The 115,058-nt window shown below is 72.8% G+C and carries 97 protein-coding genes and 3 pseudogenes (1 of these 100 running past the window's edge); 54 read left to right on the top strand and 46 right to left on the bottom strand.

From position 1 onward, the window contains the following. Positions 1-193, bottom strand: the 5' portion of a protein-coding gene (locus ACFYMP_RS21605) for a hypothetical protein (protein WP_388859935.1). Its footprint begins 53 nt before the window's first position; 193 of the gene's 246 nt are visible here — the first part of the coding sequence; the start codon lies at positions 191-193; the stop codon falls past the left edge of the window. Next, complete coding sequence (locus tag ACFYMP_RS21600; RefSeq protein WP_388860163.1) at positions 181-423, bottom strand: hypothetical protein; 243 nt, start codon at positions 421-423, stop codon at positions 181-183. The genes ACFYMP_RS21605 and ACFYMP_RS21600 overlap by 13 nt, the downstream gene beginning before the upstream one ends. Before the next feature lie 281 nt (positions 424-704). Here ACFYMP_RS21600 and ACFYMP_RS21595 point away from each other — a divergent pair, with 281 nt between their 5' ends. The 4 genes from ACFYMP_RS21595 to ACFYMP_RS21580 all read left to right on the top strand — a co-directional run bounded on the left by ACFYMP_RS21595 (position 705) and on the right by ACFYMP_RS21580 (position 2,662). Further along, the gene (locus tag ACFYMP_RS21595) at positions 705-1,424 is read left to right on the top strand and encodes an XRE family transcriptional regulator (protein WP_388860160.1); all 720 of its coding nucleotides are present in this window, start codon (positions 705-707) and stop codon (positions 1,422-1,424) included. A gap of 2 nt (positions 1,425-1,426) precedes the next feature. After that, positions 1,427-1,897: an NUDIX domain-containing protein gene (locus tag ACFYMP_RS21590; protein WP_388859932.1), complete on the top strand. Its 471-nt coding sequence runs from the start codon at positions 1,427-1,429 to the stop codon at positions 1,895-1,897. 130 nt (positions 1,898-2,027) lie between these two features. Further along, positions 2,028-2,387: a colicin D domain-containing protein gene (locus ACFYMP_RS21585; protein WP_388859929.1), complete on the top strand. Its 360-nt coding sequence runs from the start codon at positions 2,028-2,030 to the stop codon at positions 2,385-2,387. Further along, complete coding sequence (locus ACFYMP_RS21580; protein WP_388859926.1) at positions 2,387-2,662, top strand: hypothetical protein; 276 nt, start codon at positions 2,387-2,389, stop codon at positions 2,660-2,662. The genes ACFYMP_RS21585 and ACFYMP_RS21580 overlap by 1 nt, the downstream gene beginning before the upstream one ends. A gap of 111 nt (positions 2,663-2,773) precedes the next feature. Here ACFYMP_RS21580 and ACFYMP_RS21575 read toward each other — a convergent pair whose 3' ends face one another. The 6 genes and pseudogenes from ACFYMP_RS21575 to ACFYMP_RS21550 all read right to left on the bottom strand — a co-directional run. Beyond that, positions 2,774-4,042 carry a tyrosine-type recombinase/integrase gene (locus ACFYMP_RS21575; RefSeq protein ID WP_388859923.1) on the bottom strand — a complete coding sequence of 423 codons (1,269 nt, stop codon included), beginning with the start codon at positions 4,040-4,042 and terminating at the stop codon, positions 2,774-2,776. Next, the gene (locus ACFYMP_RS21570; RefSeq protein WP_101280494.1) at positions 4,039-4,224 is read right to left on the bottom strand and encodes a helix-turn-helix domain-containing protein; all 186 of its coding nucleotides are present in this window, start codon (positions 4,222-4,224) and stop codon (positions 4,039-4,041) included. The genes ACFYMP_RS21575 and ACFYMP_RS21570 overlap by 4 nt, the downstream gene beginning before the upstream one ends. Continuing rightward, positions 4,217-5,257: a replication initiator gene (locus tag ACFYMP_RS21565; protein ID WP_388860157.1), complete on the bottom strand. Its 1,041-nt coding sequence runs from the start codon at positions 5,255-5,257 to the stop codon at positions 4,217-4,219. Before ACFYMP_RS21565 ends, ACFYMP_RS21570 begins: the two co-directional genes overlap by 8 nt. Positions 5,258-6,021: 764 nt before the next feature. Further along, positions 6,022-7,302: pseudogene (locus ACFYMP_RS21560) on the bottom strand (tyrosine-type recombinase/integrase). Continuing rightward, entirely contained in the window at positions 7,302-7,526 is a 225-nt protein-coding gene (locus ACFYMP_RS21555; protein WP_388859920.1) for a helix-turn-helix domain-containing protein, read from the bottom strand. The pseudogene ACFYMP_RS21560 and the gene ACFYMP_RS21555 overlap by 1 nt, the downstream one beginning before the upstream one ends. Next, positions 7,526-7,787 (bottom strand): annotated as a pseudogene (locus tag ACFYMP_RS21550) (replication initiator); the annotation flags it as partial. The pseudogene ACFYMP_RS21550 and the gene ACFYMP_RS21555, both read right to left, overlap by 1 nt. 264 nt (positions 7,788-8,051) lie before the next feature. Between ACFYMP_RS21550 and ACFYMP_RS21545 the strand changes: the two are divergent. The 14 genes from ACFYMP_RS21545 (at position 8,052) to ACFYMP_RS21480 (ending at position 26,078) form a co-directional block, all read left to right on the top strand. After that, positions 8,052-9,353, top strand: a complete 1,302-nt coding sequence (locus tag ACFYMP_RS21545; RefSeq protein WP_388859917.1) for a DUF6716 putative glycosyltransferase — start codon at positions 8,052-8,054, stop codon at positions 9,351-9,353. A 62-nt stretch (positions 9,354-9,415) separates the two neighbouring features. Next, on the top strand, positions 9,416-10,648 hold the full coding sequence (locus ACFYMP_RS21540) for a cytidylyltransferase domain-containing protein (protein ID WP_388859914.1): 1,233 nt from the start codon (positions 9,416-9,418) through the stop codon (positions 10,646-10,648). A 57-nt stretch (positions 10,649-10,705) separates the two neighbouring features. Then, a complete protein-coding gene (locus ACFYMP_RS21535) occupies positions 10,706-11,665 on the top strand; it encodes an N-acetylneuraminate synthase family protein (RefSeq protein ID WP_388859911.1) in 960 nt (319 codons plus the stop codon). A 20-nt stretch (positions 11,666-11,685) separates the two neighbouring features. Then, positions 11,686-12,771, top strand: coding sequence for a hypothetical protein (locus ACFYMP_RS21530; RefSeq protein ID WP_388859908.1), 1,086 nt, complete (start codon positions 11,686-11,688; stop codon positions 12,769-12,771). Between the two features lie 232 nt (positions 12,772-13,003). Further along, on the top strand, positions 13,004-13,948 hold the full coding sequence (locus tag ACFYMP_RS21525) for an aminoglycoside phosphotransferase family protein (protein WP_388859905.1): 945 nt from the start codon (positions 13,004-13,006) through the stop codon (positions 13,946-13,948). A 334-nt stretch (positions 13,949-14,282) separates the two neighbouring features. Continuing rightward, the gene (locus tag ACFYMP_RS21520; protein ID WP_388859902.1) at positions 14,283-15,767 is read left to right on the top strand and encodes a family 43 glycosylhydrolase; all 1,485 of its coding nucleotides are present in this window, start codon (positions 14,283-14,285) and stop codon (positions 15,765-15,767) included. Positions 15,768-16,057: 290 nt separating this feature from the next. Continuing rightward, positions 16,058-17,296: an amidohydrolase gene (locus tag ACFYMP_RS21515; protein ID WP_388859899.1), complete on the top strand. Its 1,239-nt coding sequence runs from the start codon at positions 16,058-16,060 to the stop codon at positions 17,294-17,296. A gap of 205 nt (positions 17,297-17,501) precedes the next feature. Beyond that, complete coding sequence (locus ACFYMP_RS21510) at positions 17,502-18,584, top strand: BMP family protein (RefSeq protein ID WP_388859896.1); 1,083 nt, start codon at positions 17,502-17,504, stop codon at positions 18,582-18,584. 286 nt (positions 18,585-18,870) lie between these two features. Next, a complete protein-coding gene (locus ACFYMP_RS21505; protein WP_388859893.1) occupies positions 18,871-19,938 on the top strand; it encodes a BMP family protein in 1,068 nt (355 codons plus the stop codon). 315 nt (positions 19,939-20,253) lie between these two features. Beyond that, positions 20,254-21,828, top strand: coding sequence for an ABC transporter ATP-binding protein (locus tag ACFYMP_RS21500; RefSeq protein WP_388860154.1), 1,575 nt, complete (start codon positions 20,254-20,256; stop codon positions 21,826-21,828). Continuing rightward, on the top strand, positions 21,825-23,030 hold the full coding sequence (locus ACFYMP_RS21495; protein WP_388859890.1) for an ABC transporter permease: 1,206 nt from the start codon (positions 21,825-21,827) through the stop codon (positions 23,028-23,030). Before ACFYMP_RS21500 ends, ACFYMP_RS21495 begins: the two co-directional genes overlap by 4 nt. Then, a complete protein-coding gene (locus tag ACFYMP_RS21490) occupies positions 23,027-24,307 on the top strand; it encodes an ABC transporter permease (protein ID WP_388859887.1) in 1,281 nt (426 codons plus the stop codon). The genes ACFYMP_RS21495 and ACFYMP_RS21490 overlap by 4 nt, the downstream gene beginning before the upstream one ends. Beyond that, a complete protein-coding gene (locus ACFYMP_RS21485; protein WP_388859885.1) occupies positions 24,304-24,729 on the top strand; it encodes a cytidine deaminase in 426 nt (141 codons plus the stop codon). The genes ACFYMP_RS21490 and ACFYMP_RS21485 overlap by 4 nt, the downstream gene beginning before the upstream one ends. A 77-nt stretch (positions 24,730-24,806) precedes the next feature. Continuing rightward, positions 24,807-26,078, top strand: coding sequence for a thymidine phosphorylase (locus ACFYMP_RS21480; protein ID WP_388859883.1), 1,272 nt, complete (start codon positions 24,807-24,809; stop codon positions 26,076-26,078). Positions 26,079-26,409: 331 nt separating this feature from the next. Here ACFYMP_RS21480 and ACFYMP_RS21475 read toward each other — a convergent pair whose 3' ends face one another. The 3 genes from ACFYMP_RS21475 to ACFYMP_RS21465 all read right to left on the bottom strand — a co-directional run bounded on the left by ACFYMP_RS21475 (position 26,410) and on the right by ACFYMP_RS21465 (position 28,513). Further along, positions 26,410-27,174: a hypothetical protein gene (locus ACFYMP_RS21475; RefSeq protein ID WP_388859880.1), complete on the bottom strand. Its 765-nt coding sequence runs from the start codon at positions 27,172-27,174 to the stop codon at positions 26,410-26,412. A gap of 34 nt (positions 27,175-27,208) precedes the next feature. Further along, the gene (locus ACFYMP_RS21470; RefSeq protein ID WP_388859877.1) at positions 27,209-27,751 is read right to left on the bottom strand and encodes a hypothetical protein; all 543 of its coding nucleotides are present in this window, start codon (positions 27,749-27,751) and stop codon (positions 27,209-27,211) included. A 264-nt stretch (positions 27,752-28,015) separates the two neighbouring features. Then, the gene (locus ACFYMP_RS21465; protein WP_388859874.1) at positions 28,016-28,513 is read right to left on the bottom strand and encodes a winged helix-turn-helix transcriptional regulator; all 498 of its coding nucleotides are present in this window, start codon (positions 28,511-28,513) and stop codon (positions 28,016-28,018) included. A 94-nt stretch (positions 28,514-28,607) separates the two neighbouring features. Here ACFYMP_RS21465 and ACFYMP_RS21460 point away from each other — a divergent pair, with 94 nt between their 5' ends. Both ACFYMP_RS21460 and ACFYMP_RS21455 read left to right on the top strand, forming a co-directional pair. Then, positions 28,608-29,258 (top strand): dihydrofolate reductase family protein, encoded by a 651-nt coding sequence (locus ACFYMP_RS21460; RefSeq protein ID WP_388859871.1) that lies wholly within the window; start codon positions 28,608-28,610, stop codon positions 29,256-29,258. A 284-nt stretch (positions 29,259-29,542) separates the two neighbouring features. Then, positions 29,543-30,043: a GNAT family N-acetyltransferase gene (locus tag ACFYMP_RS21455; protein ID WP_388859868.1), complete on the top strand. Its 501-nt coding sequence runs from the start codon at positions 29,543-29,545 to the stop codon at positions 30,041-30,043. Between the two features lie 51 nt (positions 30,044-30,094). Here the strand turns inward: ACFYMP_RS21455 and ACFYMP_RS21450 are convergent. Beyond that, a pseudogene (locus ACFYMP_RS21450) lies at positions 30,095-30,325 on the bottom strand (Scr1 family TA system antitoxin-like transcriptional regulator); the annotation flags it as partial. On the opposite strand from ACFYMP_RS21450, the gene ACFYMP_RS21445 reads away from it, so the two are divergent. Beyond that, on the top strand, positions 30,269-30,496 hold the full coding sequence (locus tag ACFYMP_RS21445) for a hypothetical protein (RefSeq protein ID WP_388859865.1): 228 nt from the start codon (positions 30,269-30,271) through the stop codon (positions 30,494-30,496). The pseudogene ACFYMP_RS21450 and the gene ACFYMP_RS21445 sit on opposite strands and share 57 nt — an antisense overlap. Here ACFYMP_RS21445 and ACFYMP_RS21440 read toward each other — a convergent pair. Beyond that, a complete protein-coding gene (locus ACFYMP_RS21440) occupies positions 30,450-31,508 on the bottom strand; it encodes a GlxA family transcriptional regulator (RefSeq protein WP_388859862.1) in 1,059 nt (352 codons plus the stop codon). The two genes, ACFYMP_RS21445 and ACFYMP_RS21440, sit on opposite strands and share 47 nt — an antisense overlap. 52 nt (positions 31,509-31,560) lie before the next feature. Between ACFYMP_RS21440 and ACFYMP_RS21435 the strand changes: the two genes are divergently transcribed. Both ACFYMP_RS21435 and ACFYMP_RS21430 read left to right on the top strand, forming a co-directional pair. Further along, on the top strand, positions 31,561-31,962 hold the full coding sequence (locus tag ACFYMP_RS21435; protein WP_388859859.1) for a cupin domain-containing protein: 402 nt from the start codon (positions 31,561-31,563) through the stop codon (positions 31,960-31,962). Positions 31,963-32,002: 40 nt separating this feature from the next. Next, positions 32,003-32,185, top strand: a complete 183-nt coding sequence (locus tag ACFYMP_RS21430) for a hypothetical protein (protein ID WP_388859856.1) — start codon at positions 32,003-32,005, stop codon at positions 32,183-32,185. Between the two features lie 93 nt (positions 32,186-32,278). Here the strand turns inward: ACFYMP_RS21430 and ACFYMP_RS21425 are convergent, their stop codons facing one another. From ACFYMP_RS21425 to ACFYMP_RS21415, 3 genes are all read right to left on the bottom strand, one after another. Next, positions 32,279-32,734 (bottom strand): SRPBCC family protein, encoded by a 456-nt coding sequence (locus ACFYMP_RS21425; RefSeq protein ID WP_388859854.1) that lies wholly within the window; start codon positions 32,732-32,734, stop codon positions 32,279-32,281. A gap of 251 nt (positions 32,735-32,985) precedes the next feature. Further along, positions 32,986-33,909, bottom strand: a complete 924-nt coding sequence (locus ACFYMP_RS21420) for an AEC family transporter (protein ID WP_388859852.1) — start codon at positions 33,907-33,909, stop codon at positions 32,986-32,988. A gap of 210 nt (positions 33,910-34,119) precedes the next feature. Further along, positions 34,120-35,175: a sigma-70 family RNA polymerase sigma factor gene (locus tag ACFYMP_RS21415; RefSeq protein ID WP_388859849.1), complete on the bottom strand. Its 1,056-nt coding sequence runs from the start codon at positions 35,173-35,175 to the stop codon at positions 34,120-34,122. A 382-nt stretch (positions 35,176-35,557) separates the two neighbouring features. On the opposite strand from ACFYMP_RS21415, the gene ACFYMP_RS21410 reads away from it, so the two are divergent. Beyond that, positions 35,558-36,676 (top strand): LysR family transcriptional regulator, encoded by a 1,119-nt coding sequence (locus ACFYMP_RS21410; RefSeq protein WP_388859847.1) that lies wholly within the window; start codon positions 35,558-35,560, stop codon positions 36,674-36,676. 36 nt (positions 36,677-36,712) lie between these two features. On the opposite strand, the gene ACFYMP_RS21405 is transcribed toward ACFYMP_RS21410, so the two are convergent. After that, a complete protein-coding gene (locus ACFYMP_RS21405) occupies positions 36,713-37,471 on the bottom strand; it encodes an alpha/beta hydrolase (RefSeq protein ID WP_388859844.1) in 759 nt (252 codons plus the stop codon). A 114-nt stretch (positions 37,472-37,585) separates the two neighbouring features. Between ACFYMP_RS21405 and ACFYMP_RS21400 the strand changes: the two genes are divergently transcribed. Further along, on the top strand, positions 37,586-38,716 hold the full coding sequence (locus tag ACFYMP_RS21400; protein ID WP_388859842.1) for an adenosine deaminase: 1,131 nt from the start codon (positions 37,586-37,588) through the stop codon (positions 38,714-38,716). A gap of 62 nt (positions 38,717-38,778) precedes the next feature. Here the strand turns inward: ACFYMP_RS21400 and ACFYMP_RS21395 are convergent, their stop codons facing one another. The 5 genes from ACFYMP_RS21395 to afsQ1 all read right to left on the bottom strand — a co-directional run bounded on the left by ACFYMP_RS21395 (position 38,779) and on the right by afsQ1 (position 43,044). After that, the gene (locus ACFYMP_RS21395) at positions 38,779-38,985 is read right to left on the bottom strand and encodes a PspC domain-containing protein (RefSeq protein WP_388859839.1); all 207 of its coding nucleotides are present in this window, start codon (positions 38,983-38,985) and stop codon (positions 38,779-38,781) included. A 91-nt stretch (positions 38,986-39,076) separates the two neighbouring features. Further along, complete coding sequence (locus ACFYMP_RS21390; protein ID WP_388859837.1) at positions 39,077-39,628, bottom strand: VanZ family protein; 552 nt, start codon at positions 39,626-39,628, stop codon at positions 39,077-39,079. 174 nt (positions 39,629-39,802) lie between these two features. Beyond that, a complete protein-coding gene (locus tag ACFYMP_RS21385) occupies positions 39,803-40,363 on the bottom strand; it encodes a hypothetical protein (RefSeq protein WP_388859834.1) in 561 nt (186 codons plus the stop codon). 124 nt (positions 40,364-40,487) lie between these two features. Next, entirely contained in the window at positions 40,488-42,098 is a 1,611-nt protein-coding gene (locus ACFYMP_RS21380; RefSeq protein WP_388860151.1) for an ATP-binding protein, read from the bottom strand. Positions 42,099-42,366: 268 nt separating this feature from the next. Then, the gene (afsQ1, locus tag ACFYMP_RS21375; protein WP_388859831.1) at positions 42,367-43,044 is read right to left on the bottom strand and encodes a two-component system response regulator AfsQ1; all 678 of its coding nucleotides are present in this window, start codon (positions 43,042-43,044) and stop codon (positions 42,367-42,369) included. A gap of 211 nt (positions 43,045-43,255) precedes the next feature. Here afsQ1 and ACFYMP_RS21370 point away from each other — a divergent pair, with 211 nt between their 5' ends. After that, positions 43,256-44,038 carry a SigE family RNA polymerase sigma factor gene (locus ACFYMP_RS21370; protein ID WP_388859828.1) on the top strand — a complete coding sequence of 261 codons (783 nt, stop codon included), beginning with the start codon at positions 43,256-43,258 and terminating at the stop codon, positions 44,036-44,038. A 352-nt stretch (positions 44,039-44,390) separates the two neighbouring features. On the opposite strand, the gene ACFYMP_RS21365 is transcribed toward ACFYMP_RS21370, so the two are convergent. Then, positions 44,391-45,080, bottom strand: a complete 690-nt coding sequence (locus ACFYMP_RS21365; protein ID WP_388859825.1) for a uridine kinase — start codon at positions 45,078-45,080, stop codon at positions 44,391-44,393. Positions 45,081-45,204: 124 nt separating this feature from the next. On the opposite strand from ACFYMP_RS21365, the gene ACFYMP_RS21360 reads away from it, so the two are divergent. Beyond that, the gene (locus ACFYMP_RS21360) at positions 45,205-45,603 is read left to right on the top strand and encodes a hypothetical protein (protein WP_388859822.1); all 399 of its coding nucleotides are present in this window, start codon (positions 45,205-45,207) and stop codon (positions 45,601-45,603) included. Between the two features lie 77 nt (positions 45,604-45,680). On the opposite strand, the gene ACFYMP_RS21355 is transcribed toward ACFYMP_RS21360, so the two are convergent. The 3 genes from ACFYMP_RS21355 to deoC are packed head-to-tail and all read right to left on the bottom strand — an operon-like array spanning position 45,681 to position 49,062. Beyond that, a complete protein-coding gene (locus ACFYMP_RS21355) occupies positions 45,681-46,652 on the bottom strand; it encodes an aldehyde dehydrogenase family protein (protein WP_388859819.1) in 972 nt (323 codons plus the stop codon). Then, complete coding sequence (locus tag ACFYMP_RS21350) at positions 46,645-48,084, bottom strand: aldehyde dehydrogenase family protein (protein WP_388859816.1); 1,440 nt, start codon at positions 48,082-48,084, stop codon at positions 46,645-46,647. Before ACFYMP_RS21350 ends, ACFYMP_RS21355 begins: the two co-directional genes overlap by 8 nt. Before the next feature lie 3 nt (positions 48,085-48,087). Then, positions 48,088-49,062 (bottom strand): deoxyribose-phosphate aldolase, encoded by a 975-nt coding sequence (gene deoC, locus ACFYMP_RS21345; RefSeq protein ID WP_388859813.1) that lies wholly within the window; start codon positions 49,060-49,062, stop codon positions 48,088-48,090. Between the two features lie 202 nt (positions 49,063-49,264). Here deoC and ACFYMP_RS21340 point away from each other — a divergent pair, with 202 nt between their 5' ends. Together ACFYMP_RS21340 and gdhA are read left to right on the top strand one after the other, a co-directional pair. After that, positions 49,265-49,963 carry a PH domain-containing protein gene (locus ACFYMP_RS21340; protein WP_388860148.1) on the top strand — a complete coding sequence of 233 codons (699 nt, stop codon included), beginning with the start codon at positions 49,265-49,267 and terminating at the stop codon, positions 49,961-49,963. A 440-nt stretch (positions 49,964-50,403) separates the two neighbouring features. Continuing rightward, entirely contained in the window at positions 50,404-51,762 is a 1,359-nt protein-coding gene (gdhA, locus tag ACFYMP_RS21335) for an NADP-specific glutamate dehydrogenase (protein ID WP_388859810.1), read from the top strand. A gap of 155 nt (positions 51,763-51,917) precedes the next feature. Here the strand turns inward: gdhA and ACFYMP_RS21330 are convergent, their stop codons facing one another. The 3 genes from ACFYMP_RS21330 to ACFYMP_RS21320 form a co-directional block, all read right to left on the bottom strand. After that, positions 51,918-53,579 carry a phospho-sugar mutase gene (locus tag ACFYMP_RS21330; RefSeq protein WP_388860145.1) on the bottom strand — a complete coding sequence of 554 codons (1,662 nt, stop codon included), beginning with the start codon at positions 53,577-53,579 and terminating at the stop codon, positions 51,918-51,920. 75 nt (positions 53,580-53,654) lie between these two features. Beyond that, a complete protein-coding gene (locus ACFYMP_RS21325; protein ID WP_388859807.1) occupies positions 53,655-54,482 on the bottom strand; it encodes a purine-nucleoside phosphorylase in 828 nt (275 codons plus the stop codon). A gap of 336 nt (positions 54,483-54,818) precedes the next feature. Beyond that, entirely contained in the window at positions 54,819-55,259 is a 441-nt protein-coding gene (locus ACFYMP_RS21320; protein WP_388859804.1) for a thiopeptide-type bacteriocin biosynthesis protein, read from the bottom strand. A gap of 22 nt (positions 55,260-55,281) precedes the next feature. Between ACFYMP_RS21320 and ACFYMP_RS21315 the strand changes: the two genes are divergently transcribed. Further along, positions 55,282-56,268, top strand: coding sequence for an XRE family transcriptional regulator (locus ACFYMP_RS21315; RefSeq protein ID WP_388859801.1), 987 nt, complete (start codon positions 55,282-55,284; stop codon positions 56,266-56,268). Beyond that, positions 56,265-56,792, top strand: coding sequence for a GNAT family N-acetyltransferase (locus ACFYMP_RS21310; protein WP_388859798.1), 528 nt, complete (start codon positions 56,265-56,267; stop codon positions 56,790-56,792). Before ACFYMP_RS21315 ends, ACFYMP_RS21310 begins: the two co-directional genes overlap by 4 nt. A 344-nt stretch (positions 56,793-57,136) precedes the next feature. Here the strand turns inward: ACFYMP_RS21310 and ACFYMP_RS21305 are convergent, their stop codons facing one another. Then, entirely contained in the window at positions 57,137-57,574 is a 438-nt protein-coding gene (locus ACFYMP_RS21305; RefSeq protein WP_363148926.1) for a gamma-glutamylcyclotransferase, read from the bottom strand. Positions 57,575-57,749: 175 nt separating this feature from the next. On the opposite strand from ACFYMP_RS21305, the gene ACFYMP_RS21300 reads away from it, so the two are divergent. The 3 genes from ACFYMP_RS21300 (at position 57,750) to ACFYMP_RS21290 (ending at position 61,534) form a co-directional block, all read left to right on the top strand. Continuing rightward, on the top strand, positions 57,750-59,198 hold the full coding sequence (locus ACFYMP_RS21300; protein ID WP_388859794.1) for an NAD(P)H-quinone dehydrogenase: 1,449 nt from the start codon (positions 57,750-57,752) through the stop codon (positions 59,196-59,198). Positions 59,199-59,680: 482 nt separating this feature from the next. Then, on the top strand, positions 59,681-60,649 hold the full coding sequence (locus ACFYMP_RS21295) for a DeoR/GlpR family DNA-binding transcription regulator (RefSeq protein ID WP_388859791.1): 969 nt from the start codon (positions 59,681-59,683) through the stop codon (positions 60,647-60,649). Positions 60,650-60,820: 171 nt separating this feature from the next. After that, a complete protein-coding gene (locus ACFYMP_RS21290; protein ID WP_388859788.1) occupies positions 60,821-61,534 on the top strand; it encodes a DUF4328 domain-containing protein in 714 nt (237 codons plus the stop codon). A gap of 25 nt (positions 61,535-61,559) precedes the next feature. On the opposite strand, the gene ACFYMP_RS21285 is transcribed toward ACFYMP_RS21290, so the two are convergent. Further along, positions 61,560-62,219 (bottom strand): TetR/AcrR family transcriptional regulator, encoded by a 660-nt coding sequence (locus ACFYMP_RS21285; RefSeq protein WP_388859785.1) that lies wholly within the window; start codon positions 62,217-62,219, stop codon positions 61,560-61,562. A 128-nt stretch (positions 62,220-62,347) separates the two neighbouring features. Next, entirely contained in the window at positions 62,348-64,120 is a 1,773-nt protein-coding gene (locus ACFYMP_RS21280) for an acetyl/propionyl/methylcrotonyl-CoA carboxylase subunit alpha (RefSeq protein ID WP_388859782.1), read from the bottom strand. Between the two features lie 441 nt (positions 64,121-64,561). On the opposite strand from ACFYMP_RS21280, the gene ACFYMP_RS21275 reads away from it, so the two are divergent. After that, positions 64,562-65,044, top strand: coding sequence for a hypothetical protein (locus ACFYMP_RS21275; RefSeq protein ID WP_388859779.1), 483 nt, complete (start codon positions 64,562-64,564; stop codon positions 65,042-65,044). Here ACFYMP_RS21275 and ACFYMP_RS21270 read toward each other — a convergent pair. The 4 genes from ACFYMP_RS21270 to ACFYMP_RS21255 form a co-directional block, all read right to left on the bottom strand. Next, positions 65,022-65,672, bottom strand: coding sequence for a Maf family protein (locus ACFYMP_RS21270; protein WP_388859776.1), 651 nt, complete (start codon positions 65,670-65,672; stop codon positions 65,022-65,024). The two genes, ACFYMP_RS21275 and ACFYMP_RS21270, sit on opposite strands and share 23 nt — an antisense overlap. Before the next feature lie 64 nt (positions 65,673-65,736). Continuing rightward, positions 65,737-65,871: a morphogenic membrane protein MmpB gene (mmpB, locus tag ACFYMP_RS21265; protein ID WP_388859773.1), complete on the bottom strand. Its 135-nt coding sequence runs from the start codon at positions 65,869-65,871 to the stop codon at positions 65,737-65,739. An 84-nt stretch (positions 65,872-65,955) separates the two neighbouring features. Continuing rightward, positions 65,956-66,165, bottom strand: coding sequence for an acyl-CoA carboxylase epsilon subunit (locus tag ACFYMP_RS21260; protein WP_388859770.1), 210 nt, complete (start codon positions 66,163-66,165; stop codon positions 65,956-65,958). Between the two features lie 174 nt (positions 66,166-66,339). Continuing rightward, positions 66,340-67,956 (bottom strand): acyl-CoA carboxylase subunit beta, encoded by a 1,617-nt coding sequence (locus ACFYMP_RS21255; protein WP_388859768.1) that lies wholly within the window; start codon positions 67,954-67,956, stop codon positions 66,340-66,342. Positions 67,957-68,211: 255 nt separating this feature from the next. On the opposite strand from ACFYMP_RS21255, the gene ACFYMP_RS21250 reads away from it, so the two are divergent. The 5 genes from ACFYMP_RS21250 (at position 68,212) to hutH (ending at position 74,285) form a co-directional block, all read left to right on the top strand. Continuing rightward, complete coding sequence (locus ACFYMP_RS21250) at positions 68,212-69,078, top strand: biotin--[acetyl-CoA-carboxylase] ligase (RefSeq protein ID WP_388859765.1); 867 nt, start codon at positions 68,212-68,214, stop codon at positions 69,076-69,078. A gap of 70 nt (positions 69,079-69,148) precedes the next feature. Continuing rightward, positions 69,149-70,507: an adenylate/guanylate cyclase domain-containing protein gene (locus ACFYMP_RS21245; RefSeq protein WP_388860142.1), complete on the top strand. Its 1,359-nt coding sequence runs from the start codon at positions 69,149-69,151 to the stop codon at positions 70,505-70,507. A gap of 94 nt (positions 70,508-70,601) precedes the next feature. Next, positions 70,602-71,402: an enoyl-CoA hydratase/isomerase family protein gene (locus tag ACFYMP_RS21240; RefSeq protein ID WP_388859763.1), complete on the top strand. Its 801-nt coding sequence runs from the start codon at positions 70,602-70,604 to the stop codon at positions 71,400-71,402. A 61-nt stretch (positions 71,403-71,463) separates the two neighbouring features. Then, the gene (locus ACFYMP_RS21235; RefSeq protein WP_388859760.1) at positions 71,464-72,618 is read left to right on the top strand and encodes a diguanylate cyclase domain-containing protein; all 1,155 of its coding nucleotides are present in this window, start codon (positions 71,464-71,466) and stop codon (positions 72,616-72,618) included. A 107-nt stretch (positions 72,619-72,725) separates the two neighbouring features. After that, positions 72,726-74,285, top strand: coding sequence for a histidine ammonia-lyase (gene hutH / locus ACFYMP_RS21230; protein WP_388860139.1), 1,560 nt, complete (start codon positions 72,726-72,728; stop codon positions 74,283-74,285). Positions 74,286-74,339: 54 nt separating this feature from the next. Here hutH and ACFYMP_RS21225 read toward each other — a convergent pair whose 3' ends face one another. Beyond that, positions 74,340-74,690: a hypothetical protein gene (locus tag ACFYMP_RS21225; RefSeq protein WP_388859757.1), complete on the bottom strand. Its 351-nt coding sequence runs from the start codon at positions 74,688-74,690 to the stop codon at positions 74,340-74,342. Between the two features lie 413 nt (positions 74,691-75,103). Here ACFYMP_RS21225 and ACFYMP_RS21220 point away from each other — a divergent pair, with 413 nt between their 5' ends. The 3 genes from ACFYMP_RS21220 to ACFYMP_RS21210 all read left to right on the top strand — a co-directional run bounded on the left by ACFYMP_RS21220 (position 75,104) and on the right by ACFYMP_RS21210 (position 78,711). Next, positions 75,104-76,357: an Ig-like domain-containing protein gene (locus ACFYMP_RS21220; RefSeq protein WP_388860136.1), complete on the top strand. Its 1,254-nt coding sequence runs from the start codon at positions 75,104-75,106 to the stop codon at positions 76,355-76,357. Between the two features lie 147 nt (positions 76,358-76,504). Next, positions 76,505-77,974 (top strand): ABC transporter permease, encoded by a 1,470-nt coding sequence (locus tag ACFYMP_RS21215; RefSeq protein WP_388859755.1) that lies wholly within the window; start codon positions 76,505-76,507, stop codon positions 77,972-77,974. 53 nt (positions 77,975-78,027) lie between these two features. Next, entirely contained in the window at positions 78,028-78,711 is a 684-nt protein-coding gene (locus ACFYMP_RS21210) for an ABC transporter ATP-binding protein (RefSeq protein ID WP_388859752.1), read from the top strand. Positions 78,712-78,816: 105 nt separating this feature from the next. On the opposite strand, the gene ACFYMP_RS21205 is transcribed toward ACFYMP_RS21210, so the two are convergent. Continuing rightward, complete coding sequence (locus ACFYMP_RS21205; RefSeq protein ID WP_388859749.1) at positions 78,817-79,824, bottom strand: helix-turn-helix domain-containing protein; 1,008 nt, start codon at positions 79,822-79,824, stop codon at positions 78,817-78,819. Between the two features lie 227 nt (positions 79,825-80,051). On the opposite strand from ACFYMP_RS21205, the gene ACFYMP_RS21200 reads away from it, so the two are divergent. Together ACFYMP_RS21200 and ACFYMP_RS21195 are read left to right on the top strand one after the other, a co-directional pair. Further along, positions 80,052-81,101 (top strand): NAD(P)-dependent alcohol dehydrogenase, encoded by a 1,050-nt coding sequence (locus tag ACFYMP_RS21200; protein ID WP_388859746.1) that lies wholly within the window; start codon positions 80,052-80,054, stop codon positions 81,099-81,101. Positions 81,102-81,268: 167 nt separating this feature from the next. Further along, entirely contained in the window at positions 81,269-81,625 is a 357-nt protein-coding gene (locus ACFYMP_RS21195) for a DUF1330 domain-containing protein (RefSeq protein ID WP_388859743.1), read from the top strand. A gap of 56 nt (positions 81,626-81,681) precedes the next feature. On the opposite strand, the gene ACFYMP_RS21190 is transcribed toward ACFYMP_RS21195, so the two are convergent. Together ACFYMP_RS21190 and ACFYMP_RS21185 are read right to left on the bottom strand one after the other, a co-directional pair. Then, on the bottom strand, positions 81,682-82,641 hold the full coding sequence (locus tag ACFYMP_RS21190) for an SDR family NAD(P)-dependent oxidoreductase (protein ID WP_388859740.1): 960 nt from the start codon (positions 82,639-82,641) through the stop codon (positions 81,682-81,684). 353 nt (positions 82,642-82,994) lie between these two features. Continuing rightward, positions 82,995-84,101: a hypothetical protein gene (locus ACFYMP_RS21185; RefSeq protein ID WP_388859737.1), complete on the bottom strand. Its 1,107-nt coding sequence runs from the start codon at positions 84,099-84,101 to the stop codon at positions 82,995-82,997. A gap of 76 nt (positions 84,102-84,177) precedes the next feature. On the opposite strand from ACFYMP_RS21185, the gene ACFYMP_RS21180 reads away from it, so the two are divergent. Next, positions 84,178-85,341 carry a cystathionine gamma-synthase gene (locus ACFYMP_RS21180; RefSeq protein ID WP_388859734.1) on the top strand — a complete coding sequence of 388 codons (1,164 nt, stop codon included), beginning with the start codon at positions 84,178-84,180 and terminating at the stop codon, positions 85,339-85,341. Between the two features lie 46 nt (positions 85,342-85,387). Here ACFYMP_RS21180 and ACFYMP_RS21175 read toward each other — a convergent pair whose 3' ends face one another. From ACFYMP_RS21175 to ACFYMP_RS21165, 3 genes are all read right to left on the bottom strand, one after another. After that, positions 85,388-85,642: a hypothetical protein gene (locus ACFYMP_RS21175; protein WP_388859731.1), complete on the bottom strand. Its 255-nt coding sequence runs from the start codon at positions 85,640-85,642 to the stop codon at positions 85,388-85,390. Positions 85,643-85,658: 16 nt separating this feature from the next. Beyond that, the gene (locus ACFYMP_RS21170) at positions 85,659-86,138 is read right to left on the bottom strand and encodes an RNA polymerase subunit sigma-70 (protein ID WP_388859728.1); all 480 of its coding nucleotides are present in this window, start codon (positions 86,136-86,138) and stop codon (positions 85,659-85,661) included. 117 nt (positions 86,139-86,255) lie between these two features. Further along, complete coding sequence (locus ACFYMP_RS21165) at positions 86,256-86,804, bottom strand: MarR family winged helix-turn-helix transcriptional regulator (protein ID WP_388859725.1); 549 nt, start codon at positions 86,802-86,804, stop codon at positions 86,256-86,258. 217 nt (positions 86,805-87,021) lie between these two features. Here ACFYMP_RS21165 and ilvA point away from each other — a divergent pair, with 217 nt between their 5' ends. The 3 genes from ilvA (at position 87,022) to ACFYMP_RS21150 (ending at position 90,620) form a co-directional block, all read left to right on the top strand. Beyond that, positions 87,022-88,287, top strand: coding sequence for a threonine ammonia-lyase (gene ilvA / locus ACFYMP_RS21160; protein ID WP_388859722.1), 1,266 nt, complete (start codon positions 87,022-87,024; stop codon positions 88,285-88,287). A 288-nt stretch (positions 88,288-88,575) separates the two neighbouring features. Then, positions 88,576-89,754 (top strand): ATP-binding cassette domain-containing protein, encoded by a 1,179-nt coding sequence (locus ACFYMP_RS21155; RefSeq protein WP_388859719.1) that lies wholly within the window; start codon positions 88,576-88,578, stop codon positions 89,752-89,754. Further along, positions 89,751-90,620, top strand: coding sequence for an ABC transporter permease (locus ACFYMP_RS21150; protein WP_388859716.1), 870 nt, complete (start codon positions 89,751-89,753; stop codon positions 90,618-90,620). Before ACFYMP_RS21155 ends, ACFYMP_RS21150 begins: the two co-directional genes overlap by 4 nt. A 97-nt stretch (positions 90,621-90,717) precedes the next feature. On the opposite strand, the gene greA is transcribed toward ACFYMP_RS21150, so the two are convergent. Both greA and ACFYMP_RS21140 read right to left on the bottom strand, forming a co-directional pair. Beyond that, on the bottom strand, positions 90,718-91,215 hold the full coding sequence (gene greA, locus ACFYMP_RS21145; RefSeq protein ID WP_388859713.1) for a transcription elongation factor GreA: 498 nt from the start codon (positions 91,213-91,215) through the stop codon (positions 90,718-90,720). Between the two features lie 310 nt (positions 91,216-91,525). Continuing rightward, positions 91,526-91,918, bottom strand: coding sequence for a DUF4307 domain-containing protein (locus ACFYMP_RS21140; RefSeq protein ID WP_388859710.1), 393 nt, complete (start codon positions 91,916-91,918; stop codon positions 91,526-91,528). 271 nt (positions 91,919-92,189) lie between these two features. Between ACFYMP_RS21140 and mca the strand changes: the two genes are divergently transcribed. The 4 genes from mca (at position 92,190) to ACFYMP_RS21120 (ending at position 99,052) form a co-directional block, all read left to right on the top strand. Then, a complete protein-coding gene (gene mca / locus ACFYMP_RS21135; protein ID WP_388859706.1) occupies positions 92,190-93,071 on the top strand; it encodes a mycothiol conjugate amidase Mca in 882 nt (293 codons plus the stop codon). After that, positions 93,072-93,332, top strand: a complete 261-nt coding sequence (locus tag ACFYMP_RS21130; protein ID WP_388859703.1) for a hypothetical protein — start codon at positions 93,072-93,074, stop codon at positions 93,330-93,332. A gap of 867 nt (positions 93,333-94,199) precedes the next feature. Next, positions 94,200-94,652, top strand: coding sequence for a hypothetical protein (locus ACFYMP_RS21125; RefSeq protein ID WP_388859700.1), 453 nt, complete (start codon positions 94,200-94,202; stop codon positions 94,650-94,652). After that, positions 94,649-99,052, top strand: a complete 4,404-nt coding sequence (locus tag ACFYMP_RS21120) for a hypothetical protein (RefSeq protein ID WP_388859697.1) — start codon at positions 94,649-94,651, stop codon at positions 99,050-99,052. The genes ACFYMP_RS21125 and ACFYMP_RS21120 overlap by 4 nt, the downstream gene beginning before the upstream one ends. 171 nt (positions 99,053-99,223) lie before the next feature. On the opposite strand, the gene ACFYMP_RS21115 is transcribed toward ACFYMP_RS21120, so the two are convergent. Beyond that, complete coding sequence (locus ACFYMP_RS21115) at positions 99,224-100,150, bottom strand: ornithine carbamoyltransferase (protein WP_388859694.1); 927 nt, start codon at positions 100,148-100,150, stop codon at positions 99,224-99,226. Positions 100,151-100,344: 194 nt separating this feature from the next. Between ACFYMP_RS21115 and ACFYMP_RS21110 the strand changes: the two genes are divergently transcribed. Further along, positions 100,345-115,058, top strand: a 14,714-nt coding sequence (locus ACFYMP_RS21110) for an amino acid adenylation domain-containing protein (RefSeq protein WP_388859691.1), incomplete at its 3' end; no start/stop codon positions are given.

Here is a 115,058-nt window from a genome sequence, read left to right as displayed (position 1 = left end):
GGTGGGACGGGTTCTGGCCGCAGTGCCGCAGCACCCAGTCCTGCGGTTCGGTAAAGTCCTCGCTTGTCGGCGAGGTCTCTCCGTCCACGACGCACTGCATCGCGTAATGGACCGGCTCCGCGTCCGGCTCGCGGTCGGGCTGGAGCGTCCAGGTCTCGTAGCGCAGGACCGAGCGCGGGGTCACCGTCCCCACCTCCGGTTGGCCACGGCCACCTTCGCGCTCAACTCCTCCGTCGGAGTCGGCGTACGTACGTCCTCGGGCGGCACGTCCCACTCCCGGCCACCGCGCGGTGGCCGAAGCTGCACGTACGTCCCCACATGCCCCATCACCACGCCCACCTTGCCGCTCCGCCGGTCGACCACCAGGGCGCCGGCATCGGGCGAGACGGTGTGCCCGTCGGCATCAGGGGTGGGGCCCGTCATCGTGACCGCCCCGGCGAGGCGGCCCGCGACCGGGCGTCCAGTCGCAGGGCGGGAACACATGGGGTGGCGCTCATTCGCACGGTGACGCTCCTCGGCGGCGTTGATGCGTGCCCTGGGCCTGTTGGTGCCGCAGGGTCGGCACCGATCCTCACGCCGGTCACCAGGACGAAGGAACCTCCACCAAACCCCATTACGGGACGTCCCGCACCGTGTAGAACGTCCCTAGTGCCGTCCTGGGACGAAGGGGGAGACTCGTGCCGAACGAGAGACTACGAGCCGTCATGGCGGCGGGAGGCTGGACGTACGCCGCACTCGCTCAGCAGGTCGAGGTCGACCCCAAGTCGGTCGAGCGCTGGGTGAACCTCGGGCGTATCCCACGTCGTGCCACTGCCCTCCAGGCGGCCAAGGACCTGGGAGAAGACGTGCACGCACTCTGGCCGGCGCTCCGCCAGGCCCGCCCCGCCCGCGCCATCAGCCCTGAGTTGGTGGCGCTCTACGGGCAGCGAGCCGACATCCCCGTCTCGGCGTTCACCGACCTGATGGCCCAGGCCCGGGAACGGATCGACATCCTCGTCTACGCGGCAGTCTTCCTCCACGAGGCCTACCCGCGGCTGAACGAACTCCTCACCGAACGCGCCGCCGAAGGCTGCACCGTCCGCATCGCGATCGGGGACCCCGACAGCGACAACGTCCAAGCCCGCGGCCAGGAAGAGCGGTTCGGACACGGCATCGAATCCCGCTGCCGCCTCGCGCTCATGCACTACAAGCCGCTCGCCGACACCCCCGGCATCGAAGTCCGCACCCACGAAACCACGCTCTACAACTCCCTCTACCGCGCCGACGACCAGCAACTCGTCAACGCACACGTCTGGGGCGTCAACGCGTACGCCGCCCCCGTGTGGCACCTTCGCCGACACCAGGAGAGCGGCATGTTCGACACCTACGCCGACAGCTTCGACGCCGTCTGGGCGACCGCAACCCCCGTAAGAGAGGAAGACTGACCGTGGCCCGCACCGAGTACTACGACGACCCCAACGCGCCCAAGCCGAACAGCATGGTCGTCGCTGCCTCCGCCGTCGTCACCGACGACCACGGGCGCATCCTCCTCCAGCGCCGCCGCGACAACGACCTATGGGCCCTGCCCGGAGGCGGAATGGACCTCATCGACTCCCTGCCAGGCACAGCCGTCCGCGAGGTCAAAGAGGAGACCGGCCTCGACGTCGAGATCACTGGCCTGGTCGGCACCTACACCGACCCGAAACACATCATCTCCTACACCGACGGCGAGGTCCGGCGACAGTTCAACGTCTGCTTCACCGCCCGCATCACCGGCGGCCAACTGGCAATCTCCGGCGAGTCCACCGAACTCCGGTTCGTACTGCCTGAAGAGATCGAGCAGTTGCCGATGCACCACACCCAACGACTCAGGCTCCAACACTTCCGGGAACAGCGCGAGAAGCCGTACCTGGGCTGAACCATCTGACGGCAGTAGCGACGGCAACAACCCCGCACAACCACGGACACCCACGCACCTCACCGGATCAGCAGACCGCACTTGACCTGCGAAAAGGCAGGTCAGAGGCTTCGCGTAGCACACGTACTATGTGCTCGCGGGTGAGACGCCGGTCCTCGTTCACAACAGTGGCCCTGGCTGTGGATCGATTTGGATCGATTCGAACAAGGTTCCTCACCATTTCAAGCATGCTGAAGACTTCGGGATCACCGGAAAGGAGAGCAAGGCGACCAAGCAGGCTTTCGTGAATGCCTTGGAGAGCTTTGTCAGGAATCCGGGGAACGTTCAAGTCACAGGTACTTATCGGGGGGCTGCGGCGCGGCACTACGTTGACCCCAATACGGGGCGTCACGTATCGGTCGATCTTGAATCCGGGCAAATGCTGGGTGCCTGGAGATCGGATCCGACATCGGACCAGTTCCGGTACCTCATGGAACAAGGGAAGCTGTGATGGCCAAGCTAGAACCGTTCTTGGTGCTCGCCTCAGCAGTGGCAGAGGGAAGGATCTCGGCGGCCGAATTCTCGGTGGTCTGCCTTCCGCTGTACAAGAACTACCCGGGCTCATTTTCGTCGCACGAGCAGTATGAGGCCGCCACCGAATTGTTCTACGTAGCCAACGATCACTATGCGGGCGATTCGGATGCGCCTGCGGGTACGTATAGTGACGAGCAAGTTAGAGCGGCAGCTACAGAAATCGCTGAGAGGATGCGATCGCTGCTTCGGTGAAGGTGGTCCGGTAGGGCTTCTGTCGAGAATTACGATCCGCGCATGCCCACGACAACAGAGATTCTTGTTGTCGTGGGCATGCGTGCTTTGACGGCAACGCTGACGGCAACGTCAGCGAACGACAACTCCGGCAGGCGGAGCGTCGGGGTCATCGTCGGTGGGGCCGAGGGCGTTGCCCAAGGCGTCGATGGCCTGGCGTTGGAGGCGGAGGCGTACGTGGGCGTAGACGCCGGCGGTTACGCCGATGTGGGCGTGACCAAGGAGTTCCTTGATCACGACGAGGTCGACGCCCTGTTCCAGCAGGAGGGTGGCTGTCGAGTGGCGGAGGTCGTGGAAGCGGATGCGGCGGAGCCCGGCCCCATCGAGGAAGGTGCGGAAGCGGCGGGTGAGGTTGGCTGGGTCGAGAGGCCGGCCAGTCGGCGTGGTGAAGACGAGGCCAATGTCATTCCAGGCTGACCCTGCCGTCTTGCGCTCCGTGTCCTGCTGCTCCTGATGCTTCTTGAGGGAGTGAAGGCATTCGGTCGGGAGCGCGATACGGCGCTCGGACGCCCGGGTCTTTGTGGGCAGGTAGGTGAGGCCGCCGATGCGGGTGCGTTGGAGCGAGCGGTGGATGCTGGTCGTTCCGGTGGCGAGGTCGAGGTCTTCCCAGTGGAGGCCGAGGAGTTCGCCTTTGCGGAGTCCGGTTCGCAGTGCGAGTTTGTACAGCGCCTGGAGCCGGTCGGCGCGGGCGGCGTCGAGGAACTGGCGCGCCTCGGCTGCGGTGAGGGGCTGGAAGCGCCTGGGCTGGTGCGTGGTGGTCTTGACGTTTCGGGCGACGTTGCGGGGCAGCTCGTCTTCGCGGACGGCGTGTTTCAGTGCCGACTTGAGCACTGAATGCACGTAGGTCACGGTCAAGGGGGACAGCTGCTTCTGGCAGCACTCGCCGATTGCGCAGCACTGCTTCCGTTCGGTGTCCAGGCCCTGGGTGCAGCACTGGCAGGTGGTGCGGAGCCGGTCGAGGAAGGTGCGCACGTCCTTGGCCGTGAGGCGGGCGACCTTCTTGGTGCCGAGTCCAGGGATGAGGTGGAGGCGGACGCAGGCGGCGTAGCGGGTGTGGGTGTTCTCGCGGAGTCGGTGCACGGCGACGCTGCCGAGCCAGTACGTGAGGTAGTCGCCGACGGTGCTGTCTGCAGTGGCGACGGGCAGCCCGCGGTTACTGTTCGCGATCTTCTCGGTGAGCTTGTCCGCGACTTCCCTCCGAGTGCTGCCGTAGACGCGGACACGCTTGCGGGTGCCGTTGGCGGCGAGGACGTAGCCGGCGGCTTCCCAGCGGCCGTCCTTGCGCTGGTAGATGGTGCCTTCGCCGTTGGCGCGGGCCTTCTTGCGCTTGGGGGCGGTCATCGGGCGGCCTCTTCCAAGTGGCGCTGGACGTAGTCGTCCAGGGCGTGGGCAGGGATGCGGCGGGCGCGGCCGATGGTCAGGGAGGCCAGGCGCCGGGTGCGCAGGAGGTCGTAGAGCGCGGAGCGGCCGATCTTGAGGCGGGCCATCGCCTCGGGGACGGTGAGGAGTTCGTCATCACGCACTGGTTGTCACCTCTTGCTCGCGCGCCGGGCCGCCGTGGATGAGTGCGGCGAGGCGTTCGAGGTCGGGGGTGAGGCCGGTGCTGTCGTAGGCCCAGCGGGCGAGGACGAGGGTGGTCGGTGAGGGCGGAGGGGTGTGGCGGCGGTGCCAGGCGGCGCGGGCGGACCGGAGGGCGCCGAGGGTGATGGAGTAGGCGCGGGTCTTGGTGGAGAAGTGGCCGCGGAAGCCGAGCATGTGGGCCCACTTGCGCAGGTTCAGGTGCTTGAGGTCGTCTCGGCTGCCGAGGGCCCAGGCGGTGCGGATCATCCGGGCGGTGTGCTCGGGTACGGACTTGAACCAGAGGTCGGTGATCCTCTTCAGCCGGTGGTCGAGGGTGCCGGTCGCGGCTTCGGTGCCCTTGGTGGCGTACTTGGCGACGTATCCGGCGACCTTGCCCTCGGTGATCGTGGTCCCGCCCTGGAACGCCGTGGACCGGATGATCCTGATGTCGATCTGCTCGCCGAAGACGAATGAGCGGGCGCGGCCGTTGATCTCCGGTCCGTCGATGTGGGCGCGCGTGGCCGAGATCCGGATGGCATCGGCGAGGAGTCTGGGTGTGGCCCATGCGGGTGGCGGGGTGTAGGGGCCTGCGGGGCCGTCGAGGCGGATGACGGCGTGGAAGTGGATCAGTCCGCGCTGCTGGTACTCGGCGACCTTCGCGTACGAGACCTGGACGACCTTGGAGAGCAGGCGCTGGGGGATACCGGCTGCGGCGGCGATGGTGCGGCGCAGGTGGAGCATGAAGAGGGCCCACAGGGCGGGGGCGTGGGCGTTCCACAGGACGGCGCCGGTGTAGTCGTACCGATCGGGGTCGAGCGGTGTACCGAGGCGCGGGTCGCCCTGGGTGTGGGTGCGTCCGCAGCGGCAGCGGGCGGAGCCGTTGACGCGTCGCCCGTGGACGGGGCCGTACGAGGGTGCGGTGAAGGTGGCGAAGACGCGGGGGTGGGTGGCGACCTTGTCGGGGATGTTCTTGCCGCCGCGCAGGCCGGCGGCGATGACGGTGAACGGACGTATTTAAGACGGCTCTGACGCCGTGATCACACCAGCCACACCAAGAGCATCTCATCTGCGACCAGCAGTTACGGGACACCTCTTAGTCGCTCGTTCTGGCGGCCGCGAGCAGGCAATGCGACGTATCGTGGACAGTCTGGGAGATGCAAGCGACCTTCCGGCAGCGGGGCGATTTGAAGTGGGTCGAGTCATTGATAGTGAGAACGTGACTATTCGAGGAGCTGTTGTAAACGGAGTTCCGAGAATCGGCACGGCGTTCAACCCCGATAAGTTCCCTGGAGGCAAGTAGATGCGGGTTCCCGTTGAACCGCGCCCGCTGACCAGTAAGGAGCGGGCAGTAGCGGAGCAGATTCTGCAACTGGACTTCCCTGGAGCGGCAGAGCTCCGCCATCAGCTTGATTGGGTTCGAGTGGTGGCCCTGTGGGGATCCAATTCTGCAAGTGTTGACTTGCGAGTCACGAATGACGCGCCTCCTGCTCCTATCTCGGATGGGGTTGTGCCGGTAACTTGCACGGTTATTGACGAAGGGGGTGAGCTTATTGGCGAAATCATTCTCTGGACTGAAACGGGCATGTTGTCCGGCCTTGAATACGCCTGGTATGGCGATGAACCCCCGACTTCGCTCCCAGAGGTGGATCGAATAGTCATGTCATAGAGTCTGATCGGATCTACTTCCGGGCGCGAATGGGAAGCCCCGCCGGGATGCGGCGGGGCTTCTGGGGTGTTTGACGGCAACGCTGACGGCAACGTCAGCGGACGACGGCTGCGGCGGGCGGATCGTCGGGGTCGTTGTCGGTAAGGCCGAGTGCGTCGCCCAGGGTGTCGATGGCTTGGCGTTGGAGGCGGAGTCGGACGTGGGCGTAGACGCCGGCGGTGACGCCGATGTGGGCGTGGCCGAGGAGTTCCTTGATGACGACGAGGTCCGCGCCCTGTTCCGGGAGCAGGGTGGCGGTCGAGTGCCGGAGGTCGTGGAAGCGGATCGTCCGGAGCCCGGCCTTGTGGAGGAGGCGGCGGAAGCGGCGGCTGAGGTTGGTGGGGTCGAGCGGCCTGCCCTTCGCGGTGGTGAAGACGAACCTGTTGTCCGTCCAACCCGTTCCGGCCACCTGACGCTCCTCCTGCTGCCGTTCCCGGTGGATCTTGAGGGAGTTGCTGCACTCGGTGGGGAGGGCGATGCGCCGCTCGGCGGCGAGCGTCTTGGTGTTCAGGACGGTCAGGCCCTGGCTGCGGGTGCGCTGGATCGAGCGGAGGATGGTGGCGGTGCCGCCGTCGAGATCGAGGTCTTCCCAGTGGAGGCCGAGGAGTTCGCCCTTGCGGAGTCCGGTGCGCTAGGCGAGTTCGTACAGCGCGTGCAGACGATCATCAGCGGCCGACTGAAGGAACTGCCGGGCTTCGGCGGCGGTGAGGGGCTGGAAGCGACGGGGGCGCGGTGTGGTGGTCTTGACGTTGCGGGCGACGTTGCGCGGCAGTTCGTCCTCGCGGACGGCCTGTTCCAGGGCGGACTTGAGGACCGCGTGGACGTACGTCACGGTCAGCGGGGACAGCCGCTTGTCGCAGCACTGGCCGATGGCACAGCAGGACCGCCGTGTCGCGTCCCGGTTCTGGGCGCAGCACTGGCAGGTGGTGCGGAGTCCGTCGAGGAAGGTGCGGACGTCGCGGGTGGTGAGTCGGGCGAGCTTCTTCGCACCGAGGCCGGGGCTGAGGTGGAGGCGGATGGAGGCGGCGTAGCGGGTGTGGGTGTTCTCCCGCAGGTGGTGTACGGCAACACCGTTCAGCCAGTACGTGAGGTAGGCGCCCACGGTGCTGTCCGCCGCTGCGACGGGGAGGCCGCGCTTGCTGGCGGCGATCCTCTCGGTGAGCTTGGTCATCGCATCTTTGCGGGTGGTGCCGTAGACGCGGACGCGGCGGCGGGTGTTGCCAGGAGCCAGGACGTACCCGGCTGCTTCCCAGCGTCCGTCCTTGCGTCGATAGACGGTTCCGTCGCCGTTGGCGCGGCTGCGGCGGGAGGCGGGGGTGTCGCGGGGTGCAGCCATCAGGCGGCTTTCTGTTCCAGGCGGGTGCGGATGAAGTCAGTGAGGGCGTGGGCGGGGATGCGGCGGGCGCCGCCGAGGGTGATCGAGGCGAGCTGGCCGGTGCGGAGGAGGTCGTAGACGGCGGAGCGGCCGAGCTGGAGGCGGGCCATCACCTGGGGCACCGTGAGGAGATCCAGAACCGGGACCGCTTCCGTGTGGAGGGCGGCAAGCGGGGGCGAGGTCATTAGCAGCCCCCTTCGGCCGTGAACTGCCGTTTCCAGTTCCCTGCGGTGCCATACGTGGGCGGCGAGGAGTGCGGCGCCAGGGCTGTAGCCCGAGCCGAGGTAGTCCCAGTGGCCGACGACGAGCGTGGTGTCCGCATCAGGTTCGGGCAGGCCGGCGTGGGCGCGGGCCTGTTCGCTGTGCCAGGCGCGGCGGGCGTCGCGCAGCGCGCCCAGGGTGGTGAGGTAGCTGCGGGACTTGATGGAGGGGCGGCCCCGGAATCCACCCTGTGCTCCCCCTACCGGCTTGCGCCGTTCCGCGCCCGGCGCCTTGGCACGGTTCCCGCCTCACACGCCCCACCGGGCCGGGAACCGTGCCGCCGACGGCGAAATCGCCCCCGAAAAAGGCGCCCCGCCCGGCCGCCGCGCGTGCCCCCAGTGTCGCCGGCAAGGGGGTGGATGGCGGGCCCCCCAGCGTCGGTGCGCTGTTAACCCGCTGTTGCCGTCACGTTGGGTGTCTGCTCGGAATACGTTCCTAACGTCTGGGACGTGCCAGAAAGCAAGCTGAAGTCCCTGCGTGTGGCCGTCCTCGCGGACTCGGACACGCGCTGGAAGTGGGGCGCCCTCACCGCCGCGCGGATCGCCGACGCGGCCGGGCCCGAGGGGTTCCTGTTGCGGGGGCGGGCGACTCCCACCGCGCGGCAGCTGGAGGAGGTCGGGGTCCGCGCCGCCGCCCTGCGCGAGGTGACCGCCGGCGGGTTCCTGCGGGCGATGGGGGAGGAGGAGTACGACGTCCTCGTGCTCGCCCTCGTCGGGGGCGGGGTGCAGGCCGTGCTGCACGGGCTGCGCCACGCCTGGCAGGGGCGGGCACGGCGGCCCGTGGTCGTCACCGGGTACGTCGGGGTGGTCTACGAGAAGCTCGCCGACGGGCTGCTGCTGCGGCACGGCGCCGACGTGGTCCTCGCCAACTCGCGGCAGGACGCCGAGCGGTTCCGCGCCGTGTACGAGGGGGTGGGCGCCGACGCGCGTGGTGTCGTCGAGTGCGCGCTGCCCTTCCTCGGCGGCGCCGCCCGCGAGCCCGCCGACGAGGTCCGTACCGTCGTCTTCGCCGTCCAGCCCTCCGTGCCCGAGCGCCGCGCCGACCGGCTGTACCTGCTGCGCCGCGCCGCCGAGCACGCCCGGCTGCATCCTGGGCGCGAGGTGCTGATCAAGCTGCGGTCCAGGCCCGGCGAGCACACCACGCACATCGAGGAGCACCCCTACCAGAAGCTCGCCCGCACCCTCGACCTGCCGGCCAACTGCCGCCTCGCGTACGGGCACATGGGGGAGATCCTGGACAGCGCCGACCTCCTCGTCACGGTCAGCTCCACCGCCGCCCTCGAAGCGCTGCACCGGGGCGTGCCCACCGCCGTCCTCACCGACCTCGGCATCCGCGAGGCCCTCGGCAACCACGCCTTCCTCGGCTCCGGCTGCCTCACCTCCTGGGACGCCCTGGACGAGGGACGGCTCCCGGTCGCCGACACCGAGTGGACCGCGCGGCAGGGCGTCACCTCCGACCAGCCCTACGAGCGCGCCTTCGACGCCGCCCGCGCACGCGTCGCGGAGCTGGCGGCGCGGACCGGACTGCCGCCGCTCGCGCCGTACTACACGCTCGCCACCGCCCCCGGCTACCTGCCCGGCATCCTCGCGCGCCACCGCCTCGCCCCCGACGGGAGCCCGCTGCCGGGCGCCGCCGACGGGGACCGCGCCCCCGGGCCGCTGCGCCAGGTCGTACGCCAGGCCGCGCGCGGCGCCTACCGGCACGGGGTGCAGCGCGTCGCGCCCGTCATCCGGCGCATGGGGGAGCTGTGACGAGCAGCCGCCCCGGCCGGACCGTCCCCGACCCACGAACCGCCGCCCAAGGAGCCCCACCCATGACCCAGCGCCGCGTCCTGGCCGTGATCCCCGCCCGGGGAGGATCGAAGGGGGTGCCCGCGAAGAACCTCGCGCCGGTCGGCGGGGTCCCCCTCGTGGTCCGCGCCGTACGGGAGTGCCTGGCCGCCCGCCTCGTCACCGAGGTCGTGGTGTCCACCGACGACGAGGCCATCGCCCGCGCCGCCCGCGAGGCCGGCGCCGAGGCCGTACGCCGCCCCGCCGAACTCTCCGGCGACCACGCCACCAGCGAGGCCGCCGTCCTGCACGCCCTCGACCGGCACGAGACGCTGCACGGCGCCCGGATGGACGCCGTCCTCCTCGTCCAGTGCACGAGCCCCTTCCTGCTCGCCTCCGACGTGGACGGCGTCGCCTCCGCCGTCGTCGAGGACGGCGCGGACTCGGCGCTCACCGTCGCCCCCTTCCACGGCTTCGTGTGGCGCGACGGAGGAAGCGCCGAGGCCGGGGAGGACACCGCGTACGGCGTCAACCACGACCGCGGCTTCCGGCCGCGCCGCCAGGACCGCCCCGAGGACTTCCTGGAGACCGGCGCCGCCTACGCCATGGACACGGCCGGCTTCCGCGCCCACCACCACCGCTTCTTCGGCCGCACCGAACTCGTCCGCACCGACCCGGCGCGGGTCCTGGAGATCGACGACCCGCACGAGCTGGCCCGCGCCCGCGCCCTCGCCGCGCACTTCGACGCGGGGCGCCCCGGGGCGCTGCCCACTCGGGAGGACGTCGACGCGGTCGTCCTCGACTTCGACGGCACCCAGACCGACGACCGGGTGCACATCGACTCCGAGGGCCGTGAACTGGTCTCCGTGCACCGCGGGGACGGGCTCGGCGTCGCCGCGCTGCGCCGCAGCGGCCTCGCCCTGCTGATCCTGTCCACCGAACAGAACCCGGTCGTCGCCGCCCGCGCGCGCAAGCTCAAGATCCCCGTACTGCACGGCATCGACCGCAAGGACCTCGCCCTCAAACAGTGGTGCGAGGAACAGGGCGTCGCGCCCGAGCGCGTGCTCTACGCCGGGAACGACGCCAACGACCTGGCCTGCTTCGGCCTCGTCGGCTGGCCCGTGGCCGTCGCCAACGCCCACGAGGCCGTACGCGGGGCCGCGCGCGCCGTCACCACCGTCCCCGGCGGGTCGGGCGCCGTCCGCGAGATCGCCGGCTGGCTCCTGGGCCAGGACCTGGCCGCCACCGGCACCACCGCGGCCGGGACCCGGCCCTGACCCCGGCCGACCCCGGCCACACCCCCCACCACCCCACCCACAGCTGAGGAAAGCACCATGAACGCAACGCCCGACGCCCGCACCCGCGCCTTCGGCACCCGCCCCGCCGGGCCCGGCCACCCCGTGTACATCACCGGGGAGATCGGCATCAACCACAACGGCGAACTCGACAACGCGATCGCCCTGATCGACGTGGCCGCCGACGCCGGCTGCGACGCCGTCAAGTTCCAGAAGCGCACCCCGGAGATCTGCACCCCCCGCGACCAGTGGGACATCGAGCGGGACACCCCGTGGGGCCGCATGACGTACATCGACTACCGCCACCGCGTCGAGTTCGGCGAGGACGAGTACCGCGCGATCGACGAGCACTGCAAGGAGCGCGGCATCGCCTGGTTCGCCTCCCCGTGGGACACCGAGGCCGTCGCCTTCCTGGAGAAGTTCGACGTCCCCGCCCACAAGGTGGCCTCCGCCTCCCTCACCGACGACGAACTGCTGCGCTCGCTGCGCGCCACCGGCCGCACCGTCGTGCTGTCCACCGGGATGTCCACGCCCCGCCAGATCCGCCACGCCGTCGAGGTGCTCGGCAGCGACAACATCCTTCTCTGCCACGCCACTTCGACGTACCCGGCGAAGGCCGAGGAGCTGAACCTGCGCGTCATCAACACGCTCCGGGCCGAGTTCCCGAACGTCCCGATCGGCTACTCCGGCCACGAGACGGGCCTCCAGACCACGCTGGCCGCCGTCGCCCTCGGCGCGGCCTTCGTGGAGCGGCACATCACCCTGGACCGCGCGATGTGGGGCTCCGACCAGGCCGCCTCCGTCGAGCCGCAGGGCCTCGCCCGCCTGGTGCGCGACATCCGCACCATCGAGTCCTCCCTCGGTGACGGCGTCAAGAAGGTCTACGAGTCGGAGCTCGGCCCCATGAAGAAGCTGCGCCGCGTGCCCGGCGTCGTCGCCGAGGCCGAGTCCGCCGTGCGCGGGGCGGAGTCCGGCGAGACCGCCCCGGCAGCGGTCTGACGGCCCGGCGGCCCCGCCCCATGGCCTCCCCCGCCGCACCTCCCGGGCTCCCGGACGGGGCGCCCTCCACCCTGGCCTTCGTCGAGAGCCCCGTACAGCTCCTCAACGTCCTGGAGTGGGCGTACGTCGCCCCGGGCCTGGACGCGAGCGCGGTCACCGTGGTCGTGCTCTCGCCCACCGACCCGATGTCGCGCGGGCAACTGCGCCGCATGGCGGAGTACGCGCGGCAGACCGGCATGGCGCTGCGCTGGGAGGAGGCCAGGGGCGGGAGCGCCGCACCCCTGCACACCGTGCGGGCGCTCGCCCCGCTGCTGCGGACGGCCCGTCGTGTCGTCATCGGCGACCCGTTCTCCCGCTACGTCCAGCTCCTGCTGACCCTCACCCGGGCCCGGGAGCTGGTCGTGGTGGACGACGGCACCGCCACGATGGAGTTCGTCGACCTCCTGGCACGCGGCCGGCCCCTGGTGCGCTGGCACCGGGACGGCCGGTCCGGCCCCCGCGACCTCGCCTTCGCCCCGTTCTCCTCCTCCGCGCGCCGCAGGCTCACCCCGGGCGCGGGCCGGCGCGTGGAACTGTTCACCTGCATGCCGATCGAGGGCGCTCCCGCCGGTGTCGCCGTGACCACGCACGCCTTCGCGTGGACCCGCGCCTCCTTCGGCCCGCCCGCCGTCGCCCCGGGCGCCGACCTCGTCGGCACCTCCCTCGTCGAGACCGGCGTCGTCGACGAGGACAAGTACGTCGCGGCGGTCCGCTCCCTGGCCGCCACGCACGGCGCCCGCCGCTACTTCGCCCACCGCAGGGAGAACACCACCAAGCTCCACCGCCTGGCCGTCGTGACCGGTCTCCAGATCGTCCGCCCCGACCTCCCCCTCGAACTCATCGCCCGCCGGGGCCCGGTGGGCCGCACCGTCCTGAGCTTCCCCTCCACCGTCGTCCACACGCTTCCGCTGGCGCTGAGCGGTACGGGCGTACGCGTCGCGGTGTGCGAGATCGACCCGGCCTGGCTCACCGCGACGGCCTCCCCGCGCGCCCAGGGCTTCCTGACCGGGGTGACGAGCACGGCGCGGGACGTACAGCGCGTGCGGGGGGAAGGGGCGACGGGGTGAGGGGGCGGGGCGGGTCGTGAAGGGTCGTCCACCAACCACCGCACCTCGGCGTCGTCCTCCCGTCCGCCGTACTGGTCGGCACGGCTGAGCCGGGCGGCCGCGGCCACGAGCGCCACGGCGGGCGAGACGGCCCGTAGCGAACCGGTACCGGGACGCAGCGCACCGGGGCCGGGGCGTGGCGCCGGTCCGATAACCGCTTGCCCCTCCCGCCCCCGTCCCCGATCATCCCCGCATGGTGAAGAGGGCCCCGGACGGTCGTGTCCCCGACGGCCGTGCCGGTATCGACGCCGCTCTCGTACGGCGGCTGATCCGCGCGCAGTTCCCGCGCTGGGGAGGGCTCGCGGTGGAGCCCGTCGCGGTGGACGGGTGGGACAACCGTACGTACCGGCTCGGGAGCGACAAGACGGTGCGGCTGCCCACCGCCGCCGGATACGTGCCCGCCGTCGCCAAGGAGAACACCTGGCTGCCCCGGCTCGCGCCCGCGCTGCCGCTCGCCGTGCCCCCGGTGCTCGGGCTCGGCGAACCCGGGGAGGGATATCCGTACCCGTGGTCGGTGCGCGGCTGGCTGGACGGGGAGACGGTGGCGGCCGGACGCGTCGCGGACCTCACCGCGCTCGCCCTCGATCTCGCCGACTTCCTGCGCGCCCTCCGGCGCTGCGACACCCAGGGCGCGCCGGCCGCCGGGGAGCACAGCTGGTGGCGCGGCGCCTCGCCCGCCCACTACGACGAGGAGACCCGCCGCTGCCTGGCCGCCCTGCGCGAGGAGGTCGACACCGGACGGGCCCGCGCCGTGTGGGAGGCCGCGCTCGCCACGCGCTGGGAGGGCGAGCCCGTGTGGTTCCACGGGGACGTCGCCCCCGGCAACCTCCTGCTCACCGGCGGACGGCTCGGCGCCGTCATCGACTTCGGCACCTCGGGCGTCGGCGACCCCGCCTGCGACCTCGTGATCGCCTGGGGGCTGTTCTCGGCAGAGAGCCGTACGGCCTTCCGTGACGCCCTCGGCCTCGACGCCGGCACCTGGGCGCGGGCCCGGGGGTGGGCGCTGTGGAAGTCCCTCCTCGTGCTCAGCCAGATCCGCGACACCGATCCGGAGCAGGCCGCCGCGCACCGCCGGATCATCGCCGACGTACTCGACGACGTACTCGACGACCACGCGCGGTCCAGCCCGGCGCGGTGAGGTGACGCGCGGGAGGCACGTCCCGCCCCGCGCCCGCCGTCCCGCCCCGCGCCCGCCCGGCGGCCCAGCGGTGCCACGTCCGGCCTCCCGTCCGGCCTCCCGTGCCGCCGCCCGCCCCGCGCTGTCCCCGCCTCCCGTCCCGCCCTGTACCCGCATTCCGGCAACTCCCATTCGGGCGAGAGCCGTTGACACGGCACAAGGCCGTCTCTACCGTTTCACCCCGACGTTACATCGTTGTAATCACGCGGGCCGCACGACGTGTGACGCCACGTCGCCACGCCCGGCCGCCACGGAACGAGCACTCCGCGCACCCCACCGCCCCAAGGAGCCGTCCATGCTCGCCACCCCCTCCCCGAACCGCCCACGGGCCGGGCGCCGCGCGGCCGCCGTGCTGGCGGCCCTCCTCACGGCCTTCTCCCTCCTGTGGTCCTCCGGCTCCGCCACCGCCTCGGCGGACGCCCACGACCCGGCCGCGCGGGCCGCCGCGGCCGGCACCTTCCGCAATCCGCTCAACAGCGGGCCCGACCCGTTCATGACGTACTGGAAGGGCTCCTACTACCTGACCACGACGCAGGGAGACAGCATCCGCATGTGGCGCTCCTCCTCGCTGAGCAACCTGTCGGCCGCCGACCCCGTCACCGTGTGGACCGACTCCGACGCCTCCCGCAACCGCGACATCTTCGCCCCGGAGTTCTACCGCTTCGGCGACCGCTGGTACCTCTACTACACCGCCGACGACGGGGTCGACGACCACCACCGCCTGCACGTCCTGGAGTCGGACCGCGACGACCCGGCCGGTCCCTACCACTACAAGGCGAAGCTGGCCCCGCCCAACCACGCGAACGACTTCGCCATCGACGCGGGCATCCTTCAGCACAACGGCCGCCTCTACCTCGCCTACAGCGGCATCAACCAGTACCAGCACAACGGGATCAACCTCGCCCCGCTGTCGAACCCGTACACCGTCTCGGGGAACGCGGTGGCCCTCAACGCGGCGGGCGGCTGCCCCGAGGTCCGGGAGGGGCCCGAGTTCCTCAACCGCAACGGCCGCACCTGGATGACCTACTCCACCTGCGACACCGGCAAGCCGGACTACCAGATCTGGATGATGTCCCTGCCCGACGGCGCCGACCCGCTGGTGCCCGGCAACTGGACCCAGCACTCCGGCCCGGTCTTCTCGCGGGCCGACGACCGGGGCGTGTACGGGCCCGGCCACCACGCCTTCTTCCGCTCGCCCGACGGTACGCAGGACTGGATGGTCTACCACGCCAAGACGACCTCCGAGTTCACCTACTCCAACCGCACCACCCGGGCCCAGCGGATCACCTGGAAGGCCGACGGCAGCCCCGACCTCGGCCGTCCCCTCGCGCTCGGCGCCACCCAGGACCTGCCCTCCGGGGACCCCGGTTCCGGTAACTACTGGATCAACGACGACGGCCGCTCCAGCGGTGACGGAACCGTCTCGTACACCGGGACGTGGAACGCGGGAACCGGCTGCGCCGCCCAGTGCTTCTGGGGCGACGACCACTGGAGCGACCGGGCGGGCAACACCGCCACCTTCACCTTCACCGGGACCCGAGTCGCCCTGCTCTCGGTGCGCGACACCGGCAACGGCATCGGAGCCCTCAGCATCGACGGCGGCACCGAACAGCGCGTCGACTTCCACGGCGCCCTCCGCACCGGCGAGACGGTGCAGTACCTCAGTCCCCGGCTGCCGAACGGACGCCACACACTGCGGGTCCGGGTCACCGGCGAGCACAACGCCCAGTCGACGGGCTCGTTCGTGAGCGTGGACCGCGCGGAGGTCTACACCGACTGACCGGCCGCGGCGCGTACGGGCGCACCGGCCGCGGGACCCACGGGAGCCACGAGAGCCAGGAGAGTCACGAGGCGGCGGGAGCCGGGACGTACGGGACCAGGGGGACCAGGAGGGCCAGGGGGAGGGGTACAGGTGTGCGGGGCGCGGCGGCCGGATTCAATCCGAAAGAGAGTACATACCCATCCCCTTGTCCCACCATGCGGACCGAAACCCCTTTCCTTACGTCAATCCCGGTGAACTTTTCCACACCATGGGCTAGTTGACCTTCGGGCCGCCTTACCCTTCGAAGGGTGAGCGACCTCGAAGCCCCCGTGTCCGAAACCGCCGTCACGCCCGGAGCCGCCCTCCCCGGTGCGCTGACCGACCTGCCGGCCGGTCTGTGTCAGGAGTTGACCGCCTTCCGGCGTGACCTCCACGCCCACCCGGAACTGGGCCACCAGGAGTTCCGTACGACGGGGGCGATCAAGGCCCGGCTGGAGCAGGCCGGGCTGAGGCCGCGCGTGCTCGACGGCGGCACCGGACTCGTGTGCGACGTCGGTACGTGGGACGGCGGGCGGCCCATGCTCGCCCTGCGCGCCGACATCGACGCGCTGCCCATCCCGGACACCAAGGCCGAGGCCCCGTACCGCTCCACCGTGCCCGGCCGGGCCCACGCCTGCGGGCACGACGTGCACACCACCGTCGTCCTCGGCGCCGGGCTCGTCCTCGCCGACCTGCTGGAACGCGGGCTGCTGCCCCGCCCGGTGCGGCTGCTGTTCCAGCCCGCCGAGGAGGTGCTGCCCGGCGGCGCCGCCGACGCGGTGCGCTCCGGGGTGCTCGAAGGGGTCGGCCGGATCGTCGCCGTGCACTGCGACCCGAAGGTCGACGCGGGGCGCATCGGGCTGCGGCACGGGCCCATCACCTCGGCCTGCGACAGCCTCAAGATCTCGCTGGACGGGCCCGGCGGGCACACCGCGCGCCCGCACCTGACCACCGACCTCGTGACCGCCGTCGCCAAGGTCGCCACCGACGTGCCCGCGCTCGTCGCCCGCCGCGTCGACGCCCGCTCCGGCCTCTCGGTGACCTGGGGACGCATCGAGTCCGGGCACGTCAGCAACGTCATCCCGCAACACGCCGAACTGGCCGGAACCGTGCGCTGCCTCGACCTCGCGACCTGGCACTCCGCGCCCGACGCCGTGCACGCCGCGATCGACGAGATCTCCGCGATGTACGGGGCGAAGACCCAGATCAGCTACGTGCGCGGGGTGCCCCCGGTCGTCAACGACGCCGAGGTCGCCGACCTGTTGCGGGACGCGATGACCGCGCGGCGCGGCGCCGACTCCGTCGAGGGCACCGAACAGAGCCTGGGCGGTGAGGACTTCTCCTGGTACCTCCAGCAGGTGCCCGGCGCGATGGCCCGCCTCGGGGTGCGCCCGCCCGGCGACCGCACCACGCGCGACCTGCACCGGGGCGACTTCGACGTGGACGAGGCGGCCATCACCGTCGGCGTCGAACTCTTCACGGCCGCCGCCCTGCTCGACGCGTCCTGACGACGGCGAGGGGGCCCGGCCCGGACCGGCGCCCCCTTTGCCACCCCTTCGTCACGCTCGTTCACGGAGCCGTAACCGGCCGTTGGCACGAATCGATAACAGCCCCTCCCGCTCCCTTAGTGCGGCCTTCTACGCGCGTTACTGTGCGGAGCGGATCAGCGCCGACGACCGCGTCGAACCAGCGCTCGTAGAAGGGGAGTTCCCCGTGCGTCACATTTCGAGGTACACCCGCGTGGCCGTGGGGATCGCCGCCCTCGCCCTGACCGCGACCGCCTGCGGCGAGACCAGCAGCGAGTCCGCGCAGAAGGAGGAGAAGGGCGGCGGCAGCTCCGCCTCCTCCACCGGCTACAAGGGCAAGGGCATCGGCCTGGCCTACGACGTCGGCGGGCGCGGTGACCAGTCCTTCAACGACTCGGCGTTCTCCGGTTACGACAAGGCCCGCAAGGAGCTCAAGATCGGCGGGCAGGACCTGGAGCCGACCGACGGCGAGTCCGACGCCGACAAGGTCGCCCGGCTCACCCAGCTCGCCACCAAGGGCTACAACCCGATCGTCGGGGTCGGCTTCGCCTACGCGCCCGCCATCAAGGAGGTCGCGCCGAAGTTCCCGAAGACCACCTTCGGCATCGTCGACGACGACACGGTCAAGGCCGACAACGTCGCCGACCTCGTCTTCCACGAGGAGCAGGGCTCCTACCTCGCCGGGGTCGCCGCCGCGAAGGTCACGAAGGCCAAGCACGTCGGCTTCATCGGCGGCGTCGACGTCTCGCTGATCCACAAGTTCTACGCGGGCTTCAAGGCGGGCGTCGCCTCCGTGGACCCGAAGATCAAGGTCGAGCAGCAGTACCTGACCGAGAAGGCCGAGGACGGCGGCTTCTCCAGCCCCAACCTGGGCAAGGAGGCCGCCAAGGGCCAGCTCGACAAGGGCGCCGACGTGCTCTACGCGGCGGCCGGGCTCTCCGGGCAGGGCGTCATCGAGGAGGCGGCCGGCGCCCGGAAGTGGGCGATCGGCGTCGACTCCGACCAGTACAAGCAGGAGCCGCTCGCCAAGTACAAGGACTACATCCTCACTTCGGCGCTCAAGGACGTCGGCGGCGCCGTCTACGACCTGACCAAGTCCGTGGTCGAGGGAAAGCCCGTCACCGGCGAGACCCGCTTCGACCTCGCCTCCGGCCGGGTCGGGCTGTCCACCGCGAACCCCAAGTACACCGCGATGACCGACGTCGTCGCCGCCGTCAAGAAGGCCGAGGCCGGGATCAAGGACGGCAGCATCACCGTCCCCAGCTCCTGACCCGCCCGCACCACCCCGCAGGGGCGCGCCCAGGCGCGTACGGTGACCGTCGCCGTACGCCCCGGCGCGCCCCTGTGTGCGTTTCGTGACCGAAGCCCCCGCGCGCCCCCGGGCCGCCCCGGCCGCCCCGGCCTGCGGCTCATCGCTGAGCGTGCGGCCGCGTTCACCGGGCTCAGACACAGCTGGATAACGGGTGGACATACGGGGTTTTCTGTTCTGTCTACGCGCGTTACGCTGCGGCGAACCTTGCGCCCGCCGAGGGCGCTGCACACAAGGAGTCCCGCTCATGCGCCGCCTGTCCCGAATCGCTGCCGCAGGCATTGCGACCGCCGCCCTCGCCGTCTCCGTCACCGCCTGCGGTGGCACGTCCAGTGACGCGGCCGCCGACAAGGACAGCGGCAGCGGCGGCTCGAAGGGCAAGGGCCTCGCCCTCGCCTACGACGTCGGCGGAAAGGGCGACCAGTCCTTCAATGATGCCGCCTACGCCGGCATGGCGAAGGCCAAGAAGGACTTCGGTATCGGCGCGAAGGACATCGAGCCGACCGACGGCGAGTCCGACGCCGACAAGACGGCCCGCCTCGACCAGCTCGCCAAGCAGGGCTACAACCCGGTGATCGGGGTCGGTTACGCCTACGCCCCGGCCATCAAGGAGGTCGCGGCGAAGCACCCGAAGACCACCTTCGGCATCGTCGACGACGAGACGATCAAGGCGAAGAACGTCGCGGACCTCGTCTTCCACGAGGAGCAGAGCAGCTACCTGGCCGGTGTCGCCGCCGCCCTGAGCACCAAGACCAAGCACGTCGGCTTCGTCGGCGGCGTCGACGTACCGCTGATCCACAAGTTCGAGGCCGGGTTCGTCCAGGGCGTCCAGTCCGTGAACCCGAAGATCAAGATCGAGAAGCAGTACCTGACCGAGAAGGCCGAGGACGGCGGCTTCTCCAGCCCGAACCTGGGCAAGGAGGCCGCGAAGGGCCAGATCGACGCCGGTGCCGACGTCGTCTACCAGGCCGCGGGCCTCTCCGGCCAGGGCGTCATCGAGGCCGCCGCGACCGCCAAGGTCTGGGCGATCGGCGTCGACTCCGACCAGTACGCGCAGAAGCCGCTGGCGAAGTACAAGGACTACATCCTGACCTCCGCCACCAAGGACGTGTCCGGCGCGGTCTACAACCTCGTCAAGTCCGTCCAGGACGGCAAGCCGGAGACCGGCGTGGTCCGCGCCGACCTCGCCTCCGGCGGGGTGGACGTGGCCGCCTCGAACCCGAAGTTCTCCGGCGACGCGAAGATCCAGAAGGCGATCGAGCAGGCGAAGAAGGACATCGCCGACGGCAAGGTCAAGGTCAAGACCACCAGCTGACCCGCCTCCCCCGCCCCCGCCCGCTCGCCGGGCGGGGGCGGGGGAGCGGCGGAAACCGCCGCGACACCGCGCCGGAACGGGGCCCGGGGAGGATGTGTGCGCTCCCCGGGCCCCGCTTCGAAACGGCGGCGCGGGCACACTGACCCGGACGGACGGCCTGGCTCCGCGGCCCGTCCGCCCCCGGCCGGGCGACCGGCCCCAGCTCCACCTCCGTCAGTCCCGGGGCGTTGCGCACGCGGGCCCCCCTTCCGAGGAGAATGCGCCATCAACGCGTCTCAAAGCCCCCCGGCCGCGGGCCGGGCGCCCGCGGTCGAACTGGCGGGCATCACCAAGCGCTTCCCGGGCGTCGTCGCCAACCACGACATCCACCTCAGCGTCCGCAAGGGCACCGTGCACGCCCTCGTCGGCGAGAACGGGGCCGGCAAGTCCACCCTGATGAAGATCCTCTACGGCATGCAGAAGCCGGACGAGGGCGTCATCAGGGTCGACGGCGCCGAGGCCGTCTTCGGCTCCCCGGCCGACGCGATCGCCCGCGGCATCGGCATGGTGCACCAGCACTTCATGCTCGCCGACTACCTCACCGTCCTGGAGAACACCGTCCTCGGCAGCGAGAAGCTGCACGGGATCGGCGGCGCCGCCCGCCGCCGCATCGTGGAGATCTCCGAGCGCTACGGACTCAACGTGCGGCCCGACGCCCGCGTCGAGGACCTCGGCGTCGCCGAACGCCAGCGCGTGGAGATCCTGAAGGTCCTCTACCGGGGCGCGACCACCCTGATCCTCGACGAGCCGACCGCGGTCCTCGTCCCGCAGGAGGTCGACGCGCTCTTCGACAACCTGCGCGAACTCAAGGCCGAGGGCCTCAGCGTCATCTTCATCTCGCACAAGCTGGGCGAGGTGCTGTCCGTCGCCGACGACATCACCGTCATCCGGCGCGGTACGACGGTGGGCACCGCGATCCCGTCCGAGACGACGCCCAAGCAGCTCGCGGAACTCATGGTCGGCAGCGAACTGCCCACCCCGGAGACCGCCGAGTCCACCGTCACCGACAAGGCCCTGCTGAGCGTCGAGAACCTCCGGCTGCTGGCCGACGGCGGGCGGCCGGTGCTCGACGACGTGAGCTTCACGATCCACGAGGGCGAGGTCCTCGGCATCGCCGGCGTCGAGGGCAACGGGCAGACCGAACTCATCGACGCGCTCATCGGCCTCAAGGGCGCCGACCACGGCCGCATCCTGCTGGGCGGCGAGGAGATCACCCCGTGGTCCACCCGCAAGCGGCGTGAGCACGGCGTCGGCTACATCCCCGAGGACCGGCACCGCCACGGACTCCTGCTGGACGCCCCGCTGTGGGAGAACCGCATGCTGGGCCACGTCACCGAGGCGCCCGCCGCGAAGGGCTTCTGGCTCACGCCGAAGGCCGCGCAGCAGGACACCCGGCGCATCGTCGAGGAGTACGACGTGCGCACCCCCGGCATCGACGTGACGGCCGGATCGCTGTCCGGCGGCAACCAGCAGAAGCTGATCGTCGGCCGCGAGATGAGCCACAAGCCGCGCTTCCTGATCGCCGCGCACCCCACCCGGGGCGTGGACGTCGGCGCGCAGGCCCAGATCTGGGACCAGATCCGCGAGGCCCGCCGCGAAGGGCTCGCGGTCCTGCTGATCTCCGCCGACCTCGACGAGCTGATCGGCCTGTCCGACACGCTCCGCGTCATCTACCGCGGCCGGCTCGTCGCCGACGCCGACCCGGCGAGCATCACCCCCGAGGAGCTGGGCTCCGCCATGACGGGGGCCGCCACCGGCCACCTGGAGGACACCGAGGCCCACGGCCCCGCGTCCGGGCGGCCCCGCAGCCAGAACACCGTACCGGAGCAGCCGGAGGGCACCTCCCGATGACGAACCCTTCCGCGAACCAGGCGCCGGGAGCGCGGCCGAACACGGCCGCGGGGCCCGGCAAGGCCGCGGCGCCCGCCAAGAAGTGGGACAAGGAGCGGGTCCTGCTCGCGGTGGCCGGACCGGTCATCGCGCTGGTCGTCGCGCTCGTCCTCACCGGCGTCGTGCTGATCGCCTCCGGCAAGAACCCCGTCGAGCCCTTCCAGCTCATGTCCGAGCAGATCGGCTACTCCGACCAGCAGGTCCTCATCATCAACCAGGCCGGGGTGTACTACCTCGCGGCCCTCGCGGTCGCCGTCGGCTTCCGGATGAACCTGTTCAACATCGGCGTCGACGGCCAGTACCGGCTCGCCGCCGCCGTCACCGCCATCGTGGGCTTTCACCTCGCGCTGCCCTCGGTCCTCCAGATCCCCGTACTGATCGTCGTCGCGATGCTCACCGGCGCGATCTGGGCCGGGATCGCCGGGCTCCTCAAGGTGACCCGCGGGGTGAGCGAGGTCGTCGCGACGATCATGCTCAACTCGATCGCCACGAGCCTCATCGTGTGGCTGTGCCTCACCGACAACTTCGGCGTCCCGGTCGGCAACAACCAGACCACCGGCGTCATGGACAAGGCCGGCTGGTTCCCCGGCATCGGGATGGGCGCGGCCGGCGAGATCTACGGCTTCGTGTTCGTCGCCGTCGCCGCCGGAGTCGTCTACTGGCTGGTCCTCAACCGCACCCGCTTCGGCTTCGACCTGCGCGCCTCGGGCGCCTCCGAGTCGGCCGCCGCCGCGAGCGGGGTCAGCGCCAAGCGCATGGCGCTCACCGCGATGCTCATCTCGGGCGCCGTCGCGGGCCTCGCGGGGCTGCCCATCCTGCTCGGCGACACCCACACCTACAGCCAGAGCTTCCCGAGCGGACTCGGCTTCACCGGCATCACGATCGCCCTGCTCGGCCGCAACAACCCGGCCGGCATCGCGGTCTCCGCCCTGCTGATCGCCTTCCTCGACAAAGCCTCGTCCGTCCTGGACTACAACGGCTACGAGAAGGAGATCGCGACCATCATGCAGGGCCTCATCGTGATCGCCGTGGTGGTCGCGTACGAGCAGGTCCGGCTGTGGGGCCTGCGCCGCCAGCAGCGGCGCGTGGGCCTCGAACTGGCAGCGGCGGCCGCCGCCGTCCCGTCGTCCGACGAGCCCCAGAAGGAGGCGGCTGCCCGATGAGTACCCAGAGCACACCGACGACGTCCACCGACGTCAACAAGCCCGCGGCGCAGGCCAAGCCGCCCGCCCGCAAGCTGAGCCTGCCCGTCGTCCTGCTGCTCGTCGCGGGCCTGCTGGTCCTCACCTCCGTGGTGCGGCTGATCACCGGCGCCGACGGCATCACCTCCACCGGCCAGATGTCCGCCGCGCTGCGCCTGGCCGTGCCCATCGGCCTCGCCGGGCTCGGCGGGCTGTGGGCGGAACGCGCGGGCGTCGTCAACATCGGCCTCGAGGGCATGATGATCCTCGGCACGTGGTTCGGCGCCTGGGCCGGCTACCAGTGGGGCCCGTGGACCGGCATCGTCTTCGGCATCCTGGGCGGCGCGATCGGCGGACTGCTGCACGCGGTCATCACGATCACCTTCAACGTCAACCACATCGTCTCCGGTGTGGCCATCAACATCCTCGCCCTCGGCGCGACCCGCTACCTGTCGATCTTCACCTTCGCGGACGCGGACGGCGGTACGGCCAAGCAGTCCCCGCCCATCGACTCGCTCGGGACGTGGACCGTGCCCGGGGTCGCGGACGGGCTGCACGACCTCGGCGACAAGGGCTGGTTCCTCGTCTCCGACCTCGCCGGCCTGCTCGGCGGTGTCCTCACCGACCTCTCCCCGCTCACCCTCATCGCGATCCTGCTGGTCCCCGCGAGCTGGTGGGTGCTGTGGCGCACGAGCTTCGGGCTGCGGCTGCGCTCCTGCGGGGAGAACCCGGTGGCCGCCGAATCGCTCGGCGTCAACGTCTACAAGTACAAGTACCTCGCGGTGATCATCTCGGGCGGCTTCGCCGGTCTCGGCGGCGCCTTCCTGTCCCTGGTCTCCTCCAACATCTACCTGGAGGGCCAGACCGCCGGTCGCGGCTACATCGGCCTCGCCGCGATGATCTTCGGCAACTGGATGCCGGGCGGCCTCGCGCTCGGCGCGGGCCTGTTCGGCTACACCGACAGCCTGCGGCTGCGCGGGGGCGGCGAGAACGTGCACGCCGTCCTGCTGCTCCTCGTCTTCCTGCTCGCCTTCGCCGTCGCCTACCTGATCTGGCGCAAGCGGTTCCTGCCGGGCGCGGTCACGGCCCTCGCCGCCGCGCTGCTGCTCGTGTGGTACCTGTTGAGCGACGAGGTGCCTTCCCAGTTCGTCAGCATGACGCCGTACGTCGTGACGCTCCTGGTCCTCGCGCTGTCCGCGCAGCGACTGCGGATGCCGAAGGCCGACGGACTGCCGTACCGGAAGGGCCAGGGCGGATGACACAGGGCGCGGGGCGGCCGGCGGGGGCCGTCGAGTTCGGCCCCGCCGACTGGGACCGGCTGCGGGAGGCGGCGCGCTCCGCGATGCGCAGCGCCTACGCCCCGTACTCCCGCTACCCGGTGGGCGCCGCCGCCCGCGTGGACGACGGCCGTACCGTCAGCGGCTGCAACGTCGAGAACGCGAGCTACGGGCTGAGCCTGTGTGCCGAGTGCGGACTGGTCTCGCAGCTCCAGCTCAGCGGCGGCGGCCGGCTCACCCACTTCACGTGCGTGGACGGCACCGGCGCCGTCCTCATGCCGTGCGGGCGCTGCCGCCAGCTCCTGCACGAGCACGGCGGCCCCGGACTGCTGCTGGAGACCTCCGCCGGAATCCGCACGCTGGCCCAGCAACTCCCGGACGCCTTCGGCCCGGACAAGCTCTGAACACACCACCTCGTGGGCCCGGCGCCAGGCGTGCCGGGCCCACGGCTTCTCGTTTTCCCCTCTCTTGGAGACCTGCCATGGACGTCATCTCCGTCATCCGCGCCAAACGCGACCGGGACGAACTCAGCGACGCGCAGATCGACTGGGTCGTCGACGCCTACACGAAGGGCGCGGTCGCCGACGAGCAGATGTCGGCGCTGGCCATGGCGATCCTCCTCAACGGCATGAACCGCCGCGAGATCGCCCGCTGGACCGCCGCGATGATCGCCTCGGGCGAGCGCATGGACTTCTCCGCGCTCTCCCGCCCCACCGCCGACAAGCACTCCACGGGCGGCGTCGGCGACAAGATCACCCTGCCGCTCGCGCCGCTGGTCGCCGCGTGCGGGGCGGCCGTCCCGCAGCTCAGCGGACGGGGCCTGGGCCACACCGGCGGCACCCTCGACAAGCTGGAGTCGATCCCCGGCTGGCGCGCCGCCCTCAGCAACGAGGAGCTGATGCACGTCCTCGACACGACGGGCGCGGTGATCTGCGCGGCCGGTGACGGGCTGGCCCCGGCCGACAAGAAGCTGTACGCGCTGCGCGACGTCACCGGCACCGTCGAGGCGATCCCGCTCATCGCCTCCTCGATCATGTCGAAGAAGATCGCGGAGGGCACCGGTTCGCTCGTCCTCGACGTCAAGTGCGGCTCCGGCGCCTTCATGAAGAACGCGGCCGACGCGCGCGAACTCGCCGAGACGATGGTGGGCCTGGGCACCGACCACGGCGTGCGCACCGTCGCCCTCATCACCGACATGTCCACCCCGCTCGGCCTCACCGCCGGGAACGCCCTCGAAGTACGCGAATCCGTCGAGGTCCTGGCCGGGGGCGGCCCCGCCGACGTGGTCGAGCTGACCCTCGCCCTGGCCCGCGAGATGCTCGACGGCGCCGGGCTCACCGACGCCGACCCCGCGAAGGCCCTCGCCGACGGCTCCGCGATGGACGTGTGGCGCCGCATGATCGCCGCGCAGGGCGGCGACCCGGACGCGCCGCTGCCCACGGCCCGCGAGAGCCACGTCGTCACCGCCGGACGCGACGGAGTGCTCGGCCGCCTCGACGCGTACGACGTGGGCGTCGCCGCCTGGCGCCTGGGCGCGGGCCGCGCCCGCAAGGAGGACCCGGTGCAGGCGGGCGCCGGAGTGGAGATCCACGCCAAGCCGGGCGACCCGGTCCGCGCGGGGCAGCCCCTCCTCACCCTCCACACCGACACCCCGGACCGTTTCGCGTACGCCATGGAGTCCCTGGAGTCCGCCTACGACATCACCGACGAGGCGCCGGGCGCGGGGGCGATCGTCATGGACCGGATCAGCTGAGGTACGGCTGAGGTACGAGGAGCGCGGGGGCTGGGGGCGTTCACCGGCCGGGATCTTCCCGCCCCGCGGAAGTCCGCCCGCGCACCTGAGGACGGACGGCGGGCCCGTGGCGGTGCCCGCGCCCCGCACGTCCGTGGGCGGCGTGCCTGGACGGCGAGCCGGTGCGGGCCCGCCGCCCAGGCAGTACAGACGGGACCCGGCCGCCCCGGGCGCGGACCCGGGCGCGGGCGCGGACCCGGACCCGGGCGCCGACAGCGTGCGCGGAGCGGGCGGAAGGGCAGTACGGCAGGGGCGCTTCCGGTCAGGCGCTTCCGGTCGGGCGCGTGCGGTGTCAGGCGCGTGTGGTGGGCCGTCTGCGTAGCCGCACGAGCCCGTGGTTCCCGCACCCCGCACTCGACATCGCCCAGCCGAGGACTTCGGTCAGCCAGGCCAGTGCCTCGATCGACCACTCGCGGACCGTGCAGTCGACCTGGCCGAGGAACTCCAGCGATACGTAGGGAGCCCCCCGGAAGCGGACCGGCCCCGGGGCAGGCCGGTCACTTGCCGCCAGTACGGCCGCGTCACCGAGCCATGTCCGAGCCGTCGCGGCCACGTCGGCCACGTCCGCACGCTCGACACCCTCACCGGCCGAGGCGTACAGCTCGATGCCGGTCACTTCCGACCGGTCCGGGTCGGAGAACTCGAACCAGTCGCGGTCGTAGGCGAACTCCACCGGGTCACGGGGGAACCGGCCCAGCGGAACGAGGAAGTCACCCTCGTCGATCCGCGGTGTGCCGACCTTCCTGAGAACCCGGTCGAGCACGGCCCCGATCGGCTGGAGCGGAAGTCTGCCCGGTGCCGGGTCGCCGGTGTCGACCTGCAGCCAGATCAGTTCGGGCGCGTCGGAGCTTCCGGTCCACGAGTCGCCCGCGTCGTGATGGCTCCACCTGACCCGGGGTGACTCCTCCGACCCGTGGAACTCCGTCAGGCCCTGCATGACGCCCTGTCTGACGATCAGGCTGAACGCGTCGTCGTCCCGGCCGTCCGCGTACAGCCGGCCGGCCCACTCGTGGAGCTCGATCGAGCCCGTGAGGCTGACGATCAGTGTCGAATCCATACCGGTCAAGGGAAGCACACCTACGGGACAGCCCTTAGGCCCGGGGCAGGCAGGGATACGACTGCGGCGCCGTCACGGCCTGCTCGTTGCTGTCGGCGTGCCCGATGAGGTCGACGTCGATCCGCGTACGGTACGTCCACTTGGCACCCGGAGCGACTGGGCCCTGGGCGCACACCATGCGTGCCGTCGCCCGTCCCTTGCTGCCACCGCCGGGGTACGCGTTCTTCTTCACGCCCGAGCCGACCACGCGCCAGCCCTTCCCGGACTTCACCTCAAGCCAGATGGAGATGTTGGCCTTGGTGGCTTTGGTCGTCCCCTTGATCCACCAGCCGTGACCGGACATCGCCGCGGGAGACCCCGGCTTCGAGGTCGAGTAGTGCACCTTGTCGCCGGTCGTCGCGAAGAGACCGATGGGCGCGGCCGCGGCGGAAGGGGAACCCTCGACGCCGGGCGCGGCCTCGACCGCGGGGCTCGGCTTCGGCGCGGGAAGCTGCTCCGCGCGCGCCGTGGCGAAGGACGATCCGACGAGCGAGGCCGCCGCGAGTGAACTGACGAGAGCCAACCGAATGACGCGCACGTCTTTCCCCCCCCCAGAAAGGAAACGTGTCCGCTGGTCGTGCGGACACGGCGCCGACGCTAACACTCCTGCGGGGCAGGCTTCGGCCAATTCCCCGCGTGGCGGGGGTCGTTCACCGGCCCCCGCCTCCGCGCGGTCATCGTCGGCCGCCTCACCGGCCCGGCACCCGCGCACGCGCCGAGGAGGCGGCCGGGCGCCCCGCCGCCCCTTCCCCCGCGAGCCCGAATTCCCCCGGTCACAGCGGAACCCGGCGAGCATCGCTCGTCACAGGCCCTGTGCCCGGGTGGCTTCGTACGCCTGCCGCAACCGCTCGGAAGCGGAGGGGCTCGTGGGGTTCTCGCGCGGGACGCCGAGGTGGGTCTCGCGCAGTTCGTCCATGAGCTCGTTCGTGAGGTGCGGGGCGCCCTCCGCGAGGAGGCGGGCGCGCACCGCCAGCTCCGGGGTCGTGGGCCGGTGCCGCAGGCCCCAGGCGCCGAGGGCGACCATGACGGGGAGGGTCTGGATGCCGGCCTCGGTGAGGGTGTAGGTGGCTTTCTGGCCGCGTACGGCGTCGTCGCGGGTGAGGAGACCCGTCTCGACGAGCTTGCGCAGGCGGCTCGCGAGGACGTTGGACGCGATGTGCTCGTCGTTCCGGGTCAGCAGCTCGCGGAAGTGGCGACGTCCGCCGAAGATCACGTCGCGCAGCACGATCAGGGTCCACGGGTCTCCCAGGACCTCCACCGCGGCGTTGATCGCGCAACCCGAACGCGGCTCCTCACGCATCGCGCACCTCCTGACTGATTGCGACTCGCAACCCCTCCATCGTAAGGTTCGGTGACCAGTTGCTGATCGCAACCACTCACTGGAGGTGTTTGGCATGGCCAAGGTTCGCGTGCACAACTTTCACGTGTCCCTGGACGGCTACAGCGCAGGCGAGACGATCACGCTCGACAGACCGATGGGCGGTGCCGAGGGCATGTTCGCGGGCTTCGACGGGCGGTTCATCGACGGGGTGGGCGGCGTGGACGCCCCGATCACCCTCGATCGCGCTCTCACGAGCACCTGGGGTCAGGGCATCGGCGCCGAGATCATGGGCCGGGGCAAGTTCGGCCCGCAGACCGGCGAGTGGACCGACGACGAGTGGCGGGGCTGGTGGGGCGACGCGCCTCCCTTCGGCACGCCGGTGGTGGTGCTCAGCCACCACCGCCGTGAGCCCCTCCACTTCGACAACGGGACGAGCTTCCACTTCCTCGACGCCACACCCAAGGACGCGCTGGCGTTCGCCGAGGACCTCGCGGGCGGCCAGGACATCCGTATCGGCGGTGGCCCCTCCACCGTCCGGCAGTTCCTGGCGGCCGGTCTCATCGACTTCATGCACCTGATCACGGTGCCCGTCACCCTCGGCGGCGGAGTCTCGATGTGGGAGGGACTGGCCGGAGTCCAGGAGCGCTTCACCGTCGAGTCGACGACCTCGGCGAGCGGCCTCACCCACCACTTCTGGAACCGGGTCACCACCGGGTCGGCCTGAAGGGAGGGGGCGGGGCGACCGGCCGCCGGGAGGTGACGTTCGCGCGCGCCTGACCGGCCCGGTCCGGGCCCGGGAGGGCGCTTACGGGGACGGGGGAGGGGACGGGGGCGGGGGGGGACCTGGCCAGGTCCCGCCCCCCGGCGCCATGGTGCCGGGGCCCGGTCCCGTTTCCCCCGCCGGTGACGGGCCCCCGGGGCGGTCAACCGCCTCAGGAGGCACCAGATCGCGCACCAACCTCCGTCAAAGAGGCGGCGTTTGGGAGTTCGCTACGGTTGGATGACCCCATGAGCAGCGAAACCCGCCCCCTGGAACTGCGGCCCGCACGTCCCGGCGACGTCGAGGCGGTCGCCGACATCTGGTACCACGGATGGGGTGACGGCCACCGGGGCAAGGTCCCCGACGCGCTGGTCGAGGCCCGCCCCCGGGACTCCTTCGGCGTGCGCGCCGCACAACGCGTCACGGACACGGTCGTCGCCGTGGTGGACGGCCGGGTGGCGGGCTTCGTCATGGTGGCCGGTGACGAGGTCGAGCAGGTCTACGTCGGCGCCGCCCACCGTGGCACGGCCGTCGCCCCCGCCCTGCTGTCCGCCGCCGAGGATCTGGTCGCGACGGCGGGCCACCGGCGGGCCTGGCTCGCCGTCGTGCCCGGCAACGCCCGTGCCCGCCGCTTCTACGCACGGCAGGGCTGGCAGGACGAGGGCCTCTTCGACCACCACGCCCCCGGCCTGGACGGACCCGTACGGGTGCCCGCCCACCGGTACGTGAAGGACCTCTCCGGCGAGTGAGACCAGGACCGACGCGCGGGCCCGCGCCACAGGGCGCTGACCGGCACCGTACGCACCGGCCTCGTCCAAGGCCGCGAACACCAGCGGTAGGGGTGTACGGGCACGTGCCGCCCGCCGGTCCACGACCAACGACACACGTTCCTCGGCCTGCCCGGGTGTGATCGCTCCGCGCTTCACCGCGCTCGCGGCCAACGCCGCCGCGTATGCCGGGGCCGGAAGCAGACCATGGACGATGCCGACCTCGAACAGCCTGATCTCGGCGGCCCGCCCCTCGTACGCCACGTACTCCTGGAACCCCTCCAACAGGTTCCCGTGCCGGATCTCCCGCCGTGCGCGTGCGCGCGGTGCCGGGAGGGCGAGGCGGCCGGCGACGAGTCCGTGGCGCTGCGGAAGCCGCGCGAACGGGTCAACGAGGAGAACGCGTGGCGGTGTTCGATCCGGCGGCAGGGGTGACGGCGGCCGAGGGCGCCTCCGTGAACCGCCGCCGGTACGCCACCGGGCTCAACCCGGTCTCCTTCTTCAGCCGCGCTCGCAGATTCGCCGCCGTGCCGAGCCCGGAGCGGCGGGCGACGACTTCCATCCGTTCCTCCCCCGACTCGATCAGCCGGCAGGCTTGGGTGACCCGTTGAGCGTTCAGCCAGGCGAGTGGTGTCGTGCCGAGCTGGGACCGGAAGCGTCGGTGCAGCGTCGCGGGGCTGGTCGCGGCCCGTTCCGCGAGCGCCGCCACCGTCAACGGCTGGGCCAGCCGCTCTCCCGCCCACTCCAGCAGCGGCCCCAGGGAGGTGTCCGGGACGTCGGGCAGCGGCCGTTCCACGAACTGCCGCTGGCCGCCGTCCCGGTGGGCCGAGAACACCAGCCGTCTGCTCACCGAGTTCGCGATCTCCGCGCCGTGGTCGCGCCGCACGACGTACAGCCCGAGATCGAGTGCGGCGGCGCTGCCCGCCGCCGTCAGGATGTCGCCGTCGTCCAGGAAGAGGACGTCCGGCTCCAGCCGTACGGCGGGGAACCGCTCACGGAACGCGCGCTCCCACTGCCAGTGCGCGGTGGCCCGGCGGCCGTCCAGCACGCCCGCCTCCGCGAGCGTGAACGCCCCCGAGCAGAAGCCGAGGAGCCGGGCGCCGCGCGCGTGCGCCGCGCGGATCGCGTCGAGCACGGCCGGGCTCCTGGGCACCTCCACGTCGGGCCGGTTCGGCACGATCACGGTGTCGGCGTCCTCCAGAGCCGTCAGCGGCCCGACCCCGGTGAGCGTGAAGAAGCCCTGCCGCATCCGGGTCAGTGGCTGCTCGGCGCACAGCGAGAACCCGTACAGCGCGCGGCCCAGCTCGGGACGGTCCAGGCCGAAGATCTCGATCGCGCAGCTCAGCTCGAAGGGGTTCGAGCCCTCGTCCACGAGGACGACGACGCGGTGCGGGGCGGTGGCCGTCGGCTTACCGGTGCCGGGGGCCTGCGAGGATTCTTGCGCCATATGCCATTCCTAGCACTCCCGGCGGGGGCGCGGCGCGCGCAGGATGGGCCTCATGAAGCCCGACTCGCAGCCCCGCTCGCTGTCCGCCGTCCTCGACTCCTTCGACGCGCGCTGGAGCCCCCGCATCGTGACCCGCGTCAACGACTACGACGTCCGCGTCGCGAAAGCGGAGGGCGAGCACGTGTGGCACGTCCACGAGGACACCGACGAGTTCTTCCTGGTGACCGAGGGGGAACTGCGGATCGCCCTGCGCGAGGACGGCGCCGAACGCGAGGTCGTCCTGCCCGCCGGTTCGGTCTTCACCGTCCCGCGCGGCACCTGGCACCGCCCTTCCGCCCCCACCGGGGCGTCCCTGCTCCTGCTCGAACCCACCGGGACCTCCAGCGTCGGGGACGCCCACGACCCGGTGCCGGAACACGTGGACGCCACGACGGGGCACCACCTGGAGGCTTAGGCGTCAGTCTTACGTACGGGGCACTAGGCAGGAGGTCGCTGTGACCCGCGCCGGCCACGAGCCCGTGGCGACAGTCGCGCCCGACGACCAGCAGGCGCTGAAGGAGACGGCGTACCTGCTCAGGAGCCCCGGGAACGCCCGTAAGGAGACCTGGCTCGTCAGGGTGACGATCGTGCAAGACGGGGTGCGGATCGCCTCTTGCCGCTGTCACTACGGCTCCTGACGAAGCGGCCGGGGCCGTACGGCTGCCGTCTCGACATGCCGGCAGCCTGGCCCCCGCCCTCGTGTCCGTGCGTCCCGTCTCCGGAACCCCTGCCTAGCCCCGCGCGTGCCGTACCAGCGCGTCCGGGAGCGTCCTGGTGATCTCGTCGCCGAGTTTCTCGAACTCCCTGCGCAGGAACGGGGAGGCGAGCGAGGCGACGCCCTTGAAGTTGATCGTCGCGTGGTACGAGACGCGGGTCGTGCCGCCGTCCTCGGCCGGGCTGAAGGACAGGTCGTCGGTGGTGGAGGCGGTCTTGTTGCGGCCCTCGAACACCAGCCGGTCCGGGTCGAACCGGTCCAGCCGGTAGGTGAGTTCGGTCTTGCGGCCACGGAACTCGGAGACGTTGTGCCAGTGGGCCCCGGTCTCCACCGGCCGCCCCTCCTCCCCGTCCGCCCGGGTGCACTCGACCGTGCCCGGGTCCCAGTCCACGGCGTGCGCGAAGTCGGAGAGGTAGGCCACCACCTCGTCCAGGGGGACGGGGACGGTCATGACGCGCTCGACGTGGATCATCGGGTTCCTCGCTCCGTTGCGGGCCGTTGCGGGCGGCGGGAGCCCGGGGCCCGGCGGGCCCACGACGGCTCCAGGTCTCTCCCCTTCCCCCGGGCGCGCCTCCGGACGCCTCGGCCGGCCCGCGTTCCTCCGTCCGGGGGTTCGGCCGCCCCCTCCGGCCCCCCGGGCACCTCAGGGGCCCCTGACCGCCCCGGGCACGTCAGAGAGGCCCGCCAGCCTGCGGATGTCCCTGGTGCCCCAAGCGGCACAGGTCACCCCAGCAGCGCCGCGATCACCACCAGGACCGGGACCGCCGCGATCGTCGACAACAGGATCGACTCGCGGGCCAGCCGTTCCGCGACCCCGTACCGGGAGGCGTACGTGTAGAGGTTCTGCGCCGCCGGCAGCGCCGAGGTCACCACGACGTCCAGCAGGTCGTGCCCGCCCAGACCGAAGGGGCCCGCCGCGAGCGCCCACGCGATCAGCGGCTGTCCGACCGCCTTCAGGGCCGCAGAGAGCAGCACCGGGCCCCGGTCCGTGCCCCGGCCGGGCAGCGTCGCGCCGCACAGCGAGATGCCGAAGGCGAGCAGCACGGCCGGTACCGACATGTTGCCGATCAGCGTCAGCGGGTCCATGACCGGGCCCGGCACCCGCAGCCCGGACGCCGAGACCAGCACCCCCGACAGCGAGCCCACCGCCACCGGGTTGCGCAACGGCGTCAGCAGTTGCCGTACGAGACCGCCGCGTTGCCGGTCCGGGCGGCTCAGGTCCAGGACCGTCAGCGCCACCGGAGTCGCCACGATCTGCTGGAACAGCAGCACCGGGGCCACCAGCGAGGCGTCCCCCAGCACATACACGGCGATCGGGATGCCGAGGTTGCCCGCGTTGACGTACCCCGAGCACAGCGCGCCGATCGTGCCCGCGCCCACGCCCCAGCGCCGAACCGCCGCGACCGCCACGAAGACCCCCGAGACCGCCGCCGTCGCGCACGCCGTGACCAGCAGCTTGCCCGAGAGGATCACCGACAGGTCGGCCCGCGCGAGCGTCGTGAACAGCAGCGCGGGGGTGGCCACGTGGAAGGCCAGCCGGGTCAGCACCTCCCGCCCGTTGTCCCCGATCCGGCCACTGCGGCCCAGCGCGTAGCCCACCGCGATGACGACGGCGATCACCCAGAAACCCGTCAGCACCCCGCGCACGCGGCCGCCCCCGGAGCGAGCAGGGACGGGGCCGGTATCGGGGGGCGGGGACCCGCTGCGGGCCCGGTTCCATGAGGCATGCAGACAATTGTCCGGCGGCGCGTGACCGGGTCAAGGCGCAGGTCAGCGGGTGGCCACCGGGCCCGGAACCTCGGCGGCCGAGGGATGGCCGGGCCCTGCGGCGAGACGGAACCGCCGGGCGCGGGCCCCTCAGCCCTCCAGCCGCGCCGGCAGGCCGAACAGCGGGAACCAGCGGGCGGTGTCCATGAAGCAGTGCACCCCCAGAACCCGGCCGTCCCGCACCTCCATCACCTGGAGCGCCCACGGGCTGAACCCCCCGTCAGGCTCCGCGTGGTAGTGCGCGAAGGCGGGCGCGCCGTTCGCCACCACCGGTCTCAGCCTTGAGTTCCGGCACACCGCGCCGGGGCCCAGCATCCAGTCCGTGAAGTTCCCCGGACCCTGAATCCACAGGTCGTACGGGGGCATCGACATCACGACGTCCTCGTGCAGCACCGCCGTGAGCGCCTCCATGTCGTACCCCTCGAAGGCCGCGACGTAGCGGGCCAGCAGCTTCTGCTGCTCCCCGTCGAGCGGGGCGGCCGGATCGCTCTCACGCGCCGGGCTCTCGGCGAGCGTGGCCCGAGCCCGCTGGAGCGCGCTGTTGACGGAGGCGACCGACGTCTCCAGCAGCTCGGCGACCTCGCCCGCCCGCCACGCCAGGACCTCGCGCAGGATCAGCACCGCGCGCTGCCTCGCCGGCAGGCGCTGGAGCGCCGCGACGAACGCGAGCCGCACCGACTCGCGGCCCACCGCCGCCTCCGCCGGGTCCGCCGCGCCCTGCGGCAGCACCCGCGCGTCCGGGACCGGCTCCAGCCAGCTCGGCTCCGCACGCGTCTTCAGCACCGCCGTGGCGACGGTCTGCGGTTGCGAGAGATCCATCGGCAGCGCCCTGCGGCTGCCCGCGTTCAGCGCGTCCAGGCACACGTTGGTCGCGATGCGGTACAGCCAGGAACGGAGACTGGACCGGCCCTCGAACCTGTCGAGACCGCGCCAGGCCCGCACCATCGTGTCCTGCACCGCGTCCTCGGCCTCGAAGACCGAACCCAGCATCCGGTAGCAGTACCCGGTCAGTTCGACCCGGTACTCCTCCAACTCCGGACCCGGACCCGGACCCAGCCCCGGATGCGGACCCGGACCCGGCTCCAGCTCCGGACCCCGCTCCAGCTCCGGACCCGGCTTCCTCGTGGTCCGTGCGATCTCGCCCATCCCTCACCACCCCATGGCCGCGCGGCGCGTCGCGACGTCGCGACGGCACTGATGAGGACGTTACTGGGAGCGACTGACAACGGGGTTCCGGACCGTGGAACTTTCAGGAGACCGGAGAACATCCAGGAGCAGGGGGAGACCGCCGACCGCTCGCGCGCCGCCACCGTCCCGTACGAGGTCGCGAAGCGGGGCGACAGCTTCTGCCGTGCCGAGGGGATCTGGTCCGGCACGCTCCGATACCGCCGAACCGCCGAACCGCCGAACCGCCGACACCGCTGACACCGCCGATACCGTCGGCGCTGTCGTCGCTCGGGGGCGGCGGGCCCGCTGCCCGGCCCGCTCGCTCATGCCTCCAGCGCATCCAAACGCGATAATCGATCCCATGGAGCATGAGCGCGGTTCGGAGGGGTCCGGGCAGCGGACCCGTGGCGCGGGGAACCCCTCGCGGAGCGCGGGCGCGGGCGCGGGCCCGGCCCCTGGTGCGGCGCCCGGCCCGGTCCCGCCGGCGGGGACCGCCCCCGCCACCCCGCCCGCCCCCGTGGCCCGCCCCGTCGCCGCCCTCGACCCCGGGTCCTGGCCCGCCGTGCTCGCGCCGCGTCTCGCCGCCTTCGCCGGGGTCGCCCGCACCGAGCACGTCACGCGGGCCGCGCACGCCATGCGGGTACCGCAGTCCACCTTGTCGCGCGCGCTCGCGCGGCTGGAGGACGACCTCGGGGTGCCGCTGTTCGCCCGGCGCGGCCGCACCCTGTCCCTGACCCCGGCCGGCCGCACCTTCCTCGTGAGCGTCGAACGCGCCCTCGGCGAGGTCGAACGCGCCGCCGAGGAGGTCCGCGCCGACGCCGACCCGGCCACCGGGAAGGTCGCCTTCGGCTTCCTGCACACCCTCGGTTCCGAGACCGTGCCCGGCCTGCTCCGCGCCTTCCGCGCCGAGCACCCCCGCGTCCGCTTCACCCTCGTGCAGACCTACGGCGAGGCCATGCTGGAGCGGCTGCGGGCCGGTGAACTCGACCTGTGCCTGACCTCGCCGGTGCCCGAGGCGCCCGACCTCGTCGCCCGCCGCCTCGACGAACAACGGCTGCGCCTCGTCGTCCCCGAAAACCACCGGCTCGCCGCCCGCCGCCGGGTCCGGCTCGCCGAGGCCGCCGAGGAGACCTTCGTGACCCTCGAAGCGGGCTACGGGCTGCGCCGCATCACCGACGCGCTGTGCGCCGAGGCCGGGTTCCGGCCCAGAGTCGCCTTCGAGGGCGAGGAGGCCGAGACCCTGCGCGGACTCGTCGCCGCCGGACTCGGAGTCGCGCTCCTGCCGCCGCCCGCCGTGCCGAGGCCGGGCGTCGCCGAACTCGCCGTCACCAGCCCGCGCGCCGTCCGCGAGATCGGCCTCGCCTGGCTCGAAGGGCACCACGACAGCCCGCCCGTCGCCGCCTTCAAACGCTTCCTGCTCTCCCGCCGGGGCCACCTCCTGCCCGACCCCGCGCACGGCCACGACTCCGACAACGGATGAGCGTACGAACCGACTTGGCGGCCCCGGGCGGGCGGATCAGCGGATCAGCGTGCGCCCGAAGCCCGAGGCCAGCGGCATCCGCAGACCGATCGGCGGCGGCGCCGCGAGGGCGTCCTCGACCGGCCGGGAGAAGGGCCGGCCGCGCAGCGAGCCGAGGGCGAAGTCCGTGGAGAGCGCGAGCACTTCGGAGCGGTAGCGGTGCAGCCGGTGCCCGTCCGTGTGCACCTCGAACCGGCACACGTCCCGGTTCGCCTTCTTCGCGCGCTCCGCGAGCCGGAACGACAACTCGGGGTCGGTGTTCCGGTCCTCCGTACCGTGCACGATCAGGACCCGGCGGCCCGCGAGCTGTTTCACCGGTTCGGGGGGCTCGGCCGGACCGTCCGGCGGCAGCCAGGGGGCCAGCGCGAGCACCGTGTTGACGGCCTCGTGCCCGCCCGCCCGCAGCGCCGCCCGCGCGCCCATCCCGGTGCCCGCCAGGCACACCGGTACGTCGCCGTGCAGCCGCACGCTCTCGTCCGCCGCCCACGAGGCGTCCCGCGCGAGATCGGCCTCCGCCCCGTTCCACCCCCGTCTGCGGTAGCGCACGACGTACGTGGCCAGGCCCTCCGTACGGCTGTGCCGTGCCATCGCGCGGGCCAGCGCCCGCGCCGTACCCGTCGCCCGCCCCGCGGGCCGGCGCACCGAGGTCTCCTCGCCGCCGGGCAGCAGGAGGACGACCGCGTTCACCGAGCCGGGCCGGGCCCCGACCATCCGCCCGAGCCGGGCCTCACGTACCGGCGTCGCTTGCTGTGCCATGTCTGCACCCTGACAGAAGGACGCGGATACGCCACCCGTCCGCCGGGTCACCGTTACATATCGGCCCCGGGCACGGAAGGCGCTGTCTACGCGCGTAGGAGCTAGCATCGGGCCATGACGAGCCCCACCCGCGCCTCCCGCGCGCTCCCCACGCCCGAACAGATCCGCCGCGCGCCGAAGGTCCTGCTGCACGACCACCTCGACGGCGGCCTGCGCCCCGCCACCGTGGTCGAACTCGCCGCCGCCTCCGGCTACACCGGGCTGCCCGAGACCGACCCGGAGAAGCTCGGCCTCTGGTTCCGCGAGGCCGCCGACTCCGGATCGCTGGAGCGCTACCTGGAGACCTTCGCGCACACCTGCGCCGTCATGCAGTCCCGCGAGGCCCTGTTCCGGGTGGCCGCCGAGTGCGCCGAGGACCTGGCCGCCGACGGCGTCGTCTACGCCGAGGTGCGGTACGCGCCCGAGCAGCACCTGGAGGGCGGACTGAGCCTCGAAGAGGTCGTCGCCGCCGTCAACGAGGGCTTCCGGGAAGGCGAGCGCCGCGCCGCCGCCGAGGGCCGGCGGATCAGGGTCGGCGCGCTGCTGACCGCCATGCGGCACGCCGCCCGCTCCCTGGAGATCGCCGAACTCGCCAACCGCCACCGGGATCTCGGCGTCGTCGGCTTCGACATCGCGGGCGCCGAGGCCGGATTCCCTCCCACCCGGCACCTGGAGGCGTTCGAGTACCTGAAGCGGGAGAACAACCACTTCACGATCCACGCCGGTGAGGCGTTCGGGCTGCCCTCCATCTGGGAGGCGCTCCAGTGGTGCGGGGCCGACCGGCTCGGCCACGGCGTGCGCATCATCGACGACATCGAGGTCGCCGAGGACGGCACCGTGCGCCTGGGGCGGCTCGCCTCCTACGTCCGCGACAAGCGCGTACCGCTGGAGCTGTGCCCGACCTCCAACCTCCAGACGGGCGCCGCCGACTCCTACGCCGAGCACCCCATCGGGCTGCTGAGCCGGCTCAAGTTCCGCTGCACCGTCAACACCGACAACCGCCTCATGTCCGGCACCTCGATGAGCCGCGAGTTCGCCCATCTCGTGGACGTCTTCGACTACACCCTCGACGACCTCCAGTGGTTCACCGTCAACGGGATGAAGTCCGCCTTCCTCCCGTTCGACCAGCGGCTCGCCATGATCAACGAGGTGATCAAGCCGCGGTACGCCGAGCTGAAGGCGGAGTGGTTGTTCCAGGGCGCCTGAGCGGGGCCGTCCGGCGGCCGGGCCGCGCCCCCTCGCGGGGGGCCGGTCCGGGCCGCCGGGGGTCACCAGGCCGGGTTGCCGCGCGCGGACCTCTCGCGCGGCAGCAGAATCCACAGGGCCAGGTAGAGCAGGAACTGCGGGCCGGGGAGCAGGCAGGACACGACGAAGACGACGCGCATCGTGGACGCCGAGGTACCGAAGCGCCGGGCCAGCGCCGCGCACACCCCGCCGATCATCCGTCCGTTCGTGGGGCGGGCCAGGGCGGTCATGAGGGCTCCTTCGCGAACCGTGGGGACAGGCCCCCTCGCGGGGCCTCCTACACGCTCCACGCTACGAGCGCGAACCAGCACAAGCATCCCCCTAGGGGGCCATACCAACCCTGGGAATCGTCGGGGTCGGCCCCTGAGCGGACTCCTCCGGGCGCGGGAGCGCGGAACGGACCCGCTCCCGGCGGCGCCGCAGCCGCGCCCGCGCCGCCGGGACGACCAGGACGTGCGCGAGCGCCACCCCGGTCGCCGAGAGCAGCACCGAGTCGACGTCCACGACCTGCCCCGGCACCCCGGTCTGGAGCAGCTCCAGGGCCAGGGCGAACAGCGCCCCCGCCGTCGTCGTACGCACCAGGGAGCCCAGCCGCGACACGTGCAGCCGCCCGTCCGCGAGCGGCAGCAGCACCCCCAGCGGGGCCAGCAGCCCCAGGCCCGCCCCGATCCGGCGGGCCGCCTGCGGAGCGCTCAGCGACAGGTCGGCCCTGATACCGGCGAAGGGCGTGAGATTGGCCGCGCTCACCCACGGCACGTCCAGGGACCGCAGCGAGAACCAGCCGACGAACAGGAGATGGACGACGAGGAGAACGGCTCCCGTCGCCCGGTAACGGACGGGGCGACCGCCGCCGTCGTTGCTCTGACGCTGCACGGATCTCAAGACGCGGCCCCCGGGGGCAACGGTTCCGGGCGCGCGCCGCCCGGGGCCGCCCGCGGCTGTGGCGGTGGTCACCCCGCCCCGGCCGGGACCGCCACGCCCCGCCCCGGAGGACCGGACCGCGCGCCCCGCCCCGGAGGACCGGACCGCCACGCCCCGCCCGGAAGCTCAGGACAGCTGGGCCGACGGATTCTTCCTCAGGGCCGGAGTGCAGCGGTACGTGTGCGTCGCCGTGGCCGGACCGCCGAGCGTGATCTCGCCGTCCGTGGTGGCCGCGGCGCTGCGCGCGAAGGTGCACACCACCTGCGCGAGGCCGAAGTCGCCGAGGTCGTCCGGCGGCACGCTCAGCCGCAGCGTGCCCGCCGGATCGCCCGCGCGGGGGCCCGACACCGTCGTACCGTCGCGCACACCGCTCACGAAACCCGCCGCCCGCTCCGCCGTACCGGGGCGGGCGAGCAGTTCGCCGAGCAGGCGCTGCGCGAGCCGCACGCGTCCGCCCGTGGTGTCCAGGTCCGCCACCGCGCGCACCGTACGGTCCACCTCGACCAGCTGCGGTCCGCACACCAGATAGACCCGGACCGGCAGTTCACCACTGGCGGGCGGCACCGGACCGTCGTCGTCCAGGGTGCAGGGCAGCCGGCTGGGGGCCGCCCCGAAGTCGGTGGGCACCTCCGTCGGCCGGATACCGCACGCGCCGAGCACGACGACCCCCGCCAGCGCCGCCACCACACCGCGCACGGTCCGCCGGGACCGGGCGGAGCGGCACACCGGCGCCCGCGGTGTCCGTGCCACCACCCGCCGGGCGCCCGTCCGCGCGCCGCCCGCGCGCAGCGGCCCCGCCCCGCCGCCTCCCTCAACGCCCGCGCGCACCCTTGCTCCCACTCCCGCCCTCGTTGTCCTCGTCGCCCTTCCCGTCCCCCGCACGCGCGCCCCCGCCGCGTGCCGGACGGCCCTTGCGCTCCGTGCCGCCGTTCCCGGACCGCCCGTCGCCGCCGTCGCCGCCGTCCCCGCCGTCCTCCTCCTCGGCCGTGCGCCCGTCGCGCGGCAGGCGCAGGGTGAACACCGCGCCGCCCTCGGGGACGTTGCGCGCGGTGATCCGGCCGCCGTGGATACGGGCGTTCTCCATGGCGATGGACAGACCCAGGCCACTGCCGTCCGAACGCGGCCGCGAGGCGCTCGCCTTGTAGAAGCGGTCGAAGACGTGCGGCAGCACCTCCTCCGGGATGCCGGGGCCGTGGTCCCTGACCCGGATCACCAGCTCCTCGCCCTCCACCCGTACCGAGACCCGCACCGGGGACCCGCCGTGCTTGAGGGCGTTGCCGATGAGGTTGGCGAGGATCACGTCGAGCCGGCGCGGGTCGAGTCGCGCCATGATGCCGCGCTCCGCGTCGAGGTCGACGGCGTCCAGCCAGGCCCGCGCGTCGATGCACGCGGTGATCTGGTCGGCGATGTCCACGTCGTCGAGGACCAGCCGGGCGGTGCCCGCGTCGAAGCGGGTCACCTCCATCAAGTTCTCCACGAGGCTGTTCAGCCGCCGCGTCTCGCTCACCACCAGCCGGACCGCCGGCTCGATCATCGGGTCGAGGCTGTCCGCCTCCTCCTCCAGCACCTCGCTGACCGCCGTGATCGCGGTGAGCGGGGTGCGCAGCTCGTGCGACATGTCGGCGACGAAGCGGCGGCTCGACTCCTCGCGCGCGCTCATGTCCGCGACCCGCTTCTCCAGCGAGGCCGCCGCACGGTTGAACGTCCGCGACAGTTCGGCGAGTTCGTCGGTGCCCGAGACCTGGAGCCGGGTGCTCAGCTTGCCCTCGCCCAGTCGCCGCGCCGCGACCCCGAGCCGGTGCACCGGCTTCAGCACGGTGGTCGCCGCCGCCTGCGCGAGCAGCGCGGAACCGATCAGCGCGAGCCCCGTCGCGATCCCCAGCGACCAGGCCAGCGAACGCAGGTCGTCGGCCTCCGGCTGGAGCGACTTGCGCAGGTAGCCGGTGGGACCGCCGCCCACCACCTTGACCCCGCCCACCAGATAGGGGGTGCCCTGCTCCTCGACCCGCTGCCAGAACATGTGGAACTCGGCCTTGTTCGCCGAGGTCACCTTCTGCTTCCGGTTGACCGCCTCCAGCAGCGAGGGCGGCACGTCCCGCAGGGTGAACGCGTCCGGGTCGGAGTAGCCCATGACCGTCCGGTCGCCGGGCCCCCGCGCCGTGAGGACGACGTCGTAGTGCTGACTGGAACGGGACATCTCGTAGGCGGAGCGCCGCAGTTCCTCCTCGGTCGGGCGCAGCGGCAGCGTGCGGTCGCGGCTGCCCATCTGCTCCCTGAAGTCGCCGAGCGCGTTGTCCTGGGCGCGGGTGAGGACGGCCTCCCGGTTGAGCCAGTACGCGATACCGGAGGCGGAGACCGCGGCGGTCAGCGCGACCAGCCCGAACACCAGCACCAGGCGCAGCCGCAGACTCGTGAGACGCACCCCCCGGCTCAGCAGCCGCCGCACCCGGGAGGGCCGCCCGGACCGCCCGTCCCCGCCCCGCGCGGCCGGGCCGCCGCCGTCCGCGGCCGCGCCGTCCGCGGTCCTGTCGTCCGTACCGCCGTGGTGCGCGTCGTCGCCGTGCGCCGCGGCGCCGCGCCGCGCGTCACCCCCGGTCCCCGTGCCCTCGTCCACCGTGCTGTCCTACGCCCCGTCCCGTGCCGCCGTGCCGATACCTCTCACCCCTCGCCGCGCGTCCCCCGCGCGGCGCTCACGCGGGAGCGTCCAGCCGGTAGCCCACACCCCGCACCGTACGGATCAGCGTGGGCGAGGACGGGACGTCCTCGACCTTGGCGCGCAGACGCTGGACGCACGCGTCCACGAGGCGCGAGTCGCCGAGGTAGTCGTGCTCCCACACCAGCCGCAGCAACTGCTGCCGCGACAGCGCCTGCCCGGGGCGCCGGCTCAGCTCCAGCAGCAGCCGCAGTTCCGTCGGGGTGAGCTGGAGGTCCTCGCCGTCCTTGGTCACCGTCATCGCGGCCCGGTCGATCACCAGGCTGCCGAAGACGGCCGCGTCGTTCGACTCCCGCTCCCCGCGCCGCAGTACGGCCCTGATGCGCGCGTCCAGCACCCGGCCCTGCACCGGTTTGACGACGTAGTCGTCGGCCCCGGACTCCAGGCCCACCACGACGTCGATGTCGTCGCTGCGCGCGGTCAGCAGGATGATCGGAAGCTGATCGGTGCGGCGGATGCGCCGGCACACCTCGAAGCCGTCGATCCCGGGCAGCATCACGTCGAGAACGATCAGATCCGGCCGCTCCTCGCGCAGCTTCGTCAGACCGTCCTCTCCGGTGGCAGCGGTGGCCACCCGGTGTCCCTGGCGGGTCAGCGACAGCTCCAGGGCCGTCCGGATGGCGTCGTCGTCCTCGATCAGCAACAGGGAAGGCACGGCGTCATTCTGTCCCAATACCCCGGAGACTTCGACCTCCGGTCCTTGACCTGCGCGAACCCTTCGCACAGCCCGGCGCGGGCGCACGCACCGACAGGCCGGAAGGGGCCGCTGTGACAGCTCTGTGACAGTCGGCGGACACCTCTATGAAGTGGCTCCGGCAGGCTTTTGCCACACGGAACGACGACGGACTCCACGAGGGGGGCGCGAGATGGACACTCTGCACAGCACCACTACTGGCGCGGTGGTCACGCGTCTCCACGACATCGTCGTACGGAGCGAGAAGTCCGGTGCCCCGGCGAGCGGCTCAGCCCTTGGGGGAGGGCGGGGCCGTGCTCGCGGCACCGGGCGTCAGCACACGTCACTCATGACGGTCGTTGACGCGCATACGGTTCCCGAAGGGGGACGCGGGGGGAACACGGCGGTCGCGCACGGGGGGTCCACGGGGGACCCGGGGGAGAGCGCGCTCTCGGCGGAGGCGGAGTTCACCGCCTACGTCCAGGAGCGCAGGGCCTCCCTGTACGCGACCGCCTACCACCTCACCGGGGACCGCTTCGAGGCCGAGGACCTGCTGCAGAGCGCCCTGTTCTCGACCTACCGGGCCTGGGGCAGGATCAGCGACAAGGCCGCCGTCGGCGGCTACCTGCGCCGCACCATGACCAACCTGCACATCAGCGCCTGGCGGCGGCGCAAGCTCAACGAGTACCCGACCGGGGAACTGCCCGAGACGGCCGGCGACACGGACGCGATGCGCGGCACCGAACTGCGCGCCGTCCTGTGGCAGGCGCTCGCGCGGCTGCCCGAACTCCAGCGCACGATGCTGGTCCTGCGCTACTACGAGGGCCGCACCGATCCGGAGATCGCGGACATACTCGACATCAGTGTCGGCACGGTGAAGTCCAGCATCTGGCGGTCGCTGCGCAGGCTGCGCGACGACCAGGCGCTGAGCTTCGGCCGTGACGAGGAGGAGTCCTTCGGCGAGCTGGTGGCCTGAGGAACGGGGGGCGGAACCGCCGCACGGGTTCGGGGGAACCCGGCGGGACCGCTCAGAAGGAAAGAAGGGGATCACCACCCGGGGGGACACGGGGGACACGGGGGAAACGGGTGGTGCGCCCCGGGGGGAAGGCACGGGGGTGAGCACGGCGGCCATGGGGGTGGCCACCAGCAGCGGGACCGGAGGGCCGGGGGGTCCGTCCGGTCCCGCTGCGCTGTGTGCCCGTCAGGGCACGAGGGGGAGTCCTTGAGTCCTTGAGCACCGCGCGCCACGGCGAGCGGCACGCACGGGTGCGTTCAGGCCGGTGACGGGTGCGTTCAGGCCGGTCGCGGGGCCGTCCGGTGGCCGTCTTTCAGCGCGCCGCCTTCGTGCGGGGCGCGGGAGCGGGGGTACGGGCGGGGCGGGCGGCGACCGGGGCGCAGCGGCCCGCGGCGGCCGCGGCGAGCCGGCCGAGGGCCTCCTCGCGGCCGCAGGGGTGCGCGCCCAGCGCGGTCTGCCGCTGCACGATGGCCCGCTCCGAGCGCATCAGCCGCCAGCCGCGCCGCAGCAGGAACGGCACCGACTTACGGCCCTCCCGCAGATCCCGTACGAGCCTGCGGCGGAAGGTCGTGCTGGGGCGGCCGCGCAGGCACAGCGCGTCGGCCAGGACGCCCAGCTCCCGGCAGCGGTCCACGATGTCGGCGGCGAAGATGCCCTCGGCGATGAACAACGGCGTCGTCCGGTCGACGACCATCGTCTCCTCGCCGGTGCGGGAACTGGTCGCGATCGAGTACAGCGGGACCTGGGCGCGGCCCTCGCGGCACAGCTCCTGGATCGCGGTGAGGGCCGCCTCGCGGTCCCAGGAGCGCGGGGAGTCCCAGTCGATGTCCCGGTGCGGGCCCTCCCCGGCCACCAGGGGCAGCGAGGGGTCTCCCGCCTCCTTGTAGAAGTCGTCGAGAGCCAGCACGGGCAGACCCGACACGGCGGCCAGGGACGACTTGCCCGAACCGGAGGGGCCGGCCAGCAGAACGACCCGGGTGGGGATCGGTGGATGGGAACTCACGAGAGAACAGTGTGCGTCATCCCGGGGCCGGCCCGACCCGCCGGGGGACGCTTTGGTACCCGACCGACACCTCAACTACGCTGCGTGCCCGAACGATTACCACTCAACCGGTCAGGTGGCTCTCATGGCACGACACGCATCCCCCCGCCCCTCCCGCGCGCTGCTGCGCACGGGCCTCACCCTGGCCGCCGTCGGCGCGGCGCTCACGGCGGGTGCCTCGGCGGCCTCCGCCGCCCAGGCCGCACCGCTCCCGCTCGGGGACGTGGTGGGCGGCGGCGAGGCGCTGGGCGGGGCCACGCAGGGCCTGCGCAGCGCCGTCAAGCACGGGCTCGGCGGCGCGACCAACCTCCAGCTCGACCCGCTCGCGGGCACCGGCAGCGACCCGCTGGACAACGCGGTCGGCACCCAGGTCGCCGACTTCAAGCCGGTCTCCACGGCCCTCGTCACCAAGCCGATCACCGACGGGGCCTCGCTGTCCGAGCTGCCGCTGCTCGGCCCCGTCACGAGGGCGCTCACCGGCTGAGCCCGGCCCCGGACAGCCGGACGGCCCGGCTCCACCCCGGGTCGGGGGGAGGAGCCGGGCCGTCCGCCGTACCCGGCTCAGTACGAGGAGCCGGAGACGCCCAGGGCGCCCGTCGGGTGCCACACCGTCTTCGTCTCCAGGAGCGCGGTCAGGCGGTGCGTACCGGGGGCGGCCGTCCAGTCCTCGGGGTGCGGCGCGGGGCGCAGCACCCGCTTGAGGTTGTCGGCCGCGGCGATCTCCAGCTCGCGCGCCAGCCCGGGTCCGGCACCCGTCAGGTCGATCGCGTTGACGTCGCCGTGCGCGGCGAGGGACGGCGCGATCTCCGCCGTACGCCCGGTCAGGAGGTTCACCACCCCGCCCGGCACATCGGAGGTCGCGAGGACCTCGCCGAGCGACAGGGCGGGCAGCGGGCGCTCCTCGCTCGCCACGACGACCGCCGTGCAGCCCGTCGCGAGCACCGGCGCGAGGACGGAGACGAGACCGAGGAAGGAGGAGTCCTGCGGGGCCAGCACCGCGACGACACCGGTCGGCTCGGGCGAGGACACGTTGAAGAACGGGCCCGCGACCGGGTTGGCCGCGCCCGCGATCTGCGCGATCTTGTCGGTCCAGCCCGCGTACCAGACCCAGCGGTCCACGGCGGCGTCCACCCGCGCCGCCGCCTGAGCCGCCGGGAGGCCCTCGGCCGCGGCGACCTCGGACACGAACTGCTCGCGCCGGCCCTCCAGCATCTCCGCGACCCGGTACAGGACCTGGCCCCTGTTGTACGCGGTCGCGCCCGACCAGCCGCCGAAGGCCTTGCGGGCCGCGACGACCGCGTCCCTGGCGTCCTTGCGGGAGCCCTGCGGGGCGTTGGCGAGCCACCCGCCGTCCGTGTCGGTCACCTCGTACACCCGGCCGCTCTCACTGCGGGGGAACTTGCCCCCGACGTACAGCTTGTAGGTCTTGAGGACACCGAGCCGCAGCGGGCCCGGCTCACTCCGGTCGGGGGACTTCCGGGGCCCGTCCTGCGACTTCGGGGACTTCGCGGACTTGGCGGTCTTGTCAGACATCGAGGTACGCCTCCAGGCCGTGCCGGCCGCCCTCGCGGCCGTGACCCGACTCCTTGTATCCGCCGAACGGGGAGGTGGGGTCGAACTTGTTGAACGTGTTGGCCCACACGACCCCGGCCCGCAGCTGCTGGGCCACCGCGAGCATCCGGGAGCCCTTCTCGGTCCAGATGCCCGCCGACAGGCCGTACGGCGTGTTGTTGGCCTTGGCGACCGCCTCGGCCGGGGTGCGGAAGGTCAGCACCGACAGCACCGGGCCGAAGATCTCCTCCCGGGCCACCGTGTGCGCCTGGGTGACGCCGGTGAACACGGTCGGCGCGAACCAGTAGCCGGTGGACGGCAGCTCGCACGGGGCGGACCAGCGCTCGGCGCCCTCCGCCTCGCCCTGGTCGGCCAGGCGCGTGACGCGCTCCAGCTGCTCGGCCGAGTTGATCGCGCCGATGTCGGTGTTCTTGTCGAGCGGATCGCCCAGCCGCAGCGTCGACAGGCGCCGCTTGAGCGCGTCCAGCACCTCGTCGCGCACCGACTCCTGGACCAGCAGCCGCGAACCCGCGCAGCACACCTGGCCCTGGTTGAAGAAGATGCCGCTCACGATGCCCTCGACGGCCTGGTCGACCGGCGCGTCGTCGAAGACGATGTTGGCGCCCTTGCCGCCCAGCTCCAGCGTCACCCGCTTGCGGGTACCGGCCACCGTGCGGGCGATCTCCTTGCCCACCGCCGTCGAACCGGTGAACGCCACCTTGTCCACGCCCTCGTGCGCGACCAGGGCCGCGCCCGCGTCCCCGAAGCCGGGCAGGATGTTGACGACGCCCTTCGGCAGCCCCGCCTGACGGCAGATGTCCGCGAAGAACAGTGCCGAGAGCGGGGTCGTCTCGGCGGGCTTGAGGACCACCGTGTTGCCGGTCGCGAGCGCCGGGGCGATCTTCCACGCCAGCATCAGCAGCGGGAAGTTCCACGGGATGACCTGACCGGCCACGCCCAGCGGCCTCGGCGCCGGGCCGAAACCGGCGTGCTCCAGCTTGTCGGCCCAGCCCGCGTAGTAGAAGAAGTGCGCCGCGACCAGCGGCAGGTCCACGTCCCGGGTCTCCTTGACCGGCTTCCCGTTGTCCAGCGTCTCCAGGACGGCCAGCTCGCGCGCGCGCTCCTGGATGATCCGGGCGATGCGGAACAGGTACTTGGCCCGCTCGGAGCCGGGCAGCGCCGACCAGCCGGCGAAGGCGCGGCGCGCGGCCCGCACGGCCCGCTCCACGTCCTCCTCGCCGGCCCGCGCGACCTCGGAGAGCACCTCCTCCGTGGCCGGGGACACCGTCTTGAAGACCTTGCCCGAGGCGGCCTCGGTGAACTCGCCGTCCACGAACAGGCCGTAGGAGGGCGCGAGGTCGACCACCGCGCGCGACTCCGGGGCCGGCGCGTACTCGAAGATCGAAGATGCCATGGGTCAGTCCACCGTCACGTAATCGGGGCCGGAGTAGCGGCCGGTGGCCAGCTTCTGCCGCTGCATGAGCAGATCGTTCAACAGGCTGGAGGCGCCGAAGCGGAACCAGTCGTTCGACAGCCAGTCCTCGCCCGCCGTCTCGTTGACCAGCACGAGGAACTTGACCGCGTCCTTCGCGGTCCTGATGCCGCCGGCCGGCTTCACCCCGACCTGCTCCCCGCTCTCGCGCCGGAAGTCGCGCACGGCCTCCAGCATCAGCAGGGTGTTGGCGGGGGTCGCGTTGACCCCGACCTTGCCCGTCGAGGTCTTGATGAAGTCCGCGCCGCCCAGCATCCCGAGCCACGAGGCGCGCCGGATGTTGTCGTACGTCGACAGCTCGCCGGTCTCGAAGATGACCTTCAGCCGGGCCCGGGTGCCGCACGCCTCGCGGACGGCGAGGATCTCCTCGTACACCTTCGCGTAGTTCCCGGCCAGGAACGCGCCCCGGTCGATGACCATGTCGATCTCGTCGGCCCCGGCCTCGATCGCGCCCTCGGTGTCGGCGAGCTTCACCGCGAGCGGCGCGCGCCCGGCGGGGAAGGCCGTGGCCACGGAGGCCACCCGCACCGCGCTGCCGGCCACGGCGGCCTTCGCGGTCGCGACCATGTCCGGGTACACGCACAGGGCGGCGACCCTCGGCGCCGTACGGTCCGTGGGGTCGGGGTGGAGCGCCTTGCCGGCCAGCGAACGGACCTTGCCGACCGTGTCGGACCCCTCCAGGGTCGTCAGGTCGATCATGGAGATCGCCAGGTCCAGCGCGAACGCCTTGGCGGTGGTCTTGATCGAACGGGTACCGAGGGCGGAGGCGCGCGCTTCGAGGCCGACCGGGTCGACGCCGGGCAGGCCGTGCAGGAAACGGCGCAACGAGGCGTTCGACGCGGTCACTTCGGCGTAGGACGGGCCTCCTGCGCCTCGGGGCGCGGGGGAAGTGGTGGGCATGCTCACCACCCGAGCATATCTACGCGCGTAGCGGTATGTACAGGGGGCGGCCGGTCGGGGCGGAACGCACGCGTCAGGCAGAATCGGACGTATGACGACCCCTGACCCGGACGACTCCTCCGCCCCGCGGGAGCCCGCCGAGCCGGCGCGGCCCGCGCCGCCGGAGCCTTCCGCGCCGGACCCTTCGGCGCCGGAGCCCTCGGTGCCGTCGGAGGCTTCCGCGCCGGAGCCCTCCGCGCCGTCGGAATCCGCCGCCCCGGGGCCCTCCGCGCAGGAGCCGGCCGTGCCCGACCGGATCTACCGTTCGCCCGCCGGGCTCGCCTCCGGGGTGCTGCTGCTCGCGCTGTGCGCCTGGCTGGGGGGCGACGCGATCGTGCGGGGCGCGGGCCGCACCCCGTGGCTCGCCCTCGCCGCGCTGCTGTGCGCGGTGCCGCTGATCGTGGCCTTCACGCTGCGGCCCGCCGTCTACGCGAACTCCGAGCGGCTGCGGGTGCGCAACCCGTTCCGCTCGATCGCGCTCCCGTGGCGGAGCGTCGTCTCGCTGCGGTCCGGGTACTCCAACGAGGTCGTCGCCGAGAGCGGCACGAAGTACCAGCTGTGGGCGGTCCCGGTGTCCCTGCGGGGGCGCAAGCGAGCCGCCCGGCAGCAGGCCAAGCGCGAGGCGGGAGCGCCCGGCGGCGCCGGGCGGCCGGGCTTCAGGCACACCGCCACGGCCGCGCACGAGGTCGTGCCGAAGGCCGCCGGGGACAGCGCGATGGAGGAGCTGCGGGACCTGTGCTCCGCGGGGGCGGAGGCGGCCGGGACCGCCGGGGCCGGCGAGGTCCGGGTGCAGTGGGCCTGGCCGGTCATCGCCCCGGCCGTCGCGGGCGCCGTCCTGCTGCTCGTCCTGCTGCTGACCTGAGGCGATCCCGGTGGCGCCCTGACGGGCCGTGGTCGCGGACGCCTGTGGGTGCGGCACGCGGCCGTGACGCGTGTAAGGCCGTGACGCGTGTAAGGCCGTGACGCGTGTAAGGCCGTGGCCCGCGCCCGGTCGTGGGGCGCGCGCCGCCATGGTTCGTATACGGCGGTGACGAGTGCGCCGGGAGGGCGCCCCCGGGTGGCGTGAGCGCTCTCCCCGTGCGTAACGGGACAACCAGGACGTATCGGGCCTTGCTCCTCGTCCCGCCGGGGGGCTGGTCTCACATGCTGAGGCGTCGGCCCCGGGTCACTGGCCACGGAGTTTACGTAAACGTCACACTGAGGGGTCCCGCGCGCGGCAACGGCGCCGAGCGCCCATCGCCGGACCGGTCCCGGACGCCGTACCGGGGCCCGGCCCGGTGAGTCGTGCCAGAAAGGGCTCACGTGACCACGCGACCCGACGTGAACACCGCACTCGACTCGCTGCGTGCCGAGATCGAGCACCGCAACCCCGCCCAGCCCGAGTTCCACCAGGCCGTCCACGAGGTGCTGGAGACGCTCGCACCCGTGCTGGTGGCCCGTCCCGAGTACGCCGAGCCGGGTCTCGTCGAGCGGCTGTGCGAGCCCGAGCGGCAGATCGTCTTCCGGGTGCCGTGGCAGGACGACCGTGGCCGGGTGCACGTCAACCGCGGCTTCCGGGTGGAGTTCAACAGCGCGCTGGGCCCGTACAAGGGCGGCCTGCGTTTCCACCCCTCGGTCGATCTCGGCATCGTCAAGTTCCTCGGGTTCGAGCAGATCTTCAAGAACGCGCTGACCGGCCTGGGGATCGGGGGCGGCAAGGGCGGCAGCGACTTCGACCCGCACGGCCGCAGCGACGCGGAGGTCATGCGGTTCTGCCAGGCGTTCATGACGGAACTGCACCGGCACATCGGCGAGCACACCGACGTCCCCGCGGGCGACATCGGGGTCGGCGGCCGGGAGATCGGCTACCTGTTCGGGCAGTACCGGCGGATCACCAACCGCTGGGAGGCCGGTGTCCTCACCGGTAAGGGCCGGGGCTGGGGCGGCTCGCTGATCCGCCCGGAGGCCACCGGCTACGGCAACGTGCTGTTCACGGCGGCGATGCTGCGTGAGCGCGGAGAGGACCTGGAGGGGCGTACGGCGGTCGTCTCGGGCTCGGGAAACGTCGCGGTCCACACCATCGAGAAGCTGGCCGCCCTCGGGGCGAACCCGCTCACCTGCTCGGACTCCTCCGGCTACGTGATCGACGAGAAGGGGATCGACGTCGCGCTGCTGAAGCAGGTCAAGGAGGTCGAGCGCGGACGGGTCAGCACGTACGCCGAACGGCGGGGCGGCTCCGCCCGCTTCGTACCGGGTGGCCGGGTCTGGGAGGTCCCGGCCGACATCGCCCTGCCCTCGGCCACCCAGAACGAACTGGACGAGCGGGACGCCGAGGCGCTCATCCGCAACGGCGTCAAGGCCGTGTCCGAGGGCGCGAACATGCCGACGACCCCCGGGGCCGCGCACCTGCTGCGGGAGGCCGGAGTGGCCTTCGGCCCCGGCAAGGCGGCGAACGCGGGCGGGGTCGCGGTGAGCGCCCTGGAGATGTCCCAGAACCACGCGCGCACGTCCTGGACGGCGGCCCGCGTGGAGGACGAGCTGGCCCGCATCATGAACGACATCCACACCACCTGTCACGAGACCGCCGAGCGCCACGGAGCCCCGGGCGACTACGTGACGGGCGCGAACATCGCCGGTTTCGAGCGGGTCGCCGACGCGATGCTGGCGCAGGGCCTGATCTGAGGCTGGTGCAGGGCCTCATCCGAGGCGGGCGCGGGGTCTGATCCGAGGCGGGTGCGGGGCCGGCCGCAGGGCTCCGCCCGGCCGACGGCCCCGTACCCGCTCCGGTGCCCCCGGGGCGGGCGCGGGGACACCGGCCGCGTAGAGCGGGGCGGCCCCTACTCCAGCCCCAGGACGGCGGACACGTGCTCCGCGACCCGTCCCAGAGCCTCCTGCGCCTCGGCTCGGGGGCCCACCACCTCCAGGTAGCACTTGAGCTTGGGCTCGGTGCCGGAGGGCCGGACGATCACCCGGCCGCGCACCCCCTCGCCGCCGAGCGTGTACCGCAGGCCGTCGGTCGGCGGCAGGCCGTCGACGCCCTCGGCGAGGTCGTCGGCGCGCAGGACGGGCAGGCCGCCCAGGGACGCCGGGGGCTCGGCGCGCAGGCGGGCCATCGCGCCGGTGATCAGGGAGAGATCGGCGACGCGGAAGGAGACCTGCCGCGTCGCGTGCGTGCCGTGGTCGCGCGCGAGGTCCTCCAGCGCGTCCACCAGAGTGCGGCCGGACTCCTTCAGGACGGAGGCGAACTCGGTGACCAGCAGGGCCGCTGTGATGCCGTCCTTGTCGCGTACGCCCTCGGGGTCGACGCAGTAGCCGAGCGCCTCCTCGTAGCCGAAACGCAGCCCCGGGACCCGGGCGATCCACTTGAAGCCGGTGAGGGTCTCGGCGTGCGGGCGGCCCGCCGCGCGGGCGATCGCGGCCAGCAGGGTCGAGGAGACGACGGACTCAGCGAACACGCCCTGCTCGCCGCGCCGTACGAGGTGCAGCGCGAGCAGCGCGCCGACCTCGTCGCCGGTGAGCATCCGCCAGCCCTCGCGCCGGGAGGGGTCCGGTACGGCGACCGCGCAGCGGTCCGCGTCCGGGTCGTTGGCGATGATCAGGTCGGGGGCCGGGGAGAGGGCGCGGGCCGTCGCGAAGGCCAGGTCCATCGCCCCCGGCTCCTCCGGGTTGGGGAAGGCGACCGTCGGGAAGTCCGGGTCCGGCGCGGCCTGTTCGGGGACGGAGACCGGCTCGGGGAAACCGGCGCGCGCGAAAGCCGCCCGCACGGTCTCGGTGCCCACGCCGTGCAGTGCGGTGTGCACGGTACGGGCGGTGCGCGGGCTGCCGTCGGCCAGCACCCGGTCGGTGCGCTCCAGGTAGGCGCGCAGGACGTCCTCGCCCAGCACCTCCCAGCCCGACTCGGCGCGCGGGACGTCCGCGAGGCGGTCCACGGCCTCGATGCCGGCCGCGATCTCCGCGTCGGCGGGCGGCACGATCTGCGAGCCCACGCCCTCGGCCGGGTCCGGGTAGCCGAAGCCGAGGTACACCTTGTAGCCGTTGTCGCGCGGCGGGTTGTGGCTCGCGGTGACCTCGACGCCCGCGACCGCCCCGAGATGCCCGATCGCGAAGGCCAGTACGGGGGTGGGCAGCGGGCGGGGCAGTACGGCCGCGCGCAGGCCCGCCCCCGTCAGCACGGCCGCCGTGTCGCGCGCGAAGTCCGCCGACTTGTGGCGCGCGTCGTAGCCGACGACGACGAGGCCGTCCCCCTTGCCCCTGGCCTTCAGGAAGGCGGCGAGCCCGGCGGCGGCCCGCTGGACCACCGCCCGGTTCATGCGCGTCGGCCCCGCACCCAGTTCGCCGCGCAACCCGGCCGTGCCGAACTGGAGCGTGCCGCTGAACCGGTCGGCGAGCGCGTCGAGTTCACGGTTGTCGATCAGCGCGGACAGCTCGGCCCGGGTGTCGGGGTCGGGGTCCTCGGCGAGCCAGCGGCCCGCGCGTTCGAGGAGGTCCTTCTCGTCCAGTTCCACCACGGTGGATCGGCCCTTTCGTGCGTACGGGGTACGAGGGTGCGGCAGGGGGCGGGGCGCCGCGGGGTGTCAGATGCGGTTGAGGACGCGGGCCAGCAGCTCGCCCATGTGCGCCGCCGAGTCCCGGCCGGCCTGGAGGACCTCCTCATGGTTGAGGGGTTCCCCGGAGAGGCCGGCGGCCAGGTTGGTGACCAGCGAGATGCCGAGCACCTCCGCCCCGGCCTCGCGCGCGGCGATGGCCTCCAGCACGGTGGACATGCCCACCAAGTCCCCGCCCATCGCGCGGACCATGCCGATCTCGGCGGGCGTCTCGTAGTGCGGGCCGGGGAACTGCACGTAGACGCCCTCTTCGAGCGCGGGGTCGATCTCCTTGCACAGCGCGCGCAGCCGCGGCGAGTACAGGTCGGTGAGGTCGACGAAGTTCGCGCCCTCGATCGGCGAGGTCGCCGTGAGGTTGATGTGGTCGCTGATGAGGACCGGCTGACCCGGCCGCATCCCCGGGCGCAGCCCGCCGCAGCCGTTGGTCAGCACGACGGTCTTGCAGCCCGCGGCCACCGCGGTGCGCACGTTGTGCGCGACGGCGGCCACGCCGCGGCCCTCGTAGAAGTGGGTGCGGCCCAGGAAGACGAGCGCGCGCCTGCCGCCGAGGTTCCCGTAGGAGCGGATGCGGCCCGCGTGCCCCTCGACGGCCGGCGGCGGGAAGCCGGGCAGGTCGGTGAAGGACAGCTCGTGGTCCGCCGCCCCCAGCGCCTCGGCCGCGGGCACCCAGCCCGAGCCCATCACCAGGGCCACGTCGTGCGACTCGGCGCCCGTCAGCTCGCGCAGCCGCGCGGCGGCGGCCTCCGCGGCCGCGAAGGGGCCGCCCTGGATGTCGTCCGGAATAACAGATGCGTTCACGCGGACGAGCGTAGCCGCTCAAGTCCTACGCGCGTAGACGCCTCGGATAACGACCTGATTGCCGTCTCACCCGCACGGCGCCCAGCGCCCGGACCTGCCTGTTCGGGGAGCGGGGGCGGGGGCGGGGGGCGAGGATTGGTGACCTACGGCCCGGAGTCCAGGTCATGAAGGCCAGGCGAGGAGACCACGGCACGGACAGGTCCGGGCCGGTCGCTGACAATGCGCACCCACACCGTCGAGCCTCGTTCTCCGTCCGGCCGCGCTACGTCACCGGTTCGGCCACCGCGGGAGCCCGCACGCACCACGCTTCGGCCCAGGACTCCGGGGAGGCGCAGCTCAGCGGGTGCGGTCGAAGACCGCGCTCCGGGCCGCCGCCGCAAGATGGCTCTGCGTACGAAGCGAGAGGCCGAGACGGTTCCAGTGGAAGATCACGTGGAGGCTGAGCACGTCGCGGAGGCCACGGCCGAGTGCCCCGCGGCCGGAGGCGCGGCGGAGATCTTGTCCGGCTCGCTGGAACGCCGACGCCCAGTCTGTGACCTGCCCGAGCACTCCGTCGTGTCCGAAGAGGGCATGAGTGTCGGCCAGGAGCAGCGCGCGGATCTCCTGGGCCCGGTCGCGCATGGCCGCCGAGTTCACGCTGGGGCTGGTGGAACGGCCTTCGGTTGTGACGACGCGGTTCCAGACGTCTCCGGTCTCGTACCACTCAAGGCCGGCGCCGCGCATCATGGTCGTACAGAGAAGGTGGGGGAACCTGGGGTTCAGCGCACCCAGTTCCATGCAGCATCCTGCGGAGGACCCCGTGCGGCGTCGCAACTTCTTGCTCTCGACCACGGGCACGGCCGTCGCCGGCGTCCCTCTCGGTCAGCAGCGTCGGTCGGTGGGCATGACGGACGTCGCCCGTGCGGCCGAGGGTATGAACAGGCTCGTGGAGGCCGACGACCGGCAAGGTGGACACCAGGCACTGGCAGCCGCGGCGCTCACGGGCCGTGACCACGTGCTGGAGCTCCAGCGGCGCAACGCCGGCGAGCGCGTACGCCGTGCCCTTTACGCGCTCGCGGCCGAGTACTCCACCATGGCGGCCTGGGCCTGCATCGACTTACGCGATCTGGACACCGCGCAGCGCCGCCTCCACGAGTCGGCCACGTTCGCCGGGCTCTCCCAGGACCCACCCACCGGGTTGCGCGTGTGGGTCAACATGGCGATGCTCGCCTACCAGCGCCGGAACTGGCCGGAGCAGCTCGCCGCGGCCCGCGCCGCCAAGGCGTCCCCGGCCGCACGCAGGGACCCCTTCTTCGACTCCATGGGCCGCGTACGACTCGCCCTCGCGCACTCCTCGCTGGGCGACCAGCGGGCCGCGGAAAGGGAGCTGGGGCGGGCGCAGGAGACCCTCCTGAAGGCGGGCGGGGCCGAACGCCCGCGGTGGACCGCGTTCTACGGGCCGGCGGAGCTGAACCACCTCGCGGCGATCATCCTCAACCACAACGGGCAGTCCGCCGAGGCCGAGGCGATGGCGCACCGGGCCCTGTCGAGGATTCCCGTCGAGTTCCAGCGCAATCGCGCCCTGGCCACGTGCCAGCTCGCCCTCGCGCAGCTCCGGCAAGGGGAGCCGGAGCAGGCGACGAGCACCGCGGCCTCCGTCTTCACGATCATGGATGGCGCCGTACTGCCCGGACGTATGCGCACCTTCATCGGGGACTTCCACCGCGACCTGCTCCGGCGGGCGCCTTCCACGACGTACGCCCACGACTGGGCCGAGCACCTGCGAGAGGAATGGAGCCGAGCGTGACCACAGTGACCGACCTGCGGCACTACCGCCACGGAAGCCTTCCCGAAGGCTTCCGCCGGATGCTGATCGACGTGCACGCCGATGCCTACGCCGATGCCATGGACGACGAGTTCAACCAGCGCTTCCCGTGGTTCGTCGACCACTGGTCGGCCATGAGCGGCTTCACCTGCGTCGTCGCCTTCGACGGGGAGGAGCCGGCCGGCTTCGCCTACGGCGCCCCGCTCGCGCCGGGCCGCGAATGGTGGCGCTCCACTCCCTTCGGGCCGGACGACGGCCGCACCTCGACCTACGCTGTCTCCGAGGTCATGGTGCGCCCCAAGTGGCGGAAGCAAGGGATGTCCGCCCGTCTCCACGAAGCCCTGCTGCACGAGCGGGACGAGCACCTGGCCGTGCTCCTGGTCGACGTGGCTCACCCGAAGGTCCGGGCTCTGTACGAGACGTGGGGTTACGAGAGGGCCGGCGAGCAGCAGCCGTTCGCCGACTCGCCTGTCTACTCGGTCATGGTGAAGAGGCTGCGCGCCTGAGCCGGCCGGCTGCCCGTCCGAGGCCGGCGACGCCGTCCCGGAGTGCCCTGCGAGGGCTGGACCCGGACGGCGAGGAGGGCGGGCCGGGCCCGTGGGCGTCCTCCGCTTCGACGGGCCCCGGCGGGCGTCCCCGTCGGCACGCGCTGGACCGACGCGGCGGGCGGTGGAGTCCTCGCTGCGCCCGCGCTCCGCCCCTCGTCACGGGCGCTCGCGGCTGCTCCCGCCCGGCGGCGCGCTGTTCGTGCGGCCCGGCGCGTATCCGTTCGGTTCCGCACGCTGGTGGTGGGCCGCTCTCCTGCCGTACGGAGTGCTCGCCCCCGCCCGGTGGCTTCGGGCGGCTCCGTTCAGCACGGCCGCTTGCGCAGTTCCATCACGTAGTCGTGGGGGGCGCCCGCCGACTCGGCGGCGTCGGCGATCTCGCCCAGGTAGCGCGCGGAGGGCAGGCCGCCCTCGTAGCCGTTGAGGACGTAGAGCCACACGGGCTCCTCGCCGTCGAGGGTGTGCACCCGTACCCGCATGCGCCGGTAGATGTCGAGGCCGACACCCTCCCAGCGGTCCATCGAGTCCTCGTCGAGCGGGGCGATGTCGTACAGCGTCACGAAGACCTGGGAACGCGGGGCCTCCACGATCGTGGCGAGCGCGCCCTCCCAGCCCATCTGCTCACCGCCGAAGGTCAGCCGCCAGCCGTTCAGCCAGCCGGTGCCGCGCAGCGGCGAGTGGGGTGCGCGGCGCGTCATCAGCCGCGCATCGAGATTGCCGGCGTACGCGGCGTAGAGCGACATGGGGACGAGGGTACGGCAGTGGGCGCCGGGAACAGGGGGGAGCGCGGGGAGCGAGCGGCGGACCCGGACGCACGCGCCGGCCGGAGCCGTGCTCCGGCGTCCGCGGGGCATACGTGAGCGAGAGCACACCCGGACGGAGGGCCCGGGGGCGAAGGCTCTTGAAGGGTGCGGGACAATGGAGTATGTGACTCGGATCGTGATTATCGGTGGCGGACCCGGCGGATACGAAGCGGCCCTCGTGGGCGCCCAGCTCGGCGCGGAGGTGACCGTCGTGGACTGCGACGGCCTCGGCGGTGCGTCGGTGCTCACCGACTGTGTGCCGTCGAAGACCCTGATCGCCACCGCGGAGGTGATGACGACCTTCGACTCCTCCTACGAGGAACTCGGCATCATCGTCGCGGACGACACCCCGCCCATGGAACAGGCGGCCCGGGTCGTCGGCGTGGACCTCGGCAAGGTCAACCGCCGCGTCAAGCGCCTCGCGCTCGCCCAGTCCCACGACATCACCGCCTCCGTGACCCGGGCCGGCGCCCGCGTCCTGCGCGGCCGGGGCCGGCTGGAGGGCCAGCAGGACCACGACGGCTCGCGCACCGTCGTCGTCACCGCCGCCGACGGCTCCGAGGAGCGGCTGAGCGCCGATGCCGTCCTCGTCGCGACCGGCGGCCACCCGCGCGAGCTGCCCGACGCGCGGCCCGACGGCGAACGCATCCTCAACTGGACCCAGGTGTACGACCTGGAGGAGCTGCCCGAGGAACTGATCGTGGTCGGCTCCGGGGTCACCGGCGCCGAGTTCGCCGGGGCCTACCAGGCGCTCGGCTCGCGCGTCACCCTCGTCTCCTCCCGCGACCGCGTGCTGCCCGGGGAGGACCCGGACGCCGCCGCCGTCCTGGAGGACGTGTTCCGCAGGCGCGGCATGAACGTCATGGCCCGCTCCCGCGCGCAGGCCGTCAAGCGGGTCGGCGACCGCGTCGAGGTGAGCCTCGCGGACGGCAGGACCATCTCCGGCACGCACTGCCTCATGGCGGTCGGCGCGATCCCCAACACGGCCGGCATGGGCCTGGAGGAGGCTGGGGTCAAGCTCAAGGACTCCGGGCACATCAAGACCGACCGGGTCTCCCGCACCAGCGCCCCCGGCGTCTACGCGGCCGGTGACGTCACCGGCGTCTTCGCGCTCGCCTCGGTCGCCGCGATGCAGGGCCGCATCGCGATGTACCACTTCCTGGGCGACGCGGTGACCCCGCTCAACCTCAAGGCCGTCTCCTCCAACGTCTTCACCGACCCGGAGATCGCCACCGTCGGCTACAGCCAGGCCGACGTCGACAGCGGCCGGATCGAGGCCCGCGTCGTGAAGCTGCCGCTGCTGCGCAACCCGCGCGCCAAGATGCAGGGCATCAGGGACGGCTTCGTCAAGCTGTTCTGCCGTCCGGGCACCGGTGTCGTGGTCGGCGGCACCGTCGTCGCCCCGCGCGCCAGCGAGCTGATCCACCCCATCTCGATCGCCGTCGACAACAACCTGACGGTCGAGCAGATCGCGAACGCCTTCACCGTCTACCCCTCGCTGTCCGGCTCGGTCGCCGAGGTCGCCCGGCAGCTGCACACCGTCAAGGTCGCCGAGGAACTCTGACCCCCGCTCGCCCGGGACTCGTGACGGTCCCGGGCGAGTCGTCCTGAGCGGGCCCGGGGAACGACCGCGCCGCGCCCTCGAACGAGTGATGTGGGCCCCCGGCTTCGGCAAGAGTCGGCCAGCGGACCGCCACCCCCCGAGGTGGCGCCGACTTCCGTCCCACGACGGGCAGATGACGGCCGGGATCGGGCGTATAGCGGCGCACGGAGGTCAGGAACGTTCCGCCGAGGACAGGCCCGACCGCCCCGGCGCGGAATTCCCGCCCCCGGCGCGGCCGCGCGCGCGCCCCGTCCGGCGCGCCGCTGACCTGCGAGTTCACCCGGTCCATGTCCGAATTGCCCGGGGCGGCGTACGGCGGTGCGCCCCGTATACCACTTCGGGGGGTCGAGTGCGGACAACATCTGCAACTCGGCGGAAACCGGTGAAAGCAGACGGTCACCCGAGTTACTGTCAGTTCTGTGTTCGCTGCAGAACGTCGTCAAATGATCCTCGAAATGGTGCGCGCCAACGGGGCGGTATCGCTCCGGGAGTTGGCCCGCGTCGTCCAGACCTCAGAAGTGACCGTACGGCGGGACGTGCGGGCACTCGAAGCGGAAGGGCTCCTCGACCGCCGGCACGGCGGGGCCGTGCTGCCCGGCGGTTTCGCCCGCGAGTCGGGCTTCCCGCAGAAGACCCGGCTGGCCTCGGCCGAGAAGACCGCCATCGCCGATCTCGCCGCGGGCTTCGTGGAGCCGGGCGAGGCCGTCGTGATCGGCGCCGGCACCACGACCCAGGAGCTGGCCAGACGGCTGGCCAGGGTGCCCGGCCTCACCGTCGTCACCAACTCCCTGCTCGTCGCGCAGGCCCTCGCGCACGCCAACCGCGTGGAGGTCGTCATGACCGGGGGCACCCTGCGCGGCTCCAACTACGCGCTCGTGGGCAGCGGCGCCGAGCAGTCCCTCCAGGGGCTGCGCGTGTCGCGGGCCTTCCTGTCCGGCAGCGGCCTCACCGCCGAACGCGGGCTGTCCACCTCCAACATGCTCTCGGCGAGCGTGGACCGCGCCCTCGTGCAGTCCGCCGCGGAGGTCGTCGTCCTCGCCGACCACACCAAGCTCGGCACCGACACGATGTTCCAGACGGTGCCGACGGAGCTGATCACCCGGCTGGTCACGGACGAACCGCACCCCGGTGAGGAACGCGCCGCGACCGAACTCCAGGCCCTCGCCGACCAGGGCGTGCAGATCTCCGTCGCCGGGGCCCAGCCCCCGCCCTCCCGGCCGCCCGCCGAACCGGGAGCCGAGCGCAAGGCCCGCAAGCAGCCCCGCGCCCAGGGCCGTGACGTACCGCTGCCGGGCCAGCGGCGCGCACACGCCCAGGGCGGCCCGCCGGGACCGCTGCGCGGCTCCGCGACGGCCGGGGACCAGGGGCCGGGCGGCGAACGCGCCCGCGTCGGCGATCTGCGCCGGCGCTGAACGGGGCGGTACGGCGCCGAACCCGGCCGACCGCGGACCCGGGAGTTCCGCGGGGGAACCACCGGGCCGCGCCAGGGGTCTTGCAGGGGGACGGGCGGCCCGCGCGGGCGGTCCGTCCGCAACCGTCCCCCGGCCTTCCCCGGGCCGCCATCCCCGGTCGTGGAGGCCCCCATGACGCTCACCGGTTCCCGCAACCCGCCACCCGGCGCCGCCCGTTCCCTGCCCGCGCTCGGCCCGCACGCCTGGACCGCGGCCGGGGCGCTCGGGCTCGTCGTGCTCGCGCGCCTGGTCATGGTGGTGTGGCAGTTCCGGCTGCACAACGAGACCGTGGCGTACCTCCCCAAGAGCGAGCGGGAGGAGGGCTACCACCCGCCGCTCACCTCGCTGGAGCAGACCTACCACTGGCTGGACGGCGCCTACACGGTGACGCTGCTGCTGAGCGCCCTGACCTTCCTGCTGTGGCTGCGACAGGCCCGCGACAACGCCGACGTGCTCGCCCCCGGCGCCCAGCGCTACCGCAGGGTGTGGATGCTGCTCGGCTGGTTCGTCCCGGTGGTCAGCCTGTGGTTCCCGCGCGGCGTGGTCGTGGACGTGTGGCGCGCGGGGGCGCGCGACGGCCTCGCGCCCGAGGAGCGGCGCACTCCGTGGTACGTCAACGTGTGGTGGCTGCTGTGGCTGTGGAGCACGACCGTCAGCGGCCGGGGGCTCACGCAGGACGACACCGAGGCCGTCGACCAAGTGCACACCGCCTTCGGCGGCGCGCTCCTGAACGACGCCGTGATCATCGTCGCCGCCGTCTTCGCCGCCCTCGTGGTGCTCGCGCTCAGCCGCGACCAGGACGGGGTGGCGCACCGGGGCCGGGGGGCCGGCTCCGGGCGCGACTGAGGGAGCCGCCGCCGGGGCCGGCCCGTCAGCCCGGCCGGCCCGGCGGCGGCCGGTGGCCCGTACGCAGGCCGTCGAGCAGGAGGGCCAGGAGCCTGTCCCGCCCCTCCTCGTCGCCCTCGGGGAGTCGCTCCGCCGCCCAGGCCACGGCCGTCGTGAGCAGCAGGACCTCGCGCGGGCTCGCGGCGGCCCGGACCGAGCCGGCCCGCTGCGCGGGGACCAGGAGCAGCGCCGCCGCCCCCGACAGGACGTCGTGACAGGAGGTCATACGGCCCTGCTCGGCGAGGGCGCCGGAGAGACCGCCGTAGGCCGTGGCGTACGTGACGTAGGAGCCCAGCCACGCGGCGAGCGCCTCGCTCGCCTCCAGGCAGGGATCGGCGGACAACCGCTCCGCCTCGGCGCGCAGCGCTCCGATCCCGGCGGCGAACACCGCCTCCATGAGGGCGTACCGGTCGGGGAAGTGCCGGTAGAGCGTGCCGATGCCGACTCCGGCGCGGCGCGCGATGTCCTCCAGCGAGACCTCCGTACCGGCCCGCGCGAAGGCGGTACGGGCCTCGGCGAGCAGCCGTTCGTAGTTGCGCCGCGCGTCGGCGCGCAAGCGGCGGGAGCTGTCCCGGGCGCCCTCCTGAGAGCCCTCCCCGGGGGCCGTCCGGGCCGGGGCGGGGTCCGGTTCGGGTGGTGCGGCCATCCTCGTCCTCCGTCGCTCGCGTGCGTCCACAGCATCGCATCACGAGCGGGCCGGCCCCGGGGGACGAGGAAGGGCGGCACCCGGTCTGTCCGGGTGCCGCCCGCCGTCACACTGTTCGCGGACCGGTGTCAGTCCTTGATCTCGCAGATGACCGCGCCCGAGGTGAGGGAGGCGCCGACCTCGACGGCCAGGCCCTTGACGGTGCCGGAGCGGTGCGCGTTGAGCGGCTGCTCCATCTTCATGGCCTCCAGGACGACGACGAGTTCGCCCTCCTTGACCTCCTGGCCCTCCTCGACGGCGACCTTGACGATCGTGCCCTGCATGGGCGAGGCGAGCGTGTCGCCGGACGCGGCCGGTCCCGACTTGCGGGCCGCGCGGCGCTTGGGCTTGGCGCCCGCCGCGAGACCGGTACGGGCCAGCGACATGCCGAGCGAGGAGGGCAGCGAGACCTCCAGCCGCTTGCCGCCGACCTCGACCACGACCGTCTCGCGGCTCGCGTCCTCGTCCGCGTCGGCGTCCGAGGGGGCCGCGAAGGGCTTGATCTCGTTGACGAACCCGGTCTCGATCCAGCGGGTGTGGATCGTGAACGGGTCGCTGGAGCCGGTGAGTTCGGGGGCGAAGGCCGCATCCCGCACGACCACGCGGTGGAAGGGGATCGCGGTGGCCATGCCCTCGACGCGGAACTCGTCCAGGGCGCGGGCCGCGCGTTGCAGCGCCTGCTCGCGGGTCGCGCCGGTCACGATCAGCTTGGCGAGGAGGGAGTCCCAGGCGGGGCCGATGACCGAGCCCGTCTCGACCCCGGCGTCCAGGCGCACACCGGGACCGGAGGGCGGGGCGAAGAGGGAGACGGTGCCGGGGGCGGGCAGGAAGCCGCGGCCCGGGTCCTCGCCGTTGATGCGGAACTCGAAGGAGTGGCCGCGCAGTTCGGGATCGTCGTAACCCAGTTCCTCGCCGTCGGCGATGCGGAACATCTCGCGTACGAGGTCGATCCCGGAGACCTCCTCGGTGACCGGGTGCTCGACCTGGAGACGGGTGTTGACCTCCAGGAAGGAGATCGTGCCGTCGTTGCCGACGAGGAACTCGACCGTGCCCGCGCCGACGTAACCGGCCTCCTTGAGGATGGCCTTGGAGGAGGAGTACAGCTCGGCGACCTGGGCCTCGCTCAGGAACGGCGCGGGAGCCTCCTCGACGAGCTTCTGGTGGCGGCGCTGGAGGGAGCAGTCGCGGGTGGAGACGACCACGACGTTGCCGTGCTGGTCGGCGAGGCACTGGGTCTCGACGTGCCGGGGCTGGTCGAGGTAGCGCTCCACGAAGCACTCGCCGCGGCCGAAGGCGGCGACCGCCTCGCGCACCGCGCTGTCGTACAGCTCGGGGACCTCTTCGAGGGTGCGGGCGACCTTGAGGCCGCGCCCGCCGCCGCCGAAGGCCGCCTTGATCGCGATGGGCAGGCCGTGCTCCCGGGCGAAGGCCACGACCTCCTCGGCGCCGCTGACCGGGTCGGGGGTGCCGGCGACGAGGGGGGCGCCCGCGCGCTGGGCGATGTGGCGGGCGGCGACCTTGTCGCCGAGGTCGCGGATGGCCTGCGGCGGGGGGCCGATCCAGGTCAGGCCCGCGTCCAGGACGGCCTGGGCGAACTCGGCGTTCTCCGACAGGAAGCCGTAGCCGGGGTGCACGGCGTCGGCGCCGGACTCCTCGGCCGCGTGCAGGACCTTCGCGATGTCCAGGTAGCTCGTCGCCGGGCTGTCACCGCCCAGGGCGTACGCCTCGTCGGCGGCGCGGACGTGCGGGGCGTCCCGGTCCGGCTCTGCGTACACGGCCACGCTCGCGATACCCGCGTCCCGGCAGGCACGGGCGACGCGGACGGCGATTTCACCACGGTTGGCGATGAGCACCTTGCGCACGATGGCTCCCTCCTTGCTGTCTCGTCCCGGGGGACGTTCCCCGGGACCCATCCGGACTCGCGCCGAAGGGTTCCGGCGAGCCGCCGCGGGCCATGGGAAGACTCACTCAAACACGCCGAGTTTAGGGACTGCCGACACGCGGCGGCGAGCGGCACCCGGAAGTGAGCTTGCCCACAGAACGCGCCCGTGGTCTCCCGCTCTCCCCGAAAACCCCTGTCACGGGGAGCGCACGGCTGCTTCTCCCGTCAGCCTAGCCGCGCGAGGTGAGGAAGGTCTCTGTCCGCCATGACCGCGAGGCGGCGGGTTTCTTTGTGGACTCCCCACTAAAGAGACCGGACTTCTTTGCTCCCCGCACAGCCCTTGCCGAGGCCTTTACCCATAAGTAACGTACGGCGGGACCCGGACGTACTGGCGGTAACAGCGGAAGCGGGTGAGGGTGTCGTGGCGCGCACTGCCGTGGCGTGGGTGACCGCGCTCTCGCTGCTGGCCGAGACCCTCGGGGTGATCCTGCTGTGCCTGACGCTGGGCACGGTCGTGGACAACCAGGCGATGTCCCTCGCCGGGACCGATCCCGGCCTCGTCGTCGACCTGACCTACGCGCTCGCCGTGGTCGCCGGGCTCTTCCTCGCCCTGTGCGCGACCGTCGCCCTGCTGTGCGCCCTGCGCCACCGCGTCCCCGGGCGCACCGGACGGGTCCTGCTGATCGTCGCCGCCGTCGCGCACGGGGTGCTCGCCGCGCTCGCCCTCGCGCTCACCGGGCCCGCCGTGCCCGTCTTCCTGCTCCTCGTCCTCGGCCTGCTCGTCTGGCTGCTGCTCGCGGAGAACCGGGCCGCCGGGGGACGGCCCGGTGACGACCCCGGGCTCGCGAGCGGCGAGGACGGGAACCCCGCCGCGCCCGGGGTCAGTCCGTCCACAGCTCCGTGATGCCGGTGCCCACCTCGGCCAGCAGCCGGCGCAGCGTGGGCAGCGACAGGCCGATCACGTTGCCGTGATCACCCTCGATCGACTCGACGAACGGCGCGGAACGCCCGTCCAGCGTGAACGCCCCCGCCACGTACAGCGGTTCACCGCTCGCGACGTACGCGGCGATCTCCGCGTCCGAGGGCTCACCGAAGCGGACCGTGGTCGAGCGGGTGACCGAGGCGCGGGCCCCGCTCGCCGTGTCGATCACGCAGTGGCCGGTGCGCAGCGCGCCCGAGCGGCCCCGCATGTCCTGCCAGCGGGCCCTCGCCTCTGCCGCGTCCGCCGGCTTCCCGAGCGCCGCGCCGCCGAGGTCGAGCACCGAGTCGCAGCCCACCACGAGCGCCCCCGCCGCCTCCGGCCGCGCGGCTACCGCCTCGGCCTTCGCCTCGGCCAGCAGCAGGGCCAGCTCACCGGGGGTGGGCGCGGACAGCGCGTCCTCGTCGACCCCGCTCACGATCACCTCGGGAGCGAGGCCGGCCTGCCGCAGCAGGCCGAGACGGGCGGGGGACTGGGAGGCGAGCACGAGCCGCCGACGGGCCGCGGAGCCGGGGGCCGCGCTCACGTCGGCCGGTTCGCTGGGAGGGGTCATGGCCCGATCGTAGGCCGCCGCGCGCGAGGCCCGAAAACGGCCGGCACCCGGACGCCGGAGGGCGTCAGAGCAGGCCGAGCCCGATCACACCCATCGTGAGGACCATCGCGAGAGCCACGACGAAACCCGCCCGGCGCAGCATCCGCTCGGCGGTGCGCAACTCCTCGGGCGGCTCGTCACGCGGATCGGACCACAACATGCCTCCGATGCTGCGGCCGGCCCCGCACGGCGCGCCTGAGTACGCGTACTCAACCACGCCGCACGGGCCCGCGCCGCGCCCCGCTCAGCGCGGCCAGGCCGAGCGGACCCAGGCCGAGGGGCCCGGCGCGGGCAGCCGGTGCGCCGCCAGCCGCGCCGGGTCCGACCAGGCACCCGGGCCGGACGGCGCCCCGGAACCCTCCCCGGCGCTCGCGGCCGCCGCGCGCGCCCGTACGACGGCGAGCGCCGCCGCCAGCTCCTCGGGGCTGGGATTGCCCCGCACCACCTTGATCACCGCTGCTCCTTCTTCCGGGGCTCGGTTCGCCTCCGGGTGCCTCAGTGGGTGTCGGGAGAGCCGACGTGCTCGGCCCTCCTTCGTCGGGCCTGCGCGCGACGGCTCTCTGGACACCCACGCGCCCTTTGGCTCACTCGCCTCAGGTGTGCCGGACGTTCCGGGTGTTCCGGACGCCTACAGGGGGATGTTGCCGTGCTTCTTCGGAGGGAGGGTTTCCCGCTTCGTACGCAGATGACGCAGGCCCCGCACGATGTGCGCCCTGGTGTCCGAGGGGAGCACCACCGCGTCCACGTAGCCGCGTTCGGCCGCCGAGTACGGGTTGAGCAGCGCCTCCTCGTACTCCCGCACCAGCCGGGCGCGCAGCTCCTCGCGCTCCTCCTCGGGGGCCTCCGCCAGCGTCCTGCGGTGCAGGACGCTGACCGCGCCCTGCGCGCCCATGACGGCGATCTGCGCGGTCGGCCAGGCCAGGTTGAGGTCGGCGCCCAGGTGCTTGGAGCCCATCACGTCGTAGGCCCCGCCGAAAGCCTTCCGGGTGATGACGGTGATCAGCGGGACGGTCGCCTCGGCGTACGCGTAGATGAGCTTCGCGCCGCGCCGGATGATGCCCGTGTGCTCCTGGTCGACGCCCGGGAGGAAACCGGGGACGTCCACGAAGGTCAGCACCGGGATGTTGAAGGCGTCGCAGGTGCGCACGAAGCGCGCGCCCTTCTCGCTCGCGTCGATGTCCAGGCAGCCCGCGAACCGCATCGGCTGGTTCGCGACCACCCCCACCGGGCGGCCCTCGACCCGGCCGAAACCCGTCACGAGATTCGGCGCGAACAGCTCCTGCGTCTCGAAGAACTCGCCCTCGTCCAGGACGTGCTCGATGACGGTGCGCATCTCGTACGGCTGGTTCGCGCTGTCCGGGACGAGGGTGTCCAGCTCCCGGTCCTCCTCGCTCACCGCGAGGTCGGCCTCCTCGGGGAAGGCGGGCGGCTCGCTCAGGTTGTTCGACGGCAGGTACGACAGCAGCGACTTGACGTACTCGACGGCGTCCTTCTCGTCGGCCGCCATGTGGTGGGCCACGCCCGAGGTCGCGTTGTGGGTGCGGGCCCCGCCCAGGTCCTCGAAGCCGACGTCCTCGCCCGTCACCGTCCTGATCACGTCGGGCCCCGTGATGAACATGTGCGAGGTCTTGTCGACCATGACCGTGAAGTCGGTGATCGCCGGGGAGTACACCGCCCCGCCCGCGCACGGCCCGACCACCAGGCTGATCTGCGGGATCACCCCCGAGGCGTGCGTGTTGCGGCGGAAGATCTCGCCGTACATGCCGAGCGCGCTCACCCCCTCCTGGATGCGCGCGCCGCCCGAGTCGTTGATGCCGACGACCGGACAGCCGTTCTTCAGCGCGAAGTCCATGACCTTCGCGATCTTCTGCCCGAAGACCTCGCCCAGCGCCCCGCCGAACACCGTGAAGTCCTGCGAGAACACCGCGACGGGACGGCCGTCCACCGTCCCGTACCCGGTGACCACGCCGTCGCCGTACGGGCGGGTCTCCTCCAGCCCGAAGCTGGTCGAGCGGTGCCGCGCGAACTCGTCCAGCTCCACGAACGAGTCCTCGTCCAGCAGCAGGTCGACGCGTTCACGCGCCGTCAGCTTGCCCTTCTGGTGCTGGCGTTCGACCGCGCGGGCCGAGCCGGGGGTACGGGCCTCCGCGACCCGGCGCCGCAGATCCTCGATCTTGCCGGCGGTGGTGGTGGCGTCGGTCACGGGGCTGGTCTCCGACGCGGGGGCGGTTTCCGGCTCGGACATCGTGCGGCTCCCTGAGTGCGGTGCGCCTGGCGGCGGGCTGACGTTGTCTTGGCTGCTGGCTGCTGGCTGCTGGCTGCTGGCTGCTGGCTGCCGGCTGCTGGGCTTTGCTACGGACTGCTACCGGGTCTTCGCTACTGGCCCGTAGGTTATCCGCGGCCGCGCCGGGTCGGCGGTGCGGCGTTCGCCACACTCCGCGCGGCGGACGGGCCCGGGACGGTACGCGGGGCCCCGTGGTTTCCGTGTTTGGGTAGGGAGATGAACTCCTTCTCCGATCTGGGGCGTCCGCCGCTCAACGAGCGCTCCCTGCGGCGCGGGCTGCTGCGCGAGGGCGGTCTGTGGACCTCGCTCGACGTGGTCGCCGCCACCGGGTCCACCAACTCCGACCTCGTGGCCCGCGCCGCCGCCCTGCCCGAGGGGGCCGTGCTCGTCGCCGAGGAGCAGACGCGGGCCCGGGGACGCCTCGACCGGCGCTGGACGGCGCCGGCCCGCTCCGGGCTGTTCTTCTCCGTGCTGCTGCGGCCGGAGGTACCCGCCCACCGCATGGGCTGGCTGCCGCTGCTCACCGGGGTCGCCGTCGCCGCCGCCCTGACCCGCACGGCCGGAGTCGACACCGCCCTCAAGTGGCCCAACGACCTGCTGCTGACCATCGACGGGCAGGAGCGCAAGACCGCCGGCATCCTCGCCGAGGGCGCCGGGGACGGGGCCGTCGTCGTCGGCGTCGGCATCAACGTCTCGCTGAGCGCCGCGGAACTGCCCACCCCGGCCGCCGGTTCGCTCGCCCTCGCCGGAGCCCTCACCACCGACCGCGACCCGCTCCTGCGCTCCGTCCTGCGCTCCGTCGAGCAGTGGTACACGGACTGGCGCGCCGCCGACGGCGACCCCGCCGCCTCCCGGCTCCAGGAGGCGTACGCGGCCGGCTGCTCGACGCTCGGCCGCGAGGTGCGCGCCGAACTGCCCGGTGACCGCTCCCTGCTCGGCGAGGCCGTCGCCGTCGACGGCGACGGCCGCCTCGTCCTCGCCACCGAGGAGGGCGTACGCGAACCCGTGGGCGCGGGGGACATCGTCCATCTGCGCCCCACCGGGCCCCCGGCCGGGCGACCGGGCCGGTCGGGCGGCGAGTGAGCCACGGCACACCTGCCGTATCGTGGGGCGCGGTCGGGGAGACCCGCGACAGATGGGAAGGGCGCAGGCAGTGACCGTCGACGACTCGGGCTCAGGTGCGGGCACGTCCCCCGCCTCCGGCGGCGAGAGCCGCGCGGAGTCCCCCTCGCCCACCCCGGCCGCCTCCGAAGCGGACACCGGCGATCCCAGTACCGACTCCCGCGCCTTCGACGCGGCCGGGCAGGGCGGCGCGGGCGCCGAGGAGGACGAGGACGAGGGCACCCCGGAGCCACCCGCGCGCGCCACGTCCCGGACCCTCGGCGAGTGGACCGGCGACCGGGCCGTGGACCGCGCCGAGGCGGGCACCACGGCGCCCGGCGCGCACCGGGTCCCCGAACCCCCCGAGGACGATCCGCTCGCCCTGCGCCTCGAACAGCTCATCCTCGGCGCGGAACGCCGCTACACCCCCTTCCAGGCCGCCCGTACCGCCGGTGTCTCCATGGAACTGGCCTCGCGGTTCTGGCGGGCCATGGGCTTCGCCGACATCGGCCAGGCCAAGGCGCTGACCGAGGCCGACGTACTGGCCCTGCGCCGCCTCGCCGGACTGGTCGAGGCGGGGCTGCTCAGCGAGGCCATGGCCGTCCAGGTCGCCCGCTCCACCGGGCAGACCACCGCACGGCTCGCCGAGTGGCAGATCGACTCCTTCCTCGAAGGGCTCACCGAACCCCCCGAGCCCGGAATGACCCGCACCGAGGTCACCTATCCGCTGATGGAACTGCTCCTGCCCGAGCTGGAGGAGTTCCTCGTCTACGTCTGGCGGCGCCAGCTCGCCGCCGCGACCGGCCGCGTCGTCCAGGTCACCGACGACGACGAGATGGTCGACCGGCGCCTGGCCATCGGCTTCGCCGACCTCGTCGGCTTCACCCGGCTCACCCGGCGTATGGAGGAGGAGGAGGTCGGCGAACTCGTCGAGGCCTTCGAGACGACCTCCGCCGACCTCGTCGCCGCGCGCGGCGGCCGGCTCATCAAGACCCTCGGCGACGAGGTCCTGTTCGCCGCCGACGACGCCGGGACCGCCGCCGACATCGCGCTGCGCCTCATAGAGACCCTGTCCGGCGACGAGACCATGCCCGAACTGCGCGTCGGCATCGCCTTCGGCACCGTCGCGACCCGCATGGGCGACGTCTTCGGCACGACCGTCAACCTCGCGAGCCGCCTGACCTCGATAGCGCCCAAGGACGCGATCCTGGTCGACTCCGCCTTCGCCGAGGAGCTGACCCGCACCGGCGAGGCCCCCGTCTCCGAGGCGGCCGCCGCCGAGGCCGCCGCGCGAGCCGAGAAGGAGGGCGAACAGCCGCCCGCCTACCGGTTCGCGCTCCAGCCGATGTGGCAGCGCCCGGTCCGCGGCCTCGGCGTCGTCGAGCCCTGGCTGCTGACCCGGCGCGACTGACCCCGGGCCGCACCCCTGGTGCCCCGGGGCGCTCTCCTGCCATGATCGGCCGGGTAAACGGTCGTTCACAGGCGTGCGTACGGAGGTCGGGGACATGGCGGAGCGGGAGCAGCGGTACGGGGAGTTCGTCGCGGTACGACGGGACGGGCACGTGGCCGAGCTGGTCCTCGACCGGCCCCGCGCCATGAACGCGGTGTCCACCGCCATGGCCCGCTCCCTCACCGCCGCGTGCGCCGCGCTCGGCGAGGACCGCGAGGTACGGGCCGTCGTCCTGACCTCCACCGCCGAGCGGGCCTTCTGCGTCGGCGCCGACCTCAAGGAACGCAACGGCCTCAGCGACGCGGAACTCCTGCGCCAGCGGCCCGTCACCCGCGCCGCCTACACGGCGGTCCTGGAACTCCCGGTGCCGGCGATCGCGGCCGTACACGGGTTCGCGCTCGGCGGGGGCTTCGAGATCGCCCTGTCCTGCGACCTGATCGTCGCCGATCTCACGGCGGTCGTGGGCCTGCCCGAGGTGTCCGTGGGCGTCATCCCCGGCGGCGGCGGCACCCAGCTGCTGCCCCGGCGGGTCGGGGCGGCCCGCGCCGCCGAACTCGTCTTCAGCGCCCGCCGCGTCCCCGCCGAGGAGGCCCGGGGGCTCGGCCTGGTCGACCAGCTCGTCGCCGAGGGCCGGGACCGCGCCGAGGCGCTCGCCCTCGGCGCCCGTGTCGCCGCGCACTCCCCGGTCGGGCTGCGCGCCGCCAAACGCGCTCTGCGCCTGGGGCAGGGCCTCGACCTGCGGGCGGGCCTGGAGGTCGAGGACGCGGCCTGGCGTTCGGTGGCCTTCTCCGGCGACCGGGCCGAAGGGGTGGCCGCCTTCAACGAGAAGCGCAAGCCGCAGTGGCCCGGCGAGTGAAGGTGACTCTCGGTGACCTTGCGAGCCGCGTAAGTGCGACAATCTTCCTACAGTGGGGCTCATGGGAGACGACCTGCGGCTGAGGGCCGTGGTGGAACTGGCCCGCGCCATGGCCGCCGCGCGCAGCCCCGAGGACACCTGGCGCGCCGCCGCCGAAGGCGCGAGCCGGGTGCTGTCGGGGAACTTCGCCGCGCTCTCCGTGTGGGAACGGGCGCCGGGGCGGCTCAAGGTCCTCGTCAACGCGGGGGAGCGGGCCCCGGACGAGGAGGAGTTCCCGCGGGACGAGACGTACCCGGTCCACGCGTTCCCCGAGATCACCGAGTTCCTGCACGAACGCTGGGTGGCCGGCGGCGAACCGCAGGCCTGGGTCGAGACCGCCGAGGGCCCGCCGGGCGGGGCGGCGGCCGGGTACTGCCACCAGCGGGTGGCCGCGCTGCGCCGCCGGGGCCGGGGCTGCTGCGTGGTCGCCCCGCTCGTGATGGCCGGCCGCGCCTGGGGCGAGCTGTACGTGGCGCGGGCGCCCGGCGAGCCCGTCTTCGACCACGCCGACGCGGAACTCGCGACCGTCCTGGCCGCCGTCGTCGCCGCCGGACTCGCCCAGCTCGAACGCCTGGAGGAGGCGCGGCGGCTCGCCTTCACCGACCCGCTCACCGGGCTCGCCAACCGGCGCCTCGTGGACACGCGCCTGGACGAGGCCGTGGAGCGGCACCGCGCGGAGGGCGCCGTCGTGAGCCTCGTCGTGTGCGACCTCAACGGGCTCAAGCGGGTCAACGACACCTACGGCCACGCGGTGGGCGACCAGCTCCTGGAGCGCTTCGGCTGCGTCCTGTCGCGGGGCGCGGCCCGCCTGCCGGGGGCGCTGGCCGCGCGGCTGGGCGGCGACGAGTTCTGCGTCCTGAGCGTCGGGCCCCGCGCCGAGGAGGTCGTCGCGGTCGCCGAGGAGCTGTGCGAACGCGCCTACGCGCTGGAGCACGGGGACGGAGTCGCCTGCGGGGTCGCCTCGACCGGCGACATGATCGGCGAGGTGCGCTCCGCGCGCCGCCTCTTCCGGCTGGCCGACGCGGCGCAGTACGAGGCGAAGGCGGCGGGGTCGCGGTGGCCGGTGGTGGCGGGGCGCGAGGGCGACGACGACCCGGTCGTACGCCTCGCGGACGAGGTGGCCTCGGCCGGGGTCGCGGCGGGGGAGCGGCGCCGCATCCGAGGGCGGAGGCAGTAGCGGCCGGACGGCCGGTCCGCTGTCCCCGGACGGCGGACCGGCCCTCCTGACGGGCCGGTGGGGACTACGCTCCTTCGGATTCATTACGTAGGCTCCTGAATATGAATATGCACACTGTCGTGCTCGGCACCTCCGGGGTCACCCCGGCCGAGGTCGTTTCCGTGGCTCGCGGCACCACGCGGGTCGAACTCGGGGCCGAGGCCCTCACCGCCCTGGCCCGCGCGCGGGAGATCATCGACGCGCTCGCGGCCAAGCCCGAACCCGTCTACGGCGTCTCCACCGGCTTCGGCGCGCTCGCCACCCGCCATATCGCCCCGGACCTGCGGGCCCGGCTCCAGCGCAACATCGTGCGCTCGCACGCCGCCGGGATGGGCCCGCGCGTCGAGCGGGAGGTCGTGCGCGCGCTCATGTTCCTGCGGCTCAAGACGGTGTGCTCGGGACACACCGGCGTACGGCCCGAGGTCGCGCAGGCCATGGCGGACCTGCTCAACGCCGGGATCACCCCGGTCGTCCACGAGTACGGCTCGCTCGGCTGTTCCGGGGACCTCGCCCCGCTCAGCCACTGCGCCCTGGCCCTCATGGGCGAGGGCGAGGCCGAGGGCCCCGACGGGGTCACGCGCCCGGCGGGGGAGCTGCTGGAGGCGCACGGGCTCAAGCCCGTCGAGCTGCGCGAGAAGGAGGGCCTGGCGCTCCTCAACGGCACCGACGGCATGCTCGGCATGCTGCTCATGGCCCTCGACGACCTCGCGCGGCTCTACACCTCCGCCGATGTCACGGCCGCCCTGTCGCTGGAGGCGCTGCTCGGGACGGGCCGGGTGCTCGCGCCCGAACTGCACGCGATCCGGCCGCACCCGGGGCAGTCCGCGAGCGCCGCGAACATGCTCAAGGTGCTCGCCGGCTCCCAGCTCACCGGGCACCACCAGGACGACGCGCCGCGCGTGCAGGACGCCTACTCGGTGCGCTGCGCCCCGCAGGTGGCCGGCGCCGGGCGCGACACCCTCGCGCACGCCCGTACGGTCGCCGAGCGGGAACTGGCCGCCGCCGTGGACAACCCGGTGGTCCTGGATCTCGGCTCCGAGGGAGGGCGCGTGGAGTCGAACGGGAACTTCCACGGCGCCCCCGTCGCCTACGTCCTGGACTTCCTCGCCATCGCCGCCGCCGACCTCGCCTCGATCGCGGAGCGCCGTACCGACCGGCTGCTCGACAAGAACCGCTCGCACGGGCTGCCGCCGTTCCTCGCCGACGACGCCGGGGTCGACTCCGGGCTCATGATCGCCCAGTACACGCAGGCCGCCCTGGTCAGCGAGATGAAGCGGCTCGCCGCCCCCGCCTCCGTCGACTCGATCCCGTCCTCCGCGATGCAGGAGGACCACGTGTCGATGGGCTGGTCGGCCGCGCGCAAGCTGCGGACGGCCGTCGACAACCTCGCGCGGGTCGTCGCCGTCGAGCTGTTCGCCGCGACCCGGGCCCAGGAGCTGCGGACCGCCGACGGGGAGCTGAGCGCCGCCCCCGCCTCGCGCGCCGTGACCGAGGCGGCGCGGGCCGCCGGGGTCGGCGGCACCGGCCCGGACCGCTACCTGGCCCCCGACCTCGCCGCCGCCGAGGTCTTCGTGCGCGAGGGCAGAGTGGTCGCCGCCGCCGAGTCGGTCACCGGACCGCTGGCCTGAACCGGGCCGCCCGTGCCGCGCCCCGTGCTCCGGGGCGCGGCACGGGCGCGGGGGTCACAGCGCGCGGGAGCGGCGCGCCGAGTGCAGGACGAAACCGGCGCCGATACCGAGCGAGGCGAGCCCGCCGACGAGATACGGGGTCGTGTCCACCCCGCCGGTGTCGGCCAGCCGGTCACCGTCCGTGGCGGCCGTGGCCGCCCGCGTGTGCGCGGCCCGCGTGACGGCCGTCCCCCCGGCGGCCGGGGCCGGCGCCGAGTCGGCCACCTTCCCGGTCCGGGTCAGCTCGGTCGACGCGGGCCGCTCGGTGGCGGGGGCGGAATGCGCGGAGGGGACGAACCAGAGGGCGCCGAGCAGGGCGCCCGAGGCCGTGGCGGTCAACAGGGACCTACGGGCGACGGACGACACGTGGGTGATCTCCCTTGTGACGCTGGAGGGTTGGCGTGGGCTGATGGTAGTGACCACGGGCCGTGCCGCGAAAGCCGTACGGTCCGCGGGGCCGCCCGGCCTCCCGGCTTGCCCCGATTTGGCAGGAACCGCACTTGTGCGGTTTGCTCTGGCCCTGTGCGGAAACGCGATCCCGAATACGGCAACCGCGCACCGGAGATCCTCGTCTCAGGAGTTGGAGTGACCTGGGGGGACCTCCGGGGCGTGGCATTCCCCACATCGCGAGATCGGGGAATCGGACGAACCGGACGGGTGCTGTAGACAGGGATGGGGGATTTCCGTGGGCCGGCCGTACGGCCACCGCGGAAACGGACCCTGGCGGCCCGGGCACCCCGGGAAACCAAGGGGATTCGGCGACGATGGAGAAGCGTGTGATGACGGTCAGCAAGCGGCGCAAGGGGCTCGCCGCGGCGTCCGCCGTACTGGGTGGAGTGCTTGCGCTCTCGGCCTGCGGCGGCGGTGACGACGACGGGGGCTCGGGCTCCGACGGCAGCAAGAAGTCGCAGTCGCAGGTCGACAAGGCCGCTGCGGAGAAGGCGTCCGTCGCGCGAATAAAGATCACCCCCAAGGACGGCAGCTCCGCGGCGAGCATCAACAACGCCGCCCGGGTGAGTGTCGCGCAGGGCACCCTGACCACGGTGTCCGTGAAGTCGGCCGACGGCAAGGACGTGCCCGGCACGTTCTCCTCGGACAAGACGAGCTGGAAGCCGAGCGAGCAGCTGGAGCGGTCCACGACCTACAAGGTCGTCGCCGCCGCCAAGGACAAGGACGGAAGGGTCGCCCACGAGAACGGCTCCTTCACGACCGTGTCCCCGAAGAACAGCTTCATCGGCAACTTCACCCCCGAGGACGGCTCGACCGTCGGCGTCGGCATGCCCGTGTCGATCAACTTCGACAAGGGCATCACCGACAAGAAGGCCGTGCAGTCCGGGATCAGCGTCTCCAGCGACTCCGGGCAGGAGGTCGTCGGCCACTGGTTCAACAACCAGCGCCTGGACTTCCGGCCCGAGCAGTACTGGAAGGCCGGTTCCACCGTGACCCTCAAGCTCAAGCTCGACGGGGTCGAGGGCGCGGACGGGGTCTACGGCGTCCAGCAGAAGACCGTCACCTTCAAGATCGGCCGCAATCAGGTCACGACCGTCGACGCCGCCACGAAGACCATGAAGGTCACCCGGGACGGCAAGACGATCAAGACCATCCCGATCTCGGCCGGTTCCCCGGAGAACAAGACGTACGAGGGCCAGATGGTGATCTCCCAGAAGTTCAAGGAGACCCGGATGGACGGCGCCTCCGTCGGCTTCACGGACGACGACGGCAAGGGCGAGTACGACATCAAGGACGTGCCGCACGCGATGCGTCTGTCGACCTCGGGCACCTTCATCCACGGCAACTACTGGGGCAACCCGTCGATCTTCGGCAACGCCAACACGAGCCACGGCTGCGTCGGCATCCAGGACGCCAAGGGCGCGAACAACCCGAACACCCCGGGCGCCTGGTTCTACGACAACTCCATGGTCGGTGACGTCGTGGTCGTCAAGAACACCGGCGACAAGACCATCCCGCCGGACAACGGCCTCAACGGCTGGAACCTCGACTGGGCGCAGTGGAAGGCCGGTTCGCAGGTCTGATCCGGCTCCACCCCGGTCGCGACGCACAGGGCGGCGGTCCCCTCACGGACGAGGGGGCCGCCGCCCTCGCTCGTGCGCGACCACCTTCTCATCGTCCTCTTATGCCCTCCTTAACCGGCCGTCAGGAGTCCTCCCTACGGTCAGCGCATGTTCTTCACCTACCTGCGGCGCGAACTGCGCCGCCGCAGAAAGGCCGCCCTCGTGGTCGCCTCGGGCCTCGCGCTCGGCATCGCCCTGGTCATCGTCGTCAACTCGGTGGCCGCCGGGATGAGCCAGGCGCAGGACAAGGTGCTCCAGTCCCTGTACGGGCTCGGCACCGACATGACGGTCACCAAGGCGGCCACCCCGCCCAAGGAGGGTGAAGGAGGGGGCCGCCCGCGCTTCGACTTCGACGCCAAGGACGACGGGGACGAGGCCGAGCAGAGCAGCGACCGCGTGATGGTCCAGGGCTTCCAGACCCTCGCCTCCTCCACCGTCACCGAGGTCGGCGCCCAGCGCGACGTCGCCGAGGCCGTCGGCGGGCTCAGCCTCCAGGTCATGAAGGTCAACGGCTCCTTCAAACGCGGCGAGTTCCGGCAGGAGCAGGGCGCCGGGGGCGGCCAGGGGCCCGGCGGCTCCTCCGGCCGGCCCCAGGGGCGGGTGGAGGGCGGCGGCGCCCAGTTCGACGTCGACTCCTACTCCGTGTACGGCGCCGACGTCGCGCACCCCGCGCTCGGCCCGCTGACCTCCTCGAAGATCACCCAGGGGCGCGGCTTCACCGCGAAGGACGCCGACGCGGCCTCCGCGATCGTCGACAGCGCCTACGCGAAGGAGAAGAAGCTCTCGACCGGCTCGAAACTCACCGTGCACGGCACCAAGTTCACCGTCGTCGGCATCGCGACCGCCGACAGCGGGGACGCCGCCGCCAACGTGTACGTACCGCTGAAGAGGGCGCAGAGCCTCGCGGACGCCAAGAACAAGGTCACCACCGTCTACGTCAAGGCCGCCGGCTCGCAGCGGATCGACAGCGTCAAGTCCGCGATCCGCAAGAACGTCCCGGGGACGACCGTCACCACCTCCGCCGACCTCGCCGACACCGTGTCCGGTTCGCTGTCCACCGCCTCCTCGCTCGCCACGAGCGTCGGCCGCTGGCTGTCCGTCGTGGTGCTCGCCGCCGCCTTCCTCGTCGCCGGACTGCTCACCGTGTCCGCCGTGGGCCGCCGCGTGCGCGAGTTCGGCACCCTCAAGGCGCTCGGCTGGCGCAGCCGCCGGGTCACCGGACAGGTCGTCGGGGAGGCCGTCGTCAACGGCCTCGTCGGCGGCGCCCTCGGCATCGCCGTCGGACTGCTCGCCGCGTACGTCGTGACCGCCGTCAGCCCCACCCTGACCGCCCAGCTCGGCGCGGGCGCCGGCTCCGGCCGGGGCGCGGGCGGGTTCGGGGGCGGTGGCTTCGGCGGCGGGCCCGGCCGGCAGGCCGCGGGCAAGGCCCTCGACATCTCGCTGAGCGCCCCCGTCTCCGGCACGACCGTCGCCCTCGCCGTGGGCCTCGCGGTCGCCGGGGGACTCGTCGCGGGCGCCTTCGGCGGCTGGCGCGCCTCCCGGCTGCGGCCCGCCGACGCCCTGCGCCGCGTCGAGTAGCCCCGCCCCGCAGCCAGCCCCCTCGTCCCCCTTCGCAGAAGGCAGCAAGCAGCATGTATCAGCTTCGCGGTGTCACCAAGCAGTACCGCCGGGGCCGGGAGACCGTCGACGCGCTCGCCGGGGTCGACCTGACCATCGGCGACGGCGACCGGCTCGTCATCCAGGGCCCCACCGGAGGCGGGAAGTCCACCCTCCTCCAGGTCCTCGGCGGCCTCGACCGGCCCACCTCCGGCAGCGTCGAACTCGACGGCACCGATCTCGCGCGGCTCAGCGAGGCCCGCCTGACCCGGGTCCGCAGCGACGCGATCGGATTCGTCTTCCAGAGCTTCAACCTCATACCGACGCTCACCGCCCACGAGAACGTCGAGACCGCCCTCGTCCCCCTCAGGGTCAAGACCGCGGAACGCCGCGAACGGGCCGCCGAGGCGCTGCGCTCGGTGGGCCTCGGCGAACGCCTCGGCCACCTGCCCTCCGAACTCTCCGGCGGCCAGCAGCAACGCGTCGCGATCGCCCGCGCCCTCGTCAAGAACCCCAAGGTGCTGCTCGCCGACGAACCCACCGGCAACCTCGACGAGTCCATGCGCGACGAGATCATGGAACTGCTCGAAGGGCTCTGGAAGGAACACGGGCTGACCTTCGTCATGGTCACCCACGACAGCGGCATCGCCCGCCGCGCCCCGCGCCTCGCGACCCTCAGGAAGGGGAGGATCACCCTGCGGGAGCGGACGGGGGCCTGACCCGGTTCGGCGGGGGCGGGCGGGGCCCGGCGCGACGCGAGGGGACTCAGCGGGCCGGGCGCCTGGTCACGGTCCACCGGGCCGGGCGCGTCGCGGCGAAGTCCTTCAGCGGGCCGGGCGTCCCCGCAAGGTGTCCGGCCCCGGTCCCAGGGCGCCGGGGCCCGTGTCCGTCGTCGCTCCCGCCTCCGGGGCACCCGGGCCCGCGCTCCCCGCCTTCGGGCCCGGCTCCCAGCTCGACAGCAGTCGGAGCGCCTGCGCGGAGGCCGAGCCCGGCTCGGCGTGGAAGACCATCAGCGACTGCGCCGGATCGTCCGGCAGCCGCAGCCGCTCGAAGGACAGCGTGAGCGGGCCCACCAGCGGATGGTTCAGCGCCTTCTCGCCGAACCCCAGATCCCGCACCTCGTGCGCCGCCCACAGGCGGCGGAAGTCCTCGCTGCGCACCGACAGGTCCCCGACCAGCACCGACAGCTCCGGGTCGCCCACGCACTGCCCGGCGTACACCCGCAGCGCGCTCACCGTCTCGGCCGCCTTCGCCTCCCAGTCCGCGTACAGCGTCCGCATCGAGGGTTCCAGGAAGACGAGGCGCGCGTAGTTGCGCCGCTCCTCGGGCAGCGCGCCGAAACCGAACACCGCGCTCGCGAGCCGGTTCCAGCCGAGGATGTCCGTACGCCGGCCCATGACGTACGCCGGGACCCTCTCCATCGACTCCAGCAGCGTCCCGACGGCCGGGCGCAGGAGCTGGGGCCGCAACCGGCCCTTCTTCTTCGCGTGGGCCCCGGACCGGGTCAGGTGCAGCAGGTGCTCCCGTTCGGTGTCCGACAGCCGCAGCGCCCGCGCGATCGCGTCCAGGACCTCCGCCGACACGTTGCGGCCGTTGCCCTGCTCCAGCCGCGTGTAGTACGCCACGGACACCCCGGCGAGCTGCGCCAGCTCCTCCCGGCGCAGCCCCGGGACCCTGCGGTGCCGGCCCAGATCGGGCAGCCCCACGTCCTGCGGCTTGAGCCGGGCCCTGCGGCCGCGCAGGAACTCGCTCAGCTCCGCCTTCGGGTCCAGCGCGCCGCCGGGGCCGACGGAGGGGGAGGCGGGCGCGGACGCGGACGGAAGGCTGCTCATACCCCCAGTATGGCGAAGGCCGCGCGAACCCCGGGCCCGCGCCCGGACCGGCCCCTTCCCCGTTCCGGGCCGGGAACGTGTCCCCGCTGGTGGTACGCACGGCGGTCGTACGTACAAGGGGGGCCTGGGTGTCCGCGGGACGATCGGGCAGGGTGGAGGAGGAAGGGGACCGGCGCGATCCGCCGGCCCCGCCCCCGTCCTCTGACTACCTCTGGAGCATCCCAGGCATGACCAGCCCCACCGCCGTCCCCGCCTACGCCGCCCCCGCGCCCAAGGCCCCCCTGGAGCGCACCACCATCGCGCGCCGTCCGGTCGGCGAGCACGACGTCCTCATCGACATCAAGTACGCCGGCATCTGCCACTCCGACATCCATCAGGTGCAGGAGGGCTGGGGCACCGGCATCTTCCCGATGGTCCCCGGCCACGAGATCGCCGGAGTCGTCAGCGAGGTCGGCCCCGGTGTCACGAAGTACTCCGTGGGCGACCACGTCGGCGTCGGCTGCTTCGTCGACTCCTGCCGCGCGTGCGAGTACTGCGAGCAGGGCCTGGAGCAGTACTGCGTGAACGGCTCCACCGCCACGTACAACGGCCGCGACAAGAACGGCGACCCCACCTACGGCGGCTACTCCACGCACCTCGTCGTCGACGAGAACTACGCCGTGCGCATCCCCGAGGGCCTCGGCCTCGACGAGGCGGCCCCGCTGCTGTGCGCCGGGATCACCACGTACTCCCCGCTGCGGCACTGGAACGCGGGTCCCGGCAAGAAGGTCGCGGTGATCGGCCTCGGCGGGCTCGGGCACATGGCCGTCAAGATCGCGCACGCCATGGGCGCCGAGGTCACCGTCCTGAGCCAGTCGCTGCGCAAGAAGGACGACGGCCTGCGACTGGGCGCCGACCACTACTACGCCACCAGCGACGAGGCCACCTTCACGGAGCTGCGCGCCCGGTTCGACCTGATCGTCTCCACGGTCTCCGCCCCGCTCCCGATCGACGCGTACCTGAGGCTGCTCAAGGTCGACGGGGCCTTCGTCAACGTCGGCGCCCCCGAGGAGCCGAACTCCGTCAACATGTTCTCGCTCATCGCGGGCCGCAAGACCCTGGCCGGCTCCGCCATCGGCGGGATCGCCGAGACCCAGGAGATGCTGGACTTCTGCGCGGAGCACCGGATCGGCGCGGAGATCGAACTCATCGGCGCGCAGCAGATCAACGAGGCGTACGAGCGGGTCCAGTCCAGCGACGTCCGCTACCGCTTCGTCATCGACACGGCGACGATCTGAGCCACCGGCCACCGGCCACCGGCCACCGGCCACCGGCAGGGCGAGGGGCCCTTTACCCGCGAGGTAATCGACCCGCGCCGCGCCGCCCGGAAGGATTCGGGGTGCCCCCGCCACGCACGGCGGGGGCACCCCGAACCCGTTCCCCGTCCCTTCCGGGAGGCACCGCCATGACCGCGTACGCCCTGGCGCACCTGTACCCCGGCGAGCCGCACGCCGAGGTCGTCACGTACATCGAGCGCATCCAGGACACCCTGGACCCCTACCGGGGCCGTTTCCTCGTGCACGGCGCGGAGGTCGAGACGCTGGAGGGGGACTGGCCCGGCACCGTCGTGATCATCGCCTTCCCCGGCATGGAGCAGGCCCGCGCCTGGTACGGCTCCCCGGCCTACCGCGCGCTGCTCCCGCTGCGCACCCGTCACATGGACGGCGACACGATCCTCGTGCGGGGCGTGCCCGAGGGCTACGACCCGCGCGAGACGGCCCGGCGCGTCCGGGAGCGGACGGAGGCCGCCGCGCGCCCCTGACCGCCCTCCCGCCGGCTCAGGAGTCGCGGCCCCTGACCGGCCCCCTCCCCGCCGGCTCAGGACTCCAGCAGCTCCCGCGAAAGCTCCCACAGGCGCGTCGCGTTGACCGGGGACACGGCGTACGCGGCGACCCCGGTGAAGTCCTCCGGGCGGCGGTGCACGACGGGTGCCTCCTCGCCGTCCTCGAAGTAGCGGCCGCCCAGCCCCTCCAGGACCGGCGAGGTGGCCAGCAGCACGGAGGTCGCCGCGCCCTGCGCCACCGACTTCCGCCGCTCGGGCGGCGTCGTCAGCCGGTTGCCGACGTGCCGCTGGAGCCTGGTCGCGATGGCACCGGGGTTGAGGGAGTTCGCGAAGACGCCGTCCCCGGCCCAGCGGCGGCTCGCCTCGACGGCGAACAGGATGTTGGCGGTCTTCGACTGCCCGTAGGCCAGCCACGGGTCGTAGGGCCGGAACAGGAAGTGCGGATCGTCGAAGACGACGGGGGACAGCAGGTTCGCGTTCGAGGCGACCGACACGATCCGGGCCCCGTGCGCCGCCGCGAGCGCCCCGTGCAGCCCGGTCGCGAGCCCGAAGTGCCCGAGGTGGTTGGTCGCGAACTGCAACTCCCAGCCCTCCGCGGTGCGGGTCTCCGGGGACGCCATGACGCCCGCGTTGTTGACCAGCAGGTGCAGCGGCCCCGTCCAGGACTCGGCGAAGGCGCGTACCGAGGCCCGGTCGGCGAGGTCCAGCGGCGCGACCCGCACGGAACCGGCCGCGTCCTTCCCGAGCCCCCCGGTGATCGTGGCGGCCACCTTGTGCCCGGCCTCGGCATCACGCACGGCGAGCGTCACCTCGGCCCCCGCCGACGCGAGGACCCGGGCCGTCTCGGCCCCGATCCCGGAGGCGGCCCCGGTCACGACGGCCCGGCGCCCGCCCAGGCCGATCCCCTCGATCACGTCCTCGGCGGTCGAGGCGAAACCGAAGGGCGTGGTGAGCGGCGGGGCGGGGACGGGGAGAGGAAGCGTCGACGAGAACATCGGGAGAATCCGCCTTCCGGTGGCGCGGTGCGTGTGGGGGGGTCCAGAGGGGCGAGCGGGCGATACGGGCGAGGAGCACGTTATGCGAGGCGGGGGCCCGGCCCGCGCACCCACGACGGCCCGGCGCGCGGGTCCCGCCCGAAGCGGCCGCGTACCCGGCCGCGCACCCCTCCGGCGCGGTCCGCCGCCTCACCCGTCCCCCGTTCCCCGTTCCCCGCCAGGTTCCCCCGGCAGCCGCGCGCCGGCCAGTGCCCCGCCGGCCCTGGTAGTGGCGGGACCAGGACGAGCCGCCACCGAGGGGCCGCACGGGACAGGCGGCGGGAGTGCGCACGGACGGCAGCGAAAGGCACCGCTCACCGCGAAAGCGTCGCCGGGTTCCCGCCGTTCGCCTCGTAACCGGCCACGGCCAGGGCCCGGTAGACCGCGTACTCGGCCGCGGGGTCCTCGTTCGCCGTCCACGGGAGGGCGCCCACGTAGCCGTCGACGTGGACGATCTGCTCCATCGCCTCGCGCCAGCGCTGCGCCCGCACCAGGAACATCAGCAGGAGGTGGCGGACCAGGGGCAGGACCGGGTCGTCGGCGCGCGCCTGGTGGACGGCGAACAGGGCGCCCTCGATCGCGCGGGAGACGACGGCCGTGCCGTAGAAGTCGCGGACCATCGGGACCTCGGGCAGGTGCTCGTAGAGCGAGAACAGGGGGAGCGCGGCCAGCAGGGAGCCGCGCGGGGCGCGGGCGGCGGCGGCCTGCGCGAAGGAGTCGGCGAGGTCGGCGGAGCCGTGCCACTTCTCGCACCAGTACTGGAGCGCCGCCAGATGCGCGCCCATGTGGGCGGGGGCCCGGTCCAGGATCTTCAGCCAGATCTGCTCGAACTCCTCGTGCGCCACACCCAGACCCCGCGCGACCGTCAGCTCCGTGACGTACGGGACCGGGTCGCCCGGGGCGAGCAGCGCCGCCTGGCCGCTCGCGGTGCGCGCCTCCTCCAGGATGATCCGGAACTCGTCCGAGCCGGGCGCCGAGGTCCGCCACGCCTGCTGCACCAGGAACTCCGCGTGCACCGCGGCGCCTCCCGCGTCCTTCGGTGCCTCGGCGCGCCAGCGCCGCAGCCAGCCGCCGCCCTCCCCGGGCCGCCGGGCCAGCTCCAGCGAGGCCGCGCCCGCGAAGGACTGCACCCGCTGCCAGCGCGCCTCCCCGTGCTTGTCGGTGCCCGAGAGCAACTGCGCGGCCGCGCGCCACTCCTGGGTGTGCTGCACGACCTCCAGGACGTCCAGCAGGTCCTGGTCGGGTCCGGGCATACGTACGTCCAGGTCCTCCTGGAGGATGAACCCGTAGGCGGCGGGGTCCGCCGCGTCGGGGGAGCCCGGCAGCACCTGCCGGATGCCGCCGCCGGCGCCCCGCCGCAGCAGCGGCACGAGCACGGCGCCGATCAGGACGACACCCATCAGGACCCACAGAATCTCCATGCCTCCAAGCGAACCAGACGGCCACGCGTTCTGGCGAACCCCGGCCACCTCCCGCGGGGCACTACGCTCGGGGCTCATGACCGACAGGCACCCCGTCGACGCGTTCGACAACTTCGAGACCCTCGCGATCCACGCGGGCAACACCGCGGACCCCCTCACCGGCGCCGTCGTCCCGCCGATCTATCAGGTGTCGACGTACAAACAGGACGGCGTGGGCGGGCTGCGCGGCGGCTACGAGTACAGCCGCAGCGCCAACCCCACCCGCACCGCCCTGGAGGAGAACCTCGCGGCGCTGGAGGGCGGCCGGCGCGGCCTCGCCTTCGCCTCGGGGCTCGCGGCCGAGGACTGCCTGCTGCGCACCCTGCTCAGCCCCGGCGACCACGTCGTCATCCCCGACGACGCGTACGGCGGCACCTTCCGGCTGTTCGCGAAAGTGATCAGCCGCTGGGGCGTCGACTTCTCCGTCGCCGACACCTCCGACCCGCGGGCGGTGCGCGCCGCGCTCACGGACCGGACCAAGGCGATCTGGGTCGAGACGCCCTCCAACCCGCTGCTCGGCATCAGCGACATCACCGCGCTCGCCGAGGTCGCCCGGTCCGCCGGTATCCGCCTCGTCGTCGACAACACCTTCGCGAGCCCCTACCTCCAGCAGCCGCTCGCCCTCGGCGCCGACGTCGTCGTGCACTCCACGACCAAGTACATGGGCGGCCACTCCGACGTCGTCGGCGGCGCCCTCGTCACCTCCGACGAGGCGCTCGGCGAGGAACTCGCGTACCACCAGAACGCCATGGGCGCCGTCGCCGGCCCCTTCGACGCGTGGCTCGTACTGCGCGGCGTCAAGACCCTCGCCGTGCGCATGGACCGGCACAGCGAGAACGCCACCCGCGTCGCCGACATGCTCACCCGGCACCCCAAGGTGACCCGCGTGCTCTACCCCGGGCTGCCCGAGCACCCCGGCCACGAGACCGCCGCCAAGCAGATGCGGGCCTTCGGCGGCATGGTGTCCTTCCAGGTCGCGGGCGGCGAGGAGGCGGCCGTCGCGGTGTGCGACCGCGCCAGGCTGTTCACCCTCGGCGAGTCCCTGGGCGGCGTCGAGTCCCTGCTGGAGCACCCCGGCCGCATGACGCACGCCTCGGCCGCGGGCTCCCCGCTGGAGGTCCCCGCCGACCTCGTCCGGCTGTCCGTCGGCATCGAGTCCGCCGACGACCTGATCGCCGACCTGCGCGAGGCCCTCGGCTGAAGAGCCGGGACCTGAGGGGCCCGCGGGCCCCTCGGCAGTACGGACCTCACCAGTACTGAAGGGGTGGAGTCGTCACCGTCGGCGGCTCCACCCACGGCCTGGCCACCATCGCCCACACCGCGAAGACGGCCACCGCCACCCCCAGCGCGCACCAGCCCGCCCGGCGCAGCCGCCGCCGACGGCGCGCGATCCGCCGGCCGCGCCGCAGCGCCCGCCCGGCCAGCCCCGCGGGCACCGGCGGCGAGGCGACCGCCTCCAGCAGCGCCCGCGCCCGCGCCTCCTTGCGCTCCGGAAGGTTCACCCGCGCCCCCGCGCGCTCACGGGGCCACCGGCCCGGCGTGCCGGGCGCCGGGCGCCCGCCGCGGATGCAGCAGCGTGTGGACCGCCCCCGCGCACACCGCCTCGACCAGATCCTCGGGCAGCGCGAGGAGCGCCGCGATCTGCTCCGCCGCCACCCCCTCGTACAGGCGCAGGACGAGCACGAGCCTGGCCCGCGGCTCCAGCACGGACAGGGGGCCGCCGCGCGGGGCGCGCCGGCGCCAGGCGGAACGCGCGAAGCGCAGCGCCAGATCGCTGCGGGTGTGCTCGTACGGGTCCTCGCCCCCGCCCAGACGTCCCCACGCGGCGTACGTGCGCGCCAGGGACAGTTCGAGCAGCCGCCCGGCCAGCGGGGCGGCCTCGGGCGGCTCCGCCGTCAGCAGGGCCGCGGTGCGCAGCAGACGCGGCGCCGCACCGGCGACGTACGCCTCGAACTCGCGGTCCGCGCGCCGCCGTCGGACAGACCCACTTCCGCGCACCCTCGCCCCCCGCCCTCCGGAGACCCGACCGGATCTCATCAGAAGGCCAAGGCGGCGCCCCGTCAACCCCCGGGTGGCTTCAGGGGGTTCGTGGCCGCCGTCCGGCCGGGCGGGGGATCAGCGGGCCTGGTCCGGCCCCTGGCCGCTCTCGCCGGGACCCTCGCCGGACAGCGCCTCCGCGCGGCCCTCGCGGCTCGCCTGGCGCTGGAGCAGGGCCGTGTTGAACCGGGTGAGCAGGGCCGTGAACATCTCCCGCTCCTCGGGCGCCCAGCTGTCCGTCAGCTCGGCCATCAGCGCCCGGCGCGAGGCACGGACCTCCGCGAGGCGGGCCTGTCCGCGCGGGGACAGCTGGAGCACGACGGCCCGGCCGTCCTCGGGGTGCGAGGTCCGCTTGACCAGGCCGGTGTCCACGAGCGGGGCCACCTGCCGGGTCACCGTGGAGGAGTCGATGCCCATGCTGGCCGCGAGGGCCTTGACCCCCATGGGGCCTTCGTTGTCGAGACGGTTCAGCAGCAGGTACGCGGCCCGGTCCATCGAGTTGCGGACCTGGCCGATCCCGCCGAGGCGCGTCTGTTCCGCCCGCCGGGCGAAGACCGCCACGGCGTGCTGGAGGGTTTCGAGCAGACCGGAATCGCTCTCGGTCGTCATGTCCGGAGATGTGGGCATGGCCGGGGCTCACTTCATGCTTGGCTGGCTGGGTTGGGGGACAGCGTACGCGGCAACGACGCCATACGGACCGGGGGTGCGTAAACCAAGGGAAGGTCATTTTTTCCCCACACCTGCTTGACCCGGGGGCCCGCAGAAGGTATCCGGATTCATCCCGCACCTACCGCCGCGCGCATTCCGCGCCCGCCCGCCGCCGGGCGCTGGGACACTGGAGCGCATGAACTTCCGCACGGCCCGGTCGCTGCCCTCCGTGACCCTCGACGACGTACGAGGCGCGCAGAAGATGCTGGCCGGCGTCGCCAGAGTCACCGCGCTGGACAGCAGCCGCCACCTGTCCGGGCTGGTCGGCGCCCCCGTACTCCTCAAGTGCGAGAACCTCCAGCGCACCGGCTCCTTCAAACTGCGCGGCGCCTACGTACGGATCTCCGGGCTGCTCCCGGAGGAGCGGGCCGCCGGGGTCGTCGCCGCGAGCGCCGGCAACCACGCGCAGGGCGTCGCCCTCGCCTCCGCGCTGCTCGGCGTGCACGCGACCGTGTTCATGCCCTCCGGCGCCCCGCTGCCCAAGGTCGCCGCGACCCGCGAGTACGGCGCCGAGGTCCGCCTGCACGGAGAGGTCGTCGACGAGACCCTCGCCGCCGCCATCGAGTACGCCGAGGCCACCGGGGCCGTCTTCATCCACCCCTTCGACCACCCCGACGTCATCGCGGGACAGGGCACCGTCGGCCTGGAAATCCTCGACCAGTGCCCCGGCGTGCGCACCGTCCTCGTCGGCGTGGGCGGCGGCGGGCTCGCGGCCGGTGTCGGCGTCGCCGTCAAGGCGCTGCGGCCCGAGGTGCGGGTGATCGGCGTGCAGGCGGCCGGGGCGGCGCCCTATCCGCCCTCGCTGGCCGCCGGCCGGCCCGTCGCCGTGTCCGCGCCCAGCACCATGGCTGACGGTATCCGGGTCGGCCGCCCCGGCGACGTGCCCTTCGCCCTCGTCAAGGACGTCGTCGACGAGGTGCGCACGGTGACCGAGGCCGAACTCTCCCGCGCGCTGCTGCTGTGCCTGGAACGCGCCAAACTCGTCGTCGAACCCGCCGGGGCCGCCCCCGTCGCCGCGCTGCTCGCCGACCCGGCCGCCTTCGAGGGGCCCGTGGTCGCCGTCCTGTCCGGCGGCAACGTCGACCCGCTCCTGCTCCAGGGCGTCCTGCGGCACGGCATGGCCGCGACCGGCCGCTACCTGTCCCTGCGGCTGCGCCTGCCGGACCGGCCCGGCGCGCTCGCCGGACTGCTCGGCGTCCTGTCGGCGGCCGACGCGAACGTCCTCGACGTACGGCACGTCCGCACCGACGCCCGGCTGGCCCTGACCGAGGCCGAGGTCGAGGTGCACCTGGAGACCCAGGGCCCCGGACACCGCGCCGAGGTCGAGACGGCCCTGCGCACGGCCGGATACGGGGCGACGAGCACGCAGGACGCGCGGACGTCCGTGGAGCGGGACGTCTGAGGCACGAGAGGCACGAGAGGCACGAGGGGCACGAGGGGTACGAGGAGCACGGGGCTCCCGGAGCGCCCGGAGCGCCCGGAGCGCCCGGAGCGCGAGGAGCGCGGGGCCCCCGGAGTACGCGGCGCGCGGGGCGCCCGCAGCGCTCCGGGCGCCGGGCCGGGCGCCGCCCCACCGGCCGCCTCCCCCGACAGCGCGTTCCGGCGCGCGGGGCGGGGTACCCGACCCTAGGCTTTCGACTGTCCCGCGACGCGGGGCCGCGGCCGACCTAGGACGACTGGGGGAGCGAACATGCCCGGTGCCGTGCACGCCGAAGGACTCGTCAAGCACTTCGGCGAGGTCCGGGCCCTGGACGGGGTCGACCTCGACGTACCCGAGGGCAGCGTCCTCGGGGTCCTCGGCCCCAACGGGGCGGGGAAGACGACGGCGGTGCGCTGCCTGACGACGCTGCTGCGGCCCGACGCGGGCCGGGCGACCGTCGCCGGGATCGACGTCGTGGAACGCCCCAACGACGTACGCCGGGTCATCGGCCTGTCCGGGCAGTTCGCCGCCGTCGACGAGTACCTGACCGGCCGGGAGAACCTGGAAATGGTCGGCCGGCTCTATCAGGTCAGGGGGAAGGCGGCGAAGGCGCGCGCCGACGAGCTGCTGGAGCAGTTCCACCTCGCCGACGCGGCCGACCGCACGGCCCGCACGTACAGCGGCGGCATGCGGCGCCGCCTCGACCTCGCCGCCGCCCTCGTCGTCTCCCCGCCCGTGATGTTCATGGACGAACCCACGACCGGGCTCGACCCGCGCAACCGCCAGCAGCTGTGGGAGGTCATCCAGGACCTCGTGGCGGGCGGGACGACCCTCCTGCTCACCACGCAGTACCTGGAGGAGGCCGACCACCTCGCGCACGACATCGTCGTGATCGACCGGGGCCGGGTCATCGCCCGGGGCACCTCCGACGAGCTGAAGGCGCAGGTCGGCGGGGAGCGCGTCGAACTCGTCGTCCACGAGCGGGAGAACCTGACCTCGGCGGCCGAGGTACTGCGCGGCTTCGCGCGCGGTGAGCCGGCCGTCTCCGAGCACACCCGCGGGCTCACCGTCCCCGTCGAGGGCGGGGCCCGGCTGCTCGCCGAGGTCATCAGGGCGCTGGACTCCCGGGGCATCGAGATCGACGACATCGGGCTGCGCCGCCCCACCCTCGACGACGTGTTCATCACCCTCACGGGCCACGCGGCCCAGGAGGCCGAGGACGCGGCGAACGGCGGGAGACCGGACGGTACGCGGAACCGGGACGCTCCGGACGCGGACGCCCCGGAGACGGGGGCGGGCGGGGCCTCGGGCGAGCCGGGGACGGAAGCGGGCGGGGCCTCGGGCGGTCGCGGTCACGCGCCGGACGGCGAGGGCGGCGGCAGTACGCGGGACGACCGGTCGGGCCGTCCGCGAAACGGCGAAGGCCACGGCGAGGAGACGGTGCGATGAGCGCGCAGACCAGCAGCCCGCTGCGGAACGGCCCGCCGGTACCCGCCTCCGGCGGCGGCCTCGGGCAGTCCCTCCACGACACCTGGGTCATTTGCAAGCGCAATCTGATCCGCATGGTGCGCATCCCCGAGGTCCTGGTGTTCGGCCTCGTCCAGCCGGTCATGTTCGTCGTGCTGTTCAGCTACGTGTTCGGCGGTTCCATCGCGCTGCCGGGCGCCGGACTGAGCGCCGCCGCCTACCGCGAGTACCTGATGGCGGGGATCTTCGCGCAGACCGTGACCTTCGCGACCGCCGGGGCCAGCGCCGGACTCGCCGAGGACATGCAGAAGGGCCTGGTCGACCGGTTCCGCTCGCTGCCGATGAGCCGGGGCGCCGTCCTGAGCGGCCGCACCCTCGCCGACTCGGCGCAGACCGCGCTGATCCTCGTCGTCCTCGCGGGCGTCGCCCTCATCGTCGGCTGGCGCACCCACGAGAACTTCGGGAAGGTCCTCGCCGGCTTCGGGCTGCTGCTCCTGCTCGGCTACGCCTTCTCCTGGATCGGCGCGCTCATCGGCCTCCTCGTGCGCACCCCGGAGGCCGCGACCTCGGGGGGCCTCGTGTGGCTGTTCCCCCTGACCTTCGTGTCGACGGCCTTCGTGCCCTCGCAGAACATGCCGGCGGTCCTCGGGCACATCGCCGAGTGGAACCCGTTCAGCGCGACCGTGCAGGCGTGCCGGGACCTGTTCGGCAACGCCCTGCCCGGCGGCGCGCCCTCCGGCGCCTGGCCGATGCAGCACCCGGTGTGGGCCTCACTGATCTACTCGGTCCTCATCGTCCTGGTGTTCCGCACCCTCGCCGTACGCCGCTACCGCAAGGCCACGAGCTGAGCCGCCCGGCGCCCGCCGCGCCGGGAACGCCGACAGGGGCCGCCCGCCGCCGGTGAACGGCGTGCCGGACGGCCCCCCGGGGAGACCTGCGGGTGGATCAGCCCACGTACGGCTTCGCGGCGAGGATCGTCACCGAGGCGGTCTTGCCGTTGGGCAGCTCGTACTCCGCTACGTCACCGACCTTCTTGCCGTTGACGCCCGTGCCCAGCGGGGACTGCGGGGAGTAGGTCTCGATGTCGCTGCTCGCGTACTCGCGGGAAGCCATCAGGAAGGTGACCGTGTCGTCCTCGTCGCCGTCGAAGGCGATCGTGACGACCATGCCCGGCTCCACCACACCGTCGTCCGCGGGGGCCTCGCCCACCTTGGCGTGGTCGAGGAGCTGTGTGAGCTGGCGAATCCGGAGCTCCTGCTTGCCCTGCTCCTCCTTGGCCGCGTGGTACCCGCCGTTCTCGCGCAGGTCCCCCTCCTCGCGCGCCGCCTCGATCTTCTTGGCGATCTCGATGCGCGCGGGACCAGACAGATCCTCCAGCTCGCTCTTCAGCTGGTTGTACGCCTCCTGGGTCAGCCAGGTGACGTTGTCGCTGGTCTGGGTCACAGGTGCTCCTCGTAGGTACTCGGAATACAAAGCAACGCCCTACCAGAAGAATGGTCCCTCTTCGGTGGGCGAAACCACGAGCCTAACAATTCCGGCGTCCCAGGGGGAGCACATAAGCCGTGGCAGATTCGTCGGCGCTGGTCGCGGGCGCGGGGCACGGGGGCACCGGGGCCCCGGGCGGCACGCGTAGCGGGTGGCTCAGACGGTGTGAGCGGGCCGCTGTGCCGGTGGGGGCCGGCCGCCGTGCCGGTGTGAACCGGGGCCCCTCAACCGGTGCGCCGGGCCCCTCACCCGGTGGAAGCCGGTCCGCTCACCCGGTGTGGCAGCCGACCAGTTCCGCGTTGGTGCCGCGCGCCGTCGTCCGCAGCGTGACGACCTTGTCGACGCGGCCCCGGTCCTGGTCGAAGCGGAAGTCGGCCCGGCCCACCTCGGCGCCGTCCTCCGACTGGGAGCGCATCGTGCAGTAGCCCTTGACGCCGTCGTCCTTGCGGACCTCCAGGTGGACCTGCACCTCGTGGTCGGTGACCACCTGGAACTTGATCACCTCGGCGCTGATGTCCTGACCGGCGATGTAGCTGTAGCCGAACCAGCCCACCAGGACCAGCAGCACCACGCCGAGCACAGAACCGACGATCGTCAGCCTGCGGTCCGCGTTCCGTTCGGCGCTGCGGCCGTAACGACCTTCGGGGCGAACCGCCGTCATGATCGTTCCCTTCGGAGTCACGCGCTACGGGGGAGTTCCGCGCGGTACCGGCAGTTCCGCGCCGCCCGGAGTTCCGCGCTGCGCGGAAGCCGGAATTTTCCCGCCCCCGGTTCGGTCACTATAGAAGCCTCCGTCCGGCCGTCCGATCCCGCCCCACGACCCCGTCCCCGTCCCCCGAGGTCCCGGCCGTCCGACGGACGCTGCGTCCGCGCAGTGACAGACGAAGCATCGCGCTCACGCGACGAAGAGACGAATCACCGAGGAACGAGCCTTGACTGAACAGCTGCGCCTGATGGCCGTCCACGCCCACCCCGACGACGAGTCGAGCAAGGGCGCGGCCACGATGGCCAAGTACGTGTCCGAGGGGGTGGACGTGCTGGTCGTCACCTGCACCGGGGGCGAGCGGGGCTCCATCCTCAACCCCAAGCTCCAGGGCGACTCCTACATCGAGGAGAACATCCACGAGGTCCGCAGGAAGGAGATGGACGAGGCCCGCGAGATCCTCGGCGTCCAGCAGACCTGGCTCGGCTACGTCGACTCCGGGCTCCCCGAGGGAGACCCGCTGCCGCCGCTGCCGCAGGGCTGCTTCGCCCTCCAGGACGTCGACGAGGCCGCCGGCCGGCTCGTGCGCTCCATCCGCTCCTTCCGCCCGCAGGTGATCACCACCTACGACGAGAACGGCGGCTACCCGCACCCCGACCACATCATGACCCACAAGATCTCCATGGTGGCCTTCGAGGGCGCGGCCGACGCCGCGCGCTACCCGGAGGACGAGTTCGGCCCCGTGTGGCAGCCCGCGAAGCTCTACTACAACCAGGGCTTCAACCGTCCCCGCACCGAGGCCCTGCACGAGGCGCTGCTGGCCCGCGGCCTGGAGTCGCCCTACGGCGACTGGCTCAAGCGCTGGGAGGAGTCCGGGCACGTCGAGCGGACGCTGACCACGCACGTTCCCTGCGCCGACTTCTTCGAGGTACGGGACAAGGCGCTCATCGCGCACGCCACCCAGATCGACCCGGACGGCGGCTGGTTCCGCATCCCGATGGAGATCCAGAAGGAGATCTGGCCCACCGAGGAGTACGAACTCGCGAAGTCTCTGGTCGAAACCTCCCTCCCCGAGGACGACCTGTTTGCGGGCATCCGCGACAATGGCTGAATGAGCGTAAGCGCGAGCGCAGGCCAGGCCATGATCCATCTCCTCCCTCTCGCCGAAGTCGACGACGACAAGGTGACGCCCGGAATCCTCGGGTTCGTCGTCTTCGCCGTGATGGCGGTGGCCGTGTGGGGGCTGATGAAGTCCATGAACCGCCACATGCGCCGGGTCGAATTCAAGGAACAGGACGCGCCCCAGGACGGGACGAGCCCCGCCCCGACGACGCCGGAACAGCGGAAGGCGTCCGCCGGCCGCACGAAGTAGCGCGGAGCGGAACACGACGGGCTCCCGGCGGTACGCGTACCGCCGGGAGCGGTGCGGGAGCGGGGCGCCCTGGTGCCGTCCTGGTGCCGTCCTGGTGCTCGTCCGGCTGTCGGCTGTGCGTCGGACGGCCGCGTGTCCGTCGGCTGTGCGTCGGACGGACGGCCGCGCGTCCGCAGCTGTGCGTTCCGACGGCCGCGTGTCCGTCGTTGTGCGACGGACGGACGGCCGCGTGTCCGTCGTTGTCCGGTGTCTGGCCTCCCGGACCGTCACGCCGGTCACCTCGCGGGCGTGGCGGCCCGGGACCCTGCCGAGCCGCCGCGCCCGCCACCCTCCCCGCCCCGGCCGAGGCGGCGCGCCGTCAGCGGCCGACAGCGGCCGGTAGCCCCCGACGTACCCCGTCAGCGCCCCGTCCCGAGCCGGACGCGGCCCGGCCGCGAGCGCGCCCCGCGTCTGTCCCTCCTCCGCGACGGCCGCGCCCACCCGCCCGGAACGCGTACGGCGGCACCGTCGCCCGCGGGGATTGCGCCCGTCTCCGCCGCGTCGGCCCCCTCCACCAGCCGGGCCCGCGGACTGGGCCGCGCCCGCGCCTCACCCCGTCGGCCCTCCCGCGTCCCGCCGTACGGCTCCAGCGCCTCCCGCAGATCCCGGCCGGCGCTCCACCCGGCCGCGAGCACACCTGGCCGCGCCGGAAGCGCGCCCGTGCCGACGCGTGCGCGCGGTCGTTTCCCGGCGCGGTTCCACCGGCCGCGCCAACAGGCCGCGCGCGGGATGCGGCAGGTGCGCGGGGTCCCCGCGCACCCCTCGACCTGATGGGCGACGACCGATAAGTATCTCTCAACAGGCCCTCGATTGAGCTAAGTTGAGGCTATGCGCATAGTCGTATCAGTCCATGGGGGCGGTCCGGGGGCCGGGCACGAACTACGCCGCTGGATGGCCGGCGAACCGGATTTGCGCGGCCGGGTCCGGGTGGCGGAGGTGGCACCGAGGCGGCCGGGTGCGATGGGCTCCACGACCGACGCGTTCCTCGCGGTGCTGGAGCCGGGCGGGGTGGCCGCCGTGTTCGCCGCCGCGGTGGTGGCGTGGGTCCAGAGCCGGCGAGGCGGCCAGACCATCACGGTGACCCGGCCCGACGGCATGGAGATCACCGTCACCTCCACGCAGGTCAAAGGGCTCGACGCCCGGCAAGTGGCCGAACTCGTGGAGCGACTGGCCGCCGCGGTCGACGGCGCGCCCGCCGCCCCCGGCCGTAGCGCGGAACCCGGGCAGTCCGGCGAGGAGTCCCGGCCGGGCGGGACCGGGGCCCCGCCCCCGGCGGCATGAACGCGCCGGGCCTGGACGCGCCGGGCACGTACGCGGTCCTCGTGGGAACAGGGCGGCACGCACCCGGCTCGGCCCTCCTCGACCTGCCTTCCGTGGAGACCACACTCGACGCCCTCGAACGCGCCCTGGTCGAGATCTGCGGCATGGCCGCCGAGCACGTACGCAGAGTGCCAGGCGACGCCGGCCCCGGCGCGGTGGTCGCCGCGGTCGAACAGGCGGCGGCCGAGGCGAGTGGAGCGGTGCTCCTCTACTACGTCGGCCACGGCCTGCTCGGCCCCCGCGACGAGCTGTACCTCGCCACGCGCGCCTCCCGCTCCGCCGAGTCGGTCTCCGAAGCCGTCCCCTACCGGACACTGCGCGACCTGCTCGGGGAGTCGGCCGCGGGCGCCGTCGTCGTCCTCGACTGCTGCTTCTCGGGACGCGCCGCCGCCCCCGGGGACGACCGCCCCCGCGAGCCCTACGCCTCGGCCCGCCCCGACGGCAGCTACCTGCTGGGCTCCGCCTCCCACTTCGCGCTGTCCTTCGCGCCCGAGGGCCAGCCGCACACCCTGTTCAGCGGGCGGCTGCTGCGCCTGCTGGAGGAGGGCGACCCCTCCGGACCGCCCCGGCTCACCCTGGACCACCTGCACACCGCCCTGGAACGCGAGTTCCGGGGAGAGCCGACCGGGCCGCGCCGCCAGAGCGACGGCTCCCTCGGCCGGCTGGTCGTGGCCCACAACCGCGCCTACCGGCCCGCCCCCGGCCCCGCCGTCGCCCCGCCCGCAGACGTCCCCTGCCCCTACCCCGGTATGGAGGCGTTCCGCCCGGAGGACAGCGGACACTTCTTCGGCCGCGAGCACATCACCCGCCGCCTGCTGGACACCGTGTGCGCGCCCGGCGACCGGACCCCGGTCGTCCTCGTCGGCGCCTCCGGGGCGGGCAAGTCCTCCCTGCTGCGGGCCGGGCTGCTCGCCGGAGTCGAGCGCCGGTACCAGGCCCGGCCCGACGACCACCTGCCCTGGCCCGCCCTGCTGCTGCCCGCACCCGGAGCCCACCCGCTGCGGGCACTCGCGGCGCTGTGGGCACGCGCCACGGGCCGGCCGGTGGACGAGACCCTGACCGCCCTCGACACCGGCCGGTTTCCCGGGCCGCTGTCCGGACGGCGTCCCTGCCGGCTGCTGGTGGTCGACCAGTTCGAAGAGGTGTACACCCGCTGCCGTGACCCGCGGGAGGCCGCCCGGTTCGTCGCCCTGCTCACCGGCGAGGGACCCGGGCACCCGCGCGTCGTCCTCGGCCTGCGGGCCGACCACTACGGCAGCGCCCTCACCCACCCGGGCCTCGCGCGGGCACTGGAGCACGGCCAACTCGCGGTGCCGCCCATGGACGAAAGCGCCCTGCGCAGCGCCATCGAGGCCCCGGCCGAAGCCGCGGGACTGACCCTGGAGGACGGCCTCACCACCCGCCTCCTGCACGACCTGCGCCAGGGACACGAGGGCCCCCCGGGGCCGGGTGCCGCCCTCCCGTTCCTCGCCCACGCCCTCCGCGAGACCTGGCTGCGGCGCAGCGGCGCGGCGCTCACCCTCGCCGGCTACCACGCGACCGGCGGCATCTGGCGCTCCGTCACCACGACCACGGAGCGGCTCTACCAGTCCCTCGACGGCCCCGGCCGCGACGTACTGCGCGCCCTCCTGCTGCGCCTCGTCCACCTCACCGCCGACGGCACCGAACCCGTCGTGGCGCGCCGTACCGGCTCCGACGCCCTGCTCGACGGACTCACGCCCCGCCAACGACAGGAGGCGGCCGAGATCCTGGAGAAACTGGCCGCTACCCGCCTGCTCACCGTCGACCGGGACGAGGCCAGGATCTCCCACGAGGCGCTGCTCCGCGCCTGGCCACGGCTACGCCGGTGGATCGACGAGGACCGGGCGGGCCTCCTGGAGCGCCAGCGGCTGGCGGAAGCCGCCGACGAGTGGCAGACCTCGGGGCGCGACCCCGCCTACCTCTACCGGGGCGCCCGGCTGGAGAACGCCGACTCCGTCGTGAGGCCCGCGCCCAGCAGCCGCAGAGGGCCGTTGCGCCGCCTGGAACAGGAGTTCCTGGAGGCCGGCCGCGCCGCCGTGAGAGCCGAGAGCGACCGCGAGCGACGCCGCACCCAACGGCTCAAACGCCTCCTCGTCGTCCTGGCCGGGGGCCTGTGCCTCGCGCTCGTCTCCGGACTGTTCGCCTACCAGCAGTGGGGCGAGGCAGCGGGACAACGGAGGCTGGCCACCCAGAGGACGCTGTTGGCCGCGGCCCGGAACCTGCGCGAGACCGAGCCCGCCGCCTCGCTCCGGCTCGGGCTCGCCGCCCACCGCGAGTGGCCCTCCACGGACGCGCGGACAGCGGTTTTCGACACCCTGCGGCTCGGCAGGCTCCGCGACCGGATCCCCGCCCCGACGTCCGCCGGGGGCACGACGGCCCTCAGCCCCGACGGCACCACGCGCGCCGCTCGGGAGGGGAAGGGGGAGAAGGCCCGGCTGGTCCTGCGCGACGTACGCGACACACCGCGCCGTTCCCGGCCCGCCGTCCTCGCCGGCTGCCGCCTCACCGGCGGCGGGCTCGCCTTCAGCGGCGACGGGAAGACGCTCGCCGCCGACTGCGGGAACGACACGGTGGGCCTCTGGCGACTCGGCGGCCCCTCCTCGGCCCCGCGGCGCGTCGCCACCGTGCGGGCGGCGACACCGGCCGGCGGAGGCGCGCTCGCCCTGGACACGAAGGGCGGACTGCTGGCCGTGGAGAGCAGGACGGGCGAGGTGGAACTGCACAGCACCGCCGGCACACGGGAGACACAGTCGCTACGCCGGACCTCCCCCACCGGTTCCGTCGCCACGCTGAGGTTCAGCCCGGACGGTCACCTGCTCGTCGCGACCACCCGGTCCGCCACGACGAGGGATGGCCGCGTCGAACTGCGCGACGGCACCCTCTGGAGCCTCGCCGACCGCCGCCGTCCGCCGAAACCGGTACGGATCGCCACCGGCGGCGGGCCCGTGGTGTTCACCCCGGACAGCCGCACCTTCCTGACCTCCCAGATCGGCACCCTCGACAGCTGGGACGTGTCCGACCCGGCCGCGCCCAGGCAGCGCTCGCACCAGCCCTCCGCCCACTCACAGGACATCCAGTCGATCGCCGTCAGCCACGACGGCACCACCATGGCCACCGGCGGCGGCGACCGCTCCGTACTGCTGTGGGACCTCACCTCCGGCCCCGCCCTCGAACAGACCGCCGCACTCACCCTCCACGAACACTCCGTCAGCTCTCTCGCGTTCGCTCCCGACGACCAGAGCTTCGTCTCCGCCGACCAGCGGCTCACAGCCCGCTGGAAAACCGCCACCCGCCACCCCACCCAGTCCGCGGGCATCGAGGACCGCCACGGCATCCGGTCGCTCGCCTACTCCCCGGACGGTGAGAGCCTGGTCACGGGAGCCGCCGACGGGTCCGTCACCGTACGCGACGCCGCGGGACGCCGGATCGCCGGACCGTGGAGAGAGCACACGGGAGCGGTCACGGCGCTCGCCCTCAGCCACGACGGAAAGCTCCTCGCCAGCGGCGACGCCGAGGGAACCGTCCGCGTCTGGGACGTCGGGGACAACGGCGCCCTGCGCAAGACGGGCACCACCTTCACACGCGACCGGCCGGTGTCCACGCTCCGGTTCGCACCCGGGGGCCAGGTCCTGTGGGCCGACGGCGGCGGCCGGCGAACCCCGTTCGGCATCGACCCCGACTTCCCGCCCTGGAACGCCGCGTGGGACCTCAGCCGCCCCGGCCACCCCCGCTCCCTCGCGAGAGAGACTCCGGGCAGCCCCACCTTCAGCTCCGACGGACGGCTCGCCCTGCTGGGACGGACCCTGGCCGACGGTCCCACCGCGGTGGTGAAGACCCGCCTCGACGCCCTGCCCGCCACCTCCTTCGTCCTCGCCCTCCACCCGGACGGACGGACCCTCGCGGCCGGCGACTGGGGCAGCGACCAGCGCGTCCAGCTGTGGGACATCTCCGACCCCACCGCCCCGCACCGGCTCGGCGCGACGGAGGGCGAGGGCGACGCCTATCTCACGCGCCGGCTCCGCTACCACCCCGGGGGCAACCTCCTCGCCGAGACCAGCGCCGAGGGAGTGGTGACCCTCTACGACGTCGGCCGTCCCACCCACCCACGCCGCATCGCCGTCCTCGCCAAACTCGCCACCCAGGTCGAGTTCAGCCCCGACGGCACCCACGTGGCCACGATCGGCGCCGACGGAAACGTCGCCGTCTGGGACATCGCCGACCTCACCAGAATCAGCGCCGACCCCATCACCTGGGCCTGCGAACTGGCGGGCGGCCCCCTCACGGCCACCGAACGCGAACGCTACGCCCCGAGCCTGCCCCACCGGTCGGCATGCGACTGAGACCACCGAGACCCGGAACGGATCTCAGGCCAGCCGTCTCCGGCGTACGGCTGCGCAGCGCCGATACGCTCCAGGAGGATCTGCCGCACCCTGTCCTCGCCGGGTGACCGTCAGCGCCCCGCCTGAGGCGGCCGGCGACTCGGCGCGCACCCTGGGCCCGCCGGACGCCTGTCAGGGGAGGACACCGAGACTCCACTCCAGGACCGCCGCGGCACTGTGCATCTTCGCCTCGGCCTGCGTGAACGCGATCGAGCGTGGTCCGTCGAGTACCGCCGCGGTGACCTCGTCACCTCGATGAGCGGGCAGATCGTGAAGGAAGACCGCGTCCGGGCTGGCGTCCATGACGGATTCGTCAACCCGGAAGGGGACGAATTCCTCGCGCCAGTCGGGGGCGTCCTTCGAAGTGCCGGTGGTCTGCCACCGGGTCGTGTAGACGGCGTCGACGTCCTTGGGCATGTCCACGGTGTCGTGCCGCTCGGTGATGGTGGAGCCGTGCCGCGCCGCGAGGTCCCGGGCCCGCAGCAGGATCTCCGGATTCAGGGCGTAACGCCTCGGGGTCCGCAGGTGCAGCTCGGTGCCCGGGTAACGCGGAAGGGCAAGAGCCAGAGCGGCGGCGGTGTTGTTGCCCTCGCCCATGTAGAGCACCCGCCGCCCGTCCAGATTCCCGAAGTGTCCCGCCATGGCGGTCAGGTCGGTCAGCGCCTGCGTCGGATGCTCCTGCGCCGCCATGGCGTTCACCACCGCCATCCGGTCCTGGGAGGCCAGCGCGCGCAGTTCCCCGACGCCGCCCACCGTGCGGGCGACCAGGGCGTCCAGCATGCCTCCCAGGACCCGGCCGGTGTCCGCGGTGGTCTCGCCCGTGTTGACCTGGAGATCGTGAGGGCCGTAGGTGATGAGACGCGCGCCGAGGCGGAGGGCCGCGGAGGAGAACGCGGTACGCGTACGCGTCGACGTCGCCCGGAAGTAGATGCCGACAACGGCGCCGCGCAGCGTCTCGTCCGACCACGGCTTTGAGGCGAACCGGGCCCCTCTCTCCACGATCCGGTACAGGTCGGCGTCGGGAGTGTCGAACAACGAGATGAGGTGATTACGGACCATCGCGCGACTCCTGTGTAGAGCGGGCTTGGCAATGTAGAGGCGCTGTTTATCAGCCCGGTATCGACGTCGCCCCGGCGTCGGATGAGCGTGCGATAACGGGCTGAAAGTGCCGCTCCCTACGGTCGGGCATCGTGTCGGACGTGCGTGTGCGCCCCGGCTCTACGAGTTGTCGACGAAGTACAGGAGCCAGCAGAGTGGACCGTCGTGCGACGCGCAATCCGATCGGGCCGAGCCTGGGCGCTGATGTGGCGACGATGTCGCTGCCCGCACTGGTCGAGGCGCAGGTGCGGCGGGCTCCCGAGCAGCCGGCCGTGGTCTTCGGTTCTACCGTGCTCAGCTACGCCGAACTCGATCGCCGGGCCAACAGGCTGGCGCGAAGGCTCATCGGTGTCGGCGCGGGCCCCGAGCAGCTCGTGGCACTGGCCCTGCCGAGGTCGGCGGACGCGGTGGTCGCCATGCTGGCCGTACTGAAGACCGGGGCGGCATACCTGCCGGTCGACCCGCGCTACCCCGCTCAGCGGATCGCGTTCATGCTGACCGACTCCCGGCCGTCGGTCGTGCTCACGACGAGCGACACCCGCGCCGCGCTGCCCGGCACCGCGGCCCCTGTCGTACTTCTCGACACCGTCGACATGACGTCCGGTGACGACACTGCCCCCGGGATCACGGTCGGTACGCAGAACGCGGCCTACGTCATCTACACGTCCGGTTCCACGGGACTGCCCAAAGGGGTGGTCGTGCCACACCTGGGCGTCTCGAACCACATGCTGTGGCAGGCCAGCCAGTGGGGCATCGACACGTCGGACGTGGTGCTCGCCCGGACCGCCTTCAGCTTCGACGCGTCCGGCTCCGAGATCTGGCTGCCACTGATCGCCGGCGCGACGATCTGCATGGCGCCCGACGAGGTGGTGGGCCTGCCACATCTGTTGACCGACTACGCCGCCGAACACGGCGTCACGATCGCTCAGTTCGTGCCGTCACTGCTCGCGGTCGCGCTGCCCGCGCTCCGGGACACCTCCGGTCTCGCCCTGCGACTCCTCTTCGTGGCGGGAGAAGTGCTGCCGCCCTCCCTGGCGGACGAGGTCGTCACCAAGCTGGGCCTGCGACTCTGCCACCACTACGGCCCGACCGAAGCCTCGATCGACGTGACGGCGTTCGAGGTACGGCCCGGCGAGAGCTACCGGAACGTCCCCATCGGGTCCCCGGTCGCCAACACCCAGGTACACGTCCTCGACAGCGCCCTGAATCCGGTGGGACCCGGAGAAGAGGGCGAGCTCTACGTCGCGGGCGTCCAGCTCGCCCGCGGCTATCTGGGCCGGGCCGGCCTGACCGCACAGCGGTTCGTCGCCTCTCCGTTCGCCGACGGCGAGCGGATGTACAGGACCGGTGACCTGGCCAGGTGGAACGCCGACGGCCTCATCGAGTTCGCGGGTCGAGCCGACGACCAGGTGAAGATCCGCGGCTTCCGAATCGAGCTGGGCGAGATCGAAGCGGCGATCACCGAACTGGCCGAGGTGTCCCGGGCAGCCGTGACCGTGCGCGAGGACCGCCCGGGACAGCGGCGCCTCGTCGCCTACGTCGTCGGCGCGGTGGAGGCTGCCACCATGCGGGACCGGCTGGCCACCCGGCTGCCCGAGCACATGGTGCCGTCGTTCTGCGTGATGCTCGACGAGCTTCCGCTCGCACCGAACGGCAAGCTGGACCGTGCCGCGCTACCCGCCCCGGAACACACCGCGGGCGCCGGCCGCGCGCCCCGAACGGCCGCTGAAGAGGTTCTCGCCGGACTCTTCGCCGATGTGCTGGGCATCGACCGGGTCGGTGCGGACGACGGTTTCTTCGATCTCGGCGGCGATTCACTCCTCGCGGCCCGGCTGATCAGTCGTATCCGCACCGCACTCGACCGTGAGGTGTCGGTCCGCGCCCTCTTCGAGGCGCCCACCGTCGCCGGCCTGGCCGCCCGCCTCGCCGAGGCGGGAGTGGCGCGGCCACCGCTGACCCGCACTGAGCGCCCCGACCCCATGCCGCTGTCGCACGCCCAGCGAGGGCTGTGGTTCCTGCACCAGCTCGAAGGCGCGAGTGCCACCTACAACATCCCCCTCGTCCTGCGGCTGACCGGAGAGGTGGACACGGCGGCGCTCCACGCCGCCGTCCGCGACGTCTCCCGGCGGCACGAGACGCTGCGGACGGTGTTCCCGGAGACGGACGGCGTGGCCCGCCAGGCCGTACTCGACACGCCCGCCACGCTCACCGTCGTCAACACCACCGACATCGACGGCGCGGTGGCCGCAGCGGCCCGTCACCCGTTCGACCTCGGTGGGGAGGCGCCGCTGCGAGCCACCCTGTTCTCGCGACCCGACGCGGGCGAGCACACCCTCCTGCTCCTGATGCATCACATAGCGAGTGACGGTTGGTCCGAGCGCCCGCTGATCGACGACCTGTCCCTGGCCTACGCCGCCCGTCGCGACGGACGCGAACCGGCATGGGACGAACTGCCGGTGACCTACGCCGACTACACCCTCTGGGAGGGCGAGGCCGGCAGCGTCGACTTCTGGCGGACCGCGCTCGCCGGGCTGCCGCAGCGCGTCGAGATTCCCACCGACCGCCCCCGGCCCCCGGCCGCGAGCTTCCGCGGTGACGAGGTGCGCACCCACCTGGACGCCGAACTGCACCGGGAGGTGACCGCGCTCGCCCGCTCCACCGGACGTACGGTCTTCATGGTGGTGCAGGCCGCTCTCGCGGCGCTCATGACCCGGCTGGGAGCCGGTACCGACATCCCTCTCGGAACCCCGACCGCGGGGCGGCCCGACGAGCAACTCGACCATCTCGTCGGCTACTTCGTGAACACGCTCGTGCTGCGTACGGACACTTCGGGCGACCCGGCCTTCCGGGAGCTCCTGGACCGGGTGCACAGCACGGCCGCTGCTGCCTACCCGCACCAGGACGTCCCGTTCGATCGACTCGTGGAAGCGCTCAATCCGGCCCGGTCCCTCTCGTACCACCCTCTCTTCCAGGTGATGCTCACCTTTGAGAACCTCGGCACGGCCGCACCCGCCATGCCGGGACTCGCCGTCGAGGTGGACGAAGTCGCCACCGGCGTCGCCAAGTTCGATCTCGACCTGCGCCTCCAGGAGCGTTTCTCCGACACCGGCACTCCGGCCGGAGTGGACGTGGTCGCCGAGTACTCCACCGATCTCTTCGACGGCTCTTCGATCGACACGCTCATCGCCCGGCTCGCCCGGCTGCTGCGTGCGGTGGTGGCCGACCCGGAACGCCGGATCTCCACGATCGACCTGCTCACCGACGAGGAACGCGTCGTGATCCACGGCCGTTCCGATCGGGTCGTCGACGAGCACGGCGAGCCGGTACCCGACGGCGTGGTGGGCGTCCTTGACGGCGCCCCGGCCAGGTACACCCTCGACGGACGCCTCGAACGCCTGTGCGCGCCGGTCCTCGTCGACGGAGCACCCGTCGACGCCTCCCGTACCGTCGAGACTCTGCTCGCCCACCCCGCGCTCGTGGACGCGGCGGTGACGGACGGTCTCATCGCCTACGTCGTGACCGCGCCGGGCCTCTCCGTACGCCCCGTCGACCTTCGTGATCACCTCGTCCGTGTCCTGCCCGACTTCCTCGTGCCGGAGACGTACGTCACCCTCGCCGAGCTGCCGCGCACCGAGGACGGCCGCCTCGACGCGGGCGCGCTGCCGACGCCCGCCCCCGATGGCCTCGAACCGGTGGGTTCCCCCGAGGAGGAACTGCTCGCCTCACTTTTCGCCGAGGTGCTCGGCCTGCCCCAGGTGGGCCCCGACCAGGGATTCTTCGATCTCGGCGGCGACAGCATCGTCTCCATCAAGCTGGTCAGCCGTGCCCGCAAGGCCGGACTGCGTATCACCCCGCGGGACGTCTTCGAGCACAAGACCGTCGCCCGCGTCGCCGCCGCGGCCCGCAGGGCGGCTCCCGCCGCCCCGACCGCCCGGGACATCGCCACAGGCCCGTTGCTCCCCACACCGGTCATGGCGGACCTGCGTGACCTCGGCGGTCCCATCGACGGCTACCACCAGTCGATGCTGCTTGTCGTGCCGGCCGGTCTCGGAGCCGAGCGTCTGACCGCCGCACTCCAGGCGGTCATCGACCGGCACGACGCTCTTCGGCTGACCCTGGACGACAAGTGGGGACTCACCGTCCCCACACCGGACGCCGTCACCGCGACCGTCCGCCGCGTGGACGTCGCCGCCGCCGACGCCGACGCGCTGCGCGAGGCGATCGAAGAGCACAGCAGGGCCGCGCAGTCGGAACTGGACCCCTCCAAGGGCGATCTCGTGCGTGCGGTGTGGTTCGACGCCGGAACGGAGGCCGGGCGGCTGCTGCTGCTCGTACACCACCTGGCCGTGGACGGCGTTTCGTGGCAGCCCCTCCTCGGCGACCTACGGGCCGCGTGGGAGGGAGAGCCCCTCGAACCGGTCGGGACCTCGTTCCGGCGGTGGAGCGCACTTCTCGACGAGGAGGCGAACAGCCGCACCGGTGAACTGCCCTTCTGGCGGTCCGTGCTGGAGACACCCGACCCCCTCCTCGGCGACCGGCCCCTGGACCCCTCGGCGGATGTCCGTTCCCAGGCTCAGACGCTGACGCTCACCCTGCCGGCCGACCTCACCGAAGCGCTGCTCACATCGGTCCCCGGCGCGGTGCACGCAGGGGTCAGGGACGTGCTGGTCACGGGCCTTGCGCTGGCTGTCGCCGCCTGGCGCGGCAAGCGCGGAGCCGACGCCTCCGAACTGCTCCTCGAACTGGAGGGGCACGGGCGCGAGGACATCATGCCCGGACTGGACCTCAGCCGTACTGTCGGCTGGTTCACCAGCGCGTTCCCCGTGCGTGTCGACCCGGGAAGCGCGGAGGGAGTGCGCGCCCTGAAGCTGGTCAAGGAGCAGCTGCGCGCGGTGCCCGGCAACGGCATAGGCTACGGATTGCTGCGACACCGCAACCCGCGCACCCAGGCGGAGCTGGCCGCGTACGGCCGCCCGCAGCTCGGATTCAACTACCTGGGCCGCTACGCCGCCCCCGGACTCGACGACTGGGCGCCCGCTCCTGAGGCTTCCGCGCTCGGCGCGGGCTTTGACCCCTCCGCGCCACTCGGCCTGGGCATCGAGCTCGACGCCGTGACGGTCGACCATGCCCACGGGGCGCAGCTCGTCGCGACCTGGACCTGGTCGAAGGCCCTCCTGGCCGAGGACGACGTGCGGGAGCTGGCGCACAACTGGTTCACCTCACTCGCCGACCTCGCGGGCGTCGAAGGCGGCGGACTGACCCCGTCCGACCTGCCCCTCGTGGACCTCTCGCAAGGCGACATCGAGGAGCTGGAAGGGGCACTTCCGAATCTGGCCGACGTGCTGCCGCTCGCCCCGCTCCAGGAGGGCCTGCTCTTCCACGCCCTCTACGACTCCGGTGCCGACCTCTACGCCGTCCAGGAGGTCTTCTCGCTGCGCGGCCCGCTGGACCCGGGCACCCTGCGCGTCGCCGCGGCCTCCCTTCTCGATCGCTACCCGAACCTGCGGGCGGGCTTCCACCACGAGGGCCTGTCCCGGCCCGTGCAGGTGGTTGTCGACGGCCTCGAACTACCGTGGCGGGAGGCCGACCTCTCAGGACTCACCGAGGCCGAGCGCGAGCCCGCCCTCAGCCGGATCGTGGCCGAGGCGCGTGCCGAGCGCTTCGACCTGGACCGGCCGCCACTGCTGCGCTTCACGCTGGTCAGGCTTGACGAGGACGAGTACCGGCTCGTCCTCGTCAACCACCACATCCTCTTCGACGGCTGGTCCATGCAGCTGCTGCTGCACGACCTGTTCGCGCTGTACCGGGGCGAGACCCTGCCCGAGCCGGCCGCGTTCCGCGACCACCTGGCCTGGATGGCGCGACAGGGCGGTACGGCAGCGCACGACGCCTGGCGGGTCGCGCTCGACGGGCTCGCCGCACCGACCCTCCTCGCCGAACCGGGGACGCAGGCGCCCGCTCGCCCGCTCCAGGTCTACTGCGACCTGCCCGACAGGGTGTCCGGACGGCTCCAGGACCGGCTGCGCGAGTACGGGATCACCCTCAACACCGCTGTCCAGGGACTGTGGAGCCTGCTGCTCAGCGCTCGCACCGGACAGGACGACGTCGTGTTCGGCGCCACGTACTCCGGACGCTCCGCGGAGGTGGCCGGCAGCGAGGCGATGGTCGGCATGTTCATCAACACGTTGCCCGTGCGCGTCCGGCTCGACGCGACGGAGTCCCTGCTACAGCTGATGGAACGCGTCCAGGACGAGCAGTCCCGGCTGATCGCGCACCAGCACCTCGGGCTGAACGACGTACAGCGGCTCCGGGGCCTGGGGGACCTGTTCGACACGCTGACCATCGTTGAGAACTACCCGCACGACGAGGTGTGGGAGCCCGCTCCCGGCCTGCGCGCGAGTGTGGTGGAGGACCACGATGCCACCCACTACCCGCTGACCCTCTCGGTCCTTCCGGGGTCCCGGCTCAAGCTGCGCCTGGAGTACCGGCCGGATCTGCTGGACGGTGCGCAGATCGACGTGCTCGCCGCTGACCTCGTCCGCCTGTTCACCGCTTTCGTGGACGACGCCTCCGTACCCGTCGGTGAACTGGTCAAGAAGGAGACGGCCGTGGTGGCAACCGCCCCGGCCACCGCGCCGACGGACGGTCCAGCCGACGCGGGCAGTGCCACCGCGCCCCTCTCCTTCCGCGCACCGCGCACCCCGGAGCAGGAGATACTCTGCGGCCTCTTCTCCGCCGTGCTCGGAGTACCGACCGTGGGCATCGACGACAGCTTCTTCGACCTCGGCGGGCACTCGCTCACCGCGATCCGGCTGCTCAGCCGTATCCGCTCGATGTTCAACGTGGAACTGTCCATCCGGCATCTGTTCGAGGCTCCCACCGTCGCCGAACTCGCCGAACGGATGACGGGCGCCGAGCAGTCCAGGCTCGCCCTCGGCCCGATGACACGGCCGAAGTACGTCCCCGTCTCGGCGGCGCAATGGCGCCTGTGGTTCCTGTACCGGCTCGAAGGCCGCAGCGCCACCTACACCGTGCCGCTGCTCCTGCGCATGTCGGGACCCCTGGACCGGGCGGCCCTCGAAGCCGCTCTCGGCGACATGGTGGCGCGGCACGAGAGCCTGCGCACGCGCTTTCCCGAAGTGGACGGGCAGCCCTACCAGCTGATCGTCGAGGCCGAACAACCGGATGTCACCCTGGTGGAGACCGATGAGGCCGGGCTCACCGAGCGACTTGCCGTCGCCACGCGCTACGGCTTCGATCTCGCCACAGAACTGCCGCTACGGATCACCCTGTTCCGGCTCTCCGAGACCGAGCACGTCCTGCTCTTCCTGCTGCACCACATCGCCAGTGACGGCTGGTCGGACGCACCGTTCGCGCGGGACCTCAGCGTGGCGTACGGCGCCCGGACCGAGGGACAGGCGCCGGCCTGGTCAGCCCTGCCCGTCCAGTACGCCGACTACACGCTCTGGCAGCGTGAACTGCTCGGTTCGGAGAAGGATCCTCAGAGCCTGCTGTCCCGGCAACTCGCCTACTGGCAGGAGACTCTCGCCGGACTTCCGGAGCAGACGGAGCTTCCCACCGACCGGCCGCGACCGTCCGCCGCGAGCTTCCGCGGCGAGGAGGTCCACTTCGAGCTCGACGCCGGCCTGCACGCCGGGCTGCTCGAACTGGCCCGCCACACGAACACCACCCTCTTCATGGTGTTCCAGGCGGCGGTGGCCGGACTGCTCACCCGGCTCGGAGCAGGCGAGGACATCCCGCTCGGCGGCGTCATCGCCGGGCGGACCGACGAGGCGCTCGACGAACTGATCGGCTTCTTCGTCAACACCCTGGTGCTGCGCACCGACACCTCGGGGAACCCGACCTTCCGGGAACTCCTCGCCCGGGTGCGAGAGACGGATCTGGCCGCGTACGCGCATCAGGACGTGCCGTTCGAGCGGCTGGTGGAGGTACTCAACCCGACCCGCTCCCTCGCACACCACCCGCTGTTCCAAATCATGATCCTGTTCCAGAACAACGCCGAGGCGGACCTGAGCCTGCCCGGCCTGCGGGCTGGGCTGGAGGATGTCGGTTCCGGGGTCGCCAAGTTCGACCTCGACTTCGACATGCAGGAGAAGCACGGCCCCGATGGTGAGCCCGCCGGTCTGTCGGGCCTGGTCGAGTACGCGACCGACCTGTTCGACCGGTCCACCGTGCAGGACATCGTCGACCGGCTCACCCGGCTGCTGAGAGCGGTCGTAGCCGACCCCGACCAGAGGCTGTGGCAGACGGACGTCCTGGCCCCGGCAGAACGCCGCGAACTCCTGGAGCAGTGGACCGCACCGGCTCCGCCGTCCGGGCGGACGACCGTGCCTGAGCTGTTCGAAGCCGCCGCCACCGCGCACCCCGAGGCGATCGCCCTCGTCGAGGGCACGGAGCGCCTGACCTACGCGCAGCTGAACGACCGGGCGAACCGGCTCGCCCACACCCTCATCGCTCAGGGCGTCGGACCGGAGTCCGTAGTCGCGCTCGCCCTGCCGCGCAGCGTGGACCTCGTGGTGGGCGTTCTCGGCGTCCTCAAGGCCGGCGGCGTCTACCTGCCACTGGACCCGAACTACCCGGCCGAGCGCATCGCCTTCGTCGTGGAGGACGCTCGCCCAGCCGTGGTCGTCACGAGCGTCCGCGTGGACGTGGCGCTGCCCGAGGGCCATACCCGCGTGGTCGTCGAGGAACTGGCCGGCGGCCCCGTCACCGACCCGGTACGCCGGACGCTGCGCCCCGACAACGGCGCGTACATCATCTACACATCCGGGTCCACCGGGCAGCCCAAGGGTGTTCTGATCCCCCACCAGAACGTCGTGCGGCTCTTCGGACAGACTGAACAGTGGTTCTGTTTCGACGAGTCCGACGTGTGGACGCTGTTCCACTCCTACGCGTTCGACTTCTCCGTCTGGGAGCTGTGGGGACCGCTGCTGCACGGCGGCACGCTCGTCGTGGTCCCGCAGGACGTGAGCCGGTCCCCGCTCGACTTCCTGCGGCTGCTTGAGAGAGAGCGCGTCACCGTGCTCAACCAGACGCCGTCCGCCTTCTACCAACTCGCGCAGGCCGACGAGGAGAACCCCGGCACCGAGCTGGCGCTGAGGTATGTGGTCTTCGGCGGTGAGGCTCTCGACTTGGGACGGCTCTCGTCCTGGTACGACCGGCACGCCGACGACTCTCCCGTACTGGTCAACATGTACGGCATCACCGAGACCACGGTGCACGTCACCCACCAGGCGCTCGACCGCGTCTCGGCGGCCACCGCCGCGAACAGCGTGGTCGGCGTCAACATCCCCGACCTGCACGTGTACGTCCTCGATCAGGGCCTGCAGCCCGTCCCGGCGGGCACCACCGGCGAGCTGTACGTCGCCGGTGCCGGCCTGGCCCGCGGCTACCTCGGGCGGCCCGGCCTCAGCGCGCAGCGCTTCGTCGCCGATCCGTACGGAGCGCCCGGGACCCGCATGTACCGCACCGGAGACCTGGCTCGCCGGGCCGCCGACGGCACGCTGTCCTACTTCGGGCGGGCCGACGACCAGGTGAAGATCCGCGGCTTCCGGATCGAGCTGGGCGAGATCGAGGCCGCAGTCCTCGACGCTCCGGACGTCGCGCAGGTCGCCGTGATCGTGCGGGAGGACCAGCCGGGTGATCTGCGGCTCACCGCGTACGTGGTCGGCGGCGACACCACCCGTGTCCGCGAACATGTCGTGGACGTGCTGCCCGCCCACATGGTCCCCGCCTCCTTCGTCACGCTCGACCGGCTGCCACTCACCCCGAACGGCAAGCTCGACCGCAAGGCCCTGCCCGCGCCCACGCCGGCCGGTGCCGCGGAGGGCCGGCGACCTCGCAACCCGCGCGAGGAACTCCTCGCGGTCCTCTTCGCCGACGTGCTGAACGTGGACCGGGTGGGGATCACAGACAACTTCTTCGAACTGGGTGGGCATTCGCTCCTCGCCACCCGGCTGATCAGCCGCATCCGCTCCACGATGGGTGTGGAGGTGCCCGTGCGGGCACTGTTCGAGACGCCGACCGTCGCCGGGCTCGCCACCTGGACGGACCAGGCGGGCGAGGCCAGGCGCGCCCTGAAGCCCATGGAGCGTCCCGAGCGGGTGCCGCTCTCCTTCGGCCAGCGCGGACTGTGGTTCCTCAACCGGCTCGAAGGCCCCAGCTCGACGTACAACGTGCCGCTCGTCATGCGCTTCTCGGGGCCGCTCGACGTACCGGCGCTACGGGCCGCCCTGCACGACGTGGTCGCCCGGCACGAGGGGCTGCGCACCCTCTTCCGCGAGGCCGGGGGCACGCCGTACCAGCACATCGTGCCCGCGGACGAAGCGGTGGTGGACCTGACGGTCGCCGATGTCGACGACGAGCAGCACTTGGCGGCGGCTCTCGCCGAGGCGGCCCAGTACCACTTCGACCTCGTCACCGAACTGCCCATCCGCTGCACCCTGTTCCGGCTCGGCGACGAGGAACACGCCCTGCTGCCGCTCATGCACCACATCGCCAGCGACGGCTGGTCGGAGACACTGCTCGGCGACGATCTGTCCGTCGCCTACGCGGCACGGGCGGAGGGCCGTGCCCCCGGCTGGGCACCGCTTCCCGTGCACTACGCGGACTACACCCTGTGGCAGCGTGACCTGCTCGGACGCGAGGACGACCCCGACAGCGCGATCTCCCGGCAACTCGCCTACTGGACCGAGAACCTCCGCGGCCTGCCGGAACTCGTGAACCTGCCCACCGACCGGCCCCGGCCACCGGTGGCCACGTACGGAGGCGCCGAGGCCCCGTTGCGTCTGGACGCCGCACTGCACGAGGCCCTGCTGCGTCTCGCCCGCCAGGGCAACACCACCCTCTTCATGACGATCCAGGCCGGCTTGGTCGCCCTCATGAGCAGGCTCAGCGGTGACACCGACATCGCCATCGGAACCCCGGTCGCCGGACGTACCGACGAGGCACTGGAAGACCTGTTCGGCTATTTCGTCAACACGCTCGTGCTACGCACCGACGCCTCGGGCGACCCCACGTTCACCGAACTGCTGGAGCGCGTACGGGAGACGGACCTGGCCGCCTTCGCCCACCAGGACGTGCCGTTCGAGCGCGTCGTCGAAGTGGTCAACCCCGTGAGGTCGCTCGCCCGGCACCCCCTCTATCAGGTCATGTTCACGTTCGAGAACTTCGACGAGGTCAAGCTCACCGTTCCCGGCCTCGAGACCCGGCTCGAAGACGTGGTTGGCGACGCCTCCAAGTTCGACATGGACGTCCGTCTTCAGGAGAGGTACGGACCGGACGGCGAGCCCGCCGGGATCGTCGGCGAGATCGAGTACGCCACCGACCTGTTCGACCGGGCCACGATGAACGCGTTCGGCGACCGCCTGATCCGGCTGCTCACCGCGGCCGCCGCCGACCCGGCCGTGCCGGTCGCCGCGCTTGACCTGCTGTCCGATGCCGAGCGGGCCACCGCCCTGGTGGACGCGGAAGGACGCCCCGTGCCCCCGGGCGTGGTGGCCACGCTCCCCTCGGGAGAGCTGGCACGCCGCGATCCCGACGGCTGCACCGAGCTTCTCGGGCGCCCCGCGGACGTACGGCTGGTGCGCGGGTTCCGCGTCAACCCCGTCGAGGTAGCGGCCCGGCTGCGCGAGGTCTTCGCGGACGCCGCCGTCGTCGCCGGCTCCGCACGGGTCGTCGCCTACGTCGTCCATGACGCCGACGCGACGGCCGCACGGCGCCTCGCCGAGTCAGTGCTGCCCGACTACCTCGTACCGGCCAAGTTCGTCGTCGTCACGGAGATCCCCGCCGAACTTCCGGCCGAGGACCTCGCCACCGCCGCCGCCCGGCGCAGCCCGCGCACCTTCGCCGAGGAGATCATCGCCGGTCTCTTCGCCGAGACGCTGGGCGTCGCCGCGGTCGGTGTCGACGACAACTTCTTCGACCTCGGCGGTCACTCGCTGTCCGCGATCCGGCTTCTCAGCCGCGTCAGGTCGCGGCTCGGGGCGGAACTGTCGGTGCGGTCGTTGTTCGCCGAGCCCACGGTGGCGGGGCTCGCCGCGAGGATTGACGGCACATCCGCCAACCGGCCCGCCCTGCGCCGCAGGGAGCGTCCGGCACACGTGCCGCTCTCCTTCGCCCAGCAGCGCCTGTGGTTCCTGCACCGGCTCGAAGGGCCGAGCACCACGTACAACGTGCCGACGCTGATCAAGCTCACCGGCGAGCTCGACGTGGCGGCCCTCGAAGCGTCGCTGGGCGATGTCGTGGCACGGCACGAAACGCTGCGGACCGTGTTCCCGTCCGATGCGGACGGAACCCCCTACCAGCGGGTGCTCGGAGTCGACGAGGCCAGGCCCTCGCTGGCCACTGACGTCGCGGATCCCGCCGAGGCCGCCCGGCACACCTTCGATCTCGAAACCGAACCCCCGCTGCGCGCCACGCTGTTCCAGGACGGGCCGGACGAACACCGGCTGCTCCTGCTGATCCACCACATCGCCGGCGACGGCTGGTCGACCGGCGCGCTCGCCCGGGACCTGTCAGACGCGTACGCCGCCCGGCGGGCCGGCCGGGCGCCGCGCTGGCCCGAACTGGCGGTCCAGTACGCCGACTACACGCTGTGGCAGTCCGAACTGCTCGGCGCCGAGGACGATCCGGAGAGCCTCGTCAGCCGGCAGCTGGCCTGGTGGAAGGGCGCCCTCGACGGGATGCCTGAGCTGCTTCCACTGCCGACGGACCGGCTGCGGCCCGCCGAGGCGACCCACCGCGGCGCCGAGGTCGGCATCCGCGTCCCAGCCGAGCTGCACAGCCGTCTCCAAGCGGTGGCGCGGGAGACCAACACGACCCTGTTCATGGTGGTGCAGTCGGCCCTCGCTCTCATGCTGTCCAAGCTGGGTGCGGGAACCGACATCCCGATCGGCACCCCGGTCGCGGGAAGGACGGACGACAGCCTCCAGGATCTCGTCGGGTTCTTCGTCAACACCCTCGTCCTGCGCACCGACGTCTCCGGATCCCCCTCCTTCCGGGAACTGTTGGCCAGAGTGAAGGAGGCGGACCTGGCCGCGTTCGCCCACCAGGACGTGCCGTTCGAGCGACTGGTGGACGTGGTACGCCCCGGGCGCTCGCTGGGCCACCACCCTCTGTTCCAGGTGATGCTCGTCTTCGAGAACGACGACGAGGACGACTTCGCCCTGGCCGGTCTGACCTCCGCGTTCGATGAGGACATCGACATGGGAGCGGCCCGTTTCGACCTGACCCTGCACGTGCGGGAGATGGTCGGTGCGGACGGTGCGACCGAGGGCATCGGCATCGACCTGGAGTACGCCGAGGACCTCTTCGACACCGCCACGGCACAGCGGATGGCCGCGCAGTTCGTCCACCTGCTGGAGACGGTGAGTACCGACGCGGATGTCGTCGTGGACCGGCTCGCGCTGCCGCACGCCGTGCACGGCCGCGCCGCGGGGGTTCCGGCGGACACGCCCACCCTGCTCGAACTGATCAGCGCGCAGCCGGCGGACGCCGTCGCGATCATCGACGGCGACGGCGAGACGACGTACGGGCAACTGCTGGCCCAGCCGCCCGCCGGAATCCTGGCCGCGGTCGTCAGCGGCGAACCGTTCGTGCTGCGCACGCGTACTGGCACACCCGTTGTCGTCCCGCAGAACGTCGTCGCGGCTCGCGTCGCGGCCCGGCAGAGCGTCCACGGCCTGGACGGCACGGACCGAGTCCGGTCCGCGGCCGCCCCCGGGACGATGGCTGAGATCGATGAGGTGCTCTGGCCCCTCGCCGCCGGTGCGGCCGTCGTGCGCGCCGACCGCACGGTCGCCCCGCTCGACTCTCTGCGGGGCGCCACGACGCTCCACGTCACCCCCTCCGAGCTGGCCGCGCTCCTCGGCGACCCGGCCCTGCCGGAGGCCGGTCTGCGACGGGTGTTCTGCTCGGGCGAGGCATTGGCCGAGCCCCTGCAGCGAGCCTGGTTCGCCGCCGTGGACGTGCCGCTGTGGTACGGCTACTCGCTGACCGAGGCCGCCGGATTCGTCACGGAGCGGGCCTGCGATCCGGACGACTGGAACACCGTGGTGCCCCTCGGCACCCCGCTGCCCGGCTCCGTCCTCTACGTACTCGACGCCGGCCTGTGCCCGGTTCCGCCGGGCGTGGTCGGCCGGCTCCATGTTGGCGGGCCGCTGCTCGGGACCGCCCCCACGGTGATCGCCGACCCCTTCGGCGATCCGGGTTCGCGGATGGTCCGTACGGGAGATCTGGTGCGCTGGACCTCGGACGGCGAGCTGGAGTTCGTGGGTGCGCCGCTGCCGGTCGCGGGCTTCACCGCCTACCCGACGCAGCTCGAAGCGGTCCTGGCCGAACACGACGACATCGCCCGAGCCGCCGTGGTGGTCCGGGACGGATCTCTCGTCGCGTATCTGGTCCCGGCCCCCGGCTCCACCATCACGCCCGGTGTCGTCGCGGCCTTCGCACGGGCCGCTCTGCCCGATCATCTGGTCCCGGCCTCCTGGGTGGTCCTGGACCGGCTGCCGCTGACCGCGGACGGCCGGGTGGACAGCGACGCGCTGCCGTCGCCGGGCCCCGCCGGCGCCGGAGCGGGGCGCGCCGCCTCCAGCACTCCGGCGGAGGAGATCCTCCGCGGACTGTTCGCCGAGGTTCTCGGAGTCGAGGACGTCGGCCTCGATGACGGATTCTTCGAACTGGGCGGGCATTCGCTCCGTGCCACTCGTCTGATCAGCCGCATCCGTTCCGCGTTCGGCGTCGAACTCCCCGTTCGTGCGGTGTTCGAGTCGCCGACGGTGGCGGGTCTGGCGTTGCGGTTGGTGGGTGCGGATGTGGCGCGTGGGGGGGTGGTGGCGGGGGTGCGTCC

It is taken from the genome of Streptomyces sp. NPDC007088 (assembly GCF_042869355.1).
Classification (GTDB): Bacteria; Actinomycetota; Actinomycetes; order Streptomycetales; family Streptomycetaceae; genus Streptomyces.
This window is presented reverse-complemented; position numbering and strand designations above follow the sequence as displayed.

Bases quoted from the DNA above. Each gene is read 5' to 3' on its own strand.
- ACFYMP_RS21120 (WP_388859697.1), top strand. From the start codon at position 94,649: ATGAACGCGCCGGGCCTGGACGCGCCGGGCACGTACGCGGTCCTCGTG.
- ACFYMP_RS21130 (WP_388859703.1), top strand. From the start codon at position 93,072: ATGAGCGTAAGCGCGAGCGCAGGCCAGGCCATGATCCATCTCCTCCCT.
- ACFYMP_RS21320 (WP_388859804.1), bottom strand. From the start codon at position 55,259: ATGGAACTGGGTGCGCTGAACCCCAGGTTCCCCCACCTTCTCTGTACG.
- ACFYMP_RS21125 (WP_388859700.1), top strand. From the start codon at position 94,200: ATGCGCATAGTCGTATCAGTCCATGGGGGCGGTCCGGGGGCCGGGCAC.
- ACFYMP_RS21205 (WP_388859749.1), bottom strand. From the start codon at position 79,824: ATGAGCAGCCTTCCGTCCGCGTCCGCGCCCGCCTCCCCCTCCGTCGGC.
- ACFYMP_RS21290 (WP_388859788.1), top strand. From the start codon at position 60,821: ATGACGCTCACCGGTTCCCGCAACCCGCCACCCGGCGCCGCCCGTTCC.
- ACFYMP_RS21525 (WP_388859905.1), top strand. From the start codon at position 13,004: ATGGTGAAGAGGGCCCCGGACGGTCGTGTCCCCGACGGCCGTGCCGGT.
- ACFYMP_RS21395 (WP_388859839.1), bottom strand. From the start codon at position 38,985: ATGACCGCCCTGGCCCGCCCCACGAACGGACGGATGATCGGCGGGGTG.
- ACFYMP_RS21270 (WP_388859776.1), bottom strand. From the start codon at position 65,672: ATGACCCCTCCCAGCGAACCGGCCGACGTGAGCGCGGCCCCCGGCTCC.
- ACFYMP_RS21115 (WP_388859694.1), bottom strand. From the start codon at position 100,150: ATGGTCCGTAATCACCTCATCTCGTTGTTCGACACTCCCGACGCCGAC.
- ilvA (WP_388859722.1), top strand. From the start codon at position 87,022: ATGAACTTCCGCACGGCCCGGTCGCTGCCCTCCGTGACCCTCGACGAC.
- ACFYMP_RS21465 (WP_388859874.1), bottom strand. From the start codon at position 28,513: ATGCGTGAGGAGCCGCGTTCGGGTTGCGCGATCAACGCCGCGGTGGAG.
- ACFYMP_RS21255 (WP_388859768.1), bottom strand. From the start codon at position 67,956: ATGTCCGAGCCGGAAACCGCCCCCGCGTCGGAGACCAGCCCCGTGACC.
- ACFYMP_RS21200 (WP_388859746.1), top strand. From the start codon at position 80,052: ATGACCAGCCCCACCGCCGTCCCCGCCTACGCCGCCCCCGCGCCCAAG.
- ACFYMP_RS21165 (WP_388859725.1), bottom strand. From the start codon at position 86,804: ATGCCCACATCTCCGGACATGACGACCGAGAGCGATTCCGGTCTGCTC.
- ACFYMP_RS21285 (WP_388859785.1), bottom strand. From the start codon at position 62,219: ATGGCCGCACCACCCGAACCGGACCCCGCCCCGGCCCGGACGGCCCCC.
- ACFYMP_RS21535 (WP_388859911.1), top strand. From the start codon at position 10,706: ATGAACGCAACGCCCGACGCCCGCACCCGCGCCTTCGGCACCCGCCCC.
- ACFYMP_RS21195 (WP_388859743.1), top strand. From the start codon at position 81,269: ATGACCGCGTACGCCCTGGCGCACCTGTACCCCGGCGAGCCGCACGCC.
- ACFYMP_RS21220 (WP_388860136.1), top strand. From the start codon at position 75,104: ATGACGGTCAGCAAGCGGCGCAAGGGGCTCGCCGCGGCGTCCGCCGTA.
- ACFYMP_RS21445 (WP_388859865.1), top strand. From the start codon at position 30,269: ATGGACGATGCCGACCTCGAACAGCCTGATCTCGGCGGCCCGCCCCTC.
- ACFYMP_RS21595 (WP_388860160.1), top strand. From the start codon at position 705: ATGGCGGCGGGAGGCTGGACGTACGCCGCACTCGCTCAGCAGGTCGAG.
- ACFYMP_RS21180 (WP_388859734.1), top strand. From the start codon at position 84,178: ATGACCGACAGGCACCCCGTCGACGCGTTCGACAACTTCGAGACCCTC.
- ACFYMP_RS21460 (WP_388859871.1), top strand. From the start codon at position 28,608: ATGGCCAAGGTTCGCGTGCACAACTTTCACGTGTCCCTGGACGGCTAC.
- ACFYMP_RS21370 (WP_388859828.1), top strand. From the start codon at position 43,256: ATGGACACTCTGCACAGCACCACTACTGGCGCGGTGGTCACGCGTCTC.
- deoC (WP_388859813.1), bottom strand. From the start codon at position 49,062: ATGCCCACCACTTCCCCCGCGCCCCGAGGCGCAGGAGGCCCGTCCTAC.
- ACFYMP_RS21415 (WP_388859849.1), bottom strand. From the start codon at position 35,175: ATGGGCGAGATCGCACGGACCACGAGGAAGCCGGGTCCGGAGCTGGAG.
- mmpB (WP_388859773.1), bottom strand. From the start codon at position 65,871: ATGTTGTGGTCCGATCCGCGTGACGAGCCGCCCGAGGAGTTGCGCACC.
- ACFYMP_RS21475 (WP_388859880.1), bottom strand. From the start codon at position 27,174: ATGGATTCGACACTGATCGTCAGCCTCACGGGCTCGATCGAGCTCCAC.
- ACFYMP_RS21580 (WP_388859926.1), top strand. From the start codon at position 2,387: ATGGCCAAGCTAGAACCGTTCTTGGTGCTCGCCTCAGCAGTGGCAGAG.
- ACFYMP_RS21300 (WP_388859794.1), top strand. From the start codon at position 57,750: ATGGAGTATGTGACTCGGATCGTGATTATCGGTGGCGGACCCGGCGGA.
- ACFYMP_RS21530 (WP_388859908.1), top strand. From the start codon at position 11,686: ATGGCCTCCCCCGCCGCACCTCCCGGGCTCCCGGACGGGGCGCCCTCC.
- ACFYMP_RS21480 (WP_388859883.1), top strand. From the start codon at position 24,807: ATGGACGTCATCTCCGTCATCCGCGCCAAACGCGACCGGGACGAACTC.
- ACFYMP_RS21215 (WP_388859755.1), top strand. From the start codon at position 76,505: ATGTTCTTCACCTACCTGCGGCGCGAACTGCGCCGCCGCAGAAAGGCC.
- ACFYMP_RS21485 (WP_388859885.1), top strand. From the start codon at position 24,304: ATGACACAGGGCGCGGGGCGGCCGGCGGGGGCCGTCGAGTTCGGCCCC.
- ACFYMP_RS21440 (WP_388859862.1), bottom strand. From the start codon at position 31,508: ATGGCGCAAGAATCCTCGCAGGCCCCCGGCACCGGTAAGCCGACGGCC.
- ACFYMP_RS21155 (WP_388859719.1), top strand. From the start codon at position 88,576: ATGCCCGGTGCCGTGCACGCCGAAGGACTCGTCAAGCACTTCGGCGAG.
- ACFYMP_RS21410 (WP_388859847.1), top strand. From the start codon at position 35,558: ATGGAGCATGAGCGCGGTTCGGAGGGGTCCGGGCAGCGGACCCGTGGC.
- ACFYMP_RS21295 (WP_388859791.1), top strand. From the start codon at position 59,681: ATGATCCTCGAAATGGTGCGCGCCAACGGGGCGGTATCGCTCCGGGAG.
- ACFYMP_RS21505 (WP_388859893.1), top strand. From the start codon at position 18,871: ATGCGCCGCCTGTCCCGAATCGCTGCCGCAGGCATTGCGACCGCCGCC.
- ACFYMP_RS21360 (WP_388859822.1), top strand. From the start codon at position 45,205: ATGGCACGACACGCATCCCCCCGCCCCTCCCGCGCGCTGCTGCGCACG.
- ACFYMP_RS21520 (WP_388859902.1), top strand. From the start codon at position 14,283: ATGCTCGCCACCCCCTCCCCGAACCGCCCACGGGCCGGGCGCCGCGCG.
- ACFYMP_RS21235 (WP_388859760.1), top strand. From the start codon at position 71,464: ATGGGAGACGACCTGCGGCTGAGGGCCGTGGTGGAACTGGCCCGCGCC.
- ACFYMP_RS21150 (WP_388859716.1), top strand. From the start codon at position 89,751: ATGAGCGCGCAGACCAGCAGCCCGCTGCGGAACGGCCCGCCGGTACCC.
- ACFYMP_RS21405 (WP_388859844.1), bottom strand. From the start codon at position 37,471: ATGGCACAGCAAGCGACGCCGGTACGTGAGGCCCGGCTCGGGCGGATG.
- ACFYMP_RS21425 (WP_388859854.1), bottom strand. From the start codon at position 32,734: ATGATCCACGTCGAGCGCGTCATGACCGTCCCCGTCCCCCTGGACGAG.
- ACFYMP_RS21190 (WP_388859740.1), bottom strand. From the start codon at position 82,641: ATGTTCTCGTCGACGCTTCCTCTCCCCGTCCCCGCCCCGCCGCTCACC.
- ACFYMP_RS21140 (WP_388859710.1), bottom strand. From the start codon at position 91,918: ATGACGGCGGTTCGCCCCGAAGGTCGTTACGGCCGCAGCGCCGAACGG.
- ACFYMP_RS21250 (WP_388859765.1), top strand. From the start codon at position 68,212: ATGAACTCCTTCTCCGATCTGGGGCGTCCGCCGCTCAACGAGCGCTCC.
- ACFYMP_RS21210 (WP_388859752.1), top strand. From the start codon at position 78,028: ATGTATCAGCTTCGCGGTGTCACCAAGCAGTACCGCCGGGGCCGGGAG.
- ACFYMP_RS21305 (WP_363148926.1), bottom strand. From the start codon at position 57,574: ATGTCGCTCTACGCCGCGTACGCCGGCAATCTCGATGCGCGGCTGATG.
- ACFYMP_RS21455 (WP_388859868.1), top strand. From the start codon at position 29,543: ATGAGCAGCGAAACCCGCCCCCTGGAACTGCGGCCCGCACGTCCCGGC.
- ACFYMP_RS21435 (WP_388859859.1), top strand. From the start codon at position 31,561: ATGAAGCCCGACTCGCAGCCCCGCTCGCTGTCCGCCGTCCTCGACTCC.
- ACFYMP_RS21350 (WP_388859816.1), bottom strand. From the start codon at position 48,084: ATGGCATCTTCGATCTTCGAGTACGCGCCGGCCCCGGAGTCGCGCGCG.
- ACFYMP_RS21490 (WP_388859887.1), top strand. From the start codon at position 23,027: ATGAGTACCCAGAGCACACCGACGACGTCCACCGACGTCAACAAGCCC.
- hutH (WP_388860139.1), top strand. From the start codon at position 72,726: ATGCACACTGTCGTGCTCGGCACCTCCGGGGTCACCCCGGCCGAGGTC.
- ACFYMP_RS21185 (WP_388859737.1), bottom strand. From the start codon at position 84,101: ATGGAGATTCTGTGGGTCCTGATGGGTGTCGTCCTGATCGGCGCCGTG.
- ACFYMP_RS21555 (WP_388859920.1), bottom strand. From the start codon at position 7,526: ATGACCTCGCCCCCGCTTGCCGCCCTCCACACGGAAGCGGTCCCGGTT.
- ACFYMP_RS21600 (WP_388860163.1), bottom strand. From the start codon at position 423: ATGACGGGCCCCACCCCTGATGCCGACGGGCACACCGTCTCGCCCGAT.
- ACFYMP_RS21400 (WP_388859842.1), top strand. From the start codon at position 37,586: ATGACGAGCCCCACCCGCGCCTCCCGCGCGCTCCCCACGCCCGAACAG.
- ACFYMP_RS21240 (WP_388859763.1), top strand. From the start codon at position 70,602: ATGGCGGAGCGGGAGCAGCGGTACGGGGAGTTCGTCGCGGTACGACGG.
- ACFYMP_RS21540 (WP_388859914.1), top strand. From the start codon at position 9,416: ATGACCCAGCGCCGCGTCCTGGCCGTGATCCCCGCCCGGGGAGGATCG.
- ACFYMP_RS21575 (WP_388859923.1), bottom strand. From the start codon at position 4,042: ATGACCGCCCCCAAGCGCAAGAAGGCCCGCGCCAACGGCGAAGGCACC.
- ACFYMP_RS21495 (WP_388859890.1), top strand. From the start codon at position 21,825: ATGACGAACCCTTCCGCGAACCAGGCGCCGGGAGCGCGGCCGAACACG.
- ACFYMP_RS21355 (WP_388859819.1), bottom strand. From the start codon at position 46,652: ATGTCTGACAAGACCGCCAAGTCCGCGAAGTCCCCGAAGTCGCAGGAC.